This window comes from Burkholderia sp. LS-044 (assembly GCF_004803625.1).
Lineage (GTDB): Bacteria > Pseudomonadota > Gammaproteobacteria > Burkholderiales > Burkholderiaceae > Burkholderia > Burkholderia cepacia.
Map to the genome: position 1 here is coordinate 1,026,221 of NZ_SSWO01000001.1, position 84,350 is coordinate 1,110,570.

Here is an 84,350-nt window from a genome sequence, read left to right on the forward strand (position 1 = left end):
CCGAATCCGGGCGGTTCGCGGGCGGGCTGGCGACCCGCCGCGCCGCCCGGTTCCCGCCGCCGCGACCACCCGGGAATACCCTGACTCGCGCCCGCCCCGCCGCGTATGTTTTCTCGGGAATTATTTCGTTTCAGTGCACATTCGTCGAAAACCTGTCTCGAAAATTTACCGGATGAGTATCGTTTTCGGATTCGGCGGAATATATTGGTCAGAAGAACGGCCGCGGCGACCACCGGACAGCAGGGCGCGGCGTCATCCCGAAGAGGATCGCTAGATGATCAGGGTAATTCTGGCTGACGATCACGCAGTCATGCGGGACGGACTGCGTCACATCCTGGAAACGGCCGGCGGTTTCGAAATCGTCGGCGAGGCAAGCGACGGCTCGGCCACGCTCGCGCTGGTCGAGCGCGGTACCGCCGACGTGCTGCTGCTCGACCTGTCGATGCCCGCGCCGACCGGGATCGAGCTGATCCGGCTGGTGAAGCACCACGCGCCGTCGCTGCGCATGCTCGTGCTGACGATGCATGCGGAGGCGCAATACGCGGCGCGCGCGTTCAAGGCCGGCGCAACCGGTTACCTGACGAAGGACAGCGCGACCGCCGAGCTCGTGGAGGCGGTCGGCAAGGTCGCGGCGGGCGGCGTCTACGTGAGCCCGTCGGCGGCCGAAAGCCTCGCGCTCACGCTGCGCGCGCCGGCCGCGGCACTGCCGCACGAACGGCTGTCCGCGCGCGAGCTCGACGTGATGCGCCGCATCGTCGCCGGCCAGACCGTCACGCAGATCGCGACCGAACTCGCGCTGAGCGCGAAGACGGTCAGCACGTACAAGACACGGATCCTCGAGAAGATGGAACTGCCGCACGAAGCCGCGCTGGTCCGCTACGCGGTGCGCCACGACCTCGACCCCGGCGGCGACGCATGACGGCCGCCTTCCACCTTCCGCCCTCGCCCCCGGACGACGACACCTCCGACGCGTCGCGCCTGTTCATGTCGTCGCTGCCGCCGGGCCGGCGCGAACGGCGGCTCGCGCTCGCGACCGTGCTCGTATCCGCCGTGATCTTCGCCGCGCTTGCGCCCTTCGCGGGCAGGCCGCTTGCGCCGGGCTGGGCGTTCATCCCCGTGTACCAGTCGGCGATCGTCGTCAACGACATGGTGACGGCCGGCCTGCTGCTCGGCCAGTACGCGATCCTGCGCGAGAAGCCGCTGCTCGTGCTCGCGGGCGGCTACCTGTTCACAGGCTTCATGGCCGGCACCCACATGCTGACCTTTCCCGGGCTGTTCACGCCGACCGGCCTGCTCGGCGCCGGCGACCAGACCACCGCCTGGCTCTACCTGTTCTGGCACGGCGGCTTTCCGCTGGCGGTCGCCGCGTACGCGCTGCTGCGCGCGGCATCGCCTGCCGCGGGCCCGATCCCGGCCCCGCAACGCCGCGCGGCGATTCCCGTGGTGCTGTGCATCGCGGCCGCGCTCGGTGCGACGGCCGCGCTCGCGCTGCTTGCGACGGCCGGCCACGACCTGCTGCCGCGCATCATGAACGGCAACCGGATGGCCGCGACGATGACGAACGCGATCACGATCGTCTGGGGGCTGAACCTGGTGGCGCTGATGCTGATGTGGCAGCGGCGGCGGCGGCATTCCGTGCTCGACCTGTGGGTGATGACGGTGCTCGTCGCGTGGCTGTTCGACATCGCGCTGTCGGCGATGCTGAATCACGGGCGCTACGATCTCGGCTTCTACGCGGGGCGCGCGTACGGTCTGGTCGCGTCCGGCGTCGTGCTGTTCGCGATGCTGTTCGAAAACGGCCGGCTGCATGCGCAGACGGTGCGCGCGCTGGCCGGCGCGCGCTACCAGCATCTGCTCGTCGTGCAGAAGAGCGCGCAGCTGAACGACGCGAACGAGCGGCTCGAACAGCGCGTTGCCGCACGCACCGCGCAACTGAGCGCGTCGAACCGCGACCTGCGGCGCGAAGTCGAGGAACGCGTGCGCGCCGAGCGAGCGCTGCAGGCGTCGCGCGAGGAGCTGCGCGAGATCGCCGCGATCAGCGCGAGCGCACGCGAAGCCGAGCAGCGCCGCATCGCACGCGAGCTGCACGACGAACTCGCGCAGACACTCGCGACGCTGAAGAACGATCTGGAATGGCTGATCGATCGCGTGCCGCAGGACGACGCACTGCTGGCGCGCAAGATCGCGGCGATGCACACGCTGGCGCGCGGCGCGGTGGCCGCGACACGCCGCATCGCGTCCGACCTGCGCCCGCTGATGCTCGACGATCTCGGCTTCGCCGCCGCGATGCAATGGCTCGTGGAGGATTTCCGGCACCGCCACGGCATCGACTGTGCGCTGCATGTCGACCCGCCCGAACTGCAACTCGACGAGCCTTACGCGACGGCGGTATTCCGCATCGCCCAGGAAGCGCTCGCGAACGTCGCACGGCACGCGGCCGCGTCGCATGCGAACGTCGCGCTCGTGCAGGCGAACCAGGCGATCGAGCTGACGATTCGCGACGACGGCGCGGGATTCGATCCCGGCGTGCCGCGCAAGTCGGGATCGTTCGGGCTGGTCGGGTTACGCGAGCGTGCGTATCTCGTTGGCGGCACGCTGCGGATCGCGACGACGCTCGGCGAGGGGACGACGGTCGAGGTGGAGATTCCGCTGTCGCCTGCGCCTGCTGCGGTCGCGCATGGCGGGAATGGGGGGTCGAGGATCGATCGCTGATCGAAGCGGCAATATCGGCAAATACCGGCCGCCGCGTCGATCATGCGTCAGTGGTAGTCGTCTTCCCGTTGATGTCGCACGGCCAGAATCGTGACTTGCCCGGCCGCTTCAATCTCGAACGGCAGGACATAGCCCGACGTGCCAAAAGACACGATCAGCTCGCGCAGAAACGGATTCCCGTCGTCGATCTTGCGGCATGTGAACGGAAACATTCGGAGCATGGCGATACCTTGTTCGATCGCGTCCGCAGCCCGCTGCCGCTGCATCGGTATCACGTTCGAGCAGGTATCGATGCATCCGCACCAGATCCCCACGGGCCGCACGTGTATATCGGACCCGATAGATCAATCCGCCGCCTTCGCTGCTCTCGCAGCGTTCAGCATGCCCTCGAGTTCGGCCTGCACATCGGCGGCATCGACGTATTCGCCGGTACGACGCGCCTCGTCGCGCGATGCAAGGCCACGGGTGACAAACTCGCGCCGCAGGCGACGACGCGCGATACCATCGCGAAGCGCCGACTCCATGAACGCAGACAACGTCTCGTTTTCCTCAAGGACCGACTCTGCCGCCTCCCGCAATTGCGGATCGACACGCAGCGCCGGCATGATCGCGGTTTTCATCGCACACTCCATGGATTACATATGTAATCCATGGTAGCAAACCCTCTTTTACGCGTGCAGTCGGCCATTCGGCCTGACCAACGTGTCCGGAACCACAATCCGGCCGCGCCGCGCGCCTCACGCCCGCACCGCCACCATCCCCCGCTCCGAGCGGGTCCACGCGACCAGCGCGCCGATTCCGAGCAGCGCGAGACACACGATCGGCACGATCATCGGCCCGAACGCGGTGCCCGTCACCTTGCCGGCAAACGGCATCAGGTTCTGGCTGAAGAAGCCGCCGAGGTTGCCGATCGAGTTGATTGCCGCGACGCTCGCCGCCGCCCGCGCGCCGGTGAAGTAGCGCGGCGGCATCGACCAGAAGCACGGATACAGCAGCGGAATGCATGCGCCGCCGAGCACCAGCGCGATGAAGCGCAGCGGCGTCGACGGCAGCACGAGGCTCAGCAGGAAGCCGAGCGCGCCAAGCGCCGCGACGATCGCGATCGTGCGCAGGATGCTCTTCGCGCGGCGCAGTTTCCCCGGCAGCCACACCAGCAGCAGCACGGCAAGCGCCCACGGCAGCATGCTCAGGAAGCCGTTCGTCGTGCTCGACACGCCGAACGATTTCACGAGCGTCGGCAGCCAGTACGTCACGCCGTACAGCGACGTCGACATCAGCATGTAGGTCGCCGCGAACAGCATCACGCGCGGGTCGAGCAGCGCTTTCCACGGCTGGCCGTGCTCGGCCTGCGCGGGTTTCTCGCGTTCGAGCGCGGCTTCGACGATCTGCTTCTCGCGGTCGTCCAGGAAACGGGCGTCGCGCACCGACGCGGGCAGCACGCGGAACACGACGATCGCGACGATCACCGCCGGGATGCCCGTCGCCACGAACACCCACTGCCAGCCCGCGAGCCCCCACACGCCGTTCAGGCTCAGCAACACGCCGCCGACCAGCGAGCCGAGCATGTTCGCGAGCGCGCTGCCGAGCGTGAAGATGCCGAGCACCTTCGCGCGATAGCTCTGCGGAAACCACAACGTCAGGTAATAGATCACGCCCGGATAGAAGCCGGCCTCGGCGATGCCGAGCACGAAGCGCAGCGCGCAGAAAGCGGGCATCGACGTCGTGAAGCCCATCAGCACCGTGATCAGCCCCCACGTCAGCATGATCCGCGCGAGCCACACGCGCGCGCCGTAGCGATGCAGCGCGAGCGTGCTCGGCACCTCGAACAGCAGGTAGCCGATGAAGAACAGCGACGACGCGAGCCCGAACGCGGCTTCCGTCATCCCGAGGCTGTGCACCATCTGCAGTTTCGCGAAGCCGACGTTCTGCCGGTCGATGAACGCGATCAGGAACATCACGACGAGGATGGGCAGCAGGCGCCGCGCCATCTTCGACATGATGCGCTGTTCTTCGGCGGACGCGGGGTCCAGGGTGTCGGTAGCATTCACTTCAGGCTCCTTGCGTGAATCGGTTGCACAGCGGTTGCATGTCGTTTGAATCGGCGCCGCGCGCGACGATCGCGCGGGTGCGGGGCATGTCGGGGAAAGGAAGCGGCGGCATCAGCGCGACCGGTAGTCGTCGAGCATCGGCGCGAACATCTCGTGCCATGCACGCGGCTTCGCCTTGATCGTGCCGGCCAGGTACAGGAATTCGACGTAGTCCATCAGCTGGTTCGGCAGTACCGAGAAACGCGTGTCGGGCGCGGCGAGCATCCGCATCACGTCGTCGTGCGACACGCCGACGCCTGACGACGCCGCATACAGCGCGGCCGCCGCGCGCGGGTCCTGCGCGATCAGGCGGTTCGCTTCGTCGAGCGCGCCGAGAAACGCGACGGCCAGCGCGGGGTCCGTATCGACGAGCCGCTTCGGCGCGAATACGACGTCGAGCGTCAGCGGGCCGAGCACGTCGACCGAATTCACGACGCGGTGAATGCCCGGCTGCCGCAGCTCGAGCGTCGAGAACGGCGGCGACGTGAAGTGCGCGGTCACGCCGTTCTCGCGCCGGATCAGCGCCTGCATCGCCTGCGGATGCGGGAGGTTCACGGTGATCGAATCGAGCTGCGCGAAATGCTTCGCGCCGAGCTGCCGGCTCGCGACCATCTGCAGCACGACCGCCGACAGCGACGTGCGGATGCCCGGCACCGCGATCCGGTCGGACGGCGTGAAGTCGCGCAGCGACATGAGGCCAGCGCGGTTCGCGTTCAGCGACAGCGACGTGGTGGACAGCCCGCTGATGCCGATCACCTCGACGTTCGGAATGCCGCGCGCCCGTGCCCACAGCTCGATGAAACCCGGTGCGCCGGCGCCCGCGAAATCGAGCGTGCCGGCCATCATCGCGTCGTTGACGGAATTGCCGCCGTCGAGCAGCACCCAGTCGACCGCGACGTCGCGCACGCCGTGGCGCGCCGCGTGCCGCTCGAACAGCCGCTGCTTCTCCATCACGAGCAGCGGCAGGTACAGCACCCCGAAGCCTTTCGAGATCCGGACGGTGCGCGGCTTCGCGCGCACGAGCGGCGGCGCGGCCAGCATGCCGATGCCGGCGGCGATCAACGCGCGGCGGCGCGGCGACGTCGTCATGCGCGGGCCGCCGTGCGACGGACGGCAAACGGCCACGCGAAAACCCGCGTCGCGCTGCGCCGCGCGTTCGTCGTGCCCGTGACATGCTGCATGTTGCCGTCTCCTTGAATATTTCTGGTATTAATGCCGTCCTTGCGTGCTGCATCCGGCTCGACACAGGTTATCGACCGAGTCTGAGAAAATGCTGACATCCCGGCCCCGGGAAAACCCCTAACCCACCCATCTGCGAAACGGCACCATGCGTATTCTCGTCGTGGAGGACGATGCCGAAATCGGCGCGGCGATCCGCAGCCGCCTGGCGCGGCTCGGCCACGCCGTCGATCTCGAGACCGACGGCGCGACCGCGAACGGGCTGCTGCGCGTCGAGCGCTTCGACCTCGTCGTGCTCGACGCGAACCTGCCCGGCATGGACGGCTTCACCGTGCTGCGACACCTGCGCGCGTCGGGCAGCACGACACCCGTGCTGCTCGTCACCGCACGCTCGGCGATCGACGACCGCGTGAGCGGCCTCGGCCTCGGCGCCGACGACTACCTGGTGAAGCCGTTCGACTACCGCGAGCTCGACGCGCGCGTGCAGGCGCTCCTGCGCCGCAACAGCGGCCACGCGAACGACGTGCTGACGCTCGGCGGCCTCGTGATCGACCGCAGCAGCCGCCTGGCGGAACTCGACGGCCAGCCGTTGTCGCTGTCGCGCCAGGAATTCGCGCTGCTCGAAATCCTCGCGAGCCGCCCGCAACGCATCTTCTCGAAGGACGAACTGCTGAACCAGCTGTTCAGCTTCGGCAACGAGCCGACCGCGAATGCGGTCGAGCAGTACGTGACACGCGTGCGCAGGAAGCTGCAGGGCAGCTCGGTCGAGATCCGTACCGCGCGCGGGATGGGGTATCAGATTGCGGCGCACTGACTGGTTCCCGAAGACGCTGTTCGGGCGCACGCTGCTGTTCATCGCGCTCGTCGTCGCGTCCGGCGCGCTCGCGCTCGCGGCGATCGCGCGCTACTACGCGGGCGTCGCGGCCGAACGCGCATACGACCAGTTGCTTGCCGGCGCGTCGATCCAGGTCGCGGAAAACCTCTACGTGCAGGGCGGCGTGCTCGCGCTGAATCCGCCGGTGGCCGCGCTGTCGACGCTGTCGCGCTACGACCTCGTCTACTACAAGGTCGTCGATTCGCGCGGCATCGTCGTGGCCGGCTACAACGATCTCGCGAGCCCCGTGACGCTCGCCGCCGCGAAACAGGGCCCGGCGTTCGCGAACGGCCTGTACCAGGGGCACCGGATCCGCACGGCAACGATTGCGCGTTACATGCCCGAGGAAAGCACGCCGGGCTGGGCGCTCGTGACCGTCGCGCAAACCACCAACGCGCGCCAGCAGCTCACGAACGACATGAGCCTCAAGGTATGGACGCTGATCCTGCTGATGAGCGTGCTCGCGATCGGCGCGAGCGGCCTCGCGATCCGGCGCGGCCTGCGCCCGCTCGCGCAGATCGGCACGATCATCGCCGCGCGCGACCCGGCCGACCTGCGGCCGGTGGCCGTCGACACGCCGAGCGAGATCGACGCGATCATCGGGTCGATCAACGGATTGATACACCGCCTGGCCGAACGCATCAACGCGATGCAGCGCTTCATCGCCGACGCGGCGCACCAGATGCGCACGCCGCTCGCGCGACTCGACGCGCAGATCGAGCTGCTCGACGGCGAATCCGATCCCGCGCGCCATGCGGCACGCCTCGACGCGCTACGCGCGACCTCTTCGGACGTCGGCCGGCTCACCGGCCAGTTGCTCAATCACGCGATGGTGATCCATCGCACCGAAGCCGTACCGCTGCAGCCGGTCGACCTCGTCGCGCTCGCGAAGGACGTGCTCGGCCGCGCGATTCCGCTCGCGGGCGAGCGCGATGTCGCCGTCGCATTCGCGAGCGACGCGCCGCTCGCCTGGATCGACGGCGACGCGATCAGCCTGCAGGAAGCGTTGTCGAACGTGCTGCACAACGCGCTGCTGCACGGGCATGCGGACGACATCGTCGTGTCGGTCGCGACGAAGGGCAACGCAGGCGATACCGTGACGCTGACCGTCACCGACAACGGCCGCGGCATTCCACGCGAGCATTGGGATGCCGCGCTGCAGCCGTTCGTGCGGATCGCACCGGACGGCAGCGAGCGGCGCACGGGGTCGGGCCTCGGGCTCGCGATCGTGCAGGAAGTGATGAAGGCGCACGGCGGGCGCATCGGGTTTGCGTTTCCCGATGCGGGCGGGTTCGCGGTCGTGCTGACGTTTCCGCGTGCGGCGGGGATCGGCGCCGCGCAGGCATGAAGGGACGGACCGGTGCCGGATCGGGCGCGGCAGGCGCTCAGTCGTCGTTGGTGTCGTCGAGGCGGTTCCGCTCCGCGTGCCGCGCGACCAACTGGTCCAGCTCGTCATACCGACGATCGCAGAACAGCCGGCACAATGTGTCGACTTCCGCGCGCGTGTCGACGTCGATCGTGTCGACATGCCGTTCCAGCTTGCCTTTGCCGATCCCGAACAGCCCCTTCTTCATCCGCATCGAAACGGCATTCAACTGGAAGCCGTCCGCATGCGCGTCGCTCAGCGCGGTCACCCACAATTCGCGCTGATCGTCGGCGTGCTGCAGCACGAGCGCGGGCAACGGCCCTTCCTGCGTGTCGTCCCATTCGGCATGCTGCGCCGCCCACGGGAACGTATCGAAGGCACGCGTGAACGACGCGTAGTCCGTCACGCCCTGAGGATCGAGTTGAGTGTAGTCGTAGCCGGTTTTCTGAATGGCGTAGGTCAACATGGCGCGGCGCTCCCGGTGGCGGTAATGGCGACTGCGCGTAATCTACCTGACAAGTCGGTGTACCTCGCAGTTTTTCGCGAGGCCGGATCCGGGCACCGCCATCGGCCCCGCCCGCTACGTCGCCACCGCCTCGCCACCGAGATACGCATCGCGCACGCGCTCGTCGTCGAGCAGCGCCTTGGCCTGCCCTTCGAGCACGACGCGCCCCGTTTGCAGGACATACCCGTAATGCGCGATCTCCAGTGCGAGGCTCGCGTTCTGCTCGACCATGAACACGGTCACGCCCTGCTTGTTGATCGCGTCGATCAGTTCGAGCACCTTGTCGACATAGAGCGGTGACAGCCCCATCGTCGGCTCGTCCATGCAGATCAGCTTCGGCCGCGCCATCAATGCCCGCGCCATCGCCAGCATCTGCTGCTCGCCGCCCGACAGCGTGCCCGCGCGCTGCGTCAGCCGCTCGCGCACCCGGGGAAACAGGTCGAGCACGCGTTCGTAGTCCTCGGCCACCGCCGCGCGGTCGCCGCGCGTGTACGCGCCCATCAGCAGGTTCTCGCGCACGCTCATGTCGCCGAACAGCCGCCGCGCCTCGGGCACGGCCGCGATCCCGCGCCGCACGCGCTGCGGCGTCGCGAGCGCCGTCACGTCGTCGCCGTCGAAGCGCACGACGCCGCGCTTCGGCCGCATCAACCCGAGAATCAGCTTCATCGTGGTCGACTTGCCGCTCGCATTGCCGCCGAGCAGGCTGACGATCTGACCTCGGCCGACTTCGAAGTTCACGTCGAAATGCACCTGCACGGGCCCGTAGAACGTGTCGAGGTGTTCGAGTTTCAGCAGCGCATCGGTCATGTTCGTTTGCAATCCGGAAGAAGTGGCGCTCATGCGGCTGCCTGCGCCGCACGGTCGGCCGGCGTGCCGCCCGCATGGCGGCGGCCGAGGTACGCCTCGATCACGCGCGGATCGTGCCGCACGTCGCGCGGCGCGCCTTCGGCGATCTTCACGCCGTTGTCGAGCACCATCACGCGGTCGGACACGCGCATCACGAGTTCGAGCTTGTGCTCGATCAGCAGGATCGTCAGGCCGCGCGCCTTCAGCGACTGGATCAGTTGCAGCATCTCGGCCGTCTCCGTCTCGTTCATCCCGGCCGTCGGTTCGTCGAGCAGCAGCAGGCGCGGATGCAGCGCCAGCGCGCGGCCGATCTCCACGCGCCGCCGGTTCGCATACGACAGGCTGTGCGCCGGATGATCGATGCGCGGGGTGAGCCGTTCGCCGAACCCGGCGATGATGTCGCGCGCCTCGTCGCGCAGCGCGGCTTCCTCGCGTCGCACCGACGCGGGCCGCACGAGCGCGCGCCACACCTCGGCCGCCGCGCCGAGCGCGGGCCAGCCCGGCCGCGCCGCACGCAGCCGCGCATGCGCGCCGATCAGCACGTTGTCGAGCACGCTCAGGTTGCCGAATACGCGGCCGTGCTGGAACGTGCGCGCGATGCCGAGCGCCGCGAGGCGTTCGGGCGCGGTGCCCGTGATGTCGCGGCCGTCGAACGTCACGCGGCCGGCGTCGGGCCGGTCGGCGCCCGCGATCAGGTTGAACAGCGTCGACTTGCCCGCGCCGTTCGGGCCGATCATGCTCAACAGTTCGCCGTCGGCGAGCGTCAGGCTCGCGCCGTCGAGCGCGGTCACGCCGTCGAAGCGGCGCGTCAGGCCCTGTACGTCGAGCAAGGGTCGATTGATGGTCATCGCATGCCTCCTCACACCGTACCCAGCAGGCCCTGCGGCCGGAACCGGACGAGCAGCAGCAGCACGAGGCCGTAGATCAGCATCCGGTAATCGGCCGCCCAGCGGAACAGCTCGGGCAGCCCGATCAGCGCGATCGCGCCGACGATGCCGCCGAGCACGTTGCCGAGCCCGCCGAGGATCACCATCGTCAGCGCGAGGATCGACACCTGCGAATCGAAGGTCTGGTGATTGATGTAGCTGTACAGGTGCGCGGCGATCCCGCCGCTCACACCGGCCGCGACGCCGCCGACCGCGAACGCGATCGCCTTGTAGCGGTTCGGCGCGATGCCGTGCGCACGCGCGGCGACGTCGTCCTCGCGCACCGCGCGCAGCGTGCGGCCGAGATGCGAGCGCAGCAGCCGCACCTGCACGAGTGCGAACGCGACGAGCACCGCGAACGTGAACCAGTACGCGGCGCGCGCGGTGCTCGCCCACGGCAGCGGCGCGATGCCGGTGATGCCGAGCGGGCCGCGCGTGAGGCCGTCCCAGTTCAGGATCACGAGGCTTACCACTTCACCGATGCCGAGCGTCGCGATCGACACGTAGTGCCCGCGCAGCCGGAACGCCGGGTAGACGAGCAGCGTGCCGAGCACGGCCGTGATGACGCCCGCGCACGGGATCGTCACGGCCGGCGACCAGCCGAGATCCGACGACAGCAGCGCCGACGCATACGCACCGATCACGAGCAGCGCCGCGTGGCCGAGCGAGATCTGCCCGACCGTGCCCGCGACGAGCGTGAGGCTCAGCGCGAGCAGCCCGTACAGCCACGCGTTGGTCAGCGTCTGCAGCACGTACGGCGACGCGCCGAGCCACGGCAGCACGGCGGCCAATGCAATCAGCGCGATGAGCACCGGACGCGGCACGCGCACGGCCTTCGCGGCCGCGAGGAAGGTGCCCGTCATCGGTTCGGGCGGCAGCGCGCGGTTCGCGCTGAACAGGCCGTTCGGCCGCCACACGAGGAACACGATCAGCAGCCCGAACGCGAACAGGTCGCGGTAGCTCGTGCCGAACAGCGCGACGCCGTAGCTCTCGACGAGGCCGAGCAGCAGGCTGCCGGCGATCGCGCCCGGCACGTTGCCGAGGCCGCCGATCAGCAGCGCGACCACGCCCTTCAGCGTCGCCTGGAAGCCCATCGCCGGATCGATGCTGTTGTAGTACATGCCGACCAGCAGCCCGCTCACGCCGCCGAGCGCGCACGCGATCGCGAACACGGTCTGGTTCACGCGGTCGACGTCCACGCCCATCTGCAGCGCCGCGTCGCGATCCTGCGCGGTCGCGCGCACGGCCCAGCCGAGTCGCGTGAAGCGCAGGAAGCCGTACAGCAGCGCGGCCGCCGCGATGCCGATGCCCGCGATCAGCAGGTCGAGCGAGCCCAACGTCGCGCCGGCAATGCGCAGATGCCAGTCCGGCAGCGGCGTCGGCACCGCGCGCGGGTCCGCGCCGAAGGCGAGCTGCGCGAGCTGGTCGAGGATGAAGCTGATGCCGATCGTCGCGAGCAGCGGCGCGATGCGCGCCGCGTGGCGCAGCGGCCGCAGCCCGATCCGCTCGATCGTGACGCCGAGCGCGCCGCAGCCGACGACGACCGCCGCGAGCGCGACCGGCAGCGGCAGCCCGAAGCGCGTCAGGCACAGCCAGCCGATGAATGCGCCGACCATGTACACCGAGCCATGCGCGAAGTTGATCAGATGCGACACGCCGAAGATCAACGCGAGCCCGACCGCGAGCAACGCGTAGATGTTGCCGACGATGAGGCCGTTGAGCGTGTAGTCGAGCCAGGAAGCCATCACGATGCGTCCGTCACGTGCATGCGGTTCAGGGTCAGCGCGCGGCGAGCTGCGGTTTCGCGCCGTCCCACAGCGCCCACTGCCCCTGCTTCACGACGAGATACACGGTGCGCGCGCCCGCGACGCGGCGCGTCTGCGGATCGAAGCGCACCTTGCCGAAGATCACGCTCGGCACGTCGCTGATCTTCGCGAAGCCATCGTGCGCGGCCTGCCGCGTCGTGCCGTAGCGGCGCAGCACTTCCGCCGACAGGATCAGCGCGTCGTATGCGCGTGCGACGAACGAATCGGGATCGGCATGGAATTTCGCGCGATAGCGCTGCACGAACGCCTGCACCTCGGGGCGCGGCTCGGCCGGGAAGAAGTTCGATTCGGTATACACGCCATCGACGGCCGCGCCGCCCAGTTCGAGGAATTTCGGCGAATACACGGAGCCGACCGCCGCGATCGGCAGCGTGACGCCCGACGTGCGCGCCTGCCGCACGATCTGCGCGCCGTCCGCGTAGTACGAGATCAGCACGATCGAATCGGGCTTCGATTCGCCGATGCGCACGAGCGTCGAACGGAAATCCTTCTCCGCCGGCTGGTAGCCTTCGGCCGCGACGACCTGCGCGCCGAGGCCGGCCACCGCCTTCGCGAAGATGTCCTTGCTGGTACGGCCCCAGTCGGTGTTCAGGTACAGCACCGCGATCCGCTTGAAGCCGAGCTCCTTCACCGCGTAGCGCGCGAGCAGCGGCTGCTCCTCGGCCTGGCTCAGCGCGGTGCTCCACAGATAGTCGCCGCCCTTCGTGAAGTCCGGATGCGAGTTCGTGAAGCCGAACTGGATCAGTTGCCCGCGCTGGTAGATCGGCGATGCGGCCATCGACGTCGCGCTGGAGAAGTCGCCCAGCTCGATCGCGATGCGCGGATCGGCGACGAACTTCTGCGCGATCGCGACGGCCTGGCGCGGGTCGCTGCGGCTGTCCTGGAAGTCGATCGCGAGCGGCCGGCCATGGATGCCGCCGCTGCCGTTGATCTCGTCGAGCGCGAGATCGAAGCCGCGCTTCCATTGTTCGCCGTATTGCGCGTCCTGGCCCGTGAGCGGGCCGCTCACGCCGACCACCACCGGCTCGCCCGATACGCCCGCGGCGAGCGCGCCGCCCGTCGACAAGCCCCATGCGGCAGCGAGCGCCGCCACCGTGCCCAGCACGCGCCGCCATGCGCCGCGTACGTCGTTCCCCGAAACGTTCATGCGTCCCCCAGCTTCAGTCAGTCGAAAAGAGTGAGGGCATGTAACCATCCGGTTCAGGACGATCCAACGAAGTTTTGCGTATATCGATATCGGGCGCGGCGCGAAACCGGCGACGCACGCGAACAATCGCCCGCACGCGCTGCCGCGCGCGATGAGCCGGCATGCATCGCATCGCGTTGATTCGATTGGCGTTTCCTGTACGTCACGCATCGCCACCGGCGCGCCCGCGCGCCCCTCCGGCCATCGCGGCGATCGCGCGTTTCGCAGTTTTCGCGCTGTCGATAGCAAAATTCATTATATGAATCACGCATGCTCACACTCCTACAATGCGCAAATCGCATCATCGGAAGGTGTCATGGAGCTGCATCAACTCGAAGCGTTTTCCGCGGTCATGTCGGCCGGCAGCGTGACCGGTGCGGGCGAACTGCTCGGCCGCTCGCAGCCGGCCGTCACGCGGCAGATCCAGGAGCTCGAAGCCGATCTCGGCTACGCGCTGTTCGACCGGCACGGCCCGCGCGTCACGCCGACGCGGCGCGCCTTCCTGCTCTACGAGGAAGTCGAGCGCTCGCTGGTCGGCCTGCGTGCGATCGAGGCGCGCGCACGGGCGCTCGGCGACGAAACCGCCGAACCCGTGCGCATCGCGGCGACGCCTTCGCTCGCGGCGACGCTCGTGCCGGCCGCGCTCGCCGCGCTGCCCGACGGCGCGCAGGCGCCGCACTACCAGTTGCGCAGCGAATCGGCCGAGCATGTCGTGCACGAGGTACTGGCCGGCACGGCCGACATCGGCGTCGTCACGCTGCCGATGGCGCATGCGGGGCTCGACGTGCACTGGATCGCACAGACGCCCTGCGTCGCCGTGCTGCCCGCGGGCGACCCGCTCGCGGCGCAGCCGCGCATCGCGCTGCGCGATCTCGCGCGCCGCCGCATCGTGACGGTCGCGAACCGGCACCGGCTGCGCCAGCGGATCGATGCGGCATTCGCGGCCGCGCGGGTCGACGCACGCGTCTTCATCGAAACCAATGCGTCGCTGAATGCGGTGATGGCCGCGCGTGCCGGCATCGGGATCGGCATCGTCGATCCGGCCACCGGTGTCGCACTGCCGGTGGACGGCGTCGTCGCCCGCCCGCTCGACGTCGACATCCCGTTCGCGTTCGGCGTCGCGACGCCGGCCGGCAAGGCGCGCACGGCGGCCGTCGATGCGCTGCTCGACGCGCTGCACCGGACGACGCGCACACTGCTCGACGACGTGATCTTTCACGAGGCCGCCGCGCACGACGCGCTGCTGCGCGGCGACCGGCTGCGTGCCGGGCGCCCGTCACGTCCTTCAAGTCCCTCAAGTCCTGCAAGCCCTTCCAGCCCGCCACGCACGGCACGATCGCGCCGCACGCGCCCGGAGGCCGCATGACGATGCCCGCCGATGCACTCCACGCACTCGAAACCCGGCTCGCTCAAGACCTGCGCTGGCTCGACCTGCCCGCGCCGTCGTGGGTGCCGCCGCGCGAGGCCGACGGCACACGCGTGCTCGACGTCGCGATCGTCGGCGGCGGCATGGCCGGGCTCGCGACTGCCGCCGAACTGCGCCTGCTCGGCATCGACAACCAGTGCGTGATCGACCGCGCGCCGGCGGGGTACGAAGGGCCATGGGTCACGTTCGCGCGGATGGACACGCTGCGCTCGCCGAAGCAGCTCGCGGGCCCTGCGCTCGGCCTGCCCGCGCTGACGTTCCGCGCCTGGTTCGAAGCGCAATACGGCCGTGACGCATGGGACGCGCTCTACAAGATTCCGCGCACGCAATGGATGGACTACCTGCGCTGGTACCGGCGCGTGCTCGACCTGCCGGTGCGCAACGACACCACGCTCGTCGCGCTGCGCCCGCGCGACGACGGCCTGCTCGCGCTCGACGTACGCGGCAACGGAGAAGCGCAGACGCTGCTCGCGCGGCATGTCGTGCTCGCGACCGGCCGCGACGGGCTCGGCGGCCCGTACGTGCCGCCCGTCGCGCACCGCACGCCGCGCGCGCGTTGGGCCCATTCGTCCGAGCCGATCGACTTCGCGGTGCTCGCGGGCAAGCGCATCGGCGTGGTCGGCGCGGGCGCGTCCGCGTTCGACAATGCGGGTACCGCGCTCGAAGCCGGCGCCGCGCGCGTCGACCTGTTCTTCCGCCGCGCGGACATTCCGCGCATCAACAAGCTGACGGGCATCGGCAGCCCGGGGCTCGTGCACGGCTACGCGGATCTCGACGACGCGACGAAGTGGCGCTTCATGCACTACGCGCTGACGTCGCAGACGCCGCCGCCGCGCGACAGCGTGCTGCGCGTGTCGCGTCACGAGCATGCGCATTTTCATGCGGGCAGCCCGATCGAGACGCTCGCCGAACATGCGGACGGCCTCGACGTGACGACACCGCGCGGGCGCTACACCGTCGATTTCCTGATCTTCGCGACGGGCTTTCATTCGGACTGGACGACGCGCGCGGAATTCGCGTCGTTCGGCTCGCACGTGCGGCGCTGGAAGGATCGCTATCGGCCGGCGCCGGATTTGTGGCTCGACGAACTCGCGGAATCGCCCGATCTCGGCCCCGCATTCTCGTTCCAGGAGCGCGAGCCCGGTGCATGCCCGGCCGTCACGCGAATCCATTGCTTCAACCATGCGGCGAGCCTGAGCCACGGCAAGCTGTCCGGCGATATCCCGGCGATCAGCGCGGGCGCCGAGCGGCTCGCGCGCGGCATCGCGAGCCGGCTGTTCGACGCGGATCGCGATCGCCACTACGACGCGCTCGTCGCATACGCGAACGCGGAACTGCAAGGCGACGAATGGCGCGACGCCGATGCATGAGCGCGCGTCCATCGACCCCATAGACGACCAAGGAATCCCGAACGATATGACTGAATCCATCACGCCGGCCGATGCGCCGGACACGATCGATGCGGCGGCCGGCCTGCGCGACGGCGACGCGATCGCCGCACTGCGCCGCGCGCGCGAAAAGGTGCTGCTTCATACGCGGCTGAGCGAGGCTGCCCTGTTCGATCCCGCGCTGCCCGATCTTTCGTTGATCGAAAGACTGCACACGGCCCGGTATGTCGCGCACAAGTCGAAGGCGCCGGCATTGACCGACACCTATCGTGCACGGCTGATCGACGCGGGCGGCACGCTCGACGATATCGCACGCGCAGACGCCGATGCGTTCGACGCACTGCCTCGACGCATCGGCGCGATCCTTGCGCATGCACGCCTGCTGACGCTCGCCCCTGTCGATGCGCGCCCGTCCGATCTCGACGCACTGAAGTCGGCCGGGCTTACGACGCCCTCGATCGTCGCGCTGTCGCAGCTCGTGGCGTTCGTCGCGTACCAGTTGCGCGTCGCCGTCGCCGCGCAGGCGCTTCAGGCACGTACCGCAACGGAGGCCGCATGACGACGACCGCCCACGGCTTCACGTCCGACACGCTCGGCTGGCGCGCCTGGCTCGACACCGTTTCGCTCGATGCCGCGACGCCCGAGCAGCTGGCCGTGCTCGACGCGAGCCACCCGCAAGCGAAGACGTCCGACTATTACCTGCTGCTCGTCCATCTGCCCGAGATCCTGCGGCAACGCTCGGGCGTGTTCAACGCGATCATGTACGGCCCCGGCGGGCTGTCGCGCGCGGAGCGCGAACTGGCCAGCACGGCCGTGTCGCGCGTGAACGGCTGCGTGTATTGCGCATCCGTGCACGCGCAGCGCTTCGCGCAGCTCGCGAAACGCACCGACGCGATCGAGCAGGTATTCGACGATCCGGCGACGGCCGGCACGACGGCGCGCGAACGCGCGATCGTGCGTTATGCGATCGCGCTGACGGAGCGGCCCGAAACGGTCGACGCGAGCGATGTCGCCGCGCTGGAAGCCGAAGGGCTGACGCATGAGGAGATTCTCGACCTGTCGCACGCGGTCGCGATCTTCGCGTGGGCGAACCGGTTGATGCTGACGCTGGGCGAGCCGGTGTTTCCGGAACAGGCGTCACTCGCCTGACGCCTGACGCCCGACCCAACCCGAACACGGGCTGACGCAGGCGCCGCCCGCGTCACGCCTTGTGCGTCGACAGCAAGATACTCGTCTCGGTATTCGCGATCCCGTCGATCAACCGGATCGCGCCGAGCACGCGATCGAAGTGCTCGAGCGAATCGGCATGCAGCTCGGCGACGAGATCCCAGCGCCCGTTCGTGCTGTGGATCGACGTCACGTTCGGATGCCCGCGCAGCACCTTCACCACTTCCGCGCCGCGGTTGCCCTGCACGGCGATCGACATCAGCGCGCGGATCCGGTGGCGTTCCGCCGCCGGCTTGAGCCGCACCGTATAACCGACGATCACGCCGTTTTTCTCCAGCCGCGTCAGCCGGTTCTGCACGGTCGCGCGCGCGACGCGCAATGCCTTCGCCAGCGCGACGACGGGCAGTCGCGCGTTGTCGCGCAGCAACGCGATGAGCTGCCGGTCGACATCGTCGAGCGTGATCATGGATGGACCTTCCTGTTGAACGTGAACCGGCCGCCAGCGTGCCGGAGGCTGCGCATTCCGCGCCAGCGAAACTTGTCAAATTGCCGGATATGGCTGGCATTCTGCCAAGTCTATCGATAAATCTGCCACTTTTGCTGTCTATTTGTTGGCTCGACTCGCGGAAATAATGACGTATCGACCGGCCGGACACGCCGCGCCGCCGCTTTCCGGCAAGCCCGCGCCGCGCCGAAGCACCGCCCGGTCGACCAGAACGCCAGGGACATCCGTACCGGCACTGAGAACATGGAGACAGACGCATGACCCGCTTCCTCGACGTTCCCGCCACCGCCCGACTGATCGCCAGCACCGGCGTCACGACGTTCCTGCGCGAACTCGTCGACACGCTGCGCGCCGATTACCTGCACTGGGCCGACTTCGACAAGTCGCCGCGCGTCGCGTGCCACTCGCGCGACGGCGTGATCGAACTGATGCCCGTCGCGAACGCATCGCTGTTCGCGTTCAAGTACGTGAACGGCCACCCCGTCAACGCCGCGCGCGGGATGCACACGGTGATGGCGTTCGGCGCGCTCGCCGAAGTCGACACCGGCTACCCGCTGCTGCTCGCCGAACTCACGCTCACCACCGCGCTGCGCACGGCCGCCACGTCGGTGCTCGCCGCCCAGGTACTCGCCCGCCCCGACGCGCGCACGATGGCGCTGATCGGCAACGGCGCGCAGAGCGAATTCCAGGCGATCGCGTTCCATACGCTGCTCGGCATCGACGAAATCCGCGTGTTCGACGTCGATCCGCGCGCGACCGACAAGCTCGTGCGGAACCTCGCCGCGTACCCGGCACTGCGCGTCGTGCGTGCCGCATCGACCGCCGACGCCGTGCGCGGCGCCGACATCGTGACGACCGTCACCGCCGACAAGGCATACGCGACGATCGTCACGGCCGACATGATCGAGCCCGGCATGCACCTGAACGCCGTGGGCGGCGATTGCCCGGGCAAGACCGAGCTCGAAGCGGGCGTGCTGCATGCGGGCCGCGTGTTCGTCGAATTCGAGCCGCAGTCGCGCATCGAGGGCGAGATTCAGCAGATGCCGGCCGACTTCCCCGTCACCGAGCTGTGGCGCGTGCTGCAACGCGAGACGACCGGCCGCGAACGCGCGGACGAAGTCACGGTGTTCGACTCGGTCGGCTTCGCGCTCGAGGATTATTCGGCGCTGCGCTACCTCTATGCGCTCGCGCAGCAGCACAACGCGGGCGTCGAGATCGCGCTGATTCCGCCGGCCGTCGACCCGAAGAACCTGTTCGCGCTGATCGACGATCCGGCCGCGATCGCGCAGGGTCACGCGGCATACGTGACCGAAGCCGTCGCCGCGTTCGCGCGCTGACCGCGATGCCCGGGCGGCAGGTGCGCCGCCCGTTTTCCTGCCCTTCGTTCCTGCCTGTCATGAATCTCGTATCGATCCAGGCGCCGGCCGCCGTCGTGATGATCCGGCCGCACCGCTTCCTGCCGAACCCGCAGACCGCGGCCGACAACGCCTTCCAGCGCACGGCCGGCAACGGCGCGCCCGACCTGCCGTCGGTATCGGCCGCCGCGCGCGACGAAGTCACGGCCGCCGCGCAGACGCTCGCCGATGCGGGCGTGCGCGTGCATGTATTCGACGACCACGGCGAGCGCGACACGCCTGATTCCGTGTTCCCGAACAACTGGTTCTCGACGCACCCGGGCGGCCATGTCGCGCTGTATCCGATGTACAGCCCGAATCGCCGCCGCGAGCGGCGCGCGGACGTGATCGAGATGCTGAAGGCCGAATATCGCGTGCAGGACGTGATCGACTACTCGGGCCTCGAATACGACGACGTGTTCCTCGAAGGCACCGGCGCGATGGTGCTCGACCACGTCGCGCGGATCGCTTACACCGCGCGCTCGCGCCGCGCCGATCCGGTCGCGCTCGAACGCTTCTGCACGCATTTCAATTTCGAGCCGATCTGCTTCGACACGGCCGATGCCGACGGGCGCGCGATCTATCACACGAACGTGATGATGAGCGTCGCCACCGAGTTCGCGATGGTAGGCCTCGACCTGATCGCCGACAGCCGGCGTCGCGGCGAAATCGCGCAACGCCTGACCGAAACGGGGCGCGCGGTGATCGCGCTCGATCCCTCGCAGATCGCGAATTTCGCGGGCAATACGCTGGAATTGTCGGGCAAGGACGGGCGTGTGCTCGCGCTGTCGCGGCGCGCGTTCGATTGCCTCACGCGCGACCAGCGCACCGTAATCGAGCGCTCCGCGCGGCTGCTGCCGCTCGACGTGCCGACGATCGAGCTGGCCGGCGGGTCGGTGCGCTGCATGCTCGCGGGGATTCATCTCGCGCGGCGGGCCGTTGCGCCGGATGTGATCGCCGTGGAGTCGGCCGCAGCGTTGCGTGAGGCGATGCCGCAGGTCTGACCGGCGCACGACCCGTGCAAACGAAAACGGCTGCCGATGCATCGGCAGCCGTTTTTTCAAGGTCGTCGAATCCGTGAACATCGACGGCACGCTCAGGCATCCGGACGATACCGTCGCCCCAGCGCGCCGCTCACCCCGCCAGCAACTTCAACCCGGCCGGCAGCGTCTCGCCGAACACGCGCACCGTGTCGGCTTCGTCGAACGCGATCGCTTCACGCACCATGTCGATCCACGCCGACGATGCATTCGCAGCCGACAGGCGCTTGATTACCGCGTCGCGCGTCACGTCCGGCAAATCGCGCGAACGGTCTCCGGTCATCCGCGCAATCTGCGCAGCGGCAAACGCGGCCGGCTCGACCTGCTTCCAGTCGAGCGCGAACAGCGCATCGAGCCAGCCACCGGCGACTTCCGCCGGCACGACGCTGTGCGCACTGCCGTAAAACGGCCGGCGCGCACCGATGCGCCCGAGCGCCCACGCGCACAGCGCACGCTCGGCAGGCTTCTGCAATTGCGCGATCAGGCGTTCGGCCAGTTCGACCTTGCGCTCGACGGGCAGCCGTTCGAGCGACGCGGACAGCCGCGTCATGTCGGCCGGGCCGACCTTGCCCGGATCGAACGGCAGCTTGCGCCGCTTGTCGTCGGACGGTTCGAGGAACGCGATCGCGTCGCGCACCTGCGTCTGCGCATCGTCGTCGAGGCCGCCGGCCACGCGCCGCCACAGCGTCCACCACTCCGACCACACCTGCCCGTCGGTCACGTACTGGATCCCGTCGTCGAACAGCGGCCACAGCTGCTCGATGCGCCAGGCATCGAGCGGATGACCGAAACCCGGACGCAGGCAATAACCGGCAAGGTTCAGCCACGCGCGCTCGTGATCGGCCGAACGGCGGCGGCGGCGTGCGCGCGCGAGCAGCGCGTCGAACAGCTCGCGCGCGAGCGCGACGTCCCACGCTTCACGCGCGCCGAGCACCTGTTCGAGTTGCGCGCGCAACCGGCGCGTGTCTTTCGGCGCGACACCCGCAGCCTTGCTGCCGAACGAGCGCTCGATCAGCTCGATCGCCTGGTCGAGCCGCGGATGTCGCGCGGGCGCGGCGTCGTCGCCGTGCACCGGCGCATCGCCGCGCAACTGGAATTCGAGCTTCCAGCGGCGCGCCGCGTCGTCGGTCGCGATGCAATGCATCTCGAGCGTGCCGACCTCGGTCAGCGACGCGGTGAGCTTCACCGGCGTTTCGCGTGCGTCGCCGCCCGCCTTCGCGTCGACGACCGTCGCGATCGGCGGCAGCCGCACGAAATCGCCGCCGTCGAGATCGACGAGATCGCCGGGCCGGTACGGGGTCTCGGCCACGGTCGACATCAAGTGAAAACGCACCGGCTGCCCGAGCTGCAACGCGAACGTGCGATCGTCGAGCCGGATCTCGCGGCCCTCTTCCGCACCGCGCGGCAGCAGGCAGACGCCGCGCGCGGCGGAATCGGCCGCGTCGTCGTCGAGCACGAGGAAATAGCTGCGCGCGGACCCGCCGCCGATGCGCGGCGCATGCCCGGCGCGCGCGAGCCCGTACGCGACGGCGCCGCGTGCGACGGCCACGTCCGGATGCGCGTTGTGCAGCACGTCGAGCGGCGCGCCGCGCCATGCGCCGAGCGTCTGCGCGAGACGGCCGGCGAGCGCGCCCGCGCGGAACACACCGCCATTGAGCAGCAGCGTGTCGGGCAGCGGGCCGTCCGCATGGCGCTGCAGGAACGCGGCGACATGCCGCGTGACGGCCGCGTCGCTCGCATACGGCAGCCCGAATTCGACGATCGCGGCGCGCGCACGGCGCGGCAGCTCGCCGGCTTCGACCTGCGGAAAGAACCCGTCGACGACGATCTGCTCGACTTCCTGCCGCGTCAGCTCGGCCGAACGCGCACCGCCGACGAGCCTGCTGCCCGCGCCGAGCAGCGTGACGGTGACCGACGCCGGCGCATCGTCGCCGAGCAGCCGCTCCTTCGCCGCACGGCAGCGCTCGACGAGCTGCGACAGGCTCGCGGCCGACAGCCGCGTGCCGGGCTCGGTCAGCCGCGCCTCGACCAGGCGCGCGAGCGCGAGGTCCATGTTGTCGCCGCCGAGCATCAGGTGGTTGCCGACGCCGACACGCGTGAAGGTGGGCTCGCCGTCGTCGCCCGGCGCGACATCGACGAGCGTGAGGTCGGTCGTGCCGCCGCCGACGTCGCAGATCAACACGCGCCGCGCGGCGGCGAACGTGTCGCGCAGCGTGTCGCGCTGGCCGTACAGCCAGTCGTAGAACGCGGCCTGCGGCTCTTCCAGCAGCCGCAGCGCGGGCAGCTTCGCGCGTCGCGCGGCCTCGACCGTCAGTGCGCGCGCGCCGTCGTCGAACGACGCAGGCACCGTCAGGATCACGTCCTGCTTCGCGAGCGGCGCATCGGGAAAACGCGCGTCCCACGCATCGCGCACGTGCGCGAGATAACTCGCGCTCGCATCGACCGGCGACACCTTCTCGACGCCGTCGGCCGCGCCCCACGGCAGGATCGCCGCGAGCCGGTCGACCGACGCGTGCGACAGCCAGCTCTTCGCGCTCGTGACGAGCCGGCCCGGCACCTGCGCGCCGAGCGTGCGCGCGTAGCGACCGATCACGGCCGGCGGATCGGCGGCCGCGTTCGCGTTTGCTTTCGCGGCGACCGCCCACGGCAGCCGCAACGTGTCCGGCGGCAGCTCGCCCGCCGCCGGGTGATAGCGCACCGACGGCAGCAGCGGCTGCGCGGCCACCGCGCCGGGGCCGACCAGCTGCTCGACGTCGAACACGCGGATCGCGTCGGAACCGGCCTCGACGTAAGCGACGACCGTATTGCTCGTGCCGAGGTCGATCCCGACCGTATAGCGCTTCATCGCGCTCAGGCGGCGCCGCGCACGTCGAACTCGACCTTCCAGCGCTCGTTCGTGCCGCTCGGGATCGCCTCGAGTTCGAGCGTGCCGGCTTCGGTCACGCGCGCATGCAGCTTCACGGGCACGATCTCGCCGACGGTGCGCCCTTCTGCCGGCAGCGTCGCCTGGATCTCCTCGAGCTCCTGCAGTTCCTCCGGCGACCAGTAGTCGAGCAGCGTGCCGACCTGGTCCTGGCGGCGCACCGACGAACCGAAGAAGCGGAACTGCACCGGTTCGCCGACGACGAGGCCGAACTCCTGCGGCGGCAGCGCCGCGTCCGAGCCTTCCTCCATCCCGAACGGCGCGACGCACAGCGCCTGCACCGGCGGCTCGAGCCCCGGCACCGCGGGCATCGCCGATTCGATCGCGACGTAGTACGCACGCGCCGTGCCGCCGCGAATGCGCACGCCACGGCCGCGCTTCACGTAGCCGTAGTATGCGGCGCCGCGCGCGACCGCGAGGTCGAGATCCGCGCCTTCGAGCAGGCGCGCGGGCGGCGCGCCTTCGGCGGCGAGCCAGTGGTTGAGCGTATCGAGCACGCGCTGCGTGAGCAGCGTCGACTTGAACACGCCGCCGTTGAACAGCACGGCAGTCGGGTGCAGGAACGTCGCGCCCTGCGGCAGCGTGCGCTGCACGCCCTCGAGCGAGTCGAGCGCCGCGACCTGGCGGCCGAGGAACGCCGCGAGATGGCGCGTGATGCCCGCATCCTGCGCATACGGCAGGCCGAGCTGCGTCAGGCCGACGCGTGCGCGGCTTACCGGGCGCGCGGCTGCGTCGACCTGCGGGAAGAAGCCTTCGAGGATCGTCTGCGTGAGTTCCGCGCGCGTGAGCTCCGTGCGAATCGACCCGCCGATCAGCTTCGAGCCGCGGCTCGGCACGACGAGCGGCACCGCGTCGGTCGACGGATCGGACAGCAGCGTTTCCTTCGCGGAACGGCATGCGTACGTGAGCGCCCGCAGTTGCCACGGATCGGCCTGCGTGCCCTGCTGCGCGAGCTTGCGCGCGACGACGTGCGCGAGCGCGAGGTCCATGTTGTCGCCGCCGAGCAGGATGTGCTCGCCGACCGCCACGCGATGCAGCTCGAGATTGCCGTCGCGCTCGACCACCGCGATCAGCGACAGGTCGGTCGTGCCGCCGCCGACGTCGACGCACAGGATCAGGTCGCCGACCTGCACCTGCTTGCGCCAGCCGCCCTGGCTCTTCTGGATCCAGCTGTACAGCGCGGCCTGCGGCTCCTCGAGCAGCGTCATCCGCGAATAGCCGGCGGCGCGGGCGGCCTCGGCCGTCAGCTCGCGCGCGGCCGGGTCGAACGACGCGGGGATCGTGACCGTCACGTCCTGGTCGGCGAACGGCGCGTCGGGATGCGCGTGGTCCCACGCTTCGCGCAGGTGCGTCAGGTAGCGGATCGAGCTTTCCAGCGGCGACACGCGCGACACTTCCGGCGGCGCATCGCTCGGCAGGATCGCCGCGCGGCGATCGACGCCCGGGTGGCACAGCCAGCTCTTCGCGCTCGACACGAGGCGGATCGGCGTGCCGGCGCCGCGCGTGCGCGCCATCTCGCCGACGGCGAAGGCGCGCGAGGCCGTCCACGGCAGCGTCAGGTCGCCCTGCGTGAGTTCGCTTTCATGCGGCAGGTAGAGGAACGACGGCAGCAGGTCGCGCGACTCCAGCGCGCCGGGCGCGGTGAGCTGCGCGATCGGCAGCACCTGCTGCGTGATGGTTTCGCCGTCGCTCGCGGCGCTGTCGACATACGACAGCGCGCAGTGGGTCGTACCGAGATCGATACCGATCGAATAGCGCGGATCGCTCACAGTTCCACCTCCGCCGGTGCGACGACCGAGGCGTCGTGGCTGCCCGTCAGCTTCGGCAGGCGCACGTCGGCCACCCGCCAGCCGCGATGGCTGACCGTACCCGTGAACGGCGCCGAGCCGACCACGTTGCCGGTCACGCGCACGGCCGTCGCGTCGAAACCGGCCGGCAGCGTCACGCGGCTGCCTTCGGCTTCGTCGCGCACCGGCACGATCGTGAAGTGTTCGCGCAGCGCGGCACGGCAGCCGTCGTGCACGAGGCGCGCGGCCGCGCCGATCTCGGCGTCCGCATAACCGGCGATGTCTTCCTCGACGAAGTCGATGAAGCGCGCATCGCGCTGCAGCAGGCCGAGCAGTTGCAGTGCGGCCTGCGGGCTCGCTTCGCGCAGCTCGGGAGCAGGCGCCTTCACGGGTGCGGGGGCCGGCGCAACGGGCGCGGCAGCCGGGGCCGGGGTCGGGGTCGGCGCGACCGGCGCCGGGGCGCCGTCGCGCACGCGCAGCACGCCGGCCGCGAACTCGCGGTTGCCGAGCACGGAGAAGAACGTGCCGACGGCAAGCGACAGCCGGCCGAAGAAGGACAGGTTGGATTCGGGCATGAGGTCTGGACTCCTGTGGGCTCGCGACACGGCGAGCGATCTTGCCTGGGCGCCGGGCAGCGGCGTGCGGATTGCGCACTGCCGCCGCCCGGCGCGTGATTCGGTCGCGCCCTCGCGGGTGCGGAAAACCCGTATTTTGCCCTGTGGCGGGCGAACCGGGCAGAAGTTGGGGGACAGAACATCGCGGCGCGACGGTTTCGGCCGCGCCGGCGCGCACGGCGGCCGTGCCCGGCCGCGATGCTGCAGCGCGTCAGCGCGGCTTGCGCCGCCGGGCCGCCTTCGCTTCGAAATCGCGCGACAGCATGCCGAGCGTGACTTCGCCGAAGCGGGCGAGCAGCGTCGTCTCGGCCTCTTTCAGCGTAGCTGACAGGTGCGCGTTGACGGCCTGCTCGACCAGGCATTCGGCCTCGTCGTCGGTGACGAGATCGGAGAACAGCGGCGGCTCGCCCACCGCGCCATAGACGTCGAGCAGCGTGATGTCGTCGAGCGCGACACTCAGCGCCCACCCGCCGCCATGCCCCTTCTCCGACTGCACGTACCCGTGGTCGCGCAAGCCCCCGAGCAGGCGTCGCACGACCACCGGGTTCGTGCCCAGCATCGTCGCGATCGTCTCCGACGTCAGCGGGCCGTCGGCCTGGTCCATGTGGATCAGCACGTGCAGCATGCGCGACAAGCGGCTATCGGTTCTCACGGGCGGCGCCCCTCTCTCGAAACTTTTGAAGTTGCGTGAATGATACCACCGCCCTATCATGCAACTTCTCGTGTTCCATGAGTTGGCCGCCATCGGAACACGTCCTTCAATCACGCAGGTTCAGGAAAGGAGCGGGTGCATGCATGACCATCATGAAGTCATCGTGATCGGCGGCAGCTTTGCGGGGCTGTCGGCCGCGATGCAGCTTGCGCGGGCGCGCCGCCGCGTGCTCGTGATCGACGCCGGCCGGCCGCGCAACCGCTTTGCCGCGCACGCGCACGGCTTTTTCGGGCAGGACGGCAAGCCGCCCGCGCAGATCGTCGAGGAAGCCGCCGCGCAACTCGCCGCTTATCCGACCGTGCAGCGGATCGCAGGCGACGTGCGCACGGCCGAACGCGATGCGGACGGCCGCTTCCACGTGACGCTGGCCGACGGCAGCCGAGCCAGTGCCGACCGGCTGATCCTCGCGACCGGCATCCGCGACGAACTGCCCGCGCTGCCGGGGCTCGCCGAACGCTGGGGCGTCAGCGTGCTGCATTGTCCGTACTGCCATGGGTACGAGGTGAGCGGCCGGCGGCTCGGCGTGCTCGCCACGCATCCGCTGTCCGTGCACCAGGCGATCCTGATTCCAGACTGGGGCCCGACGACGTGGTTCACGCAGGGCGTGGTCGAAGCGAACCACGAAGAAGCCGCGTTGCTCGACGCGCGCGGCGTACGCATCGAGCGCTCGCCGGTCGTCGAAATCCTGGGCGACGCGCCGCGTATCGAAGCGTTGCGGCTCGCCGACGGGCAGGTCGTGCCGGTCGATGCGCTGTTCGTCGGCGCGCGTACGGCAATGGCGAGCGATCTCGCGCAGCAGCTCGGCTGTGCATTCGACGACGGGCCGCTCGGCCCTGTCGTGCGCGTCGATGCGGGGAAAGAGACGAACGTCGCCGGCGTGTTCGTGGCCGGCGACGCGTCGACGCCGATGACCAACGCGACGTTCGCGTCGGCGTCGGGCGTGATGGCCGGGGTCGCCGCGCATCGGTCGCTGATTGTCGGGCTGCGCGCGTGACGCGGCGCGCAGCCCCGGGGCACACGATCAGGACTTCGCGATGTTCTCGAGCATGTGGCGCGCATCGTTGATCAGCACGCCGAAGTCGACCGTATCCGGCGCGGTTTCGACACCGGTGATCACCGCCGTGATCACCGCCTTCGACCCGTTGTGGTACGGATACACCTGCGTGACATACGTCATGTCGCGACCATGCAGCGTGGACACGAAGTAGCTGCTGTAGATCTTGCCCGTCACGGGATCGGCCCAGCCCTGCCGCGCGGTCATCGGACGCGCGAGACGCATGAAGTTCGCGGTCACCGATTCCGAGTTGTACGGCGAATCCACCTCGAAGCGGTAGACGATTTGCAGCGACGTCAACTGCGTGCGCAGGTCAGCGTCGTTGAAGTTCGGCACCGGAAACTTGCCGATCAGCCCCTGCTGATAGGCGTTGCGCGTCATCGGCTGAAACGCGACCTGATAACCCTTCGGCGATTCCTGCACGTTGAAGTTGACGTCGTACTTCACGCCCGACCCGGCGACCCCGTTGTCCGTACGCGCATGGACAACGAACGATCCGGGCGTCAGGTTCTCGAAGCGAAGCCGGTAGTACTGCGCGTTCGCGATGACCTGCACGCTGCGGCTGTCGTAGCCGACATCGCGGACGATGACCGTCGAATACGGCGCGACCTTGCGCGGCTGGATGCCGGGATCGTTCGGAATCTTCAGGACGACCGGCTTCTGGCTCGACACGTCGGTCCGGCCCGCGTCGGACGTCAGCGCGCCCATGATCCCCTGGCCGGCCTGTTGAAGCGGGTTCGTCGCGCCGCACGCGGCGAGCGAAGCGGCCGCGACGACGATTGCGAGGCGGCCTGCCAGGGGACGGGTAAAGACGGACTTCATAAGGTGAGAGGCTCCATTTTTTCGTTGGAATAGGTCCCGGCCTTCCACGGCATGCACCGTGCTGGTCTGGACACGCTGCACAGAAAGCCGGACGTCGTCTCTATATCGGCGCAACGCGACGGTTCTTTAAACCGTCGACACCGGCCATGTCGCCCGCGCCGCCGCCTCGATGGCTACGACGCGTGATATGCGGTTTAATGCCCTGCATCGTTCACATTAAGAGACACGAAATGCTCGACCTCGACGACCTTCGGCTCGTACGCGCGATCGGTACGTCGCGCTCGCTGGCCTCCGCCGCCCGGCTGCTCGATCTCACGCCGCCCGCGGTCACGATCCGCCTGCAGCGGATGGAGGCGCGCTTGAACGCCAGGCTCGCGGTGCGGCAACCGAAAGGGATCGCATTGACCGACGAAGGGCAACGGCTGTACCAGGAAGCCGTCGACATTCTCGAGCGCGTGGACGCGCTGCCGGTCAGCATTTCAGGCGACCACGGCGACGTGCGGGGCACGCTGCGCGTCGTCGCCCCGCTCGGCTTCGGGCGAAAGTACGTCGCGCGGATCGTGCGCGACCTGCAGCGCGCGCACCCGAAACTCGACATCGCGCTCCACCTGTCGGACAGCCCGTTGACCAGCGCGTCGGGGGCCGACGTGGTCGTGCACGTCGGCAGCCTCAAGTCGTCGTCGTGGATCGGCTATCCGCTTGCGCCCAACGAGCGATTTCTGTGCGCGAGCCCTGCCTATGCCCGTCGCATCGAGGCATTGAACCATCCGTCCGACCTGGCCCGATACGACTGCCTGTGCCTGCGCGAGAACGACGAGGACATCCCGCGATGGCGCTTCTCGTCCGGCGGCGACGTCAAGGGTGCCCCACGCCGGTCCGCCGTGATCCGCGTCACCGGCGCGCTGTCCTCCAACGACGGCACCGTCATCACCGAATGGGCGCTGGCCGGGCTCGGGATCGTCGAGCGCTCCGAGTGGGACGTCGCTCCGCTGCTGGCGAACGGCAGGCTCGTCCGGTTGCTGCCCGACTGGCACCTGCCGCCCGCGCCGGTCACGGCGCTGCTGCCGTCGCGCACCGGCCGTTCCGCGCGGCAACGGGTATTCCTCGAAGCCGCGACGCGGTTGCTGAGCCCGCCGCCGTGGCGCGGCAAGGCATGAGTGGCACCGGGCTCGGGCTCGGGCTCGGGCTCGCGCGATCCGGTCGATTAAACGGTGTTTAATGCCGTATTAGCGTTGCGTTAAACACGCGGCCCGTCGACGCGTCTACAGTGCTCGCACCGGCAACATTCCGAGGCAACGCATCGTGGACCTTCAAACCCTCAACACCCCGGCCGCCCTGATCGACGTCGGCCGCATGCGTCACAACATCGGCCGCATGCAGGCACATCTGGACGCGCTCGGCGTCAGGTTCCGGCCGCACGTCAAGACCACCAAATGCACGCACGTCGTCGATGCCCAGATCGCCGCGGGCGCGCAAGGCGTCACGGTGTCGACGCTCAAGGAAGCCGAACAGTTTTTCGCGCACGGTATCCGCGACATCGTCTACGCGGTCGGCATGGTGCCCGCGAAGCTCGGCCAGGCGCTCGCGCTGCGCCGGCAGGGCTGCGACCTGAAGCTGGTCACGGACAGCCTGCCGGCTGCACACGCGATCGCCGAATTCGGGCGCGCGCATGGCGAGCGCTTCGAAGTGTGGATCGAGGTCGACGTCGACGGCCACCGCTCGGGGATCCCGCCCGACGCCGGCCTGCTGATCGACGTGGGCCGCGCGCTGGTCGACGGCGGGCTCGTGCTCGGCGGCGTGATGGCGCACGCGGGCTCGAGCTACGAATACAGCACGCCCGAAGCGCTGGCGGCCATCGCCGAACAGGAGCGCAGCCGCACCGTGCGCGCGGCAGAACGCCTCCGGGCCGCCGGGCTGCCCTGCCCGGTCGTGAGTATCGGCTCGACACCCACAGCGCTCGCGGCGCGACACCTCGATGGCGTCACCGAGGTGCGTGCCGGCGTGTACGTGATGTTCGACCTCGTGATGCACAACATCGGCGTGTGCGACCTGTCCGACATCGCGCTGTCGGTACTGACCACCGTCATCGGGCACCAGGAAGAGAGAGGCTGGGCGATCGTCGACGCAGGCTGGATGGCGATGAGCCGCGACCGCGGCACGCAGCGTCAGGCGCGCGATTTCGGCTACGGGCAGGTCTGCACCGAACACGGCGACGTGCTCGGCGACTACGTGATGAGCGCCGCCAACCAGGAGCACGGGATCGTGTCGCGCGCGAGCGCGCCCGACTCCGGCATTGCGCAACGGTTTCCGATCGGCACCCGCCTGCGCATCCTGCCGAATCACGCGTGCGCCACCGGTGCGCAACATCCCGAGTATCAGGCGATCGGCGACGACGGCAGCGCGCGGGCGTGGCCGCGCTTCTACGGGTGGTGAGCCGAACCGCGCGGCCGCACCGTGTCGTCGATGCATTGACTATTTGTCCAAATCTGGACAAAATTTAAACACCTCGTTTTGCATTGCGCCGAAAGCGCTTGCCCGAACATGCCGACAGACGCCCGACTCCTGCTTCTCGACCGCGATGCCGTCGAACCCGCCCTCGAGGCCGCGCAAGTGACGGCGGCGGTTCGCGAAGCCTTCGTGCTGCACAGTCAACGGGCCGGGCGCGTGTTTCCGGTGGTTCGCGAGAAGCTGCACACGGGCGGCGTATTCGGGATCAAGTCGGGCGACGTCGCGTGCCAGGAACTGCTCGGCTTCAAGGCGGCCGGGTTCTGGCCCGGCAACCGGGCGCTCGGCGGCGAACCGCATCAGGCCACCGTCGCGCTGTTCGATCCGGCCACGGGCCGCCCGCTGTGCATCATGGACGGCAATGCGATCACCACCGCGCGAACCGGTGCCGCCGGCGGCCTCGGGCTGCAACTGCTCGCGCGTCGCGACAGCACGCGAATCTGCGTGTTCGGCACGGGCGTGCAGGCGCGCGTCCAGCTCGACTACGCGCTCGGGCTGCTGCCGCAACGGTGCACGGTGCGGTACGTGAACGTCAGCGGCGAGCCCGACCCGGAGTTCGAATCGGCGTTCCGGGAGCGATGCACGATCGGCGTGGCACGCGACCGGAACGACGCGGTGGCCGATAGCGACGTGGTCATCACGGCAACACCGGGCGGCGGCGCGCTGTTCGATGCGGATGCGGTTCGGCCGGGCACCCACCTGACCTGCGTCGGCGCCGACACGGCCGGCAAGCGCGAGCTTCCGGCAGGCGTGCTGGAACGCGCGCGCATCGTCGTGGACGATCACGATCAGGCCCGCAGCATCGGCGAGTGCCAGTGGGCGCCGGATTTGCCACGCACTGAAATCGGTGACATCCTCGCCGGAACCGCGTCGGTCGACCGCGCGCCGCACGAGATCACCGTCTTCGACATGACCGGGCTGGCGCTTCAGGACCTGACCGTCGCCCGCTTCCTGTATCGACAGGCCCTCGAAAACGGCACCGGAATTTCCATTCCGTGGCCGTGGTAAACGAAACTCTCTCGTCAACCGCCATGCGTCTCGCCAAAGTTTCCGCCCTCTCGTTCGACCTGGACGACACCCTGTGGCCGTTCGGGCCGGCCGTCGTACGGGCCGAAGCGGCGCTTCACGCATGGTTGATCGAGCACGCGCCCGGTACCGCGCGCGTGCTGTCCACGCAGCAGGCGTTGAGCGGGTTGCGTGAGGAATACGAACGATTGTGCCCCGGGCTCGCCGGCGATTTCCGTGCGATGAGGATCGGATCGATCCGGCTTGCGCTGGAGCGTGCGAACGAGGATGTCGCGCTCGCCGAGCACGCGTACGCGGCGTTCTTTGCCGCGCGCAACCGGGTCGAATTCTATGACGATGCGTTGCCCGCGCTCGCGTGGTTGAGCGCGCGGTTTCCGTTGATCGCCGTGACCAACGGCAACGCCGACCTGCGAATGACCGGCGGCGGCGAATACTTTCGTGCGACGCTCAGCGCACAGGCGTTCGGGGTCGCGAAGCCGGAGCCCGGGATCTTCCATGCGGCGGCGGAAACGCTCGACGTGCAGCCGGCGGAACTGCTGCACGTCGGGGACGACTATCACCTCGATATCGTCGGTGCGTTGAACGCGGGGCTTCAGGCAGCGTGGGTGGTTCGCGACACGCATCCGGAACCGGAACGTGTGCAGCAACAGGCCGCCGCGCCGCACCTTACGCTCAACGACCTGTCGATGCTGTGTCGCGCGCTCGGCGGGCCTGACGACGTGGCGTGAGCGTATGCGCCTGCGCGCGCGACGCACGCTTTAACGCCATGACACGCGGCCGGCAGGCATTCCCCCACTGCGCAAACGAAACGGCCGGCCTGGCCGATACGGCCCATGGCCGGCCGCCGCACGCTCACGCCGCCTTGCGCGCGTCCGCGATCCGCTGCGGCGCCTTCGGCCGCGCATACAGCCGTTCGAGGTACGCCCGCAACTGCGGGAAAGACTCGATCAGGTTGCACTCGCCGGCCCAGTCGATCAGGTAAGCCGTCACGCAATCGGCCACCGTCAGCGTGTCGCCGACGATGAACTCGCGCCCTTCCAGATGCTTGTCCAGAATCGCGGCCATCGTCCTGAAATCCTCGCGCGCCAGCTCGATGTCGGCCGGCGAGCGCTTCTCCGGCGGATAGAGGAACGAATGCCGCGTGATCCGCCACAGCGGCTGCTCGAGCTCGGTCACCGCGAACATCACCCACCGGTAGGCCTGCGCGCGCAGCGCCAGATCGACCGGCAGCAGCGCCTTCTCCGGGTACTTGTCCGCGAGATACAGCACGATCGCGGCCGATTCGGGAATCACGAGGTCGCCGTCCACCAGCACGGGCACCTTGCCGGCCGGATTGAGGCGCAGGAATTCGGGCCGCTTGTGCTCGCCCTGGAGCAGGTTCACCGAGACGAACTCGAAGTCGGCATCCAGCTCCTTCAGCCCCCACAGCGCGCGCTGAGTGCGGGTGCCGGCAAATCCGTAAAGCTTCATCGCCAGTCTCCATCCAGAATGTCGGAAATTTCCGCATGCCAGCCACGGCGCCTCGCCGATCCGCAACGCCTGGCCTCGCTCGTCGTTTACGCGCCGGGAATCGCCAGCACCGGCATCACGTCGATCGCCACGCCCGGGAACAGCGTGAAATGCGGATGGCCTTCGAACAATGCGGCCGCCGCGTCGTGCGACGCCGCCCGCACGACGGTAAAGCCGCTCATCTCGTTCGCCGTGTCGGTGACGCCGGCCGCATCGATCGTCTTCGTCTTGCCGAGCGGCCCGCCCATCTCGACGATCGCGTCGCGATTGCGGTCGACCCATGCATGCCACGCGGCGATGCCGTCGCGCTCGCGGGTGCGCCGCTCGTCATCCGGCAGCGCCAGCCAGGCCTTCATGGCCGGGCTATCCTTGGCGCCGAGAAATACCGCGAGATACAACTGCTGTTGAGCACTCATGCCGCCTCCTCCGGTGACGGGCACGACGGACTGCCGCGCCTCGACCTTGACACGATAGGTTGATATCAACACAATTGCAACATGGCACGAAAAGAAAAGCTCCCTTTCGAAACGACGCTGATGGTGCGCGATTGCTGCCTGTGCCTGCACATGCAGCGCGCGGCGCGCAATCTTGCGCGGATCTTCGACGATGTGCTGCGCCCGCTCGACCTCACCAACGGCCAGTTTTCGCTGCTGATGTCGCTGAACCGGCCGCAGCCGGCGCCGATGAAATCGGTCGCATCGGTGCTCGCGATGGATCGCACCACGCTCACGGCCGCGCTCAAACCGCTCGAGCGGCGCGGCCTCGTCACGATCGCGCAGGACCCGGACGACCGGCGCAGCCGTCTGCTCGAACTGACGCAGGCCGGCCACGACCTGCTGGCCGAGGCATTTCCGCTGTGGCAGCAGACGCATGCCGAGATCGAACGGCCGTTCGCACCGGGGGAAGTCGATCAGTTGCGCGGCCAGTTGCGTGTGCTGTCCGTCGATCCGGCCGAACGCGGCTGAACGGAACCGGCGCGCGACTTACCGCGGCAGGCCGGCCTGCTTCCGGCCCTTCTTCGGCAACAGCAGTTGGGCGAATTCCTGCAGGAAGGCCACGGGCCCGTGCGCATGCAGCGCCTGCCCGCTGCTCAGCGCGCCGTCGATGACGGTCGCGAGCCGCAGCGCGAAGGTTTCCGGTTCGTCGACGCCCATCGCGCCCGCCAGTTCGGTCAGCCGGCGCCGCAGCTCCTGCTTGTGCGCGACGGCCACCTTGCGGGCCGGATGATTGCCATCCGCGTATTCGGCGGCGATGTTGATCTGCGGGCAACCGCGATAGCCGGGGCGCGCGATGCGTTCACCGATCCATTGCAGCTGCGCATCCAGTTCCTCGCGCGGCGTGCGCCGGTACTGCGCGGCCACCGCATCCCAATGCGCCCAGAAATCGGCGTCCTCGCGCAGCAGGAACGCTTCGATCAGGTCGTCCTTCGTCGCGAAGTGACGATAGAGGCTCGTCTTCGCCACGCCCGCCTGCGCGACGATCAGGTCCACGCCGACCGCGCGCGTGCCCTCCCGGTAGAACAGCTCGCTGGCCGTTTGCAGAATGCGTTCGCGCGTATCGGGCGCGTTCCCTGGTGTACCTGTTTCCTTTTTCATCCCTACCCGGCCATGCTGGCCGCCCTTGCCGCAACAGTGAGCCGATCATAGCACCGCGGGATTGACGACGATACAGGTCTGTACTATAAAACAGACCGTTCTGTATCGGAGTTGATCATGGACGATCGAATGACGGTTGCAGTCTATGGCGCCACGGGTCATACCGGGCGGTTTGTCGTCGCCGAACTGGCACGGCGCGGCCTGCGCGCGATCCGCATCGGCCGCGATGCGGCGCGGCTCGCGGAAGGCGGCGGCGAAGCGTCGCTCGCGCGCGTCGCCGCGATCGACGATCCGGCCGCGCTCGACACCGCGCTGCGCGGCGCGGATACCGTGATCAACTGCGCGGGGCCGTATCTCGATACCGCGCTGCCGCTGGCCGATGCCGCACTGCGGGCCGGCATCCCCTATCTCGACCTGACGGCCGAGCAGCCGTCGGTGCTGGCGCTGGCCGAACACTGCGATGCCCGGGCACGTGCCGCGGGCGTGACCGTCGTGCCGGCCGCGGCGTTCTACGGCGGCCTGGCCGACCTGCTCGTCACGGCCGTCGTGGACAGGAACCAGCCGATCGAGCGCGTCGATATCGCGACCGGGCTCGACCGCTGGCACCCGACGCGCGGCACGCGCGTGACGGGCGAACGCAACCGCGCGGTACGGCTCGTGCAGAAGGACGGAAAGCCGACGCCGGTGCCGTCGACCGCACGCGAACGCGCATGGCCGTTCCCGCCGCCGATCGGCCGGGTCGACGTCACGCTGCTGCCGTTTTCGGAAGTGATGACGCTCTCGCGTCACCTGCGCATCGACACGATCGAATCGTGGCTCGCGACGCTCGCGCTGCGCGACGTGCGCGATGCCGCCACGCCGCCGCCCGTGCCGACCGACGCGCTGGGCCGCTCGGCGCAGCAATTCGCGATGGACGCGATCGTCGTGCAGGGCGGCACGACCCACCGCGCGACCGCATCCGGGCGCGACATCTACGCGGTCAGCGCACCGATCATCGTCGAGGCCGCCGTGCGCCTGATGACGGGCAACACCGTGGTGTCAGGCGGCGTGCGCAGTCTCGGCGAACTGTTCGACGCGCGCGATTTTCTCGCGGCGCTCGATTCGGTGGCAGTATCGTTCGGCACGACGACCGACCCGGTTTTCCACAAGGAGACACAAACATGAGCAGCAACGAGAAAGGCGCGTATTTCCGGTCGCTTCACCGCGCGGGCCAGCCGCTGGCGCTATTCAACGTGTGGGATGCCGGCAGCGCGCGCACGGCGGCCGACGCGGGCGCCGTCGCGCTGGCAACCGGCAGCTGGTCGGTCGCGGCGGCCAACGGGTTCGTCGACGGCGAGCAGATGCCGCGCGCGCTCATGATGGAGGTGCTCGAGCGCATCACGCGCGCGACCGACCTGCCCGTCACCGTCGATCTCGAAAGCGGATACGGCGAGCGGCCGGAAGATGTCGCCGAAACGATCGCGCTCAGCATCGAGGCCGGCGCGATCGGCTGCAACCTCGAGGACAGCTTTCCGGCGACGGGCGAACTGCGTGACGTCGAAGCCGCCGCAGCCCGTCTCGCGGCAGCACGGCAGGCGGCGGATCGCGCGGGCGCCGACTACTTCATCAACGCGCGTACCGACGTGTTCTTCAAAGCGCCGGCCGACACGCACGACGAGCGCCTGCTCGATGCCACGCTGGCCCGCGCACGCGCGTACGCGGCGGCCGGCGCCGACGGGCTCTTCGTGCCGGGGCTGCGCTCGCCGGCGCTCATTCGCGCGCTGACGGCCGCATCGCCGCTGCCGGTGAACGTGATGCGCGTCGCGGAAACGCCGACATTGGCCGAACTCGCGGACTACGGCGTGGCCCGCATCAGTCACGGGCCGTATCCGTACCTGCAGGCGATGAAGACGCTGGCGGAGATGGTCAGGCAGGGCGGCTAGGCGATGCACGATGAACGCCGGCCGCCGCGATCGGCACGCGCCGCCGCATGAACCGGGCCGGTTGCTGCGCGACGGGCGCGGCGTCACGCCCGCGCAGATCGCGCAGGGCCGGCGGATTTGCGACATCGTGTGCGTGCAGAACCGCTACAACGTCGCACATCGCGGCGACGACGCGCTGATCGTCGCGCTCGCCCGCGACGGCATCGCCTATGTGCCGTACTTTCCTCTCGGCGGCTTCTCGCCGCTGCAGTCGTCGACACTGTCCGACGTGCCGGCGCGCGTCGGCGCGACGCCGATGCAGGTCGCGCTCGCATGGCTGCTGCGCCACGCGCCGAACGTCCTGCTGATTCCCGGCACGTCGTCGCTCGCGCATCTGCACGAGAACCTCGCGACGTCCGGCCTCGTGTTGCCGGACGATGCGCTCGCGGACCTCGACCGCATCGCGGGCGCCGGCACCGCCTGACGCTCGACGAGCGGACGGCCGCCGGCGGGCCTGCACCACCGCACCACCGCGCCGGCCCGCCGGCCGGTCAGGACGCGGCGACGCCGACCCGCTTCGGCACGCCCGTCACGATCGCCGCGACCGCGACGGCCAGCACGACGGCCGCGCCCACGAACACGCCAGCCGCGCCGTTCGCGTCGAACACGACGCCACCGGCCGCCGCCCCCGTCGCGATGGCAAGCTGGATCGCTGCGACGATCAGCCCGCCCGCGCTTTCGGCTTCATCGGGCACGGTGCGCGTGACCCAGGTCGACCACGCGACCGGCACGCCGCCGAAGGCCATCCCCCACAACGCGACGAGCACCGCATCGATCATCGGCGCGCGGCCGAGCGCGACGAGCGCGATGGCGAGCACGACCATCAGCGCGGGCATCGCGATCAGCATCGGCCGCAGCCGGTGTTCGAGCACGCGGCCCGCGAGCGACGTACCGACGAAGTTGGCGATACCGTAGCCGAGCAGGATCGCCGACAGGCCGTTCACGCCGACGCCCGCGACCTGTTCGAGGAACGGCCGCAGATACGTGAAGAACGCGAAATGCCCGGTGAACACGAGGATCGTCGCGAACATCCCGAGGCCGACGGTCGGCCGGCGCAGCACGTCGATCAGCGTACGCAGCCGCGTCGTGCCGCTCGGCGGCAGCGACGGCAGCGTGACGAGCTGCGACACGAACGCGATGCCGCCTAGCGCGCCCGCGATCAGGAACACGTTGCGCCAGCCGATCAGGTGGCCGAAGTAGCTGCCCATCGGCGCGGACGCGATCGTCGCGACCGCCACGCCGCTGAAGATGATCGACAGCGCACGCGGCACCATCGCCGTCGGAACGAGCCGCATCGTGGTGGCCGTCGCCATCGTCCAGAAGCCGCCCAGCGCGACGCCGAGCACGACGCGGCCGATCAGCAGCATCGTCAGGCTGGTCGCGAACGCGACCGCGAGATTCGACGCGACGAGCAACACCGAAAACGCGAGCAGCACGCGCCGCCGGTCGATCGTGCGCGTCACCGCGGAGATCAGGAGGCTCGTGACGAGCGCCACCGTCGCGGTGGCCGTGACGGCCTGCCCGGCGACGCCTTCGGTCACGCCGAGGCTCTCGGCCATCGGCGTCAGCAGGCTCGCGGGCAGGAATTCGGCCGTGACGAGCCCGAACACGCCGAGCGCCATCGCAAATACCGCGCCCCAGGCCGGTTCGCGGGGGGCCGCCGTCGCGGCGACAGAGGAAATTCCGGGATTCATGCGTCGTTCCGTGTCGTTTAGGGAAAATACCGATGACGGCGTATCGTAAGGAACCACGGCAGGACGGTCTATGACATACAATCCGCTCTTGTTGATCGATCGTCCGAATCTCGCCATGTCCGAGCCCTTGCCTTCCTCCGCGTCCGACGTACACGACCTCGTCAGCGAACTGCTGCTGGGGATGCGCCTGAGCGGCGTCCAGTACCGCCGCATCCAGGTGGCGCGGCCGTTCGGGCTGAGTTTCGGCGATGCGCCGGGCCGCGCGCAGTTCCATTTCGTCGGGCGCGGGCCCGTGCTGCTGCGCGACGCGAACGGCGAGACGATGCAGCTCGAAGCCGGCGACGCGATCCTGCTGCCGCACGGCGGCATGCACGCGCTGGTCTCCGACCCCGATGCGCCGTGCCGAGAGATCAACGGCTTCGAGGTCGCGAAGATCTGCGATACGGTCGCGTCGGTGGCGTCGGCGGGCGCGTCGCCGGCAAGCTGCGCGACGACCGAGCCGGGTGCCGGCGACGCGCTGATCTTCAGCGCGTGCATGGAGCTCGATCTCGGCGGCATGCAGCCGCTCGTCGGCACGATGCCCGAGTTCATGCACGTCGGCACGCTGCTCGCGCGCTACCCGGAAATCCGCCCGATGCTCGATGCGATGGAGCGCGAATCCTGCTCGGCGCGCGCGGGCTTCGCCGGCATCCTCGCGCGGCTCGCGGACGTGGTCGCGGCGTTCATCGTGCGCGGCTGGGTCGAATGCGGCTGCGGCGACGCGACGGGCTGGGTGCAGGCGCTGCGCGAACCGAAGCTCGGCCGCGCGATCGTCGCGCTGCATCGCGATCCGGGCCGCAACTGGAGCGTGGCGGAACTCGCCACCGAAGCGGGCGTGTCACGTTCGGTGTTCGCCGAACGCTTTCTCGCGGCCACCGGGATGACGCCCGTGCGCTACCTGACCGAGCTGCGGATGCGGCTCGCCGCGCAATGGATCACGCGCGACCACGAGACGATCGAGGCCGTCGCGTACCGGCTCGGCTATGGCTCGCTCGCCGCGTTCAGCCGCGCGTTCAAGCGCGTGGTGGGCAAGCCGCCGGGCGCCGTGCGCGCGGACGGCGAGGCGCGCGTCGAAGCGTAAGGCGCGACGTGTCACGCACGCGCCACGTATCGCGCGTGATGCCGGCCGCGGCCGCCGGCCGTCGTCCGAATTGCCGCCCGAATCGCCGCCACGCGTGATTGCCGCGCTCAGCCGCTGAGCGCTTCCAGCCTGTCGACCAGCGCCGTCGCGCACTGCACGGCAAGCGCCGCGCACTGCTCCGCATCCACCACCGCGCCGCCGGCAACGGTGCCTTGCACGATCCGGCCCAGCAATTCCTTCGAGAGATCGGCGATCTCGTGATCCCGTTCCGTCATGATGTCCCTCCTGCGCGCCGACCGATGGTCTCCACGCGCTCACGTCCCCTGCCCGATCGACGTTCAGCGCCCTTTCGCCCGCACGACGATCTGCGCCTGCGTGTCGCGCTCGATGCGTTCGAGCGACGCGCGCAACGCCGTGAATTCGTCCGGCGTACACACCTGGCGGCCGAAATCCGCTGTCATCCGCCGCGAGACCTGCACGACATGCGCGGCCGCGTCGAATACGTAATGCGACGTGAAGTCGACGAAGCGGTCGTGCACGGCCGTATCGGCCGGCAGGTCGGTCACCGCGACGTCGGCCGGCAGCGCGATCTGGCCGGTCTCGTCGAACGTGCCGCCGATACAGCCCCACGGCTGCGTGCGCACGGGTTCGGCCAGCCAGCTCTCGACCTGCGTCGCGATGCCGCCCGTCAGGCTCGACAGCGCGGGCAACGCGGTCGTGCCGTCGGGCCATACGAAATGATCGAGCGTGCCGGAAAGCGTCACGTCGAACGGCCCGTCGGTCACGCGCCGGTCGCTGGTCGACAGTTGCGCGCGGCCGCGCAAGCCGCTTTGCCGCAGACGGTTGTTCGCGAGCTGGACGATGGCGTCGGGTGTCGCGCGGCGAAACAGGTTGCGTTCGAGTTCGGCAGTCCAGCCGTCATCCTCGATGTACGCGTGAAACTGCGCGGCGCCCGGCCCGGCCGCATCGATCTCGACCCGCGCGACGCGGCCGCGCGGCTGCGTGGCCGGGGTGCGCGACAGCACGCCCGAATCGACGAGCAGCGCGGGGCGATCCATCACGATGGGCGGCAGATAGCCGAACGCGATGCCGGACGTCGTCGTATCCGCAAAGCGGGCGAGATCGGGCAGCCACGTGATCGCATGATTGATCGCCCCGCCGCCGTAGCCGGGCACCGACGGCAGCGTGTAGACGGACCCGAGATTGATCAGCACCGGTTCGCTGCGGATGCCGACCGCCGCGAGCAGCGCACCGAACAGCGCGACATGATCCTTGCAGTCGCCGTAACGGTTGCGCAGGATGTCGGTGACGCGATGCGGCGCGGCAGCCGTTTCGCCGAGAAACAGCCCGACGTAGCGCACGTTCGCCTGCACCCAGTCGTACAGGATGCGCGCCTTGTCGCGCGGATCGGCGGCGCCCGCGGTCAGCGTGCGCGCCAGTTGCGTCACGGCCGGATCGTCCATGCCCGGATCGACGGCCGCGTTGCGGTAGCGCGCAGCGAACGCCGCATAGTCGGGCAGCGTCGACACGACGAGCCGGTCGCCGTAGGTCGCGTAACCGACCGCGCCGCTCTCGATGCGGTCGTACGGGCCGTGCCGGTAGTCGAACTCGTAGCGCGTGCGGCCGTTCGCCGTGACCGGCGGCAGCGCGACGTAGCCGCGCGCATCCGCGTACAGCGGCATGTCGGCCGGCAGGTCGAAGATCAGCCGCTGGTTGTCGACCGGCTCGCGCGACGGCTCCACGGTGTAGCCGAAGTAGCCGCGGTTGACGGGCTTCGTGCGGGTCTTGCGGAACGCCACGCGTGTGCTCGACTCGGCTTCGACGCCGGGAAACACGACGGTGCGCAACAGCCCGTCCTGGAACGTCGGCGCGCCGGCCGAGCGCGGTTCCTGCACGTCGCGGATGCCGTCCACGCCGACCGGATGCGCGACACCGTCGCGGTCGATCGTCTCGGCCGCGAGCAGGTCCACCTTCTCGAGATTCTTGTCGAACCACACGTAGCGCTGCGCGACGGCATCGATGCCGTTCGCGTTGTTCGCGCGCAGCGTCGAATCGTCGTGCTCGTCGAGCGAACCGTCGTGCTGGATCACGAATTCATGGACGTCGCTGACGAGCGTGACAGGCGCCGTGCCGGCCGTGTCGGCCGCGTCGTGCGGCGCGTCGGCGGCCACGTTCGCGCCCGGGCTCGCACCGGCCGCATGCGATGCGCCGAGCGCAACGGCACATGCCAACATCCAGCCGGCCAGGCCGACAGAAAAGCGCACCACATCGCACCTCGTCGCGGTTCGGAAAACGCGGCCGCGCGGCGGGCAAGGTCACGCGCGCGGCCCTCGTGCCGGCCAGTGTGGGCGACGCATCCGCACGCGTCAAGCCGGTGCAGGCCGACCTACAATGAGTCATCGATGTGTCATCGCGCGCGGCCGGGAGGCACCATGGAAAGCGCAATCGTGGAAGGCGTCGTCCTGCTGGCATTCGCCGCACTCGCCGCGCTGTTCTTCTTCAAGCGACCGGGGCGCGACCGCGCGAGAGCCAGATTCCATCATCCGCTGCTGCGGCGGCCGAACCGTCCGCATCGGCATCATCGGCCCTGACGGCCGCCAAGGGGCAGTCGCCGGCGGCGCTTGCCGCGTCGCGCCCACGCGGGTGTGCAACGCGGCTGCCCGTCCCGCTGGCCGACGTTCATCGGAAGCAGCACCATCTGCTTGCCGTCGACGTGCAGGCACGCCTGCAACTCGACAGGCGTCTGGTTGTGCAGTCAGGCCGTGAGGAAATTCACGCGACGGAAGATCAGCTGGCTCGCGAAGCTCGCGGCGTTCGGATACCCGTCGAGCGTCGACGACGCGCGGTTCATGAATTCGACGACGGATTCGTGCCGAACGCGATCCGGTAGTCGGCCGCGATGCCGCGGCGACCGCAATGCGCGACATCGTTGCCGAGCTTCGGTGATCGCGTGACGCAGCCGTTCGAGATGTTCGTGCCGGTCGTATGCCTTCGCATCGACCTCGCCGACCGCGAGGAAGATCACGTTGCGGAAGTGCCCGGGAAACAGCCGGTAACCCACAGCAGCACGCGCATGCTCGCGCCGCGATGCTTGCCGACCAGCAGCACGGCCGGCGGTTGCGACGTATCGGGCTCGCCCGGCGCGGTCGCCTCGTCGACTTCGGGCGGCTTGCCCGAGAACAGTTCGTCCTCCTTGGCGAGCTGCGCGCGCGTAGCCGCGTAGCGGCGGTTGATCGTGAAGCATAGCGCGATCACCGCACTCGTCACGCACAGCGACGTCGCGGCGCGCTAGCCGCCGCCCGTCGGAAACAGCGCGATCACCTGGTTGCAGCCGAGCGCGATGATGAACACGGTGCCCGCCGTCGCGAGTGCGAGGAACAATGCGAGCGGCGTGCGGTGTGCCAGAGCGAGGAATGCCTCCTCCGGGCCGTAGCACGACGACGACAGGCCGTCGGCGCCGAGCCCGCCCCAGGCCAGCAGCGGCGTCACGGCGATCGCATGCCGCGTGCGCGGATCGAGGGGGTCGAACGGCCTGCCGACGAGCAATTGCCGCACCTTCCGGAAGGCGGTCATGGTCCCCTCCCGGAAGGCCCGGTGCCACGCGCTGCGTGATCCTTCAAGACTGATCGACGCACTGGCGCGGCGCCAGTCCACATCTTCCACAGGGGCCGCCCGGCGGCCCGGCACCCCTTTCGGCGTGTCAACGAACGACGCCGGCAGCCACGCTGCCGGATCGTCCACCTGCACGCACTCGCGCAACACGACGAACCTGCCCCGGCGACCTTCACGGCGATCTTGCCGGCCGCCTTCCCGCGCCAGCCGGCCCCACACGTCGTACCGCCCGATACCGGCCCGCCCCGCTCGCCGCCACTTTCCCCGCACGCCCCGGCGCGACCGGCACCTGCGTCCTGTTCGTGCGTTGTTCCCCGCAATTCGACTTTTGTGCGCGCGCAACAATGGCTATGCCTCGCGCCCGGCGCCCTGCGGGAAACCCGTCTCCCGCTCGGCACCGGGCGCGACGGTCTTCAAAAACCACATCTCTCGAGGACATACCATGCAACTCCAATCCCATCCCGCGTGCCGCCCGTTTTATGAAGCCGGCGAACTCACGCAACTGACTGCCTTTTACGAAGAAGGACGTAATGTCATGTGGATGATGCTGCGATCGGAGCCGCGGCCGTGCTTCAACCAGCAACTCGTAACCGACATCATCCATCTCGCACGCGTCGCACGCGACTCGGGCCTGCCGTTCGACTTCTGGGTGACGGGCTCGCTCGTCCCCGAGCTGTTCAACGTCGGCGGCGACCTGAGCTTCTTCGTCGACGCGATCCGCAGCGGCAAGCGCGACCTGCTGATGGCCTACGCGCGCTCGTGCATCGACGGCGTGTACGAGATCTACACGGGCTTCGGCACCGGGGCGATCTCGATCGCGATGGTCGAGGGCAGCGCGCTCGGCGGCGGCTTCGAGGCCGCGCTCGCGCATCACTACGTGCTCGCGCAGAAGGGCGTGAAGCTCGGGTTCCCCGAGATCGCGTTCAACCTGTTCCCGGGCATGGGCGGCTATTCGCTCGTCGCGCGCAAGGCCGATCGGGGCCTCGCGGAGCAGCTGATCGCGACCGGCGAAGCGCACGCATCCGAGTGGTACGAGGATCGCGGCCTGATCGACCAGACGTTCGACGCGGGTGACGCGTATCTCGCGACGCGTACCTTCATCGACGTGACGAAGCCGAAGCTGAACGGCGTGCGCGCGATGCTGCGCGCACGCGAGCGGGTGTTCCAGCTGTCGCGCTCCGAGCTGATGGACATCACGGAAGCATGGGTGCATGCGGCGTTCACGATCGAGCCGAAGGATCTCGCGTACATGGAACGCCTCGTGATGCTGCAGAACCGGCGCGTGTCGAAGCTGCGCACGGTGTAGTGCGACGGGCGCCGCTTGCGGGCGGCGCCCTTTCATGAACGGAGCTCAGGCGATCAGCCTGAGCTTTCTCGTCTCCGCGAGCCACGCCTCGAACGCCTGTGCCGGCATCGGGCGCGCGTAGTAGTAGCCCTGCGCGTGATCGACGTCGAGCTGCTTGAGGAATTCGGCTTCCGCATGCGTTTCGACACCTTCGGCGATCACCACGAAATTCAGCGCCTTCGCGAGCGACACGACCGAGCGCACCAGCGCCTGCGAGCGCGGATTGCGGTCGATGGCCGTGATGAAGCTGCGGTCGAGCTTGATCGCGTCGAGCGGCAGGCGCGACAACTGCGACAGCGACGAATAACCGGTGCCGAAATCGTCGAGATGGATCTCCGCGCCGAGCTGGCGGAACTGGCGCATCAGCCCGTTGGCCGCATCCTCGTCCTCGATGAAGCAGCTCTCGGTCAGCTCGATGTCGAGCAGGCCGGGCTTCAGCCCCGCGGCGTCGAGGATCGACGCCATCTGGTGCACGATGTTCATGTCCTGCAACTGCCGCGCGGACACGTTCACCGCGATCCGGATACCGAGCCCCTTCGCCTTCCACGCGGCGGCCTGCGCGGCCGCGGTGCGCATCACCCAGCGCCCGAGCGGCGCGATCAGGCCCGACTCCTCCGCGAAGCGGATGAATTCGATCGGCGCGACGAGCCCGCGATCGGGCGACTGCCAGCGGATCAGCGCCTCGACGCCATGCACGTCGCCGGTCGCGATATCGACGACCGGCTGGTAGTGCAGCACGAACTGCTCCTCTTCGAGCGCCTTGCGCAGGTTCGTGTCGAGCCACATGTACTTCGCGACCTTCTGGTTCATCTCCAGCGAGAACACGCGGTACGTATGCTTGCCCTCTTCCTTCGCGACGTACATCGCGGTATCCGCGCTGCGGATCAGCGTCTCGAGCGAGTCGCCGTGTTGCGGATGCATCGCGATGCCGATCGAGCAGCTCGTGTAGACCTCCATCAGCCCGAGATGGATCGGCGTGCGCAGCCGCTCGAGAATGATCTGCGCGGTCGCTTCGAGCAGCGGCCGCGTGCCGTGCTCGAACAGCACGAGGAATTCGTCGCCGCCGAGCCGCGCGAGCGTCGCGCCGGACGGCAGGCAGCCGCTGATGATCGCCGACACGTCCTGCAGCAGCCGGTCGCCGGTGATGTGCCCGTAGTGATCGTTGACGCGCTTGAAGTTGTCGAGATCGAGGAACAGGATGCCGACCTGCCCGCGCGTCGCGGCGGTTTCGGCGGCGATCGCCGCGTGGATGCGCTCGCTGATCGCATGGCGGTTCGGCAGCCCGGTGAGCACGTCGGTGTTCGCGAGTTCGGTGAGCCGCTGCTGCGCGCTGCGCTCCTCGGTGATGTCGATGCCCGAGCAGATCAGGAACTGCTCGTCGACCCCGCTGCCGCTCTGGACGAACTTGTTGCGGAACTGGAACAGGCGCGGCCCGTTGACCGTATTGATGTAGCGCTCGACCGCGAACGACTGGTTGCTCGCGAAAAAGCCGGTGATGTTGCTGCGCGACTGCGCGCCCTGCTCCGGGCTCATGAACAGCTCGAACGCGCTGCGGCCGATCACGTCGACCTCGCGCTTGCCCGTCACTTCCTCGCACAGGCGGTTGAAGCGCTGCACCATCCCGTTGCGGTCGAGGATCACGACGAGCGAGTTCACCTCCGACACGACCTGCTCGGCGAACGCGAGCCCGTGCGCGAGATCGATCGCGACGGACTCGGCATCGGAATAGGCGGAGGCGGTGCCGGCCCAGTTGCTCGTGTCGACCTTCCGGCCGACGAGATGGAGCCTGACCGATTCGCCGAACAGCGCGATGTCGAGCACGAGGTGCGACGTGACGCCGGTCAGCGCGCGGATGCTCGCGGCCTGTTCGGCCGTCAGCGCGACGGCGACGTTGGTCAGCCCGCGGACGGCCGCCAGTTCGAGTGCATTGCTGTCGCTGCCGAGACGCCAGCAGGGGCTGCGCGTACCGACGTGCGCCTCGAGCACCGCGCTATCGTTTTCGTCATCCATGGAGACGCCCCGATCCAGAAAAAACGCACAGTGTAGACGGAGGCGAGTCGGCCGACCGCCCTTCCGGGCCGCGCAGCGCGCGCTCCCGGAAGGGCAACCGTGGTTGCCGTGATGATGGGCCTCGTCCCGTACTTGTTTCCAGCTAATGCGACCCGGCGTTCGCGCATGATGCGCGCAGGTTGTGCCTAACGAATGATGAGAGCCATCTTATCAAATGACGATCGAGAATGGCACTCACATTTAGAGCGGAGTGTCAAGGAATTGGGACTCGATTGGCAAGCCGGATTTTTCATGATTGGCAGCCTGCCTGAACGCGGGTGAGACAGTGCGCAACGAGTCTGGCACGACAGGCTGAACGCCCCGCCGGGCGGGCGTTTGCGGCCGATTTCGGAATACCGGGACAGCGATGCGGCGGGATCGTGGCGACAGGGTCGGATCGCGTTCCTGCGATCCGATTTCCCGTATTTTTTGATTCCGTTCGGGCATTAATGCACGGCTTTATTCCACAGTCCGTTGCAATGTTATCCGCGCACCGGCGCGGGGCTCCCGCGCCGGTCGCCCACGCCGGTCGCCCACGCCGGTCGCTCGGCTCAGCCCGCCGCGCCGTATCCGCCGCCGCCCGGGGTTTCGACGACGAACACGTCGCCCGGCGCCATCTGCGCACGGCCGATATGCTCGAGCGCCTCGACCGTGCCGTCCGCGCGCTCGATCGTGTTGCGGCCGAGCGCGCCGGCCTCGCCGCCCGCCGCGCCGAACGGCGCGTGGATCCGGTTGTTCGACAGGATCGACGCGGTCATCGGCTCGAGGAAGCGGATCCGCCGCACCGCGCCGTCGCCGCCGCGCCAGCGGCCGCCGCCGCCCGACCCGGCGCGGATGCGGTGCGAATCGAGCCGCACCGGGTAGCGCCATTCCAGCACCTCCGGATCGGTGAGCCGCGAGTTCGTCATGTGCGTCTGCACCGCGCCGACGCCCGCGAAGCCGTCGCCGGCACCGCTGCCGCCCGCAATCGTCTCGTAGTACTGGTAGCGATCGTTGCCGAATGTGAAGTTATTCATCGTTCCCTGGCTCGACGCGACGCAGCCGAGCGCGCCGTACAGCGCGTTGGTGATGGCCGACGACGTCTCGACGTTACCCGACACGACCGCCGCCGGATACTCGGGATTCAGCATCGAGCGGGCCGGCACGATCACCGTGAGCGGCTTCAGGCAGCCGGCGTTCAGCGGGATGTCGTCGCCGACCAGCGTGCGGAACACGTACAGCACGGCGGCCATGCACACGGCCTTCGGCGCGTTGAAGTTGTTGTCGAGCTGCGCGGACGTGCCCGTGAAATCGATTTCCGCGCGCCGCGCGGCCCGGTCGACGCGGATCGCGACACGAATCTCCGCGCCGTTGTCGAGCGGGTAGCGGTACGCGCCGTCCTGCAGCGCGCCGATCACGCGCCGCACCGCTTCTTCCGCGTTGTCCTGCACGTGCCCCATGAACGCGAGCACGACGTCGCGGCCGAACTGCGCGACCATCCGGCGCAACTCGTCGACGCCCTTCTGGTTCGCGGCGACCTGCGCGCGCAGGTCGGCCATGTTCTGCTCGACGTTGCGCGCCGGGTAGCGGCCCGACGCGAGCAGCGCGCGGGTTTCCGCATCGCGCAGCGTGCCGGCCGACACGAGCTGCCAGTTGTCGATCAGCACGCCTTCCTCGTCGATATGCGTCGAATCGGGGGGCATCGAGCCCGGCGTTGTGCCACCGATGTCCGCGTGGTGGCCGCGCGAGCCGACGTAAAACAGCGGCGCGTCCGAACCGTCCGCGAACACCGGCGTGATGACGGTCACGTCCGGCAGGTGCGTGCCGCCGTGATACGGATCGTTCAGCATGAACACGTCGCCGTCGCGCATGCGGCCGCGGTTGCGCTCGATCACCGTGCGGATGCTCTCGCCCATCGAGCCCAGGTGCACCGGCATGTGCGGCGCGTTCGCGATCAGGTTGCCGTCGCCGTCGAAGATCGCGCACGAGAAGTCGAGCCGCTCCTTGATGTTCACCGAGTACGCGGTGTTCTGCAGCCGCAGCCCCATCTGCTCGGCGATCGACATGAACAGGTTGTTGAAGATCTCGAGCCGCACCGGGTCGGCGTCGGTGCCGAGCGAGCGGCGCGTCGGCAGCGGCGTCGTGCGTGTCAGCACGAGGTTGCCCTGCGCGGTCATCTGCGCGCGCCAGCCGGGCTCGACGACGGTCGTGCCGTTCTTTTCCGCGACGATCGCCGGGCCGTCGATCGCGTCGCCGGCCAGCAGCGTGTCGCGCACGTAGAGCGCCGCATCGTGCCATTGGCCGCCGGAATAAAAGCGCACCGCGGAATGCGCGCGCAGTGCGCCAGCGCCGTCGCTGCCGTCGCTGCCGTCGCCGCGCGGCGCGAGCGGGGCGATCTCCACCGGCGCGTCGGAGCGGCCGATCGCCTCGACCGACGCGAGTTCGGCCACCAGCGGCGTGCCGGGCATCAGGAACGCGTAGCGCTGCCGATACGCGGCCTCGAATGCCTGCTGCATCGCGGCGACGCTGCCGGCCGGCACGTCGAGCGTCGAATCGGTGCCCTGGTAGCGCAGGTGCACGCGGCGCTCGATCGCGATCCGCGCCTGCGGCACGCCCTGTTCGAGCAGCGCGCCGACGGCCTCGTCGGCCAGCCGGTCGAGCGCCGCGTTCAGCGCCGGCAGCGACGCGTCGGACAACACCGCCTCGACCGCACGCTCGCGCATCGCGGTCTGGTCGGCGAGGCCCATCCCGTATGCGGACAGCACGCCCGCGAGCGGGTGCGCGAACACCTGCGTCATCCCGAGCGCGTCGGCCACGCCGCACGCATGCTGGCCGCCCGCGCCGCCGAACGTCGTCAGCACGTAGCGCGACACGTCGTGGCCGCGCTGCACCGAGATCTTCTTGATCGCGTTCGCCATGCTGCCGATCGCGATTTCCAGGAAACCTTCGGCGAGCGCCTCGGGCGTCTCGCGCCGCCCGGTCGCCGCGTGGATCTCGTCGGCGAGCGCGGCGAACTTCGCGACCACGCCGTCGCGGTCGAGCGGTTCGTCCGCATGCGGGCCGAACACGCGCGGGAAATGATCGGGCTGGATCTTGCCGAGCATCACGTTGCAGTCGGTCACCGTCAGCGGGCCGCCGCGCCGGTACGCGGCCGGCCCCGGGTTCGCGCCGGCCGACTCGGGCCCGACGCGCAGCCGCGCGCCGTCGAAGCCCAGCACCGAGCCGCCGCCGGCGGCCACCGTATGGATGCTCATCATCGGCGCGCGCATCCGCACGCCGGCCACCTGCGTCTCGAACACGCGCTCGAACTCGCCGTGGTAGTGCGACACGTCCGTCGACGTGCCGCCCATGTCGAAGCCGATCACGCGCTCGAAGCCGGCCGCCTGCGCGGCGCGCACCATCCCGACGATGCCTCCGGCCGGGCCCGACAGGATCGCGTCCTTGCCCTGGAACGCGTCGGCACGCGTGAGGCCGCCGCTGCTCTGCATGAACTGCAGGTTCACGCCCGGCATCTCGTGCGCGACCTGCTCGACATAACGACGCAGGATCGGCGACAGGTACGCGTCGACGACGGTCGTGTCGCCGCGCGACACCATCTTCATCAGCGGCGACACCTCGTGCGACACCGATACCTGCGTGAAGCCGATCCGGCGCGCCAGCGCGGCCAGCGCGCGCTCGTGCGCGGTGTAGCGATAGCCGTGGATCAGCACGATCGCGAGCGCGCGCACGCCCGAGTCGTACACGCGGCGCAGCGACGCTTCGGCCTGCTCCGCGTCGAGCGGCACGACGACGTCGCCGTGCGCGCCGATGCGCTCGTCGATCTCGACGACGGTTTCGTACAGCGCGTCGGGCAGCACGATGTCGAGATCGAACAGGCGCGGCCGGTTCTGGTACGCGATGCGCAGCACGTCGCGAAAACCGCGCGTCGTCGCGAGCGCGGTGCGTTCGCCCTTGCGTTCGAGCAGCGCGTTGGTCGCGACCGTCGTGCCCATCTTCACCATGTCGACGCGCGCGGGCGTGATCGGCTCGCCGGCCGCGAGGCCCAGCAGGTGGCGAATCCCGGCCACGGCCGCGTCGCGATACTGCTCGGGGTTCTCCGACAGCAGCTTGTGCGTGACGAGCGTGCCGTCGGGCCGGCGCGCGACGATGTCGGTGAACGTGCCGCCGCGGTCGATCCAGAATTGCCAGCGCGCGGCGTCGGAGGAAACGGGAGTGTCGTGTCGGTCAGTCATGATGTCGGGTCGATGCGTCGTGAAATCGAGGACGAGCGCCGCCGCACGGCGCGCGCGGCGCGCCATGTCACGGTGTCGATGAAAGGGGGAAGAAAACGCGGGGCGGACCGCCCCGCCGGCTCAGGCGGCGTCGAGTTCGCGGCCGCGTGTCTCGGGCAGCGTCAGCGCGGCGACGATCACCACGCCGTATGCGGCGACCGCGAAGATGCCGATGCTCATGCCGAGCCCGTATTGCTTGGACAGCGCGCCGATCAGGAACGGGAACAGCGCACCGATCGCGCGGCCCACGTTGTAGCAGAAGCCCTGGCCGGAGCCGCGCACGCGGGTCGGGAACAGTTCGGTGAGGAATGCGCCCATCCCCGAGAAGATGCCCGATGCGAAGAAGCCGAGCGGGAAACCGAGCCACAGCATCGACGCGTTGGTCAGGTTCAGCGACGTGTACGCGAACGCGATCACCATCGAGCCGAGCGCGAACAGGATGAAGTTCGGCTTGCGGCCGAGGCGGTCGGTCAGGTACGCGCTCGTCAGGTAGCCGACCCACGAGCCGAAGATGATCATCGCCAGATAACCGCCGGTGCCCATCACCGTGAGGTGACGCTCGGTCTTCAGGAAGGTCGGCAGCCACGTCGTGATCGCGTAGTAGCCGCCCTGCGCGCCGGTCGTCAGCAGCGCCGCGCGCAGCGTCGTCGTGATCAGCTTCGGCGCGAAGATCTCCGTGAGGCGCGGCGCGTCGGCCACTTTCGCCTGCGCGGCCTTCTCCTTCTCGTAGACGTCCGGCTCCTTCACGTAGCGGCGGATCGCGACGACCAGCAGCGCCGGTGCGAGCCCGACGAGGAACAGCGCGCGCCACGCCTGCTCGGCGGGCAGCACCGAGAACAGCAGCGCATACAGCAGCGCGCACAGCCCCCAGCCGATCGCCCAGCCCGACTGCACGAGGCCGACCGCCTTGCCGCGGTCGCGCGCGCGGATCACTTCGCCGATCAGCACGGCGCCGGCCGTCCATTCGCCGCCGAAGCCGAAACCCATCAGCGCGCGCGCGGCGAGCAGCTGATGGTAGTTTTGCGCGAGCCCGCACAACGCGGTGAACACGGCGAACCACAGCACCGTGAGCTGCAGTGTGCGCACGCGGCCGATCCGGTCGGACAGGATGCCGGCGATCCAGCCGCCGGCCGCCGACGCGAGCAGCGTGACCGTGCCGATGAAGCCCGCATCCGCGAACGAGATGCCCCAGGTCGCGACGAGCGTCGGGATCACGAACGACAGCATCTGCGTGTCCATCCCGTCGAGCATGTAGCCGACCTTGCAGCTCCAGAACGCGCGGCGCTCGCGCGGCTGCGCGTCGCCGTACCACGAGAACAGGCCGTTGCGCTCGGGGCTCGCGGGCTCCGCGGCGTTCGCCGCGAGGGTCTTGCTTTCCATGGTGATGCTCCTGTCGTGATGCGCCGTCAAACGGCGGTCGTGCGTGCGGTATGTGGTGCGGTATGTGGTGCGGTATGTCGTGCGGTATGTCGTGCGATATGTGGTGCGGGCCGTCGTCGCCCCGGATCAGAATACGGCCAGCGACGCGTTCGTGATGTCGGTCATCAGCATGTGGCCGGGCGTGTGCGCGATCGCGATCGGCAGCTTCGCGTCCATCAGCGCCGTTTGCGGCGTCACGCCGCACGCCCAGAACACCGGCAGCTCGCCGTCGCGGATCGACACCGCGTCGCCGAATTCGGGCGCGTTCAGGTCGGCGATGCCCAGTTCGCGCGGATCGCCGAGATGGATCGGCGCACCGTGCACGCCCGGAAACCGGCTCGTGACCTGCACCGCGCGGATCGCGTCGGCGCCGCGCATCGGCCGCATCGACACGACGAGCTGGCCACCGAAGATCCCCGCCCGGCGGTTCGGGATCGACGTGCGATACATCGGCACGTTGCGCCCCTCCTCGACGTGGCGCAGGCCGATCCCTTCGCGGGCCAGCATGTCCTCGAACGAGAACGAGCAGCCGATCGCGAACACGACGAAATCGTCGCGCCACAGCGCTTCCAGCGACTCGACGCGCTCGGTCAGGCGGCCGTCGCGGTAGACGTTGTAGCTCGGCACGTCGGTGCGGATATCGAGATCCTCGCCGAGCGCGTCGACCCGGAACGCGCCCGGTTCGCCGACGCCCAGCAGCGGGCAGGCTTTCGGATTCGCCTGACAGAAGCGCAGGAAATCGTGCGCGTACGCATCGGGCAGGATCGCGAGGTTCGCTTGCGCGTACGGACCGCAATGGCCCGCGGTCGGGCCGCGGAATGCGCCGCGGCGCACGGACTGGCGGAATTCGGAAGGCGTCATGAGGTTCTGTCGCTTGTCGGTGTGTCGTCGGGATGACGGTGCCGTGTCATCGGATACGGCGAAGAATAGAAAAGAAAAAATTTTGTCGCCAACGAGTTTTTTTGCGCTTCGTGTATAGAATTTCTTTACACGAAGCCGGGTTTTCCCCAGTCCCGTTCATTTTTTCAGCGGGACAAGCTGCGCGCCCAACGCCTTGCCGACCACCATGAACACGCGTTTTCTCGAAACCTTCGTCACGCTCGCGAAGCTGCGCAACTTCCGCACGACGGCCGCCGCGCTGCACGCGACGCCGGCCGCGATCTCGCAGCGCCTGAAGGCGCTCGAGGACGAATTGCAGACGGTACTCGTCGACCGCGACAGCCGCGAGTTCCGGCTCACGCCGAACGGCGAATACCTGCTCGGCTACGCGAAAGCCGTGGTCGAGGCGACGCAGGAACTGCAGGCCGCCGCGTCCGGCGAAAGTGCGTTGCGCGGGAAGCTGCGGCTCGGCGTGATCGAGACCGTCGTGCACAGCTGGCTGCCGCACTACATGCGGCGGCTGGCGGCCGACTATCCACAGCTGGAAATCGACCTGACCGTCGACGTCAGCGTCGTGCTGCAGCGCCGGCTGATGGCCGGCGAGCTCGACCTGATCATCCGCGTGGAAGGCAGCGACGAAGCGTCGGTCGTGTGCGATGCGCTCGCGAACTATCCGGTGCGCTGGATCGCGCGGGCGGGGCTGCTGCCGAATACGCGCTCGGGCCTCGCGCGGCAGGTGCTGCGCCAGCCGATTCTCACGTACGGGCGCGGTACGGCGCCCCACCGTGCGCTCGAGGATATCGTCCGTACCCTTGCGCATGCGCACGGCGTGCCGCTGTCGGACACGCGCATCACCGGGTCGCCTTCCATCTCCGTGATCGTTCAACTCGTGCGCGACGGTTTCGGCGTCGCGGCGATTCCGGTGCTGTTCGTCGATGCGCTGATCGAGAGCGGCGAAGTCGTCGAGCTGCCGCTGCAGCCGTCACCGCCGTCGATCGTCGTGTCGATGTCGCGGCGGGCGGATGCGCCGAGGTTCGTGCACGGCGCGTCGATTGCGGCGCGGGTCGCGTGTCACGAGTATTGCGAGAAGAGCACGCGGCGGTTGGTTGAAGCGCTTTGAGGCGTGGGTCGCGCAAGGCGGTGTTTTTCGGGTTCCTGAGCGGGTATCTCGCTTGTGACCAGGACGGGGGCGGGTTCACTTCCTCACCGAGTTGCCCATCGAAGCGAATCCTGCTTCCTCTCACCGCTCGACGTTTCTGGTGCGAATCTTGAGTAATTCAATAAACGCACGAACGGATTCGACATGACGCTTTGCCTTGGCGCCAATTTAATTTCCCGGTGCAGGGGGGCCTCTCTATAATGGCGTCGACATAAATGGATAGCGGTAGGTTTCTGATGACAAACGGCGACAAGGCTGCCGTATAGCACGTGGCAGGTTGCCCTAAGCCCGGCAAATCATCGCGACACAACACACTGTCAACTCGTGCACATCGAACTGTCCCAGCCTATTGTGCTTCGTTGGATAGAGCCAACCATAGGAACCACCCATTACATAAACATACGTTTTCGACGATAACGGGTGTACTCAACCCATTTATTAATATGAAAGATTAGAATATTTTTTAAAGTCATTTTCGCCGGCAGACTTTCGGCATTTCATTCAAATATAGGTTTCGAAAATTTTTAAATTAATACAATCATCGAAAATACAATAAAACGTCGCCCCCCGAAATTTACTCAGCCCCCCTCAACCCCAACCACCCATTTATTGGCATAGATTATATTGACACATGCCAAAAAATAGATTTTATCCGTTGTCCCTTCCAACCTCGATACGCGCTCTCTAACTGAGCGAACATATTTATTCATCAAATCCACCGCCTCATCAAATTCATCCTCATTAGCCAACACAACGACCTGAGCTTCTCATGAAACCCCGCCCTTCAAAAGATTGTGTACAAACCTGACGAAAACTTGGCGCGCAAACCATTTACCGCGTCAACCTACCCTTCAGGATAGGCACCCGACGGCGAATCTTCGAGACGTTCCCAGCACGATCGGTATAAGTAATCACAAATCGGTGATCTTCGACCACAACCTCTTTAATGGAGGCAAAAGCATCCATCCCTTGGGGTATATCCAACGCAATCTCCCCAACGACTCGAGATTGCTTTGAGAACATGGCGTACATAGGGAGAGGATTCCGTTTGCTGAACAAAACAACGCCACGCTCCACGTCATAAGCTTCGACGAAGGGGAACGGACCACCCAGCCCTTTCCTCTCGCTATAGAAGTAGGTTGCCGAACACTGTGTTCCACAAGGAAGGTCAATAACAAAAACTCCGGAAGTCATCGATATATTCGTTGGCGCATCAGGGTAATCGATGATTTTCTTCTCGCCGGCTGAGCCGGATGCATAGATCCCGCAATTCGCACCGCTGCCGGATTCCTGGCATCGCACCTTGATCTGACTAGAACCATCAGGAAAGTTCGTTGATTCATCTAGTGCGACAGCTAAGGCACCGTCCGCAATCGCAAAAAGACAACTACATACGATAAAACTGATAATTCTCATCGCTAACACCCTCCGGATTTTTGACTCGCTTCTCCGGAACCGCAAATAGAGGCGTGTTCGGATATAGGGTCGGATTTTTGGCGTGCAATTGCGCTTGAGCCCGCGGGCTATAGTAGTGAGTCGCTCCTGGGAACACATTCTCCTCATCTCGCGCCAACATCACCTTCAATGCTGCCTTCTTGCAGTCCTTCCAAGGATCACCCTGGGGATTGTGAATCGCTTTGTACCCGTCGGGATCAATCCGTTCGCTCCAGCACGTGAATTGGAGTCGTGCAGTCACGACATCCTTGTATGTATCTCCCCACGTCCCACGCTCCAATCGATTTCGGATAATCCACGCAACAGCGACCTTGGACTCAAAATTCTGCCCGCGTGCCTCCCCATATAGTGTCCGTGCCATGTACATCCATTCATCCAAATCTGGCCAATTGAAAATTTCGACAAGCGAGACGGGGTGGATATGAAAGACGGAGGGATCTACAGGGAAATCCTTAGCCTTGCCGGCGACGTTCTCCCACCATACAAGTTGCACAATTCGAGTTTTCTCCGACTCCCAGACCATCTTCGACGACGGTGGTATCAACGCATCGTAGGCATCCCACGCCTTCTTGTCTGCCTTCCATTCACTCGGATAGCGCAGGATGACGCGAGACAGTTGGTAGATGGTGTCACGATCGCGCTGCGCCGCCTTCACTTCGGCCAAGGTGAGCTGACCGTCGTGATTGGCATCGAGCAGCGCTCGCACTTCGCGCAGCGGCACGTCGAGGTCGGCGTCCTTCAATCCCAATCGCCCGCGCTGAAACTCCTCCATCTGCTTGAAGTCGGCAAAATAGCTGCCGTAGGCGGCCGTGGTTGGCTTGGACTCAATCAGTTTGAAGTCCACCCACTCATACGGCGAGTGCAGGGAAACACCAGCATGGCCCGCTTCGCCTACCCAGCCGATGGCGGTGGTGCCAACGGTTTTCAGTCGCACCTGCCACCATGCGTTACCCGCTTCATCCAGGGCAAACACCTTGGGCAGCTCCGTGGGGATTTGTTTGTCCGGTCTCGATTGCTGCAACATGAGCCGCGACACGTGCTGCGGCTGCGCACCGTTTTTGGGGCCGTTGGCTGCGAACGTCAGTGGAAAACTTACCCACCCTTGTGCCAAGTCCGCTGTCAACAACTTGCCTCCTTGGACACTGACCAGCGCAGTGTATGCATCTTTGGTGATCCAGACAGGTGTTTGGCTGGCAGCCCCGACGAAAACCCCGCGGAAGCGCGTGGCTCCAGGTTGACCGACCGTCCCCTGCCGAGGCACGCGGACGATATCCGCTGCCGTGTACACGGCCCCATCGTTGAGACGGAACAGATTGGCCTCCTTGGCACCCGTCGGCAACTTGGCTTTGCGGTCGATCCACTGCATAACCGCCGTTGGCTTGACCTTGACGTACAGGGCATCGTCAGGCGGCGTACCGTCCAAGGCGACAATGGTATCTACCGGCAGCAAACCGGCCTGCGGCGGTGCGAGTACCGGGTTATGCAATTGGGCATCTGGCGCCACCCGCAGCAGAGTTTTCTGCTGAGGCGTGGCCTTTGCCGCAGCAGCACGACTCTTTTCCAGAAATGCGCGCAGTTCCGGGCCGACGATGATCTCGTGATGCATCAGCCTGCGGCTCTGCCCCGGATCCTGTACTCGCCGATACTCCCCCACGTGGCCCAACAGTTCGCCAGCTTTGACCGCCGGCGGGCTCGCTGGCGTAACCACGACATCAAAGTCCTCCGGCGCCTGGCCTCGTGCTTCCAGCCAGCTCATCGAGACCCATCCGCTATGCGCGGCGGCAGGCACCTCCGTCTGCGCGGTCGATGGCGGCACGATCGCTTTCTCGATCACGCGCTTAATCTTGACCCACTGTTTGTCGCGCTGGAGCACCGTAAAGCGAGCACCGTGTGGCAGGTAGCCAAGGACGGGCGAGTCTTTGGCAAACGAAGGCTTTGCACGCACGCTCAGTCCGATGACCGGCTGATCGGTGGCCCCTTTCGGTACAGTTTGTTTCTCTTTGGCGGTTTCCTTGACGCGACAGATCTTGGCCGGCCAGTACGCGGGACGCTTGACCACGCTCCCCATGCGTTCGTAATCACCAAACGAGCGCAGGTGCATTGCCAGGCAGAAGTACGTGAGCTTATTGCCGGTCGGGTATTCCAAGGTGTGCCGGGTCAGGACAAAGCCGGTACTAAAGGCGGCCGAGGTGGATTCGGCGGTCGTCGGTACTTTGGCCGCCCCGGGGGAGGTGGGGTATTCGCGATTGATCCGATAGGCGACCACTTCGCCTTTGGTCATGGCGCCGATGCCCTCGTCGAGGGACAGCAGGTTGGCCATCGCCGACTCATAGTGAATGCCACTATGTACGCCCGACGGTCCGAACACGTAATAACCACCGCTGGCCATACCGAGCGCGCTGTAGTAGACATCGGCGTCGACCACGTCCTTTCCGGCCTTGTCCTTGAAGGGGTATTTGTAGTTAGCCATAAATGTCCGTGTGCTTAGGCATCGCCCGAGAAGGTCAGGTAGAAAGCGTCATCCGGCGGATCACCGAATACCGAGTCGCCAGATAGTGAGAGCACACTCCCCGCACCCTTACGATCCTGAACCATTGGGCCCTTCACGCGGATGGCGACGGCTTCGATCTCCACGCCGCAATCGTCCAGCGTGATCGTGCCGCCGGGGCCGCGCAGGCGGATTACCTCGCCGGCTTGCAACTCAACGACCTTGGTGCGATGCCGAATGGCTTGCCCGGCCTCCAACTCGGCACGCCCCTGCACGCGCTGCGTCAGATGTCCGCCGATATCTGCCGTGTGGTTAGCCGCCGTCTTGTCGCGACGATGGTTGCCGACTTCCTCGGTACGGTCCTTGCCCGTGTGGATCGTGTGGTTGCGACCAATGCTCAGGAAGTCGTCCTGCCCGATGTCGTGGCGGCGGTCCTGGCCGATGGTGACCTGCTCGTCGTGGCCGACGGTTTCTTTGCGATCCTTACCGATGGCGATGGTTTCGTCATGTTCGACCTGCTCGCTGCGGTCGTTGCCGACGAACGTGGTTTCGTCGTGATTGACGTGGATGTTCTGGTCCTTCTGCGCGTGGACGTAGATTTCCTCTTGATCCTTCTCGTCCTCGAAGCGCAGTTCGTTGTAGCCCTCGCCCTTGTGCGTCTGACTTTTGATCGTCATCCGCGTCTTGTGTCGCGGTAGCTCGTACGGCGGCAACTGCAGCCGGTTGTACGCCCGCCCGATGATGAGAGGCTGGTCTGGATCGCCATCCAGGTTGACCACGATCACTTCCTGCCCGATACGCGGGATCGCCATGTGGCCCCAGGTCGCGCCGGCCCAGTTCTGCGCGACCTGGATCCAGCACGAGCTGTGCTCGTCGTACTTGCCCTCGCGATCCCACGGGAACTGCACCTTCACCCGGCCGTACGCGTCGGTGTAGATCTCTTCGCCTTCCGGACCCACCACGGTTGCCGGCTGCGGGCCGTCGATGCGCGGGCGCGGCAGCGGCTCGGCGCGCCACTCGGCATCGTCGGGCACCAGCACCGCGTCGTAACGGTAGTGCGTGCCCTGCTGCGCGTCGGCGCCCTCCTCCGCCTGGCTGGTGGTCTGCACGCCGTAATGCACGATGCTGACCGGACGCCAGCCGCGGTTCATGTCCTCACGCGGGTGGCCGGTGAGGTCGAAAGCGACGCCCGGTTGCAGGCGCGCATCGTCGCCGCTCACGTTGGCCATACGCGCATCGCGACGGTGACCACGCAGGCGGTCCTGCGTGAAGGCCTTGCCACTGCCCTCGTGCTTGTAGCGGCCCGGATAGTCGTAGCGCGCGTAGCCACGGCCCTGGTGATCGAGGTCGGTGCCTTCGCGCGGGTACTCGTGCGGAAAGCGTGGGCTCTTGAACGTGTAGTCGCGCTGCACTTGGCACGCCGTACGCACGTTCTCCGTATAGGCGAAGGTGCGCAAACTGGGCTTCGGCTGGTCGCCGCCGGGCGTGGGGTTGTAGATCACCGGCTCGCCCTGCTGACGACCGAAGATAAACAGCCGATCGCAGTGGATCAACCGATGACCGTCGGCCTTGTGCTGGAAGGCGTAGAAGAAGCCTTCCTCGCGCAAGATACGTTCGATGAAATCGTAGTCGGTGTCGCCAGCCTGCACACAATACTCGCGCGCCAGATGCTCGTTGGTGACACGCTGCTCGCAGTCCAGCGTTTGATGGTGTGCCTTGAGCACGGCCGTGGCGATCTCGGGCACGCTCAAAGTCTGGAAGATGCGCCAGTCGGAGGACAGCTTCAGACGCGCCAAACGCGGCTCGACCACCGCGGAATAGCGAGTACGTCGAAAGCCCGTGTCACTCTGAACGAACGATGAGATGGCGCCGTGCACGTAACGCACCGGCTGCCCGCCCTGCCCAATCGTGAGCAGGCCATTGCGATCGAGCACCTCGCCAAAGTCGATGGCGGGATTCGCGCTGGCCAATTCAACCTGCAAGAGAAAGGTCTCGGACAGGCCCTCGTGCAGGGTGAACTCGACGACCTCGAATGATTCGTCGCCGATAGCGAAAGTAAAGTTCAAGTCGGTTCGATCAACCATGAGCGCCCCTTGCCGGCCCGTTACCGGGCCGGCGATCTACATGCTGAGTTGAGCGACCGGCTGAAGCGCCAGTCACACGGGTGACCCGACCTCAGGCTTCCTGGGGCTTGCGCCAGTCGTCCGACGCTTCGGTACCGGCGATGGCGTGCGTCCAGGTGATCTTGCGGTAGGCCATGGCGACCTTAACCAGCTGGGTGTACTCAGCCTTGGTTGCATCCTGCGCATGCGGCAGCACGGTGTTGATGTTGACGATGGTGGCGTCTTCGAGCTTGGTGGTGAAGAAGTGCTCCTGCTTGCCCTCGGTCGACGTGCGATACCACTTCACTTCCACTTCGGGGAGCATTTCACCGGAGGCCAAGGCTTGGTACAGCAGCGGCGTGGCCTTGTTGAGCGGCGAGGTGAAGATGAACGGCTTGTGCACACGCTGGCCCGACGGCTGGCCGCTCTGCGGGTCGGTCGGCGTGGCGATCAGGTGTTCGACTTCCTGGACCAGGATCTGGTCCTCGTGACCTTCCTGATAGACGTTGCCGACGGAGTCGGCCGTGAAGGCGCCTTGCGTGATGTTGCCCTGGGTCTTGCCCTGGATGCTGATATAAGCGGGAGTCGGCATGGATGCAGTCCTTGTTGTTGGAATCGACACGGCCGTCTGACCGTGTTGCCATCGGGAGATGACTGCCTACGTAACGCAATGCCCGTGCCAATTTTCTCAAATCAGCATTTAATCCTTTGATATCAGCGCATTAGTGGGGATGCGCATCGTTCCGCACAGACGACGGGGAACGTGAAGCCACGAAAACTGACTTTTTCGAGTGGAAATCGGGCCATTCGTGGCCCACTCAACACCAATCGCTTGAAAATAAAAGGGATTTACCGGGCCATTTTTGGCCCGACCGAGCCAAAAATGGCCCGATCGCCAAAGCGAACGACAATCCATACATCGCTGAAGATATGGAAGCCCCGAAGGCCACCCTGCATTCAGGGCTTTTTGCGGCGGTTCGCGAGCGTACGGGCCACTTGCACGCATGCGGCCACGCTCTTCGCTTCAGCCGGGTTTCACCCGCCTCAGTGCGACCGCCCCGTCTCCGTACCCGGCGCGAACTCGATACCCCGCAACACTTCCGCAAACTTCGCAGTCCGCAGCACGGCAAACTGCTCGTGCGCCGCCGTCGTCGCGCTCGTACTCTTCAACACGTCACGCACGGCAACCAGCCGGTTCGGATCGGCACCGACATCGTCGTTGACGCTGACCGTCGACGTAATCGCCCAGATAGTCATCGTGCCGTCGCGTTCGACGCGGCCCATCAGGTTACGCAGGCCCGTCACCGAATTGCTGCCCGCCGGGCAGCCGGCGACCGAATACGGCTGACCGAGGTTCAACCCGCTCTGCCGCGTATACGCGAGCTTCCACTGCATCGCGCCCGCGTCGTAGACCCACTTCTGCAGGCCCGCCGTCGTCTGCGCGGCCGTTATTACCGCTGTACGCATTCGTCTCGGTGAAGCGGAAGTGTCCGCGGCAATCGACGCGCGCGATCGCGCGATAGAAGTTCTGCTCGTCCGGGTCCGTCGCATCGACCGCGAGCGGCGCGTTCGAGTTCGACACGTCGATCGCGCTGACCGGCGCGACGTAACCCATGAACGTCAGATAGCTGCCGTCGAGAGACAGGTGCAACTCGAGTTCTGACTTCGAGCTGAAGCTCGTCACCATCTGGTCGTGCGCGAAACCTTTCTGCAGGCTGTTCGGCACTTCGAGCGTGCCGACGACGCCGCCGGCCGGCGTGATCTGGTCGAGGAAGATGCGGGACGTGATGCCGAAGCTGCCGCCGTAGCGGCCGTTGTTCCACACGTACGGATAGGTGCCGTCGTCCGGCGCGCCGGCAGCCGTGCCGCAGCCGACAGTGGTCTTCGTGCAGTTCGGCGGCAGGATCGCACCGGTCTGGGGATTGCCCGACACGTTGTCGTACACGCCGGCCCGGCACGAAACCCGGCGCAATACGGCTGTCGCCATTGTTGCCGTGCGGGGCGGCCTGCGCGCCGATGCTCGCGGCAATCAGCGTCAGTGCGGGAACGGGAACGGTACGATCGCGCAGCGCGCGGCGGCGCTTCGCGAGCAAGGCGACATTCGACATGGACAAGGCTCCGAACGACATCGAGTGAGGACCTTGTTGGTGGACAGACTGGCGACGTGAAGCCCCGCCATCCTAGCCATGCTTGACGAAGAATTTGCACGCGTTACCGCGAAAACCCGCGTCCCAACACGGGCTTCCGAGCACGGCGCGCCGCTACTTATCCGTCACACGAAATAAATGATTCAGACAGCCATTCACGCGGATTGCCCTGCATGCGGCTGCGTCAGCTTGCCGTCGCCGTACTCGCGCAGCACCTTCGAAATCACGACGCGATAGCCGTCCAGCCAGCGCGCCTGCTTCGCCTTTGCCTCGCGATGCGCCGGATGCTGCATCAACTGCTGCAGCGCCGCCTCCGACTCCCAGTAATAGACGTTCTGGATCAGCCCCGATTCGGCGTTTTCCCACGTCTCCTCGCCGAGATAGCCGGGTGTCGCGCGCGCCATGTCGGCGATCTGCCGGTCGAGCCGATGGAATTCGTCGTCGTATTGCCCGGCGCGAAAAATGAAGGTCGACGCGTACATGCCAGCTCCATCGAAAGCGATTGAAAGAGCGGCGATTGTAAGGCACGCGCGGCGTGCCGCGATCGTCACGCGGCTAGCGGATCGGCACCGGCCTGGCCGGTGAGCCACGCGTCGATGCGCGGCGCGTCTTCACGCATGCCGGCCGCGGGCGCCGGCATCGCGGCCAGCGCGTGCCGTGCACGTTCGAGCGCCTCCCCGAAGCCGCGCAACTCGCGCGTCGCGGGCCGGTCGCCGGCATGGCGGCGTGCGAGTGCCGCTTCGATGTTCGCGGCGATCAATGCACGCTGAGCGTCGATGAAGTCGATGCACAGCGTGCGGCAATGCGCGGATACCGACGCAACGGCGAGCAGGACGGGCACGATCGACACGGTCAGGTACCCGCCGGGCGCGAGCCGCGACAGCGCACGATGCCCCTCCTGCCCGCCGCCGGTCAACGATGCGAACACCGCATCGCGCCACACCGCGCGCTCGAACACGAGCGCATCGCGATACGCATCGAGCGCCGCACGGTCTGCGACCTGTCCGGCCGTCACCAACGGAATCGGGAAAGAGGATTCGACGGGAGCCTGCGCGCCCGCGGTGTCGACAATGCAGTTCGCGCCAAGCCATTCCGCATCGTCGCGCCGCGCGGCCAGCACTCGGGACTGCAACCGGTCGGGCAGCATCGGATCGAGCGGCACCGCGCCGCAGATCGACGGCTTGTCCGCATGCACGCCGCAGCGGCCGTCGTCGGCCAGTGCCGCGCAACGACCGAGCGACGGATAGTCGTAGCCCTGCAGCGTCAGCGCGATCCATTCGCTCCCCGCGCCGCCGGTGCGATGAAACAGCTGCCCGGCCAGCGCATCGGAAGCCGCGACATCGTCGGCATCGAGCGCGTATTCACGGCCGCCCGCGCGCCAGCGCTCGCCGATCCGCCGCTTCGGCACACGACGGATCGTCAGCGCGCCGACGAAGCGATGACGATGCCGGAACAGTTCGCGCAACGACAGCGTCGGCGCACTGTTGCAGCAGCGTCCGCATGCGTTGCACGCGAGCAGGTAGGTGTCTACCACGGCCGTCGCACCGAATCCTGGTAGCGCGTGAGAATGAAGCGCGCGACGTCGTCCGAGTGATAGGCGGCGACGAGTTGCGTCACCCACGGCTTCGCGCGATCTGCGTCGCGCACCGTCAGCACGTTCGCATACGGCGAGCGCGCGTCCTCGAGGCTGATGCTGTCGCGCGCGGGTTGCAGCCCGGCGCGCGCGGCATCGTCGCTGTCGATTGCAACGAACGCGGCCTTGTCGAGCGCCGCGTAAAGGCGTTCGCGGCGCAGCGCGACGAGCTTCAGCCCGAGCCGGTTGCCGGTCACGTCGCGCAGCGTCGCATGCAGGCCGGCCTGCTCGCGCAGCGTCACCAGCGTGTCGTTCTGCAGCAGCACGAGCGCACGCGCCATCCCGCGCGGATCGTCGGGAATCGCGACCGTCGCACCGGGTTGCAGTTCGTTCAGGTTCTTGAGCTTGCGCGAATACAGCGCCATCGGCAGCGTGACGGTCGGCGCGATCCCGGTCAGGGCGTAGCGTTTCCGCGCGCGCGTCGCGGCAAGCTGTTGCGCGTCCTCGAAGCTGGCCGCGTCGATCCGGCCATCGGCCAGCGCCGCGTCGATGCGCGACGCATCGTCGAATTCGACGACGTCGATGCCGAATCCTCGTGACGCCGCGACCCGCTTCACTTCGTCGAGAATCTGCGCATGCACGCCGCGCGTCACGCCGACGCGGACGGCCGCAGCAGTCGCTGCAGTCGCCGCAGTCGATTCAGCGGCGACGGCCAAAGCCGGATGAACAGCCCCGCACGCAACCATCAGCCACGCGCCCAGGTAGTGCACGACGCGCTTCATGACGCATCCCTCAGAATCGTGCGAAATCCGATATGCGACGCGCCGAGATCGGCTTCCTGCTGTTCACGCGACGACGCGCGATAGCGCACGCAGTAATCGCGCGAGCACAGGAACGAGCCGCCCTTGATGACCATCGGCGTATCGTGCCGGCGCGTCGGCGGCGCGACGGCCGCCGTGTCGCCGTTGGTATGCGACTGGTGCGGGCCCGTGTATGCGTCCCGGGTCCACTCCCACGCATTGCCGATCATGTCGTAGAGCCGGAACCCGTTCGCCGCGTAGCAGCCGACGGGCGCGAGCCCCGCATGGCCGTCCTCGGCCGTGTCGAGCACCGGGAACGCGCCCTGCCAGTAGTTCGCGGCCGGCTTGCCCTGCGCGTCGCGCGGCGCCGCGTCGAGCGACGCGTCGTCGCGGCCGGCCTTGCCCGCGTATTCCCATTCGGCCTCGGTCGGCAGGTCGCGGCCGAGCCACCGCGCATACGCGAGCGCATCGCGCTGCGTGACGAGCGTGACGGGCAGGTTGCCGATCCCGTCGACGCCGCTGCCCGGCCCGCGCGGATGACGCCACGACGCGCCCTTCACCCACGACCACCACGCGAGGTCGCGCGCGTTCATCTCGTCGCGTGTCGGCACATGGAACACGGCCGCCCCGCCCTGCTGCTCGGCCTCGGTAACGTAGCCGGTCGCCTGCACGAACGCGGCGAACTGCGCGATCGTCACGTCGGTCTGGTCGATCCAGAACCCGCCGACGCGCGTGCGGCCGTCGCCCACCGGGCGCTCGTCCGCGTAGCCACGCGTGCTGCCGAACACGAACGCGCCGCCGCGCAGGTGCACCATCCCGGCCTTCGGGTCGTCGCGCCACCCGGCCGGCAGCCCCGAATAGCGCGCGCACTGCCGCTCCGAGCCGAGCGGCGCGAGCGCGCGGCCGCGATTCGCGTCGTCGAATGCGTCGCCCCCCGGCGCGACGGGATTCGCATAGCCGGCCGCGAACGCGGCGGCGAACAACGTGGCAGCCAGCGCCGCGCCGATCGTCCAGAACCGGAACCGCATCGTGTCGCCCCGGTATCAGTAGTAGCCGCGCGGACGCAGCGGTTCGACACCGCCGACGTTGCTCATGTAGGTCTTCCACTGGTCGACGAGCGTGCCGATCACCGACGGGTTTTGCGCCGACACGTCGGTCGTCTCGCCGCGATCCGACGCGAGGTCGTAAAGCTGCCAGTGCCCGTCGAGCGGCCCGAGCGGCGGTTCGGTCCACAGTGCCTTCCAGCGGCCGTCGGCGCTGCGCAGGTAGGCGCGGCCGTAGGCTTCGTCGCCGAACGGCGTCGTATGCACCTCGCCCGTCGCCGACCCCGTGAGCACCGGCAGCAGCGACTGGCCGGTGACCGGATACACGTAGCGGTTGTTGTAGATCACCTTGCCCTTGTTCTGGTCGACGCCCGTCAGCGTGTTGACGAGCGGCGGCGCCGGCTGCGACGGCGGCGTGACGCCCGCGATCGCGAGGAACGTCGCCGTGTTGTCGGTCACGTGCGTGAACGCGCGCAGCGTCGGCAACTGCTGCGTCTGGCCCGGCAGGCGCACGATCGTCGGCGTCGATACGCCGCCTTCGGCCGAATACCCCTTCGTGAGCCGGAACGGCGACGCGCTCACCTCGGCCCAGCGCAGCCCGTACTGCAGGCGCTGCGCGTTCTGCTTGCCGTTGTCGGTGCCGAGGGTCGAGTAGACCGGGTCCTGCCCGTTCGCGGTGTCGGTCGCCGTCGGGTCCGCGCCCGAGTCGATCGGCCAGCCTTCCGAGCCGTTGTCCGACTGGAACATGATGAACGTGTTGTCGTATTCGCCGATGTCCTTCAGGTGCTGGATCAGGAGTCCGATGTTGTAGTCGAGGTTCTCGACCATCCCCGCATAGATCTCCATGTAGCGCGCCTGCGCCCGACGTTCGGCCGGCGACAGGCTCGACCACAGCTTGTCGACCTTGCCGGGGCCGTAGTCGCTGTAGCCGTCGGCGGCCGAATGCACCGCGCTGACGTATTTCGCGTTCGCGGTGCCGTTGTTCGCGGTCGCGGGCGACGCCGCCGTCGTTTCGGGCAGGCCGTCGAACGGCTTGAAATCGGCGGGGATCAGGCCGAGCGCCTTCTGCCGTGCGATCCGCGCATTGCGGATCGCGTCGTAGCCGGCGTCGTACACGCCCGCGTACTTGTGCAGCCATGGTTCGGGCACCTGCAGCGGCCAGTGCGGCGACGTATACGCCGCGTACGCGAAGAACGGCTTGCCGTCGCGCTTGTTCGAATCGATGTACGAGATCAGCTTTTGCGTATAGAAATCGGTCGAATAGAACACGGCCGGGCTGCCGCCCGCGCCGCCCGGCTGCCCGGGCTGGCCAGGCTGCACGTAACGGCCGTCTTCCGTGTAGTTCGACGAGCCGGCCGGCTCGTGCGCGAAGTGGTTGGTCGCCGCGCCGCCGAGCAGCACGTAGCTGCGCTCGAAGCCCCACTGGTCCGGCGTCTGCCCGCTGCCCGTCGCGCTGCCGACGATCCCCGAGCCGATATGCCACTTGCCCGCGATGTACGTGTGGTAGCCGGCATCCTTCAACAGTTGTGCGAACGACAGCGCGCGGTCGTTCAGGTAGCCCTCGTAGCCGGGCAGCCCGCGCCGTTCGTCGGTCGGTACCCCCATCGTGCCTTCGCCGACCAGATGGTGATCGGTGCCGGACACCAGCATCGCGCGCGTGATCGCGCAGACGGTGCCCGTGTGATGGTTCGACAGGATGCGGCCCGACGCGACGAGCGCGTCGAGGTTCGGCGTGTTGATCTCGCCGCCGAATGCATGGATGTCGGAATAGCCGAGATCGTCGGCCATGATGTACAGGACGTTCGGGCGTTTCGCCGCCAGCGGCGGCGCGGGGTTCGTCGATGACGACGGCGGATCGCTGTCGACGCCGCCGCACGATGCGAGCGACAACGCGCCGGCAATCGCGGCGCAGACGACACGGAAACGAAAAGCATGCAACGGCGAAGCGGACTTTTTCATCGTTCTGGAACGCGCGATCTACGGGATCGGCGATCTTAGCGTCGCGCGCGCGGCACCCAAAGTCTGATTCGTCACATGCTAACGGGACGGCGGAATATGCACGCAAGCCGAATACCGGCCATCAGCACGCGCGTATGCATGCGCCCGCGCCGCGCGCCGAAGCCGGCCCCCGCCGGGCCGCGCGCGACGGCTCGGCGGCGCGTCGTGCTTCAGCTGCGTCCGCCGAGGCTGCCGCCGCCGTCCACGGCCAGCACCTGCCCCGTGACGAAGCCGGCCTCGTCCGACAGGAAGAACGCGATCGCGGCCGCCACATCGTCGGGCGTGCCGAGCCGGCGCGCGGGAATCGTCGCGAGCACCTTGCGTTCGGCTTCGCTGCCGACGGGCCGGGTCAGCCGGAACAGTTCCGTCTCGATCGGCCCCGGCGCCACCGCGTTGACGGTCACACCATGTTCGGCCAGTTCGAGCGCCCACGTGCGCGTGCAGCCGACGAGCGCGCTCTTCGCGGCGGAATACGCGGTGCGGTCGAGACTGCCGAAAATCGCCCGGCTGCAGATGTTGACGATGCGCCCGTGGCCGCGCGCCTTCATCGCGTCCGCGAAGTGCTGCGTGACCTGGATCGCGGCCCGCACGTTGAGATCGAACACGGTCTGCAGCGACCGGAAATCGATCTGCCCGAGCGGTTGCGGCATCACGATGCCCGCATTGTTCACGATACCGTCGACAGCGTGCTCCTCACCGATACGGGCAAGCGTTGCCGCCGTCTGTTCGATGTCGGCGAGATCGCACGCGCGCAGTTCGCCGGGAAAGTCGATGCCCTGCACATTTCGCGCGAGGCCGATGACGTGATGACCGTGCCGTGCGAGCAAGGTGCTGACCGCGAGGCCGATGCCGCGCGATGCGCCGGTGACGAGATAGGTGCGAGATGACATGCGTGCTCCCGAAGTCCGTTCACATGAATTGCGTGGAGAGAGGTTTCCAGGGTGGAGGCCCGGAACCGGTGCTTTGATCGGACGATTCTACGTGCGTAACGGACGTTACGTCGTGTCGTTACGGGCGTGTCCGTGGCAACACGGTACGTTTACTGCGCATCAGATGCGCCAGGAATTTCCAAATCACGACTGGCGGGAATTATCGTCTGATTTAATCTTAATGCGCCGAATATAAAAGAAAGCTTGTTAATCAAATATCTAACCCGCAAACGTTTTACGCGAATGAATTACGCATCCGAAAAATTAGACTAATAACGACTTTAAAATAGATTCCGCTTGAAACGACAACAGGCACGCCTCTTGCTGACTCCCCCCATCATGTGCCGCGTTCGACCAGGAACGAATAACCCGAAAATCGGGCGCCGCCATATTTCGCACAAGTGAATCCGGGCTACGTGACGCAGACCGGCTACTACAACAACGCCACGCTGGTGCAACAAGACAACGCCAACTACGCGAGCATCAACCAGAACGGCTTCAACAACACCGTTTCGGTCAAGCAGCATTAAGTGCCGCCGGCGTAACGGAAAGGCCGGACGGATACACGTTCGGCCTTTTTTTTCATTCGACAGGGGACGATCATGGTTGGCATTCACGATCTCAACGCCTATTTCGACATCGCCGCCAGTGCCGGCGGCGTGAATATCGTGCCGCACGTGCGGGCGGCCGCACCGGTCGACGTGTCGTACAGCCTGCGCATCACCCGAACCGGCGGCGCGGGCTCGGCCTCGCTGACGCGCTCCGGCGAATCGCGGCTCGCGGGCGGCGAGGACCAGCCGCTCGCGACGCTGCTGCTGAGCGTCGATTCGAGCGATATCTGCAAGGCAACGCTGGTTCTGCACGTCAACGGCGAGCATGCGGAGTATTCGGTGGACTGCAATCCGCATCGGACGGCGGGTTGATACGGTGCGGCGTGGGGCCGTCGCGCCGCATGGCAAGCGCCTGCCGTGCGGCGCGACCGGCATCGGCGCGCGCGGCGGTCAGCCGGCCCGCCCCTCCGCCCTCGGCATCGCGCGCCGCGACGCGATCCGCCACGCACGAATCGGCCGGCATCGACACGCCGGCCCGCATCCCGCGCGCGTTCGGTATTCAGTAACGCATCACGAGAAACAGGCCGGCAGCCGCGAGCGCCATCCCCGGCCATGCGAGCGCGCCGATCGTCTCGCCGAGCGCCACGAGCGCGATCAGCGCGGTCGCGGGCGGGATCAGGAAGAACAGCGCCGACACGCGCGACGCCTCGCCGTACCGCACCATCGCGAGCAGCAGCGAGATCGCGATCAGCGAGTTGCAGATGACGAGGTACGCGAGCGAACCGGCGAGCCCGGCGGTCCATTGCACGTGCATCGGTTCGAGCGCGAACGCGAGCGGCGCGGTGACCGCGAGGCCGACCGCGTACTGCACGAGGTTCGCGGTGACCGGATGGACATCGGTGCCGAAGCGTTTTTCCCACAGCGTGCCGCCGGTGATGCAGGCGAGCGCGAACAGCGCGAACGCGAGCGCCCAGGGCGACGCGACATCGACCGACGAACGCGCGAGGATCACCAGCACCGCGCCCGCGGCGCCGAGTGCGAGCCCGATCCAGCGCAGCACGCCGACGCGTTCGCCGGCAATCATCGGCGCGAGCAGCCCGACGAGGATCGGCTGCTGCGACGTGACGAGCGCGACGGCGCCCGCCGACATGCCGAGCTTCAAGCTCAGGTACGTACACGCGAAATAACCGGCCTGCAGCAACAGGCCGACCACGACGAGATCGCGCCATGCGCGCCCCGTGCGCGGCAACGCGGGGCGCAGCCACAGGAACGGGCCCGCGAGCAGCGCGACGACGCACGCATAGCGCAGTGCGAGGAAGGTGAGCGGATCGGCATAGCGCAAACCGAGCTTCAGGAACACGAAGCCGCTTGCCCACAGCAGCAGGAACAGTGCGGGCGCGATGCGCAGCCAGCCGGGTTGCCGTGCGGCCTTCGTGGTATCGATCGTCGTCATGTGCGCGCGCGCCGGGTTGTCGCAGGGAGGTCTGGCCCGCGCGCACCGGGGCTGCATGCCGGCCAGCGCATCACCGAAGAACCGTGTAACGGGTGAGGTTCGGAACGGTCGCTGCGATAGCGATGACGATGGCGACCTGCGGTTCGCGCTTCATGACGTCGTGCCCCCGGCGGATTGGGTGTGCGACGATCATACGCCGCACCGGCCGACCATGCGTCGCGGGGATGCCGCGACCGACGCGCCCGCCTCAACCATCCGACGCGAGCATCTTCGGTATCTCGTCGACGAGCGCATCGATGACGACACGCACCTTCGACGGCACGTGGCGCGATGCCGGCCGCACCGCGAACACTTCGGCGCCCGACACGCTGTTGCTGTCCATCACGAGCGCGAGGCGTCCGTCGCGCAGGTAAGGCGCCATCAGCCAGCAGGGGAGCCACGCGAGGCCCGCGCCGGCGGCGGCCGCATCGGCAATGGCCTGCAGGTCGTCGAGCCGCAGGCGCCCGGCCGGGCGATGGTCGTGCACCGCGCCGTTCGCGCCGACTATCGGCCACGGCGTCGGTTGCCCGCCGCGCGAATACGCGATGCCGACGTGCGACGCGAGTTCGTCGAGCCCCGCCGGCCGGCCATGACGTTCGAGATACGCGGGCGATGCGCAGATGCCCATGCGCTGCACGCCGAGCTTGCGGCCGACGAGCGCGCTCGTATCGGCGAGCTCGCCGATGCGCACCGCGATGTCGAAGCCGTCGTTGACGAGGTCGGCCACGCGATCGCTGAACGACACGTCGATTTCGAGCCGCGGATGGCGCTCCACGAGGCGCCGCATGAGGGGCGCCACGCATTGCCGCCCGAACAGCACCGGCACGCTGACGCGCAGCCGCCCCGCCGGCTCGCGCTGGCCCGCGTCGAGCGCGGCCTCCGTCTCGCCGAGTTCGGCGAGCAGCCGCCGGCACTGTTCGTAATAGACGAGCCCTTCGTCGGTCAGGCCGAGCTGGCGTGTCGTGCGCTGCAGCAGCCGGGTGCCGAGACGGCGTTCGAGCCGCGCGACGACCTTCGCGACGGCCGAGCGCGTGACGCCGAGCCGCAGCGCGGCCGCCGCGAAGCTGCCCGAATCCACCACGTCGACAAATTCGGCAACGCCTCTCAGCCGCTCGTCCATGCCATTTCGCTCCGGTCGGGTAACAGGTTTGTGTCCATGCAGGCGACAGTCATCGGCCGAATTATCGTCAATGCGTCCCTGCGAGCAACACTATGATAGTCCGCACTATCTCGAAAAAGGAGTCGACATGCACGCATGGCAAGTAAAACCGGGCGACGGTGCGGCCGGGCTTCGGCGCATCGACGCGACACGCCGCGCGGTCGGGCCGACCGACGTCGTCGTGAAGATCCATTCGGCCGGCCTGAACTATCGCGACCTGATGTTCGCGCGCGGCGACTATCTCGGCATCGGCACGGAAGCGCTGATTCCGGTTGCCGACGGCGCCGGCGAAGTCATCGAAACGGGTCGCGACGTCACGCGCTTCAAGCCCGGCGATCGCGTGATCAACACCTACTTCCCGCGCTGGATCGACGGGCCGCCGACGCCGCAGAAAACCTCGGGATCGCCCGGCTCGCATTTCGACGGCGTGCTGGCCGAGCACTTCGTGTCCGACGAAGCGGCGCTGGTCGCGATTCCCGCGCATCTGGACTACGACGAGGCGGCGACGCTGTCGTGCGCGGGCATCACCGCCTGGAACGCGCTGTTCGCCGACGGCGGCCTGGGGCCCGGCGCGACCGTCGTGCTGCTCGGCACGGGCGGCGTGTCGATCGTCGCGCTTCAGCTCGCGCATGCCGCGGGGCTGCGCACCATCGTCACGTCGTCGAGCGACGCGAAGCTCGAACGCGCCCGCGCGCTCGGTGCGGACGCAACCATCAACTATCGCGCCACGCCCGAATGGCAACACGACGTGCTGCGGCTCACCGGCGGCGCGGGTGCGGATCTGGTCGTCGAAGTCGGCGGCAAGGATACGCTGCCGCGCTCGGTCGCCGCGACGAAGATGGGCGGCACCGTGTCGGTGATCGGCGGCCTCAGCAGCTTCGGCGGCCCCGAGCTCGGGCTGCTGTCGCTGATCGGCGGGATCCGGCGGCTGCACGGGATCATGGTCGGCAGCCGCGCGATGCTCGACGACGTCGTGCGCCTCGTCGACGCGAAGCGGATCAAGCCGGTGGTCGATCGCGTGTTCGGCTTCGACGAAGCGCCGCAGGCGTATGCGTACCTGCAGTCCGGGCAACACTTCGGCAAGGTCGTGATCCGCGTCGCGCAGTAACCGCATCGGGGCGACGGGCAGCGGGCGGCCTCGCCCGCTGCATCCGGCGTCAGAACCTGTGACGGATCCCCGTGTGAATCATCAGCTGCTTCGAGGTCGACGACAGGTCCGCCGCGCCGGGAACATAGGCCTGGTCGAGCGACGAACCCGTCGCGTCGCCCGCGATCCGCTGGTAGGCGCCCATCAGGTACACGTCCGTGCGCTTCGACAGCATGTAGTCGGCCATCAGCCCGAGCGAATGGATCTTCGGCTTCGCGGTGCCCGTCGTTGCGTCGTAGCGCACCGTCGTGTACACGTACTGCGCCCCGACGAACAGCGCGGGCGTGAACTGGTATTTGCCGTTCACTTCGAAGTTCTGGTACTTGATCGACGTCACCGTGCCGCCTGCGAGCGGGCCGGTCACGGGCTCGATCGTCTCGTCGCCGAACAGGTATCCGACGTTCGCGGTGGGCCGCGTGACGTTGCTGTTCGTGTACGCGAACCCGACCGTCGCGAGCCCAGCCGTGTAGTTGATGCCCGCACCGAAGATCCGCAGCCGCGCCGACGCGAAGTTCGCATCGGCGCCGACCGATCCCGAGCCCGCGATCGCGCCGCCCGGCGTCGCACCCGGGTTGTCCGCATTCAGGAAGGCCGCGCCGACGAGCCACCCGCCCTGCTCGTACTGCGCGCCGACGCTCCACTGCCGGTTGTTCGCGAAGCCCGTGTCGTTGCTGAAGCTGTACGTGCCGCCGAACGAGAAGCCGGCGAAATCCGGGCTCGCATACTTGACCGTGTTGTTGACCCGAAACGTATTGCCGGTGTTGTCGTTGTCGAGCGGATGCGAGAACGGATAGACGCCCCAACTGCCGTTCGCGGTGGTCGGCGCGAGATAGTCGACCACCGCATCGTATTGCCGGCCGAGCGTCAGCGTGCCGAACCGCGCGCTGCCGAGGCCGACGTACGCCTGCCGCCCGAACATGCGGCCGCCCTGCGCGAGCGTGCCGCTGTTCACGTTGAAGCCGTTCTCGACCTGGAACAGCGCGCTGTAGCCGCCCCCCAGATCCTCGCTGCCCTTCAGCCCCCAGCGGCTGCCCTGCGCGAAGCCGCTCGCCATCTGCCACGCGCCGTGGCCGCCGACATTGTTCGTGTAGTCGATGCCCGCATCGACGAGGCCGTACAGCGTGACGCTGCCTTGCGCGAACGCGGGCGCGGCGCACAGTGCCGGCATCGCGACGAAAATCAATCTCCAGTTCATCCGTCATCCTTATTTGTTTTGTCGTTACCGCGCCATGCATGGCGCCACCGCTTACTTCGTGCCGTAGATGTCGAAGTCGAAATACTTCCGGTTGATCCGCTGGTACGTGCCGTTCGCGAGGATCGTCGCGAGCGCGCGGTTGAAGGCGTCGCGCAGGTCGTTGTCCTGCTTGCGCAGCCCGAGCCCGTCGCCCTGCCCGAAATACTTCGCGTCGTCGATCGCCGCGCCGACGAACGCGAAATCCTTGCCCTGCGGCTTCTTCAGGAAACCGTCGCTCGCCGCGATCGATGCCTGGAACGCCGCGTCGAGCCGGCCCGTCACGAGATCGGCATAGACCTGGTCCTGGTTCGGGTACGACACGATCTGCACGCCGGCCGGCTGCCAGTTCGCGATCGCATAGTCGGCCTGCGCGGAGCCCTGCTCGACGCCCACACGCTTGCCCTTCAGCGCGTCGGCCGTCGGCAGCAGCGGCGAACCCTTGCGCGCGACGAGGCGCGCCGGCGCATTCGAGATCCGGTTCGTGAAAGCGATCTGCTGCTGCCGCTTCGGCGTAATCGTCATCGACGACGCGATGACGTCGAACTTGCGCGCGAGCAGCCCCGGAATCATCCCGTCGAAACTCGACTCGACCCACACGCAGCGCGCATGCAGCTCCGCACACAACGCATTCGTGATGTCGATCCCGAAGCCCGTCAGCGTGCCGTCGGGCAGCTTGTACTCGAGCGGCGGGTAAGTCGGATCGACCGCGAGGCGAATCTCCCTGCCCGCCCAGTCACCCGCATGTGCCGCCCCCGCCGCCAGCGCCAACGCGAGCGCCGCCATTCGCTTACATTGCTTCCACTGCTTCATTGCCAGTCTCCTTCCTCGTGTGAATCGTCAGTCAAAATCATGCGGGCGCGTCACGCGAGATAGCGCTCCGCCAGCGCAATCCAGTAGCTCGCGCCGGTGGCGAGGCACGCGTCGTTGAAGTCGTAGCCGGGATGGTGCAGCCCGCATCCGGCGCCGCCGTCGCCGTTGCCGTCACCGTTGCCGATCGACAGGTAGCTGCCGGGGCAAACGTTCAGCATGAACGCGAAGTCCTCGCTTGCCGCGATCGGCCGAAGATGGGGGATCAGCGCGCCGTCACCGCCCCATTCGCGGGCGACGTCGCGCGCGAAGGCGGTTTCCGCCGCGTGATTGACGAGCACCGGATAGTCGTGGCGGTAATCGATCTCGGCCTTCGCGCCGTAGCTCGCGGCCTGCCCGTGCACGATCTCGCGAATGCGCCGTTCGAGCAGCGCGCGCACGTCCGGCGACAGTGCGCGCACGCTCAGCGCCAGTTCCGCGTGCGGCGGGATCACGTTCGACGCGGTGCCCGCGTGGATCGAGCCGGCCGTCACGATCGCCAGGTCCTGCGGGTTCACGTTGCGCGACACGACGGTCTGCAGCGCCATCACGATCGACGCGCAGACGACCACCGGATCGATCGTCGTATGCGGCGCTGCGCCATGCCCGCCGCGCCCGGTCACGCGCACGCGCACCTCGTCGGCCGATGCCATCGCCGGGCCGTCGCAGAAACCGAGCACGCCGGCGGGCAGGCCCGGCACGTTGTGCATCGCGAACACCGCATCGCACGGAAACTGCTCGAACAGCCCGTCGTCGATCATCCGCTTCGCGCCGCCGAGCCCTTCCTCGGCCGGCTGGAAAATCAGGTTCAGCGTGCCCGTGAAGCGGGCGCGCTCGGCCAGGCACCGCGCCGCCGCCAGCAGCATCGCCGTATGGCCATCGTGGCCGCATGCATGCATCACGCCGTCGCACCGGCTCACATGCGGCAGCCCGGTCGCCTCGCGGATCGGCAGCGCGTCCATGTCGGCGCGCAGCCCGAGCCGCTTACCGGCGCCTCGCGTCAACGTGCCGACCACGCCCGTGCCGCCGAGCCCGCGCGTCACCCGATAACCCCACGTTGTCAGGAAGCCGGCCACGAGGTCGCTCGTCGCATGTTCCTCGAAGCCGAGCTCCGGATGCGCGTGCAGCCGTCGGCGCAGCGCAATCATCTCCGTCTCGATGGCCGCCAATTCCGGCTGGACTGGTTTGTGGTTCAACCCCGATTCTCCTCGATGTACGCCGGTTGCCGATCGCCCGAATGACCGATCGTGGCCGCATCGTAGGCAGCGAAAATCCCGGCGAACAGCCGCGGTTTCGTTATGATGACAACCTTTCGTTGTCGGGTATCGCACCATGGGTACGATCAGGCTGCATCAGCTTCAGGCGCTCGTCGCGAGCGCGGAGGCCGGGAGCATCCGCGGCGCGGCGCGCACGCTCGGGCTGTCGCAGGCGGCCGTCACGCGCGCGCTGCGCGAACTGGAGGCCGGCGAGCGCCTGCCGCTGCTCGTGCGCGCGCCGGAGGGAATCGGCTTCACGGAATACGGCAAGACGCTGCTCACGCACGCGAAGCTCGTGCTGAAGCAGCTCGAACACGCGCAGAGCGATCTCGAACGCATGCGCGGCCGCATCGAGGGCCGGCTGAGCATCGGCGTGACGCCGTGGCTCACGATGACGTTCCTGGCGGAAACGGTGCTGCGCTTTCGCGAGCGGATGCCCGACGTGCGCCTCGAACTCTACGAGGCGCTGATGGCCGTCGCGCAGCCGCTGTTGCGCGACGGCAGCATGGATTTCGCGCTCGGGCACGTGCAACCGGGCGGCACGCAGGAATTCGCGTTCGAGCCGATGCTGCGCTACGAGACATCGGTGATGGTGCGCGCCGGCCATCCGCGCGAACACGCGCGATCGATCCATGACCTGCTCGAGAACGACTGGGTGCTGAATTTCGCGGCCGACGGGCAGGCCGCGCTCGTCGACTACCTGTTCACGCGCCACGGTGCCGACATCGACGAACGGCGCATCGTCCGCGCGCAGTCGGTGGCGATGCTGCAGACGATGCTCGAACAGGCCGACATGTGCACGTGGTGCCCGACGATTCTCGCTGCGGTGCCGCCGTTCGGCGAACGGATGCGCGCATTGCAGCTGAAGGAGACTTTCGAGCCGCGCGACCTCGGGATCGTCACGCGGCGCAGCAGCACGCTGAGCGACGCGGCGCGCTGCTTCATCGACTGCCTGCTGCACGTGATCCGCCGGCACGCGCGGTCGGCACGCAAGGCGGATCTCGCGCTGTTCAGGACGCTGTCGCTGCTGATCTGACGCGCGGCGAACACGGGCGGGCCGCCGCGTCGCCGCGTGCGAGTCGTGCCCGTGCCCGTGCCCGTGCCCGTGCCCGTGCCGCCCGTCAGATTTTCGCGGTCAGCGTGATCCCGACCGTGCGCGGATCGCCGTACAGCACCGGATACGCGCCATACGACGGCAGCAGCTCGAGCTTCTTGTAGACCTTGTTGGTCAGGTTCGTCACGTAGCCCGTCACGATGTACTTCTGGTTCGGCGTCGTGTAGGAAACGTGCGCGTTCAGCACCGTGTAGCCGCCCTGCCAGAGCTGCGGCATCGTCTGCCGGGTCGCGCTGAAGTATTCGCGGCTGCGGTAGTTCACGTCACCGCCGGCGATCAGCGTGCCGAACGACACCGGTACGCGATAGTCGAAGCCCGCATTGATCGTCGTATGCGGCGAGCGCGCGAACGAGTTGCCGACGGCGGTCGGCACGTAGCGGAACTCCGTGTAGCGCGTGTTCAGCATCCCGAGGTTCGCGAACAGGTAGAGGCTGTTGACCGGCTGCGCCTTCAGCTCCAGTTCGAAGCCGTCCGCGCGCCCCTGCCCCGCATTCGACAGCGTCGACACCGGCGGGCCGCCGAACGGGTTCGGCGCGAGCGCGAACACCTGGATGTCGCGATAGTCGTAGTGGAACACGCTCGCGTTGACGATCAGCCGCTTGTCGAACCACTCGCTCTTGATGCCGACTTCATAGTCGGTCAGGTACTCCGGCGACACGGTCGACACCGTGCTCTGCGTATACGCGTTGCCGTTGTAGCCGCCCGAACGGAAGCCGCGCGCATAGCGGAAGTACGCACGCACGTTGCTGCTGAGCGCGTATTCGGGCGTGAGGTCCCAGGTCGGCGCGCGCCAGGTGTTCGTCTGGTTCTGCCGCGCGCTGACCGCCAGCGGCGACGACACCGACGACGGCTCCCACCAGCTGCCCGGATTGTCGAACGTCACGTTGCCGGTGCCCTGCAGCCCGGTCAGGTTGATGTTCTTGCGCTCGATCGTGTAACGCAGCCCGCCCGTCACGTTGAAGCGGTCGGTAAACCGGTACTTCACGCTGCCGAAGATCGCCGCGCTCTGCGTGTGCTGCGTGAGGTCGGTCAGGTGGTAGAACGCGGGTGACGGCGAACCCGGCAAGCCGCCGCCGGCACCCTGCTCGGCCAGCTGCTCGGTGAACAGGTGGGTGCCGACGAGCCAGCTCAGCCGGTCGTTCTGCGGCGATTCGAGCCGGAATTCCTGCGAGAACTGGCGGCTCGACAGGCGATCGTGCGAGCGTGCGGCGTCGAACGCCGAATAGTCCTCGTCGTCCTGGTACCAGCGGTGCAGCCCTTCGAACGCGGTGATCGACGTGAGCGTGACCGCCGGGTTGATGCGCCAGTGCGCGGTGAGCGACGTGCCCCAGGTCGAGATGTGATCGCTCGACGGCGCGTTGAGCGACACCGTGTATGGATCGCTCGAGCCGACGAAGCCGAACTGGTTCGCGCCGCCCGGCCCCGCGCCTTGCGCGTGCCACGCATTGCCGCCACCCGTGTAGTTGCGGCCGTGGATGTTGAACAGGAAGTTGGTGTCCGACGTGGGCACGGCGAGCACCTGGAAGCGCACCGCGTTGTCGTGGAAGCCGCCGAAGCGCCCTTGCTGCACCGTATTCGTGTAGAAGCTGTCGGCGTTCTCGTGATACACCGACACGCGCGCGGCCAGCACGTCGTTCTTGCCGATCGGCCCGCCGATCGCGGCCTCCGCGAGCTGGCTGTTGTACTGGCCGAGCCCGATCTTGCCGTAGCCGCTCACGTCGAAGGTCGGCTTCTGCGACGTGATGCTGAGCGCGCCGCCGACCGTGTTCTTGCCCCACAGCGTGCCCTGCGGGCCGCGCAGCACTTCGATGCGGTCGAGGTCGAACAGCGGGAAACCCTGCCCGAACACGCTGTTGATGTACACGTCGTCGAAGTACACGCCGATCGGGCTCAGCGACAGGTCCGACGGATCGTTGCTGCCGACGCCGCGCAGGAACCAGCGCGGCCGCTCGCGACCCTCGGTCGATTGCCCGGTGAAGTTCGGCACGTACTTCGTCACGTCGTTGACCACGCGCAGCTCGTTGTTCCTGATCGCGTCGCCGCTCAGCGCGCTCACCGCGACCGGCACGTCCTGGATGCTCTCCTTGCGCCGGCGCGCGGTCACGGTGACCGTGCCGAGGTTCGTTTCGCGGATGGCCGTGCCGCGGGTCGCACGGGCCGCCGTCGGTGCAGCCGCGGCTGCATCGTCCGTGCCCTGTTGTGCCGGTTTCGCGTCCGGTGCCGCCGCCACCGCACCTTCTTCCGCCCACGCGGGCAACGATACGGCTCCGCCCGTCAGCAGTCCCCCCAGCGCGGTGACGATTAGTTTTTTCCTGAACATCGATGAGTCATCCTGTTTGATCGGTTGAACGCACGTGCGTGCGCGACGCACGGGTTCCCTGTTGCAATTCGGATGCCAGCCTCGAGAGGCCCGTCGTATCGGGCTTCCGGCAGGTATGCGGGGTGCGCGTTGCTGCATGCGCATCTGTGAACGGAAGCAAACTGCTTGTCACGCAACACTGCCGGATCGCGCGACACCCGCTCCGATGGTCGTCAGGAGAGCTTTGCAGTCACGGGCCGCGACGCATCGCGCCGCCCATGTGCGACGCGCAACGCCCACGCCACCAGCACGACGACAGGCAGCCAGCACAGAAACACCGCCTGCAACCCGACGGCCGGCACGAGCGCACTGCCGGCCAGCGGGCCGCAGAACGCGCCCGTCATCGACGCGAGGTTGTAGAGGCTCGACACCTGGCTCTTGTCCGCCGGGTGACGGCCGAGGCGCTGCATGTTGACGAGATGCAGCAGCGATGAGCCGGCGCACAGCGCGGCGAGCCCCGCGCCGACGATCCACGCGTCACGGGCGAGCCCGAGCGCGAGCAGGCCGGCCACGGCGCCGGCCAGGCTGAGCCCGTGGCAACGGCGCGTGCTCAGCCGCTGCGCGACATGGCCGAGCCCGAACAGCGCGATCACCGCGACCACGCCCTGCAACGTCAACAGCGCGACGGCGTGCGCCTGGGACAACCCGAGCGACTGGATCGCGAGCACGACCGTATACGCGCCGGCAAGCGAACGCGTCGCACTGTTCACGGCCTCCAGCACGAGTTGCTCGCGCACGTCGTGATTCCATGCGAGCGCCAGCAACGCGCGCAGGCCGCCGGTTTCCGGTTGGGCGCCGCGCGGCGCGGCCTCGGCGTCGCCGAGCAGCGTCCGGCTGAACAGCGCCATGCCCGCGAAGCTCGCCGACGCCGCGCAGAACGTCGCGACCGCGCCATGCACGCCGATCAGCCAGCTCGCGAGCCACGGCCCGACCATGCCGGTTCCGACCGACATCGCCGCGCGGTACCAGCCGGCGCGCGCGAGGCCGATCTGCGCGAGACGCGCGAGAAACACGCCGTTGATGGATACGATCCGGAACGGGATGCACAGCCCGATCAGCACTTGCGTGAGCGCGATCAGCGGCCATGCGCCGGTATACGGCACGACGAGGTTGAGCAGCATCGGCCCCATGCTCGCGGCGAAGTACATGCGCCGCGCACCGTAGCGCGCGACGAGCAGGCCGGCCGGCAGCGTCATCAGCGCGATGCCGAGCGGCTCCATCGCGGCGATGATGCCGAGCCGCGCGCTGTCGACGCCGAGCGCGAGCGCATACAGCGTCGTCGCGAGCTGCGCCATGCTGATCGTCGTGCCGCTCGCGAGCGCCAGCAGCATGAAGCCGCCGGTGAAGCGCTCGCGCCGCCATGCGTCGGCGACGCGTGCCGGCGCGCTCACCGCGCGGCGTCGCGAGACAACGGTGCGATGCCGTCGAGCGCGCGCCGGTCGATCCACGCGCGCACGTCGAAGTCCGCAGGCAGGAACCGCCATTCGACGAGGAAGCGCTTGAAATCGTCGAGCGCGGCAATCGACGCTTCGTCGAGATCCGTGCGCAGCCGCCGGTGCACGTCGGTGCCGTACGCGAGCCGCAGCCAGTCATGGCCCGATCCCGTCTCGCGGCCGAGATAGCCGAGCACTTCATGCTCGTGCTCGCGCGCCCAGCCTTCGACATCGGTCACGCGCGCGAGGAAGCGGTGAACGATGTCGGGATGGCGTTCGAGCGTCGACGCATTGACGGTCAGCGGCCGAGGCGAGCCGTTGTTGATGCGGATCTGCGGATCGGGATGAAAGCCGATGTCGACGACCGGCTGCGCGCCGATCAGGTGCGCGGTCTCGAGCCCGAGCGAACCCTTCACGTAGATCGCGTCGACCTCGCCACGCACGAGCGCGGCCGCTTCGGCCGCATAAAGGCGCCGGCTGGACAGGCTCGACGGATGGCTGAATGCCGCGTCGCGCGTCAGCGGCGTCGACACGGGCGCGCGCAGGTTCGACGCGGGCACGTCGACCCATTCGACGTCGGCCGGGCCGAGCCCGTCGAGCGACAGCGCGCTGACGAAGCCGCGCAGCGCCGCCGCGCGGAAGATGTCGATACGTTCGCCGTCGCGGCGCGGCAGCCCGATGCGGCGCCCGCGCAGGTCCCTCGGCCGCTTCAGGCCGGTTTCCGGCAACGCGACGATCGCCTGCGCCTCGTCGACCCAGGTCAGCGCGACCACCCGGGTATCGGCGCCGGAGGCGCGCGCCCACAGCGCGGGAATGCTGCCGCCCTGCCGGAACGTGTTGTCGAGCGAATGATCGACGTGCGCGCGATGCAGCGCCGCGTGCTGGCTCTCCTGCAGCGCGCGGACGGTGATGCCGTCGCCGGCGAACTCGCTGTCGAGCCAGCCGAGATGCGCGGCGATGCCGAGCGGCGTCGGCACCGGACAGCGCGTGTACCAGATCGACTGGACGTGATGGGAAGCCGTGATGCTCATGGATGCGTTCGGAAAAGGAGTCGTGAACCGCGCATCAGCCGCGCGGCGCGGTGAGCACCGACAGCCGCGTGATGCCCGCATGCTCGATCGCGGCCATCAGCTTCGCGACGGTGCCGTACGGCACGTGCTCGTCGGCCTGCAGGTCGAGCGCGACGTCGGGCCGGCCGGCCTTCAGCGCGGCGAGCTCGGCCGGCACCGCGGCGAGCGCGACCGCGCGCTTGTCGAGATACACGACGCCCTTGTCGTCGACGCTCACGGTGACGTTCGGCTTGCGGTCGGCCGGCGCCGTGGCGACGGTGTTCGGCAGGTTCACGTGCACCGCGTTGTTGAGCAGCGGCGCCGTGACGATGAACGCGACGAGCAGCACGAGCATTACGTCGACGAGCGGCGTGATGTTGATTTCACTGAGCACGTCGTCGTTGTCGGAAGAGGACGAGAAGGCCATTATGCGAACGCCTCCTGACGGGCGCCGTCGGCACGGCGTGCCGGCGCGGGCGCGGTGGCGGCGGCCGGCACGCGGAAACCAGCCTTCTGCGCGAGCGTGACGAAATCGGTTGCGAACGCATCGAGATCGGCCGACGCGGCCTTCACGCGGCGCACGAAGAAGTTGTACGCGAGCACGGCCGGCACCGCGACCGCGATGCCGATCCCGGTCGCGACCAGCGCCTCGCCGATCGGCCCGGCGACCACATCGATGCTCGCGGACGCACTGTGCGTGATCGCGGTCAGCGCGTGGATGATGCCGAACACGGTGCCGAACAGGCCGACGAACGGCGCGGTGCTGCCGATCGACGCGAGCACGGCGAGCCCCGCTTCCGCGCGCCGGCGCGCGTTGTGGATCTGCTGGCGCAGATGGCGTTCGAGCAGGTCGTGGCGGCTCCAGCTGTGTTCGAGATCGTGCGCGCTGCTTTCGTCGGCGCGCCGCAGCGCGTCGAAGCCCGTCGCGGCGAGTTCGCCCACGGGGCTGTCGGCGCCGTCGAGCGCGGCCGCCTCGTGGAAACTGTTCGCGGCCCAGAACGCGCGCGTGTAATGCCGGTTGCGTGCGCTCGCACGCAGGCTCTGGATCGTCTTCACGACGATCAGCGTCCACGTGACGACGGAGAAGACGACGAGCAGCCAGAGCGCGCCCTGGACGATGAAGGTGGTCGGGATACCGTTCATGATGTGAGTTCCTTGAAAAATGTGGCGGGCCGCCCGGTCGGTCAGCCCAGCTTGAAATCGATCGGCACGTTGACCCAGCCGTCGACCGCTTCGTCGCCGCGCTTCGCGGGCACGAACGTCCAGCGCTTCACGGCGGCCACCGCCGCGTTGTCGAGCATGCGGCGGCCGCTGCTCGTGCGGACGTCGACGGCATCGGGCGTGCCGTTCGCGAGCACGTGCACGCGCAGCACGACGCGCCCTTCCCAGCCCTGGTCCTGCGCAAAGGCCGGGTAGTCGGGCGCCGGGTTGCGCAGGTAGGCCGCGTCGCCGATCGGCGCGGTTTCGCGCACCGGCGCCGCCGGCGCGGCGGGTGCGGGAGCCGGTGCGGCAGCGGCCGGTGCCGTCGGCGCGGGTACCGCATCGCGCGTGACGGGCAGCGCGGCAGCCGGCGCAGGCGCCGGATGCGCGACGGCCGCACGCGGCTTCGGCGGGGTCGGCGCCTGCTTCAGCGGCTGCTGCGGCTTCGGCGGCACCGGCGGCGGCGGATGCGCGGCCTGCGGCAACGGTTCGGGCGGCCGCGTCAGTTCGACC

Annotated in this window: 72 protein-coding genes and 4 pseudogenes; 27 read left to right on the top strand and 49 right to left on the bottom strand. The window is 68.0% G+C overall.

Going from position 1 to position 84,350, the window contains the following annotated elements:
- Nucleotides 1–274: 274 nt before the first annotated feature.
- Both E9536_RS04690 and E9536_RS04695 read left to right on the top strand, forming a co-directional pair.
- A complete protein-coding gene (locus E9536_RS04690; RefSeq protein ID WP_027790813.1) occupies nucleotides 275–919 on the top strand; it encodes a response regulator transcription factor in 645 nt (214 codons plus the stop codon).
- Nucleotides 916–2,712, top strand: coding sequence for a sensor histidine kinase (locus tag E9536_RS04695; RefSeq protein ID WP_136469370.1), 1,797 nt, complete (start codon nucleotides 916–918; stop codon nucleotides 2,710–2,712). Before E9536_RS04690 ends, E9536_RS04695 begins: the two co-directional genes overlap by 4 nt.
- Nucleotides 2,713–2,759: 47 nt before the next feature.
- Here the strand turns inward: E9536_RS04695 and E9536_RS04700 are convergent.
- From E9536_RS04700 to E9536_RS04715, 4 genes and pseudogenes are all read right to left on the bottom strand, one after another.
- Nucleotides 2,760–3,060, bottom strand: a pseudogene (locus tag E9536_RS04700) (type II toxin-antitoxin system RelE/ParE family toxin).
- Complete coding sequence (locus E9536_RS04705; RefSeq protein ID WP_059693750.1) at nucleotides 3,057–3,332, bottom strand: YlcI/YnfO family protein; 276 nt, start codon at nucleotides 3,330–3,332, stop codon at nucleotides 3,057–3,059. Before E9536_RS04705 ends, E9536_RS04700 begins: the two are co-directional and overlap by 4 nt.
- 117 nt (nucleotides 3,333–3,449) lie before the next feature.
- Nucleotides 3,450–4,760 carry an MFS transporter gene (locus tag E9536_RS04710; RefSeq protein ID WP_021158399.1) on the bottom strand — a complete coding sequence of 437 codons (1,311 nt, stop codon included), beginning with the start codon at nucleotides 4,758–4,760 and terminating at the stop codon, nucleotides 3,450–3,452.
- A 111-nt stretch (nucleotides 4,761–4,871) separates the two neighbouring features.
- A complete protein-coding gene (locus E9536_RS04715) occupies nucleotides 4,872–5,888 on the bottom strand; it encodes an ABC transporter substrate-binding protein (protein WP_136469371.1) in 1,017 nt (338 codons plus the stop codon).
- A 238-nt stretch (nucleotides 5,889–6,126) separates the two neighbouring features.
- Between E9536_RS04715 and E9536_RS04720 the strand changes: the two genes are divergently transcribed.
- Both E9536_RS04720 and E9536_RS04725 read left to right on the top strand, forming a co-directional pair.
- Nucleotides 6,127–6,792: a response regulator transcription factor gene (locus E9536_RS04720; RefSeq protein WP_059521686.1), complete on the top strand. Its 666-nt coding sequence runs from the start codon at nucleotides 6,127–6,129 to the stop codon at nucleotides 6,790–6,792.
- Entirely contained in the window at nucleotides 6,779–8,200 is a 1,422-nt protein-coding gene (locus tag E9536_RS04725; protein WP_119338749.1) for a sensor histidine kinase, read from the top strand. The genes E9536_RS04720 and E9536_RS04725 overlap by 14 nt, the downstream gene beginning before the upstream one ends.
- 37 nt (nucleotides 8,201–8,237) lie before the next feature.
- On the opposite strand, the gene E9536_RS04730 is transcribed toward E9536_RS04725, so the two are convergent.
- The 5 genes from E9536_RS04730 to E9536_RS04750 form a co-directional block, all read right to left on the bottom strand.
- Nucleotides 8,238–8,684: a hypothetical protein gene (locus E9536_RS04730; protein ID WP_136469372.1), complete on the bottom strand. Its 447-nt coding sequence runs from the start codon at nucleotides 8,682–8,684 to the stop codon at nucleotides 8,238–8,240.
- A 114-nt stretch (nucleotides 8,685–8,798) separates the two neighbouring features.
- Nucleotides 8,799–9,563, bottom strand: coding sequence for an ABC transporter ATP-binding protein (locus E9536_RS04735; RefSeq protein WP_136469373.1), 765 nt, complete (start codon nucleotides 9,561–9,563; stop codon nucleotides 8,799–8,801).
- Entirely contained in the window at nucleotides 9,560–10,417 is an 858-nt protein-coding gene (locus E9536_RS04740; protein WP_136469374.1) for an ABC transporter ATP-binding protein, read from the bottom strand. The genes E9536_RS04735 and E9536_RS04740 overlap by 4 nt, the downstream gene beginning before the upstream one ends.
- Before the next feature lie 11 nt (nucleotides 10,418–10,428).
- The gene (locus E9536_RS04745) at nucleotides 10,429–12,240 is read right to left on the bottom strand and encodes an ABC transporter permease (protein WP_136469418.1); all 1,812 of its coding nucleotides are present in this window, start codon (nucleotides 12,238–12,240) and stop codon (nucleotides 10,429–10,431) included.
- A 34-nt stretch (nucleotides 12,241–12,274) separates the two neighbouring features.
- Entirely contained in the window at nucleotides 12,275–13,468 is a 1,194-nt protein-coding gene (locus E9536_RS04750; RefSeq protein WP_060086394.1) for an ABC transporter substrate-binding protein, read from the bottom strand.
- A 355-nt stretch (nucleotides 13,469–13,823) separates the two neighbouring features.
- On the opposite strand from E9536_RS04750, the gene E9536_RS04755 reads away from it, so the two are divergent.
- From E9536_RS04755 to E9536_RS04770, 4 genes are read left to right on the top strand one after another with little or no spacing between them, the layout of a single operon-like run.
- Nucleotides 13,824–14,873 carry a LysR family transcriptional regulator gene (locus tag E9536_RS04755; RefSeq protein ID WP_124534369.1) on the top strand — a complete coding sequence of 350 codons (1,050 nt, stop codon included), beginning with the start codon at nucleotides 13,824–13,826 and terminating at the stop codon, nucleotides 14,871–14,873.
- Entirely contained in the window at nucleotides 14,870–16,303 is a 1,434-nt protein-coding gene (locus E9536_RS04760; protein WP_136469375.1) for an NAD(P)/FAD-dependent oxidoreductase, read from the top strand. Before E9536_RS04755 ends, E9536_RS04760 begins: the two co-directional genes overlap by 4 nt.
- A gap of 46 nt (nucleotides 16,304–16,349) precedes the next feature.
- Nucleotides 16,350–16,880, top strand: coding sequence for a hypothetical protein (locus E9536_RS04765; protein ID WP_136469376.1), 531 nt, complete (start codon nucleotides 16,350–16,352; stop codon nucleotides 16,878–16,880).
- Complete coding sequence (locus E9536_RS04770; protein WP_060086398.1) at nucleotides 16,877–17,470, top strand: peroxidase-related enzyme; 594 nt, start codon at nucleotides 16,877–16,879, stop codon at nucleotides 17,468–17,470. Before E9536_RS04765 ends, E9536_RS04770 begins: the two co-directional genes overlap by 4 nt.
- Nucleotides 17,471–17,522: 52 nt before the next feature.
- Here E9536_RS04770 and E9536_RS04775 read toward each other — a convergent pair whose 3' ends face one another.
- Nucleotides 17,523–17,954 carry an Lrp/AsnC family transcriptional regulator gene (locus E9536_RS04775; RefSeq protein WP_027790799.1) on the bottom strand — a complete coding sequence of 144 codons (432 nt, stop codon included), beginning with the start codon at nucleotides 17,952–17,954 and terminating at the stop codon, nucleotides 17,523–17,525.
- 296 nt (nucleotides 17,955–18,250) lie between these two features.
- Between E9536_RS04775 and E9536_RS04780 the strand changes: the two genes are divergently transcribed.
- Nucleotides 18,251–19,330 carry an ornithine cyclodeaminase gene (locus E9536_RS04780; RefSeq protein WP_136469377.1) on the top strand — a complete coding sequence of 360 codons (1,080 nt, stop codon included), beginning with the start codon at nucleotides 18,251–18,253 and terminating at the stop codon, nucleotides 19,328–19,330.
- 59 nt (nucleotides 19,331–19,389) lie between these two features.
- Nucleotides 19,390–20,391 (top strand): arginine deiminase-related protein, encoded by a 1,002-nt coding sequence (locus E9536_RS04785; protein WP_136469378.1) that lies wholly within the window; start codon nucleotides 19,390–19,392, stop codon nucleotides 20,389–20,391.
- 130 nt (nucleotides 20,392–20,521) lie between these two features.
- Here the strand turns inward: E9536_RS04785 and E9536_RS04790 are convergent, their stop codons facing one another.
- The 4 genes from E9536_RS04790 to E9536_RS04805 form a co-directional block, all read right to left on the bottom strand.
- Nucleotides 20,522–23,272, bottom strand: coding sequence for an Hsp70 family protein (locus tag E9536_RS04790; RefSeq protein ID WP_136469379.1), 2,751 nt, complete (start codon nucleotides 23,270–23,272; stop codon nucleotides 20,522–20,524).
- Nucleotides 23,273–23,277: 5 nt separating this feature from the next.
- Nucleotides 23,278–25,119 (bottom strand): Hsp70 family protein, encoded by a 1,842-nt coding sequence (locus E9536_RS04795; RefSeq protein WP_136469380.1) that lies wholly within the window; start codon nucleotides 25,117–25,119, stop codon nucleotides 23,278–23,280.
- Nucleotides 25,116–25,712 carry a DUF2760 domain-containing protein gene (locus E9536_RS04800; protein ID WP_136469381.1) on the bottom strand — a complete coding sequence of 199 codons (597 nt, stop codon included), beginning with the start codon at nucleotides 25,710–25,712 and terminating at the stop codon, nucleotides 25,116–25,118. The genes E9536_RS04795 and E9536_RS04800 overlap by 4 nt, the downstream gene beginning before the upstream one ends.
- A 250-nt stretch (nucleotides 25,713–25,962) precedes the next feature.
- Complete coding sequence (locus E9536_RS04805; RefSeq protein WP_042974024.1) at nucleotides 25,963–26,403, bottom strand: Rrf2 family transcriptional regulator; 441 nt, start codon at nucleotides 26,401–26,403, stop codon at nucleotides 25,963–25,965.
- A 139-nt stretch (nucleotides 26,404–26,542) separates the two neighbouring features.
- On the opposite strand from E9536_RS04805, the gene E9536_RS04810 reads away from it, so the two are divergent.
- Nucleotides 26,543–27,457, top strand: a complete 915-nt coding sequence (locus tag E9536_RS04810; protein WP_059693732.1) for an NAD(P)/FAD-dependent oxidoreductase — start codon at nucleotides 26,543–26,545, stop codon at nucleotides 27,455–27,457.
- A 27-nt stretch (nucleotides 27,458–27,484) separates the two neighbouring features.
- On the opposite strand, the gene E9536_RS04815 is transcribed toward E9536_RS04810, so the two are convergent.
- A complete protein-coding gene (locus tag E9536_RS04815; protein ID WP_021158371.1) occupies nucleotides 27,485–28,339 on the bottom strand; it encodes a hypothetical protein in 855 nt (284 codons plus the stop codon).
- A gap of 230 nt (nucleotides 28,340–28,569) precedes the next feature.
- Here E9536_RS04815 and E9536_RS04820 point away from each other — a divergent pair, with 230 nt between their 5' ends.
- The 4 genes from E9536_RS04820 to E9536_RS04835 all read left to right on the top strand — a co-directional run bounded on the left by E9536_RS04820 (nucleotide 28,570) and on the right by E9536_RS04835 (nucleotide 32,598).
- Nucleotides 28,570–29,496, top strand: a complete 927-nt coding sequence (locus E9536_RS04820; protein WP_124840269.1) for a LysR family transcriptional regulator — start codon at nucleotides 28,570–28,572, stop codon at nucleotides 29,494–29,496.
- A 145-nt stretch (nucleotides 29,497–29,641) separates the two neighbouring features.
- Entirely contained in the window at nucleotides 29,642–30,772 is a 1,131-nt protein-coding gene (locus E9536_RS04825) for a DSD1 family PLP-dependent enzyme (protein WP_136469382.1), read from the top strand.
- A 108-nt stretch (nucleotides 30,773–30,880) separates the two neighbouring features.
- The gene (locus tag E9536_RS04830; RefSeq protein WP_136469383.1) at nucleotides 30,881–31,852 is read left to right on the top strand and encodes an ornithine cyclodeaminase family protein; all 972 of its coding nucleotides are present in this window, start codon (nucleotides 30,881–30,883) and stop codon (nucleotides 31,850–31,852) included.
- Nucleotides 31,853–31,875: 23 nt separating this feature from the next.
- On the top strand, nucleotides 31,876–32,598 hold the full coding sequence (locus E9536_RS04835) for an HAD family hydrolase (protein WP_059693727.1): 723 nt from the start codon (nucleotides 31,876–31,878) through the stop codon (nucleotides 32,596–32,598).
- A 124-nt stretch (nucleotides 32,599–32,722) separates the two neighbouring features.
- Here the strand turns inward: E9536_RS04835 and E9536_RS04840 are convergent, their stop codons facing one another.
- Both E9536_RS04840 and E9536_RS04845 read right to left on the bottom strand, forming a co-directional pair.
- On the bottom strand, nucleotides 32,723–33,340 hold the full coding sequence (locus E9536_RS04840) for a glutathione S-transferase family protein (RefSeq protein WP_059693726.1): 618 nt from the start codon (nucleotides 33,338–33,340) through the stop codon (nucleotides 32,723–32,725).
- A gap of 86 nt (nucleotides 33,341–33,426) precedes the next feature.
- Nucleotides 33,427–33,795, bottom strand: coding sequence for a hypothetical protein (locus tag E9536_RS04845; protein WP_136469384.1), 369 nt, complete (start codon nucleotides 33,793–33,795; stop codon nucleotides 33,427–33,429).
- An 81-nt stretch (nucleotides 33,796–33,876) separates the two neighbouring features.
- On the opposite strand from E9536_RS04845, the gene E9536_RS04850 reads away from it, so the two are divergent.
- Nucleotides 33,877–34,344, top strand: coding sequence for a MarR family transcriptional regulator (locus tag E9536_RS04850; protein WP_027790785.1), 468 nt, complete (start codon nucleotides 33,877–33,879; stop codon nucleotides 34,342–34,344).
- An 18-nt stretch (nucleotides 34,345–34,362) separates the two neighbouring features.
- Here E9536_RS04850 and E9536_RS04855 read toward each other — a convergent pair whose 3' ends face one another.
- Nucleotides 34,363–34,974, bottom strand: a complete 612-nt coding sequence (locus E9536_RS04855) for a TetR/AcrR family transcriptional regulator (RefSeq protein ID WP_027790784.1) — start codon at nucleotides 34,972–34,974, stop codon at nucleotides 34,363–34,365.
- A 117-nt stretch (nucleotides 34,975–35,091) separates the two neighbouring features.
- On the opposite strand from E9536_RS04855, the gene E9536_RS04860 reads away from it, so the two are divergent.
- The 3 genes and pseudogenes from E9536_RS04860 to E9536_RS04870 form a co-directional block, all read left to right on the top strand.
- On the top strand, nucleotides 35,092–36,138 hold the full coding sequence (locus E9536_RS04860; protein WP_136469385.1) for a saccharopine dehydrogenase NADP-binding domain-containing protein: 1,047 nt from the start codon (nucleotides 35,092–35,094) through the stop codon (nucleotides 36,136–36,138).
- Nucleotides 36,135–36,896: an isocitrate lyase/phosphoenolpyruvate mutase family protein gene (locus tag E9536_RS04865; protein WP_091920277.1), complete on the top strand. Its 762-nt coding sequence runs from the start codon at nucleotides 36,135–36,137 to the stop codon at nucleotides 36,894–36,896. Before E9536_RS04860 ends, E9536_RS04865 begins: the two co-directional genes overlap by 4 nt.
- An 82-nt stretch (nucleotides 36,897–36,978) precedes the next feature.
- Nucleotides 36,979–37,359, top strand: a pseudogene (locus tag E9536_RS04870) (aldo/keto reductase); the annotation flags it as partial.
- 67 nt (nucleotides 37,360–37,426) lie between these two features.
- Here E9536_RS04870 and E9536_RS04875 read toward each other — a convergent pair.
- Nucleotides 37,427–38,629, bottom strand: coding sequence for an MFS transporter (locus E9536_RS04875; RefSeq protein ID WP_059695243.1), 1,203 nt, complete (start codon nucleotides 38,627–38,629; stop codon nucleotides 37,427–37,429).
- 70 nt (nucleotides 38,630–38,699) lie between these two features.
- Here E9536_RS04875 and E9536_RS04880 point away from each other — a divergent pair, with 70 nt between their 5' ends.
- The gene (locus E9536_RS04880; RefSeq protein WP_060171396.1) at nucleotides 38,700–39,749 is read left to right on the top strand and encodes an AraC family transcriptional regulator; all 1,050 of its coding nucleotides are present in this window, start codon (nucleotides 38,700–38,702) and stop codon (nucleotides 39,747–39,749) included.
- Nucleotides 39,750–39,856: 107 nt separating this feature from the next.
- On the opposite strand, the gene E9536_RS41305 is transcribed toward E9536_RS04880, so the two are convergent.
- Nucleotides 39,857–40,024, bottom strand: a complete 168-nt coding sequence (locus E9536_RS41305; RefSeq protein WP_168799495.1) for a hypothetical protein — start codon at nucleotides 40,022–40,024, stop codon at nucleotides 39,857–39,859.
- A 63-nt stretch (nucleotides 40,025–40,087) separates the two neighbouring features.
- Complete coding sequence (locus E9536_RS04885) at nucleotides 40,088–41,983, bottom strand: DUF3857 domain-containing protein (protein WP_136469419.1); 1,896 nt, start codon at nucleotides 41,981–41,983, stop codon at nucleotides 40,088–40,090.
- 198 nt (nucleotides 41,984–42,181) lie between these two features.
- Between E9536_RS04885 and E9536_RS41310 the strand changes: the two genes are divergently transcribed.
- Entirely contained in the window at nucleotides 42,182–42,340 is a 159-nt protein-coding gene (locus E9536_RS41310; protein WP_021161679.1) for a hypothetical protein, read from the top strand.
- 80 nt (nucleotides 42,341–42,420) lie between these two features.
- Here the strand turns inward: E9536_RS41310 and E9536_RS04890 are convergent.
- Nucleotides 42,421–43,322 (bottom strand): annotated as a pseudogene (locus E9536_RS04890) (hypothetical protein); the annotation flags it as partial.
- Nucleotides 43,323–43,803: 481 nt separating this feature from the next.
- Here E9536_RS04890 and E9536_RS04895 point away from each other — a divergent pair.
- Complete coding sequence (locus tag E9536_RS04895; protein ID WP_021161677.1) at nucleotides 43,804–44,667, top strand: crotonase/enoyl-CoA hydratase family protein; 864 nt, start codon at nucleotides 43,804–43,806, stop codon at nucleotides 44,665–44,667.
- A 45-nt stretch (nucleotides 44,668–44,712) separates the two neighbouring features.
- Here the strand turns inward: E9536_RS04895 and pdeR are convergent, their stop codons facing one another.
- The 4 genes and pseudogenes from pdeR to E9536_RS04920 all read right to left on the bottom strand — a co-directional run.
- Nucleotides 44,713–46,716 carry a cyclic di-GMP phosphodiesterase gene (gene pdeR / locus E9536_RS04900; protein ID WP_136469386.1) on the bottom strand — a complete coding sequence of 668 codons (2,004 nt, stop codon included), beginning with the start codon at nucleotides 46,714–46,716 and terminating at the stop codon, nucleotides 44,713–44,715.
- A gap of 590 nt (nucleotides 46,717–47,306) precedes the next feature.
- Nucleotides 47,307–50,966: a hydantoinase B/oxoprolinase family protein gene (locus E9536_RS04910; RefSeq protein WP_136469387.1), complete on the bottom strand. Its 3,660-nt coding sequence runs from the start codon at nucleotides 50,964–50,966 to the stop codon at nucleotides 47,307–47,309.
- 120 nt (nucleotides 50,967–51,086) lie between these two features.
- On the bottom strand, nucleotides 51,087–52,385 hold the full coding sequence (locus tag E9536_RS04915) for an MFS transporter (RefSeq protein ID WP_027790774.1): 1,299 nt from the start codon (nucleotides 52,383–52,385) through the stop codon (nucleotides 51,087–51,089).
- Between the two features lie 126 nt (nucleotides 52,386–52,511).
- A pseudogene (locus tag E9536_RS04920) lies at nucleotides 52,512–53,297 on the bottom strand (putative hydro-lyase); the annotation flags it as partial.
- A 193-nt stretch (nucleotides 53,298–53,490) separates the two neighbouring features.
- On the opposite strand from E9536_RS04920, the gene E9536_RS04930 reads away from it, so the two are divergent.
- Nucleotides 53,491–54,423, top strand: a complete 933-nt coding sequence (locus E9536_RS04930) for a LysR family transcriptional regulator (RefSeq protein ID WP_059695231.1) — start codon at nucleotides 53,491–53,493, stop codon at nucleotides 54,421–54,423.
- Nucleotides 54,424–55,293: 870 nt separating this feature from the next.
- On the opposite strand, the gene E9536_RS04935 is transcribed toward E9536_RS04930, so the two are convergent.
- The 12 genes from E9536_RS04935 to E9536_RS04985 form a co-directional block, all read right to left on the bottom strand.
- Nucleotides 55,294–55,878, bottom strand: coding sequence for a hypothetical protein (locus E9536_RS04935; RefSeq protein ID WP_136469388.1), 585 nt, complete (start codon nucleotides 55,876–55,878; stop codon nucleotides 55,294–55,296).
- A complete protein-coding gene (locus tag E9536_RS04940; RefSeq protein WP_136469389.1) occupies nucleotides 55,850–58,387 on the bottom strand; it encodes a cell wall hydrolase in 2,538 nt (845 codons plus the stop codon). The genes E9536_RS04935 and E9536_RS04940 overlap by 29 nt, the downstream gene beginning before the upstream one ends.
- A 14-nt stretch (nucleotides 58,388–58,401) precedes the next feature.
- Complete coding sequence (tssI, locus tag E9536_RS04945) at nucleotides 58,402–60,471, bottom strand: type VI secretion system tip protein TssI/VgrG (protein WP_247873411.1); 2,070 nt, start codon at nucleotides 60,469–60,471, stop codon at nucleotides 58,402–58,404.
- A gap of 109 nt (nucleotides 60,472–60,580) precedes the next feature.
- Nucleotides 60,581–61,099: an Hcp family type VI secretion system effector gene (locus tag E9536_RS04950; protein WP_027790769.1), complete on the bottom strand. Its 519-nt coding sequence runs from the start codon at nucleotides 61,097–61,099 to the stop codon at nucleotides 60,581–60,583.
- A 452-nt stretch (nucleotides 61,100–61,551) separates the two neighbouring features.
- Nucleotides 61,552–61,812: a hypothetical protein gene (locus E9536_RS42025; RefSeq protein ID WP_196488297.1), complete on the bottom strand. Its 261-nt coding sequence runs from the start codon at nucleotides 61,810–61,812 to the stop codon at nucleotides 61,552–61,554.
- Nucleotides 61,796–62,494 carry a hypothetical protein gene (locus E9536_RS04955; protein ID WP_247873412.1) on the bottom strand — a complete coding sequence of 233 codons (699 nt, stop codon included), beginning with the start codon at nucleotides 62,492–62,494 and terminating at the stop codon, nucleotides 61,796–61,798. The genes E9536_RS42025 and E9536_RS04955 overlap by 17 nt, the downstream gene beginning before the upstream one ends.
- Nucleotides 62,495–62,809: 315 nt before the next feature.
- Nucleotides 62,810–63,136, bottom strand: a complete 327-nt coding sequence (locus E9536_RS04960) for an antibiotic biosynthesis monooxygenase (RefSeq protein ID WP_027790767.1) — start codon at nucleotides 63,134–63,136, stop codon at nucleotides 62,810–62,812.
- Nucleotides 63,137–63,201: 65 nt separating this feature from the next.
- The gene (locus tag E9536_RS04965) at nucleotides 63,202–64,188 is read right to left on the bottom strand and encodes a YkgJ family cysteine cluster protein (protein WP_136469391.1); all 987 of its coding nucleotides are present in this window, start codon (nucleotides 64,186–64,188) and stop codon (nucleotides 63,202–63,204) included.
- Nucleotides 64,182–65,009, bottom strand: coding sequence for a MetQ/NlpA family lipoprotein (locus E9536_RS04970; RefSeq protein ID WP_124546764.1), 828 nt, complete (start codon nucleotides 65,007–65,009; stop codon nucleotides 64,182–64,184). Before E9536_RS04970 ends, E9536_RS04965 begins: the two co-directional genes overlap by 7 nt.
- Nucleotides 65,006–66,055: a formylglycine-generating enzyme family protein gene (locus E9536_RS04975; protein ID WP_027790764.1), complete on the bottom strand. Its 1,050-nt coding sequence runs from the start codon at nucleotides 66,053–66,055 to the stop codon at nucleotides 65,006–65,008. The genes E9536_RS04970 and E9536_RS04975 overlap by 4 nt, the downstream gene beginning before the upstream one ends.
- A gap of 15 nt (nucleotides 66,056–66,070) precedes the next feature.
- Nucleotides 66,071–68,029, bottom strand: coding sequence for an arylsulfatase (locus tag E9536_RS04980; RefSeq protein ID WP_136469392.1), 1,959 nt, complete (start codon nucleotides 68,027–68,029; stop codon nucleotides 66,071–66,073).
- 209 nt (nucleotides 68,030–68,238) lie between these two features.
- On the bottom strand, nucleotides 68,239–68,958 hold the full coding sequence (locus tag E9536_RS04985; protein WP_060171412.1) for an SDR family oxidoreductase: 720 nt from the start codon (nucleotides 68,956–68,958) through the stop codon (nucleotides 68,239–68,241).
- A gap of 440 nt (nucleotides 68,959–69,398) precedes the next feature.
- Here E9536_RS04985 and E9536_RS42525 point away from each other — a divergent pair, with 440 nt between their 5' ends.
- Both E9536_RS42525 and csgH read left to right on the top strand, forming a co-directional pair.
- Nucleotides 69,399–69,527, top strand: coding sequence for a hypothetical protein (locus E9536_RS42525; RefSeq protein ID WP_282186881.1), 129 nt, complete (start codon nucleotides 69,399–69,401; stop codon nucleotides 69,525–69,527).
- A 72-nt stretch (nucleotides 69,528–69,599) separates the two neighbouring features.
- Entirely contained in the window at nucleotides 69,600–69,920 is a 321-nt protein-coding gene (csgH, locus tag E9536_RS04990; RefSeq protein ID WP_060171413.1) for a curli-like amyloid fiber formation chaperone CsgH, read from the top strand.
- A 187-nt stretch (nucleotides 69,921–70,107) separates the two neighbouring features.
- Here the strand turns inward: csgH and E9536_RS04995 are convergent, their stop codons facing one another.
- Both E9536_RS04995 and E9536_RS05000 read right to left on the bottom strand, forming a co-directional pair.
- Nucleotides 70,108–71,001, bottom strand: a complete 894-nt coding sequence (locus E9536_RS04995) for a DMT family transporter (protein ID WP_027790760.1) — start codon at nucleotides 70,999–71,001, stop codon at nucleotides 70,108–70,110.
- A 247-nt stretch (nucleotides 71,002–71,248) separates the two neighbouring features.
- A complete protein-coding gene (locus E9536_RS05000) occupies nucleotides 71,249–72,160 on the bottom strand; it encodes a LysR family transcriptional regulator (RefSeq protein WP_027790759.1) in 912 nt (303 codons plus the stop codon).
- A 127-nt stretch (nucleotides 72,161–72,287) separates the two neighbouring features.
- Here E9536_RS05000 and E9536_RS05005 point away from each other — a divergent pair, with 127 nt between their 5' ends.
- A complete protein-coding gene (locus tag E9536_RS05005; protein WP_136469393.1) occupies nucleotides 72,288–73,307 on the top strand; it encodes an NAD(P)-dependent alcohol dehydrogenase in 1,020 nt (339 codons plus the stop codon).
- Between the two features lie 49 nt (nucleotides 73,308–73,356).
- Here the strand turns inward: E9536_RS05005 and E9536_RS05010 are convergent, their stop codons facing one another.
- From E9536_RS05010 to E9536_RS05020, 3 genes are read right to left on the bottom strand one after another with little or no spacing between them, the layout of a single operon-like run.
- Entirely contained in the window at nucleotides 73,357–74,541 is a 1,185-nt protein-coding gene (locus E9536_RS05010) for a porin (protein WP_136469394.1), read from the bottom strand.
- A 51-nt stretch (nucleotides 74,542–74,592) separates the two neighbouring features.
- Entirely contained in the window at nucleotides 74,593–75,390 is a 798-nt protein-coding gene (locus tag E9536_RS05015) for an ABC transporter substrate-binding protein (protein WP_059692922.1), read from the bottom strand.
- A 50-nt stretch (nucleotides 75,391–75,440) separates the two neighbouring features.
- Complete coding sequence (locus E9536_RS05020) at nucleotides 75,441–76,574, bottom strand: M20 aminoacylase family protein (protein WP_136469420.1); 1,134 nt, start codon at nucleotides 76,572–76,574, stop codon at nucleotides 75,441–75,443.
- Nucleotides 76,575–76,758: 184 nt separating this feature from the next.
- On the opposite strand from E9536_RS05020, the gene E9536_RS05025 reads away from it, so the two are divergent.
- Nucleotides 76,759–77,718, top strand: coding sequence for a LysR substrate-binding domain-containing protein (locus E9536_RS05025; protein ID WP_027790754.1), 960 nt, complete (start codon nucleotides 76,759–76,761; stop codon nucleotides 77,716–77,718).
- Between the two features lie 85 nt (nucleotides 77,719–77,803).
- On the opposite strand, the gene E9536_RS05030 is transcribed toward E9536_RS05025, so the two are convergent.
- The 6 genes from E9536_RS05030 to E9536_RS05055 all read right to left on the bottom strand — a co-directional run.
- Entirely contained in the window at nucleotides 77,804–80,116 is a 2,313-nt protein-coding gene (locus E9536_RS05030; RefSeq protein ID WP_136469395.1) for a TonB-dependent receptor, read from the bottom strand.
- 212 nt (nucleotides 80,117–80,328) lie between these two features.
- A complete protein-coding gene (locus E9536_RS05035) occupies nucleotides 80,329–81,546 on the bottom strand; it encodes an MFS transporter (RefSeq protein ID WP_136469396.1) in 1,218 nt (405 codons plus the stop codon).
- Nucleotides 81,543–82,619 (bottom strand): ABC transporter substrate-binding protein, encoded by a 1,077-nt coding sequence (locus E9536_RS05040; RefSeq protein WP_136469397.1) that lies wholly within the window; start codon nucleotides 82,617–82,619, stop codon nucleotides 81,543–81,545. The genes E9536_RS05035 and E9536_RS05040 overlap by 4 nt, the downstream gene beginning before the upstream one ends.
- Nucleotides 82,620–82,653: 34 nt before the next feature.
- Complete coding sequence (locus E9536_RS05045) at nucleotides 82,654–83,064, bottom strand: biopolymer transporter ExbD (protein ID WP_009694203.1); 411 nt, start codon at nucleotides 83,062–83,064, stop codon at nucleotides 82,654–82,656.
- Nucleotides 83,064–83,780, bottom strand: coding sequence for a MotA/TolQ/ExbB proton channel family protein (locus E9536_RS05050; RefSeq protein ID WP_091920302.1), 717 nt, complete (start codon nucleotides 83,778–83,780; stop codon nucleotides 83,064–83,066). Before E9536_RS05050 ends, E9536_RS05045 begins: the two co-directional genes overlap by 1 nt.
- A gap of 41 nt (nucleotides 83,781–83,821) precedes the next feature.
- The coding region (locus E9536_RS05055) for an energy transducer TonB (protein WP_247873413.1) at nucleotides 83,822–84,350 on the bottom strand (529 nt) is incomplete at its 5' end.

What these genes read in the sequence shown, in the direction of transcription:
- E9536_RS04690 (WP_027790813.1), top strand. Translation starts at nt 275, where the DNA reads ATGATCAGGGTAATTCTGGCTGACGATCACGCAGTCATGCGGGACGGA.
- E9536_RS04695 (WP_136469370.1), top strand. Translation starts at nt 916, where the DNA reads ATGACGGCCGCCTTCCACCTTCCGCCCTCGCCCCCGGACGACGACACC.
- E9536_RS04705 (WP_059693750.1), bottom strand. Translation starts at nt 3,332, where the DNA reads ATGAAAACCGCGATCATGCCGGCGCTGCGTGTCGATCCGCAATTGCGG.
- E9536_RS04715 (WP_136469371.1), bottom strand. Translation starts at nt 5,888, where the DNA reads ATGACGACGTCGCCGCGCCGCCGCGCGTTGATCGCCGCCGGCATCGGC.
- E9536_RS04720 (WP_059521686.1), top strand. Translation starts at nt 6,127, where the DNA reads ATGCGTATTCTCGTCGTGGAGGACGATGCCGAAATCGGCGCGGCGATC.
- E9536_RS04730 (WP_136469372.1), bottom strand. Translation starts at nt 8,684, where the DNA reads ATGTTGACCTACGCCATTCAGAAAACCGGCTACGACTACACTCAACTC.
- E9536_RS04735 (WP_136469373.1), bottom strand. Translation starts at nt 9,563, where the DNA reads ATGAGCGCCACTTCTTCCGGATTGCAAACGAACATGACCGATGCGCTG.
- E9536_RS04740 (WP_136469374.1), bottom strand. Translation starts at nt 10,417, where the DNA reads ATGACCATCAATCGACCCTTGCTCGACGTACAGGGCCTGACGCGCCGC.
- E9536_RS04745 (WP_136469418.1), bottom strand. Translation starts at nt 12,240, where the DNA reads ATGGCTTCCTGGCTCGACTACACGCTCAACGGCCTCATCGTCGGCAAC.
- E9536_RS04750 (WP_060086394.1), bottom strand. Translation starts at nt 13,468, where the DNA reads ATGAACGTTTCGGGGAACGACGTACGCGGCGCATGGCGGCGCGTGCTG.
- E9536_RS04755 (WP_124534369.1), top strand. Translation starts at nt 13,824, where the DNA reads ATGGAGCTGCATCAACTCGAAGCGTTTTCCGCGGTCATGTCGGCCGGC.
- E9536_RS04760 (WP_136469375.1), top strand. Translation starts at nt 14,870, where the DNA reads ATGACGATGCCCGCCGATGCACTCCACGCACTCGAAACCCGGCTCGCT.
- E9536_RS04765 (WP_136469376.1), top strand. Translation starts at nt 16,350, where the DNA reads ATGACTGAATCCATCACGCCGGCCGATGCGCCGGACACGATCGATGCG.
- E9536_RS04770 (WP_060086398.1), top strand. Translation starts at nt 16,877, where the DNA reads ATGACGACGACCGCCCACGGCTTCACGTCCGACACGCTCGGCTGGCGC.
- E9536_RS04775 (WP_027790799.1), bottom strand. Translation starts at nt 17,954, where the DNA reads ATGATCACGCTCGACGATGTCGACCGGCAGCTCATCGCGTTGCTGCGC.
- E9536_RS04780 (WP_136469377.1), top strand. Translation starts at nt 18,251, where the DNA reads ATGACCCGCTTCCTCGACGTTCCCGCCACCGCCCGACTGATCGCCAGC.
- E9536_RS04785 (WP_136469378.1), top strand. Translation starts at nt 19,390, where the DNA reads ATGAATCTCGTATCGATCCAGGCGCCGGCCGCCGTCGTGATGATCCGG.
- E9536_RS04790 (WP_136469379.1), bottom strand. Translation starts at nt 23,272, where the DNA reads ATGAAGCGCTATACGGTCGGGATCGACCTCGGCACGAGCAATACGGTC.
- E9536_RS04800 (WP_136469381.1), bottom strand. Translation starts at nt 25,712, where the DNA reads ATGCCCGAATCCAACCTGTCCTTCTTCGGCCGGCTGTCGCTTGCCGTC.
- E9536_RS04810 (WP_059693732.1), top strand. Translation starts at nt 26,543, where the DNA reads ATGCATGACCATCATGAAGTCATCGTGATCGGCGGCAGCTTTGCGGGG.
- E9536_RS04815 (WP_021158371.1), bottom strand. Translation starts at nt 28,339, where the DNA reads ATGAAGTCCGTCTTTACCCGTCCCCTGGCAGGCCGCCTCGCAATCGTC.
- E9536_RS04820 (WP_124840269.1), top strand. Translation starts at nt 28,570, where the DNA reads ATGCTCGACCTCGACGACCTTCGGCTCGTACGCGCGATCGGTACGTCG.
- E9536_RS04830 (WP_136469383.1), top strand. Translation starts at nt 30,881, where the DNA reads ATGCCGACAGACGCCCGACTCCTGCTTCTCGACCGCGATGCCGTCGAA.
- E9536_RS04835 (WP_059693727.1), top strand. Translation starts at nt 31,876, where the DNA reads ATGCGTCTCGCCAAAGTTTCCGCCCTCTCGTTCGACCTGGACGACACC.
- E9536_RS04840 (WP_059693726.1), bottom strand. Translation starts at nt 33,340, where the DNA reads ATGAAGCTTTACGGATTTGCCGGCACCCGCACTCAGCGCGCGCTGTGG.
- E9536_RS04845 (WP_136469384.1), bottom strand. Translation starts at nt 33,795, where the DNA reads ATGAGTGCTCAACAGCAGTTGTATCTCGCGGTATTTCTCGGCGCCAAG.
- E9536_RS04850 (WP_027790785.1), top strand. Translation starts at nt 33,877, where the DNA reads ATGGCACGAAAAGAAAAGCTCCCTTTCGAAACGACGCTGATGGTGCGC.
- E9536_RS04855 (WP_027790784.1), bottom strand. Translation starts at nt 34,974, where the DNA reads ATGAAAAAGGAAACAGGTACACCAGGGAACGCGCCCGATACGCGCGAA.
- E9536_RS04860 (WP_136469385.1), top strand. Translation starts at nt 35,092, where the DNA reads ATGGACGATCGAATGACGGTTGCAGTCTATGGCGCCACGGGTCATACC.
- E9536_RS04865 (WP_091920277.1), top strand. Translation starts at nt 36,135, where the DNA reads ATGAGCAGCAACGAGAAAGGCGCGTATTTCCGGTCGCTTCACCGCGCG.
- E9536_RS04875 (WP_059695243.1), bottom strand. Translation starts at nt 38,629, where the DNA reads ATGAATCCCGGAATTTCCTCTGTCGCCGCGACGGCGGCCCCCCGCGAA.
- E9536_RS04880 (WP_060171396.1), top strand. Translation starts at nt 38,700, where the DNA reads ATGACATACAATCCGCTCTTGTTGATCGATCGTCCGAATCTCGCCATG.
- E9536_RS41305 (WP_168799495.1), bottom strand. Translation starts at nt 40,024, where the DNA reads ATGACGGAACGGGATCACGAGATCGCCGATCTCTCGAAGGAATTGCTG.
- E9536_RS04885 (WP_136469419.1), bottom strand. Translation starts at nt 41,983, where the DNA reads ATGTTGGCATGTGCCGTTGCGCTCGGCGCATCGCATGCGGCCGGTGCG.
- E9536_RS41310 (WP_021161679.1), top strand. Translation starts at nt 42,182, where the DNA reads ATGGAAAGCGCAATCGTGGAAGGCGTCGTCCTGCTGGCATTCGCCGCA.
- E9536_RS04895 (WP_021161677.1), top strand. Translation starts at nt 43,804, where the DNA reads ATGCAACTCCAATCCCATCCCGCGTGCCGCCCGTTTTATGAAGCCGGC.
- pdeR (WP_136469386.1), bottom strand. Translation starts at nt 46,716, where the DNA reads ATGGATGACGAAAACGATAGCGCGGTGCTCGAGGCGCACGTCGGTACG.
- E9536_RS04910 (WP_136469387.1), bottom strand. Translation starts at nt 50,966, where the DNA reads ATGACTGACCGACACGACACTCCCGTTTCCTCCGACGCCGCGCGCTGG.
- E9536_RS04915 (WP_027790774.1), bottom strand. Translation starts at nt 52,385, where the DNA reads ATGGAAAGCAAGACCCTCGCGGCGAACGCCGCGGAGCCCGCGAGCCCC.
- E9536_RS04930 (WP_059695231.1), top strand. Translation starts at nt 53,491, where the DNA reads ATGAACACGCGTTTTCTCGAAACCTTCGTCACGCTCGCGAAGCTGCGC.
- E9536_RS04935 (WP_136469388.1), bottom strand. Translation starts at nt 55,878, where the DNA reads ATGAGAATTATCAGTTTTATCGTATGTAGTTGTCTTTTTGCGATTGCG.
- E9536_RS04940 (WP_136469389.1), bottom strand. Translation starts at nt 58,387, where the DNA reads ATGGCTAACTACAAATACCCCTTCAAGGACAAGGCCGGAAAGGACGTG.
- E9536_RS04950 (WP_027790769.1), bottom strand. Translation starts at nt 61,099, where the DNA reads ATGCCGACTCCCGCTTATATCAGCATCCAGGGCAAGACCCAGGGCAAC.
- E9536_RS04955 (WP_247873412.1), bottom strand. Translation starts at nt 62,494, where the DNA reads ATGGCGACAGCCGTATTGCGCCGGGTTTCGTGCCGGGCCGGCGTGTAC.
- E9536_RS04960 (WP_027790767.1), bottom strand. Translation starts at nt 63,136, where the DNA reads ATGTACGCGTCGACCTTCATTTTTCGCGCCGGGCAATACGACGACGAA.
- E9536_RS04970 (WP_124546764.1), bottom strand. Translation starts at nt 65,009, where the DNA reads ATGAAGCGCGTCGTGCACTACCTGGGCGCGTGGCTGATGGTTGCGTGC.
- E9536_RS04975 (WP_027790764.1), bottom strand. Translation starts at nt 66,055, where the DNA reads ATGCGGTTCCGGTTCTGGACGATCGGCGCGGCGCTGGCTGCCACGTTG.
- E9536_RS04980 (WP_136469392.1), bottom strand. Translation starts at nt 68,029, where the DNA reads ATGAAAAAGTCCGCTTCGCCGTTGCATGCTTTTCGTTTCCGTGTCGTC.
- E9536_RS04985 (WP_060171412.1), bottom strand. Translation starts at nt 68,958, where the DNA reads ATGTCATCTCGCACCTATCTCGTCACCGGCGCATCGCGCGGCATCGGC.
- csgH (WP_060171413.1), top strand. Translation starts at nt 69,600, where the DNA reads ATGGTTGGCATTCACGATCTCAACGCCTATTTCGACATCGCCGCCAGT.
- E9536_RS04995 (WP_027790760.1), bottom strand. Translation starts at nt 71,001, where the DNA reads ATGACGACGATCGATACCACGAAGGCCGCACGGCAACCCGGCTGGCTG.
- E9536_RS05000 (WP_027790759.1), bottom strand. Translation starts at nt 72,160, where the DNA reads ATGGACGAGCGGCTGAGAGGCGTTGCCGAATTTGTCGACGTGGTGGAT.
- E9536_RS05005 (WP_136469393.1), top strand. Translation starts at nt 72,288, where the DNA reads ATGCACGCATGGCAAGTAAAACCGGGCGACGGTGCGGCCGGGCTTCGG.
- E9536_RS05010 (WP_136469394.1), bottom strand. Translation starts at nt 74,541, where the DNA reads ATGAACTGGAGATTGATTTTCGTCGCGATGCCGGCACTGTGCGCCGCG.
- E9536_RS05015 (WP_059692922.1), bottom strand. Translation starts at nt 75,390, where the DNA reads ATGAAGCAGTGGAAGCAATGTAAGCGAATGGCGGCGCTCGCGTTGGCG.
- E9536_RS05020 (WP_136469420.1), bottom strand. Translation starts at nt 76,574, where the DNA reads ATGATTGCGCTGCGCCGACGGCTGCACGCGCATCCGGAGCTCGGCTTC.
- E9536_RS05025 (WP_027790754.1), top strand. Translation starts at nt 76,759, where the DNA reads ATGGGTACGATCAGGCTGCATCAGCTTCAGGCGCTCGTCGCGAGCGCG.
- E9536_RS05030 (WP_136469395.1), bottom strand. Translation starts at nt 80,116, where the DNA reads ATGTTCAGGAAAAAACTAATCGTCACCGCGCTGGGGGGACTGCTGACG.
- E9536_RS05040 (WP_136469397.1), bottom strand. Translation starts at nt 82,619, where the DNA reads ATGAGCATCACGGCTTCCCATCACGTCCAGTCGATCTGGTACACGCGC.
- E9536_RS05045 (WP_009694203.1), bottom strand. Translation starts at nt 83,064, where the DNA reads ATGGCCTTCTCGTCCTCTTCCGACAACGACGACGTGCTCAGTGAAATC.
- E9536_RS05050 (WP_091920302.1), bottom strand. Translation starts at nt 83,780, where the DNA reads ATGAACGGTATCCCGACCACCTTCATCGTCCAGGGCGCGCTCTGGCTG.